Raw genomic sequence first — 87,579 nt, forward strand, 5'->3', positions numbered from 1 at the left:
CATCAGGCTATAGACGTCTTCTTCAGCGGCTCGGTCGAAAAACGCCAAAATCCTTTTAAGCTCCGCTTCTGTTTTCACACTCGTTTTCGGGAAAGCAAACACGCCGTTATGGCCCCCTGATGCCCACACCCGCTCTTTCCCATCCGGGCCTTTTATGCGGTTGATGATCTCAAGGTCCATAGACTTATCAGAGGCATGGTCGCGCAGATTGACCGCATCTACCATATTCCCAATGTATATGCCGGCTTTTCCTTGAGAAAACAGCTCCTGCTGCTGGGTTTTGCTTGTGACGGGAAAATCCTTATTCATATAGCCGTTATCACGCAGTTTTTTCATGTAGTTCATTGTGTCTTTGTATTCCTGCGTCATGAAATCAGGCGTGAACTTGCCGCCTGATTCCTTCCAGTCTGTCGGCATGCCTTCATACGAGCCAAGTGTTTTAAACGCGCCGTAAATGAAGTCATTGCGGTCTGTCAGTCCGAATGTATCGTCTTTCCCATCCTTATCCGGATCGTCCTCCGTAAACGCTTTGGCCACTTCATAAAGCTCATCAAGCGTTTCCGGCGTTTTCAAATTCAAATTGTCCAGCCAGTCCTTCCGAATGACGATCCCTTGTCTGGAGAGCGGACGTTGTCTGTATATCCCGTAGAGCTTGCCGTCGATCGTCACGTTTTTATTAATAAGTTTGTTCATTTTGCTTAAGTTGGGGTAATCTTTGATATAATCGCTAATTTCCCAAAACATTCCTGATCTGAAGGCATTCATGACTGACGAATTTTTAATATCCTGGATGGTCACGATTTGCGGAAGATTGCCGGCTGCAAGCGCCGCATTCAGCCTGTCTTCTTTCACCGCGTCAGGAACCCAGGTGATGTCCAGTTCTGTATTTGTCAGCTTTTCAATTTCTTTAATCGCCCTGTCTTTCGGCGGCTGCTGGTGATACAAAATCGCCATCCAAGACAGCTTTACCTTAGAATCCGAGTCAGCTTTACCCTCAGCCGAAGACTGATCAGCCCCTTTACAGCCCGCCATCACTCCGCCGAGTGCAAATACAAGCACAAGCAAAAGCACCCTCCATTTGTTTCCCATCGTACCCCTCCGTTTCATATTCATTATCCTTTGACAGATCCCAGCAAAGCTCCTTTTGCAAAATGCTTTTGTATAAAAGGATAGACAAGCAGAACCGGGATGGTCGCCACCACTATGACCGCCATTTTGATAGTTTGCTCGGGCGGCGGGCTGCCCGACCCCATTTCTGACATATCCCCCTGCATCCCGCTTGATACAATTACGATTTGGCGCAGAAGCACCTGAATCGGCCATTTTGCTGAATCATTTAAGTACAAAATCGCTGTCATATACGTGTTCCAATACGTGACCGCATAAAATAGTGAAATCGTTGCGATCGCAGGAAGAGACAGCGGCAGCACAATTTTAAAGAAAATGCCCAGGTCATTGCACCCGTCAATTTTCGCAGACTCTTCCAGGCTTGACGGGATATTTTGAAAGAAGTTTTTCAGAATGATCAGGTTAAAGGCATTAATGGCTGTCGGCAAAATGAGCGCCCAGTAAGAATCGAGCAATCCTAGCGATTTGACCACAAGGAAAGTCGGAATCATGCCGCCGCTGAAAAGCATCGTAAATACGACGAGAAACATGAGCGGCTGCCGGCCGATTAACTCGCGGCGGGATAACCCGTAAGCCATCAGGGAAGAAAGAAACATGCTGACCGCAGTGCCTACCACTGTCACAAACACAGAAACAAGCAAACTCTTATAAATAATATCTGTTGAAAAAATGTAACGATAAGCATCTAGCGAAAAAGTAGACGGTATTAAAATGAATTTTTTCGACACAACTTCTTCTACTGTGGCGAAGGATGCCGCGATGACATGAATAAACGGAAGTACGCATATTAAAGCGAACATCAGCAAAAACCCGTAAATCAAAATATCAAACAGGCGACTTTTCAGTGAATGTGCGATAGCTCCCACCTCTCTTTTGTAAGCGTTATCATTCTTTTTCAAACGAGCTGCAGCACGTGACGATATCGTGTCTAAAATGTAGCAAATCTGTCATTGCCATGTCTATAATCATTTGAACAGAGTCCCCGGTCTGGCGGGGACTCTCGTGAAGGAAAAGCCGATGATAAAAGAAAAAGAGCATAATCTTAGAAAATGATTATGCTCCGTTCTCTTCCTCTTCCAGAAGTTCGGATGTATTGATTTGGGGCGAAAAACCGAGTTCGTTAACAGCGGATGCAATAGACCACGGCCGGCCCTGGTTGTCAGAGACGGCGTAATACGTGCCGTACCGGATATTGGTTTCAATGGCGGCTTTGAAAATCGACAGCAGATCAGGATGAGAAAGCAGTGTCTTTTTCGTCCGTTCTTTTTCATGCAGCGTATCCATTTCATCTGTGACGACTGTTCCGATTCGAAGGTTGATTACTGAAAGTTTATTTTCCAAATAAAATAAATGGCCGATCTGTTCAGAGGTCAGCTTTAATACACCGTACAAGTTTTTTGACAGCGGATAATCGCTTGTTGTGATCTCACGTCCTAAGAGCGAATGCCCGTCTTTTTCATACACATCTGTCACATGATTGCTGCTGGCGAACACGAGCTTTTGAATGCCGAGCTCCGCTGCGGCGCGGCACAAGTAATAGCTTGCCCTATAGAAAACATCCGTCATTTTCTCAAATTCATTGATGTCCATGACATCGTATTTGATTTTAACAGCCAATAAATTCAAGATCACATCTGTATCTTTCGGAATCTTCTTCAACAGCTCCCCATAATTTGCCGCGTCAGCCTGAATGGAAGAAGCTTTGCCATCGAAATGATCTTTATCAAGCACTGTCACTTCATAATCTGCTGTAAGCCCTTCAGCCAGCAGTCTCCCAATCACACCATTTCCGCCGGCGATCAGCACTTTTTTCACTGTGTTCACTCCCCTTTTTTATAGATTGCCCATTCTCGGCGGGGTTGACACTTTTTTTGGCACTCACATGCTGGTTTAGTCAAAAGTCACTGGCAGCTCTTCAAGCGCCCGAAAGCCAAAAAGCGGCCGGTATCGGCATTCAGAAACAGCGAGCTTAAGACCGGTCATTCGCTGCAGCAGGGTATGAATCGCAATTTGTGCTTCTAATCGTGCCAGCGAGGATCCTATGCAAACATGATGGCCATGTCCGAATGAGAGGTGCGGATTAGGGTTTCTGGTTATATCGAAGACATCTGCCTGCGTGAATATGTTTGGATCTCGATTGGCAGCCCCTAATAGAAGATAGATTTGTTCCCCTTGACGGATCGTCACCCCGCTAATGTCAATATCTTCTGAGGCAACTCTGGCTGTCATTTGCGTGGGGCTCTCATAGCGTAAACATTCCTCAATTGTGGTACCGATCAGATCAGGGTTTTCTTTTAGCTTCAAAAGCTGTTCTGGATGCCGCAGCAGACAAAGGATTGAATTGCTGATAAGATTGACCGTTGTCTCATGTCCGGCAATCGCCAGGAGTATGCACGTAGATGCCGCTTCCTCTTCCGTCATCTTATTCTTTTCTGTCCCATTCAAAAGCATGCTGATCATATCCTGTTTAGGATGGCGTTTCCGCTTTTGAATCAGCTCTCTAAAATATGCCATAGCCTGTACAGCGATATGATTGCCCTCTGTTAAAGCCTTTCTTGACCGGGTAAAATCAATTGTTTGAACGAGACTTGAAGCCCATTCTTTTAATTGCTCCCTATCTTCGGCCGGCACACCTATCATGTTAGCAATGACGTAGCTTGCCAAAGGAAAAGCAAAGTCCGAAATGACCTCCATCTTTTTTTCACCTTGCACTTGATCAAGCAAATAGTGGACAGTTTCATCGATATACGGGCGATAGCACGCTGACATTCTCGGGGTAAACGCTCCGCTGGCCATCGTCCGCAACCGCCTATGATCAGGCTGATTCTGAAACAGCATCATTTGATTTTGTACATGTTTAAGATCTTGATATTTGATTGACGTTTCCGGCAGCGGAGCACGAACTTTGAATCTCGCATCTTTTAAAATAGCTGCCGTTTCTTCATATCCTGTGACATACCAGCCCGGATATTTCAAGAAACTCCCTTTATATATAGGATGGACAGCGCGCATTGTTTCGTAAAAAGGATATGGATTTTTCAAAAACTCAGATGATGCAGCTGAAAATGCAATTGTCATATGATCTTCTCCTTTCTGTCAAAAATAAAAGCAATCGACATCACACCGATTGCTTTTATTGATTCTTTCAGCTTTTCGCGCTTAAACTGGCCTTCATTTCTTCGACTGATTCGACTTCAAAACCTAAATCACTCAGCATTTTATGGTCCTCCGTCTCCTCCTGTCCGGCAGTTGTTAAGTAATCTCCGACAAAAATGGAGTTAGCGGCGTAAAGACCCAATGGCTGCAATGAGCGTAGATTGACCTCTCTTCCTCCGGAAATGCGGATTTCTTTTGACGGGTTGATAAAACGGAACAGCGCCAGCACTTTTAAACAATACAGCGGATTTAATTCGTTAACGCCTTCTAATGGCGTGCCGTCAATCGCATGTAAAAAATTCACCGGAATGGAATCCGCATCAAGGACCTTCAAGCTTTTGGCGATGTCGATGACGTCCTGTTTCGTCTCCTTCATTCCGATAATGGCGCCTGAACACGGAGACAGCCCTGATTCTTTTGCCACTTCAACCGTATTGACCCTGTCATCGTATGTATGTGAAGTCGTGATGTTGGAATGGTTTCTCTGTGACGTATTCAAATTATGGTTATAGCGGTCTACTCCGGCTTCTTTCAGCCGCTTCGCCTGCTCCGGCTTTAACAGCCCGAGACACGCACAAACCTTAAGTCCATACGTCTCTTTAATTTCCTGCACCGCGTCTACGACCTGATCCACTTCTCTGTTGGACGGCCCCCTGCCGCTTGCCACGATACAATATGTGCCGATATTCAGATCGTGCGCCCGCTTTGCGCCTTCGAGAAGCGTATCCTTATTCACCATTCGGTAAGCCTGAATCGGCGCTTTCGAAATCGAAGACTGTGAACAATAGCCGCAGTTTTCCGGACAGAGTCCCGATTTCGCATTCATAATCATATTGAGCTTTACTTTTTTGCCGTAAAAGTGTTTTCTGATTTGAAAAGCTCCATGCATCAAAAGCAAGATGTCTTCATCTGGACAGTTTAATATCGAAAGCGCTTCTTCGTTGGTCACTTCTGTTCCAGCCAGCACCCGGTCTGCGAGTTCCATCCATTGATTCATTCTCATACCCCCACTTGATTCATCAGTAATGATAGATTGATATGGTCTTTTACCATATGTAGAACGGTTTCTTTCGTCACACTGGCAAGCTGTGGCGTAACCCCTAAAATCGGCACACCGCATAAGCGCTCAATCATTTCAGGATTGGTTTTTTCATCATCAGCAGGAGAAGCACTGATTCCATTGATGACAATTCCGGCGATTGGCAGACCCATGCTTTTTGCATATTGGACAGTTAAAAATGTATGATTAACCGTCCCAAGATGAGGACGTGCCACAATGATCATGGGAAGCTGCAGCGCTTTTATGACATGGCTGACTAAAAAATCCTCTCCCAACGGCACAGAAATACCGCCCGCACCTTCTACGATGAAGCATTCATGTTTTTCTCTTATCCGCTCCCAATGGCTTAAGACCTCTTCCATGGTGACAGCCTTTCCCTCCAGCTTCCCTGCAACGTATGGTGCAAGCGGCGCTTTGAAGGCAAAAGGTGTAATGTCTTCCTGAGAAAGACTCGTCTGCGACATAGACTTCAGCAGACTTGTATCGCTATCCGGATGATGGCGAGATATGCCGCTTAAAAATGGTTTAAACACCCCGACATCTCTGTTATGTTCTCGTAATAAAGCGGCAAGACCGCTAGATATAACCGTTTTCCCCACTTCTGTATCTGTTCCTGTCACAAAAAAACCCCTCAAATGATGTGCAGCTCCTTTCCAATGGAATGAAATGTTGTCAGCAAATGATCAATATCACTCATTCTGTGGTCAGCGGTGATTGTTAATCTGATCCGGCTTTCACCTGGCGCAACGGTCGGCGGCCGAATGGCCGGGGCATAAATCCCCTTGTCCTGCAGCTTTTCAGCAAATGTGACCGTTTTTCGAGCATCGCCGATGACCACAGGAATAATCGGCGTGTGATCCCCTTTTACCAAATACCCCATGTCCTTCAGACTGGTTCTGATCATGTTGATATCAGAAAATAAAAGCTGCCGTTTTTCCCTGCTGGCTTCAATGATGTTGAAAGCTTCATAAGCAGCCGCACAGCTGGCTGGCGGAATGGCGGTTTGAAAGATAAATGTTCTGGCATGGTTGAGCAAAAAGTCGATGGCGACCGCTGAACCTGCGGCGAAACCTCCCTCTGCGCCAACCGCTTTGCTTAAGGTGCCGATCACAATGTCAGGACAAACGCCAAAGTATTCACTCGTTCCCCCTCCCGAATCACCCAAAACACCTGTGGCGTGGGCATCATCAACGATCACGAAGGCATGATAGCGTTTCGCAAGCGAGATAATCTGATCAAGAGGGGCAATCGTGCCATCCATGCTGAAGACCCCATCTGTTACGATAAAACGGTGCTGATAACGCTGTGTTTCGTTCAGCTTGTTTTCAAGATCATCCATATCAATATGCCGATAAACAACTGTATCAGCCTTAGACAGCCGGCAGCCATCAATGATACTCGCATGATTTAATTGATCACTTAAAATGACATCTTCCTTTTCCGGCAATGATGAAAGGACACCGGCATTGGCCAAATAACCGCTCGAAAACAGCAAAGCCGCTTCCGTACGTTTAAAGCCGGCAATCTTTTTTTCAAGCTTTTCATGCCAAACCGAATTGCCTGTCGTTAAACGTGATCCGCTGCTTCCCGCCCCATATTGCTGCAGTACTTCTTGGGCCGCAGAGATCAAGCGGCTATGGCTTGCGAGTCCTAAATAATTGTTTGAGGACCAGACCGTTTGATTCTTGCCGTTCATTTTCCTCTCTGGAAACGGAGCCCCATTCATTGCCCGCAAATTACGGTATACGCCGGCTGCCTTCACTCTGTCTAACCGCTCGTTTAACCAGGCGTCAAGCTTCAAGGCTTGTAACCTCTTCGATCGCTTGTTTCATAATGTCAATCATTTCAGCGAGCTCTTCAGCTGTGCTGGCGAGAGGAGGCAGAAATGCAATCACGTCCCCAAGCGGCCTTGTCAGCATGCCAAGCTCTCGCATTTTTAAGGAAACTTTGTATCCGACCCGCCGATCAGCAGGATAAGGCTTTTTGCTTTCCTTTGATTGAACAAGCTCTGCGCCGCACATAAAGCCCAGCTGCCGAATATCCCCCACATGAGGAAGAGCGTACAGATCTTGAAGAAGGAAATGGAGCTTTTCACTTTTTTGCGCTACTTGTTCCACAATGTTTTCAGATTCAAATAATGCCAGATTTTCTAGCGCAACCGCACATCCTAACTGATTTCCCGTATAGGAATGGCCGTGGAAAAAGGTTTTTTGTTTTTCATAATCACCATAGAATGCTTTATAGATGTCTTCAGTCGCAAACGTAACGGCGATTGGCAAATAGCCTCCCGTAATGCCTTTGCCGGCAGCCATCAGATCAGGCTGGACATGCTCGTGCTCACACGCAAACATTTTTCCGGTACGGCCAAAACCTGTAGCGACTTCATCAACGATCATTAAGACATCGTATGTTGTACATAGCTTGCGCACACCCGCCAAATATCCTTCCGGCATCACAATCATACCGGACGCTCCTTGAACCATTGATTCAATGGAAAGCGCGGCAATTTCCCCGTGATGTTCCTCGAGCAGCTGTTCAAGCTCTCGCAGGCATTCATCACGGCACTCGTCAGGATCACCGCTTTCAGAGCGGTACACATAAGGAATCGGAGCTTTGTAGCTATCAAACATTAACGGGCCGTATACGTGGTGGAACAGCTCAATTGAACCGACACTGACGGCGCCAATCGTATCACCGTGATAGCCATTTTTCATTGCAATAAATGTTTGTTTCTCAGGCCTTCCGATGTTCTTCCAATATTGAAACGCCATTTTCAAGGCGATTTCCATCGCTTCTGCACCGCTGTCTGAATAAAAGACCCGCGTAAGGTTTTTCGGGCTGATGTTGATTAATGTTTCGGCAAGCTGGGTTGCAGGAACATTGGTCATGCCCAATAACGTGGAGTGCGCGATTTTTCCGAGCTGTTTTTTTATGGCTTCATCTAATTCCTTTTTGCGGTGCCCATGGACATTAAGCCAAACAGAAGAAAAACCGTCATAGTATTCCTTGCCGTTTATGTCTTTGACTTTGATTCCATTGCCGCTTTCGATGATTAATGGGTTTTCATCATAATCTTTCATTTGGGTAAATGGCAGCCAAAGGTGCTTTTTACTGTTTTCTATCAAATCATGAGTCATGGTCTTCCTCCCACTCTATCAAAATAGGCTGTTTCTCCAGTTCATGTATGTACGTGTTGACATCTTCAGAGCCATCAATAAAAAAGATGCGGCAGCCCTCTTCAATCCCGTATTCTTTCATTGGTGTAATACGCTGATAGCCCATTTTTTTACCCGCAACGTAGCCTGTTATGTAATCAGGGTCATCTGACCAGCATAATTCCGCAATGGTTATCGGGTGCCGGCTAACCTTTGAAGCAAGTGCAAGAGCTTCTTTTATTCTTGGATGTGCCGGCACGTGAAAGCGACTCGCCCATTTTTCAAAATTGGCGTCCGTCCAATCTATTCTGGACACCCGCGTTTGATCAACCCGCTTCCCTGAGTGAATATCAAACACAACTGCTCCTCTGACACCCGACCATTCAGGGATTTGTTCATATGCTTTTTCAATCATTTCCCGTGAAACGCCTTCTCTTTCCAGTAACAATCGGGCAAGCACTTGTCCCTCTTCCGGGGAGCTCACTTCGTGTGTATGAACTGGCAATGGCTGAATAGCTTTAATCGGTTCATGAACCTCTTCGAATTGTATTTGCATAAAATCCGGTTTTCCTCTTGAATGGGATAATCCTTTTTCTAATAAGGCATTGACTGTGCGCTTCATCTCATGAAATGGAATAAGCCGTTCTCCGCCGGATATATGCTTTCCGCCATCCTCATGAGATCCATTCATAGAAGCCCTCATTCTGACACTATAAAATGATTCTTCTTGCATCCCATCTCGCCCTTTCACTGATAACTGAAGAACGTATATCATATCCTATTCTAATTGTTAACCCATTATAAATAAAAGTTAACAATTAGAATATTATTATTCACATATGATTCTGTCAATATAAGAAATCTTCATTTTGTTTTGAGGCTGATTGTTGAAACGAGCAAAAAGACCGTTTTACAGTAAAACGGCCCTAGCCTTAAATGTCTATTCCTCTTTGTTTTTTACGATTTCGATACTTAATGAACAAGCCGATCCCATTTACCATCACCAGCCCAAAAATCGTATTGCCTAACGGCGCCCAGCCATTCTCGCCTGTGAAAAATAAGGAGAGGGCCACCTTCCCAGCGAGTGTCACATTCAATAGGATTAAACCAAATACAAGCGACCGCTTCCAGAAAGCAGCCAAAATAAAACCGAGAAAAACCATCATGAAAGAAATTGTTAAAACAGCCGAGACCGGACTGCTTAAAAGCATTTGCTCGAATTCGAGCACTTTTTGCATTTGCAAGTGAATCTTCTTAGGTTCTGGAAACCAGACCATACTGCTCATCATCAATACAAAAGTGATGATGATGCCTTTCCAGCTGCGCTTATACGCAGCATAAACCAATACGAGTAAAAAGAGGGGACGAATATACCAGCTTAATGGATTGAGATGCCTCCGGAAAGCCCAATCCAATATGTCTTGTAGTTCCATAAGCACCACTTCCCTCGCTCATTCATGAAATTTGGTGCGTTTCTGACAAAACGTTTTAACCTGCTCCCTTCCGTCGATTTCCAATCATTCATAGATACTTTTGCAAAAAACAGACAGCTTCATGCCTCATGACGGCCGTTTCGAAATGCCCTGAAGCGGAACGGGCCACCCGATAACAATCAGAAGCTCCCTGTTCAGCATACACAGCTGACAATTCTTTTTCGATTTTGTTCACACCCTCAGCCGGCGTTAACCGGTCGTGTGCACCAACAAGGCTAAGGTGCGGGCGCGGCGCGATCAGGCTTTGGATTTCAGATGCGGAAAAATATGTTGCAAGCGACGGGACGTAATAATAAAAGCCGTGCCGGTCAAGGTTCTGTGTTTTCATCAGCACATGATGATCTACCTGGCTGCACAAATCCACACACACCTTGATCCGGTCATCGAGCGCCGCTGTCCACCACGCCATCAACCCTCCCATAGACATGCCGATCGTTCCGATTCTGTCAGGCTGAACATCAGGGCGAGACTGCATATAATCTAGCGCTCTTAAACTGTCATAAATCATCATGCCCCACATCACTCTTCCGGTAAGAAGCATTTCTTTAAAAATCTCGCTTTCCGCTTTTCCCCGCCGATCTCCAAACCCCCAATGATCAATCGCAAGCACGCTATACCCGAGAGAAGTCAGCTCACTGGCAAAAGAAGGCGCTTTTAAGTAGTCTGCTCCTTCAATCAGTTCACTTTTTCCCTTGTCATACCGCCCCCCATGCGAATGCTGAAACAATACGGACGGACACTGTCCATCTGCGGACTCCGGCTTCACAAAATAAGCAGGCACCTTTTCATGTCCGTTTAAGTCGAGCAGGAGCGTTTCAATGATATTTCCTTCTCTTTCTTCAATACGTAATGTCTCCGCCCTAATTTGCCTCCGATCAGGCAAATCTCCAAGCAATCGAAACAGCTGCTTTCTTCTCTCCTCTCTCATTCCATCATCCTTCCTTATTCGCTTACTTCACATTTACGAGACAGAACTGATTTACCCTTTATTTTTTCAAACTAAATCGCATCATTTACTAAATGTTTAGTAAATATAACGAAATATTCCGAAAATAATTATTGTAACCGCTTACTTTCACATGATAATATCAATTTATAAAAAACAGATGAGTTCATATTTTACTAAATAGATGAGAGGGATTACCATGGTTCGAATTAAAGATATCGCCTTAAAAGCTAATGTTTCCAGTGCGACTGTTTCCAGGATTTTAAATGAAGATGAGTCGCTTTCTGTTGCGGGCGAAACGAGACAAAGAGTCATCAATATCGCTGAAGAGCTCGGCTATCAAACGGTTGCTAAACGCCGGAAAGCCCGCGGGCAAAAACAGCGGACCCAACCACTGATCGGCGTACTGAGCTGTCTGTCCCCTGATCAGGAACGGCAGGACCCTTATTTTTCTTCGATTCGCAAAGGCATTGAAAAAGAATGCTTTGAACAGGAAATTTTCATTACAAATTCGATTCATCTCGGTTCCTTTCAGGAGCATATCTTTCGGGAACTGGATGGTGTCATTGTCATCGGCCGTGTTCATGATGAAGCAGTTAAGCATATCAGCGGAAGGCTGGAGCATGCCGTATTTATCAATCATTCTCCTGATCCGCAAACATACGATTCGATTGGCATTGATTTTGAATCCGCTTCACGCCAAGCGGTTGATCACCTTTTCGGTCTTGGTTACAAACGGCTAGGTTACATTGGCGGACAGGAAAAAGAGCATACGCTGAAGGACGGCCAAAGCATCCGCAGAACAATTGAAGACAAACGGCTGACCGCCTTTTTGGAGTCCGCCGTCCCCCAGCCTGAGCATGTGCTGATCGGAGAATACAGCATGCGTGATGGTTATCGCCTGATGAAGAAAGCAATCGCTCAAGGTAATCTGCCGGAAGCATTCTTTATCGCCAGTGATTCCATGGCGATCGGCGCATTAAAAGCGCTCCAGGAAGCCGGACTGCAAGTGCCGCCGGATACAGCGATTGTCAGCTTTAACGGCATTGAAGAAGCTGAATTTGCCAGCACGCCATTAACAACGGTGAAGGTGTACACAGAGGAAATGGGCCGTACAGGCGTAAAACTGCTGCTTGACCGCCTAAATGGCCGAACGCTTCCTCACCATGTCACCATGCCCACAACATTAATCGTGAGACAAAGCTGCGGCTGTACAACTAAGGAGGTGACATAAGAAAACAATCATCACGATGATAAGGAGGAAAAGATGAAACACACTTTTGTTTTATTTCTCTCTCTTATTCTAGTTATTCTGCCCGGCTGCTCAGCAGAGAAAAGCTCAGCAGATATCGAAAAAAAGACGTTAACCATTTATTCTACAATGTCAACGGACAGTGAAAGAGCTACGTTCAGAAAACTGGCGGCAGCGTTTGAAAAGGAACACAGTGACATTCGAGTCAGCCTTCATTTCCCAGGCAATGACTATGAAAATATGATGCGTGTCAGAATGGCAGCCAATGACTTGCCTGATCTTTTCGATACACATGGCTGGGGGAAAATCAGGTACGGAGAATATACAGCGGATCTCCGGGATATGGAATGGACTCAAGGTCTCGATCCCAATTTAAACAGCATCCTTAAAAATAAAAGCGGAAAGGTGTATGCCTATCCGATCAATCAGGCAAAAGACGGTCTGGCATATAACCGCAATATGTTAGACCGTTACGGCATTGCCCCGCCGGAAACGATGGATGACTTTTTGAAAGCACTGAGAACGATTAAAGAAAAGAGCAAAGGAAGCATCGTTCCCTTCTGGTTTGCCGGATATGACAAAAGCTCATTTGCCCAATATTACGACCAATTCGCTACGCCTCTTCTCATCACAGATCCTGCCCATAATGAAAAAAAACAGCTCATCAACGGCACCTTTAATTGGAGCAAATTCACTTACTTATCAGACATCCTTAAACAAATGCAGAAAGAAAAACTGATTAATATTGACGCTGTAACCGCAAAAAAATCACAACTCATTGAATTAATGGCTCAAAACAAAATCGCCTTTACAATGCAAGGCGGCACACTCGGCCAAGACGTTGCCCAGATCAATCCGAACGTCAAGGTTGGCATCATCCCGACACCTGCCATACATGCCGGAGATGATCCGATATGGATCGGCGGTGAACGCTACACGCTTGCAGCTTGGAAAGACTCGCCTCATGTAAAAGAAGCGAAAGAATTCATCGCATTTATGGCCCGTCCCGCCAATGCCAAACAAATGGCTGAAGCCACATCGCTTCCATCAGGGCTGACCAATGTAAAAGCTGATATTTTCTACGCAAATGACTATGAGCATTATCAGGATGTCAAAGTCGAGCCTTACTTCGACCGTTTATACCTGCCAAACGGAATGTGGGACGTTCTGGGCACGGCCGGGCAGGAACTTGCTGCTGACATTTTGACGCCTCAAGAGATTTCAAAGAAGCTGGGAAGAGAATACAAACGACTACGGGAGCAATCGGAAACACAGGGAGCTGAAAACAATGAGTGATATCGCAAGAGACGTTCATGTGAAACAGGTTAAGCCGAAAAAGCAGTCCTCACTTTGGTGGATGTACATTCCTGCTTTGCTCTCCGTTCTAGTCTTTATGATTTATCCGTTTGTGAAAGGCGCATTGATCACCTTTACAAACTGGAACGGCTTTTCACAAATCTACCAATGGGTGGGATTCGTGCAATATGAAAGGCTGTTTTCTGATCCCGATACTTGGCACATCTTAAAAAACACGCTGCTTTACGGGCTCGGCAGTACCTTTTTTCAAAATGTGGTCGGACTCCTGTACGCCCTGCTCTTGAATCAAAGCATCAAAATGAAGGCGATAACAAGAACAATTGTCTATTTGCCGGTCATGATAAGCCCGCTCATCATGGGCTATATTTGGTACTTTTTCTTCTCCTACGACGGAGGCGCGCTTAACGATTTGCTCGGTGTATTTGGCATCGGCCCGATCAATGCGCTCGCCAGTCCGTCGCTCAATCCGTGGCTCATTGTCATGATAAACACGTATCAATATGTCGGGATTGCTATGGTTGTCTACTTAGCCGGCCTGCAAAGCATTCCGAAAGACTACTATGAAGCTGCGCAAATGGATGGCGCGAGACAAGGCCAGCAGTTTTTCACGATCACGCTGCCGCTGTTAATGCCCTCGATCACGATTAATATGGTCATCAACATTATCGGAGGCTTAAAGCTGTTTGATATCATTATCGCGCTCACCGCGGGCGGCCCCGGAAATGCGTCACAATCCATGTCCACGTTTATGTATGATTTGTATTTCAAACGGCAGGATGCCGGCTATGCCGCAACGCAAGGCATATTTATGGCATTTGTCATTTTGATCATCAGCTTTTGCGCGCTTGCGTACTTTAAAAGAAAGGAGACGGAAATGTCATGAAAGCCGCCCGTTCAAAAAAACTGCGGATCGTTACGCTTTTTGTCGCCATTGTAGCCTGTGCGCATTTTATTCCTTTTTACATCCTGCTGACCACTTCATTGAAAGCAAAAGGAGACTACAGTTCGAAATGGCTGTTTCCAGCTGACATCTCCTTTCACAATTTTTCAGAAGCATGGGAACGTGCTTCATTAGGAAATTCTTTTATAAACACCATCATCATCACAGGTTTTTCTGCCTTGTTATTGATCATATTCGGCTCTCTTGCCGCCTACCCTCTTGCCCGGCGGGAAACGAAGCTGAATAAAGCCGTTTTTGCCTTGCTGATTTCCATTATGATCATCCCTCCGTTAACATCCATGGTCCCCTTGTACAGAATGGTTGTGGACGCCGGCATGGTTAATACACACGCAATCGCCATTTTGATCAATACAGCGGCTTATATGCCGTTAACCGTATTCTTGTATTCAGGCTTTATCCGTTCGACCATTCCAAAAGAGATTGAAGAAGCCGCACGAATAGACGGCGCAGGCATGCTGAAAATCTTTTTTACGATCGTGTTTCCTCTATTGAAACCGATCACTGCGACCATCTGTATTATCTCTTGTGTCTTCATCTGGAACGACTATCAGTTTGCGATTTTCTTTTTACAAGACCAAAAGGTTCAGACATTAACAGTGGCCATGGCAGGTTTTTTCGGAGAAAACGCCAACAATCTGCACTTAGTTGCCGCAGCCGCGCTTATGGCGATGCTGCCGATGGTTATTCTGTTTTTGGCGCTGCAAAAATACTTTATTGCCGGCCTGTCATCCGGAGCGGTAAAGGGATAAGGTTAAAGGAGGAAGCCATATGAAAAAGATTACATTTATTGGTGCAGGGAGCACTATTTTCGCCAAAAATGTTTTGGGAGACTGCTTGTTAACAGAAGCGCTGAATGGTTTTGAATTCGCCCTTTACGACATTGATCCAAAACGCCTGCAGGAATCCCAGCTCATGCTTGAAAACCTGAGAGACCGCTATAACCCGAGTGTGGCCATCAACAGCTATGATGATAGAAAACTCGCCTTGCAGAACGCAAGCTATGTCATCAATGCCATTCAGGTTGGAGGATATAAACCGAGCACAGTCATAGATTTTGAGATTCCTAAACGGTACGGGCTGCGTCAGACGATTGCCGACACAGTTGGCATCGGCGGGATCTTCAGATCACTCAGAACCATCCCGGTCTTATTTGATATCGCAAAAGATATGGAGGACATGTGCCCGGATGCGTGGTTTTTAAATTATACAAATCCGATGGCCTCTCTTACAGGCGCCATGCTTCGCTATACTAGCATCAAAACAATCGGGCTCTGCCACAGTGTCCAAGTGTGCACGAAGGATCTATTCAAATCTCTTGGAATGGAGCATGGCGGAATCGAGGAGCGCATCGCGGGCATCAACCATATGGCTTGGCTTTTGGAAGTCAAAAAAGACGGCGTAGATCTATATCCAGAAATCAAAAGGAGAGCAAAAGAAAAACAAAAAACAAAACACCATGATATGGTGCGGTTTGAATTGATGGATAAGTTCGGCTATTATGTCACGGAATCGTCCGAACACAACGCAGAATACCATCCATACTTTATTAAACGGAACTATCCCGAGCTGATCAGCGAGCTGCAAATCCCGCTCGATGAATATCCAAGAAGATGCGTCAAACAGATTCAAAATTGGGAGAAAATGCGGGATGAAATCGTCAATAATAAAAACCTTACGCACGAACGCTCAAAGGAATATGGTTCAAGAATTATAGAAGCAATGGAAACGAACGAGCCGTTCACCTTCGGGGGAAACGTCTTGAATGCAGGGCTGATCACCAATCTTCCTTCAAAAGCGGTTGTGGAAGTGACATGCGTCGCCGACAGAAAAAAAATAACGCCGTGCTTCGCCGGAGAACTGCCTGAGCAGCTTGCAGCCTTAAACCGGACGAATATTAATACACAGCTGATGACAATTGAAGCCGCTGTCACACTGAAAAAAGAAGCGGTTTACCAAGCCGCAATGCTGGATCCGCATACAAGCGCGGAACTTTCCATGACTGACATCATCTCCATGTGTGACGATTTATTCACAGCACACGGCGATTGGCTGCCGGAATACAAATAAAAAACTAGGGGACCGCTCTCCCCTAGTTTTTTGGTTTTGTTTCGCCTTCCCAGGCCATCATGCCGCCTTCAACGTTGACGGTTTTAAAGCCCTGCTCATCCAAGTACCTGCAGACATTCATGCTACGCATGCCTGAGCGGCAGATAAACACGTACTCTTTGTCTTTATCAAGGGTGTCCATTTTTTCAGGAATATCCCCCATGCGAATATGAACGGCTTGCGGGATCATGCCTTCCGCCACCTCTTCATCTTCTCTGACATCAATCAAATATAACTCTTCGTCCGCTTCAATTTTTTCTTTTAAAACGGCTGTGCTGATTTCTTTTATCTCCAAAGAAAACACTCCTATTCACAATGATCATGTTCAGTATAGCAAAGTCAGCCGGGCGATTGCTATTCAGAGGCTGATGAAAAAAATCCCCTTTCGGCAAGGGGATTTTTTCTCAGGCTTAGTTTGCCACAATATTGACAAGCTTGCCAGGCACCGCGATGATTTTTCGAATCGTTTTGCCTTCAAGCTGCTCTTTGACCTTTTCATCTGCTTGAGCAAACTGTTCCAGCTGTTCTTTCGTCGCATCGGTAGGAACCTGTAATTTCGCTTTTACTTTTCCGTTCAGCTGAACAACGATTTCAACTTCATCATCCACAAGTTTTGTTTCATCATATACGGGCCAAGCTTCATAAGCAATCGTATCGGAATGGCCAAGCTTCTCCCAAAGCTCTTCCGCTAAGTGAGGCGCGATTGGAGAAAGAAGCTTTACGAAGCCTTCCACATATTCTTTTGGAAGCTCTGACGCTTTATAAGCTTCATTAATAAAGACCATCAGCTGGGAAATACCCGTGTTGAAACGAAGACCTTCGTAATGATCTGTGACTTTCATGACCGTTTCATGATATACGCGCTCCAATGTTTCACCAGCGCCTTCAACGATTTTGCCATTAAGCTCACCGCTTTCTTCAACAAACAGGCGCCATACACGGTCAAGGAAGCGGCGCGCGCCGTCTAAGCCTGATTCAGACCAGGCGATTGAAGCATCAAGCGGTCCCATGAACATTTCGTACAATCTTAACGTATCAGCGCCGTGAGAGGCAACGATTTCGTCAGGGTTGACAACGTTCCCTTTAGATTTACTCATTTTTTCGTTGTTTTCGCCGAGAATCATTCCTTGGTTGTACAGCTTTTGGAACGGTTCTTTCGTCGGCACTACACCGATATCATAAAGGAACTTATGCCAGAAACGGGCATACAGAAGGTGAAGCACGGCATGTTCTGCGCCGCCGATATACATATCAACCGGAAGCCATTTTTCCAATTTCTCTGGTGATGCCAGCTGATCCGGGTTACGTGGATCAATATAGCGCAAGAAATACCAGCAGCTTCCCGCCCATTGCGGCATTGTATTCGTTTCTCTTCTTCCTTTTTTCCCTGTCTCAGGGTCTGTGACTTCCACCCACTCTTTGATGTTCGCAAGCGGTGATTCGCCTGTTCCGCTCGGTTTGATTTCATCCGTTTTCGGCAAAATCAGCGGCAGCTCCTCTTCCGGCACAGCCGTTGATGTTCCGTCTTCCCAATGAATGACCGGAATCGGCTCGCCCCAATAACGCTGGCGGCTGAAGAGCCAGTCACGCAGACGGTATGTCACTTTCTTCTCGCCGTTTTTCGTTTCTTCCAGCCAAGCGATCACTTTCGCAATTGCTTCCTGCTTGTTAAGGCCGTTTAGAAAATCAGAGTTCACGTGTTCGCCGTCGCCAGTGTACGCTGCTTCCTCAACGTTTCCGCCTTTCACAACTTCCTTCACCGGAAGGCCGAATGTTTTGGCGAATTCAAAATCACGCTCATCGTGACCAGGAACCGCCATGACAGCACCTGTTCCATATGATGCAAGAACGTAATCCGCAATCCAGATCGGCAATGTTTCTCCGTTTACAGGATTGATCGCATAGGCTCCTGTGAAAACGCCCGTCTTTGTTTTCGCAAGATCTGTACGCTCAAGGTCACTCTTTGATTGAATTTCTTTGATATATGCTTCTACAGCTTCTTTTTGCTCTGCCGTTGTGATGTGTTCCACCAATGCGTGTTCCGGAGCAAGTACAGTGTATGTAGCGCCAAACAGCGTATCTGGTCTTGTCGTAAATACCGTAAAGGATTCATCATGTCCATCTACAGCAAAATGAACGTGCGCACCTTCAGAACGGCCGATCCAGTTGCGCTGCATATCTTTAATGCTTTCCGGCCAGTCAAGCTCTTCCAAGTCTTCGAGAAGCCTGTCCGCATAAGCGGTGATTTTCAGCATCCACTGCCTCATCGGTCGTCTCTCTACCGGATGGCCGCCGCGTTCGCTCTTGCCGTCAATGACTTCTTCATTGGCAAGAACCGTCCCGAGGGCAGGGCACCAGTTTACAGGCACTTCGTCAACGTAAGCAAGGCCTTTTTCGTATAGCTTTAAGAAAATCCACTGCGTCCATTTATAGTATTCAGGGTCAGTCGTATTGATTTCACGATCCCAGTCATATGAGAAGCCAAGCGACTGAATTTGGCGGCGGAAATTATCGATATTCTGCTTCGTAAACACAGCGGGATCGTTCCCTGTATCAAGCGCGTATTGTTCAGCCGGCAAGCCGAATGCGTCCCAGCCCATTGGATGAAGGACATCATGGCCTTGCATACGCTTCATACGGGACAGGATATCCGTGGCTGTATACCCTTCAGGATGGCCGACATGCAAGCCCGCTCCTGACGGGTAAGGGAACATGTCCAGCGCGTAAAATTTTTGTTTTTCATTATGATCAAGAGTGGCAAATGTTTTGTTTTCAAGCCAGTATGTTTGCCATTTCTTTTCTATCTCTTTGTGCTGAAAACTCAAAGTAAAAAACCTCCTTCTGATTGAATACGGCGTGTATGGTTCAAGTATTGACGGGAAGGAGAGAATTATATTCAGAATATTCCCAAACTAAAAAAAACTCCCTCATCCCAAAAAGGGACGAGAGACTTTCGTTTTCCCGCGGTACCACCCTCGTTAGCGCGGCATGCGCCGCACTCACTTGATACTTTTAACGCAGTTATGCGTCAGCGGCTTTTCACCGCTGCAACTCTGAGGTGAGTTCGGAAACAAACTTGATTGACTTTCACCAGCCGTCAACTCTCTGCAACAATATCTGCTTCCTACTGCTCCTCTTCATTGTTCTTATCGCAACCGTAATCTTAACTGTATTTTATAGAATTCTGTTCATAAGTGCAAGCAGGTTTGTATACAATGGGAATGTACCCTGAACGGGCGGAGATTGAGGACAATTATTCGGGTGGAGTTTTGGTTTGACGTTTGGACTCGGCCGGTTCGCCGCCGCTGTTCATTTCTCTCACAAAGTCAAAACTTCTGAGAACAGCTTCACCGCCGTAGCCTGAGATAATGGATAAGATGACAAGTTGAATTCCTGAATCGGGGTCAGCGGATAATACAAGTAAAATGGAAGCTGTCATTCCGATAAACCAATCTTCCAAAAATCCAAGGTAGATAAACCGCTTCGTCATTCTGGGTTTCTCCAGCCTGCCTCTCTTTTTCACATGACCGAGAATCCCCATGATTCCTCCAATTACACAAGCAATAAGTACCTGATGCAGCATCTTCATCATCACCTTCCTAAAGCCCTTATTTCGTAAAGCGACTTCAGGCCATCCAGCCCCCTTAAACGATTCCGATGATTTTCGATATCTACATACTGGCAAATCTGAAAAAAGCTTGTTTCTTCCATTATATGTGAACACATGATCGGTAAGCTTGATGCATTGGATTCATTTTTCACCCAGTGACATTGACCTAGTCACTCATTAAGCTTCTATAAACTTTCCGTTCATATGTTCAATTTCTGTTCTTATTTTTAGTGTATACGAGGACAAGCCTTGATGACAAACAACAAACTGCGCGCTTGCTTGAATCAGAACATGTGTTGTGCTACGGTTACTGTATAATTCATTGTAAAAAGGGGAATACAAGGCTTTCGCACAGCAAGCTGGCGGCCTAAGGGGGATTTATATGGCTAGTTTTCAATCATTTGGAATACAAGGACAGCTGGAAGTCATCAAAAAAGCGCTTGATCATGCGCGAGTCGGTGTGGTCATTACAGACCCCGCACTTGAAGATAATCCTATTGTCTACGTAAACCAAGGCTTTGTTCAAATGACCGGTTATGAAGCCGGAGAGATTTTAGGAAAGAACTGCCGCTTCTTACAGGGGAAACACACAGACCCTGCTGAAGTAGAAAACATTAGAACCGCTTTACAACATAAAGAGCCGGTTACCGTTCAGATCCAAAACTACAAAAAAGACGGAACGTTATTCTGGAATGAATTGAATATTGACCCGCTCGAGATTGAAGGCAAGACCTATTTTGTCGGAATTCAAAAAGATATCACCCGGCAAAAAGAGTATGAGAAGCTTCTCGAGGATTCCCTCACAGAAATCACTGCACTTTCAACGCCTATTGTCCCGATTCGCAACGGCGTTTCCGCTCTTCCGCTAGTCGGCAACCTGACAGAGGAGCGATTTAATTCCATCGTCTGCACATTGACGAATATCTTATCAACATCCAAAGATGATTATTTGATCATTGATTTATCAGGACTGGCACAAGTGAATGAACAAACCGCCGATCAAATTTTCAAGCTGAGCCATTTGCTGAAATTAACCGGAACCGAATTAATCATTACCGGCATTAAACCCGAATTGGCCATGAAAATGAATAAACTGGATGCCAATTTTTCATCGCTGCAAACATATTCAAATGTAAAGGATGCCGTTAACGTGCTTCCGATCATGTAAAAAGATCCCGCTCATCCGGCGGGATCTTTTATTATGAAGAGATTGATGCTTGTTTATTTGTTTCTTTAGCCGGTTTTATCCGTTTGTCATATAAAAGCGTTGTGCCGATACTGATCATCAGCAAAACCAAAAGAGATAACACAAGAGCTTGAATGCCGAAATGATCGACAAGCAAACCGCCGAACAACGGACCAATCATTCTGCCGCCTGTCGCCGCGCTGTTGACAAAACCTTGATAAAATCCTTCCTTCCCTTTAGGGGCAAGCTGGTTGGCTATTGTCGGCACCGCAGGCCAGACAAGCATTTCCCCGATGGTCAAGATCACCATGGCAGCCAGAAACATCGGGAAGTGCTTTGCCGTCAGCAGCATACTGAAGGATACAATAAAAATGATAAATCCGATGACCATTTGCGCCTTTAGAGACTCCGCCCATTTTTTCACCACAAAGCTGACAAGCGGCTGGCCAAACACAATTAAAATTCCGTTGACCGTCCACAGCACACTGTATAAGGAAAGGGATATTCCAATGCTTTGCGTGTACGAAGCAATCGTGGTAGACCATTGAGAATAAGCCAGCCATCCGAGTACATAGCCGCTGCTTAAAATGATGAGCGCGGCAAATTTCGCTTTGCTGTTTACAGCATCATAATCAAGCACAGACGTTTGGGACGCATCCTTCGTCTGAATATTTCGAAATCCGAAATATACGATAAAGAAAAAGGCCATATACAATACAGCATTCGCCAAAAATACATATGAAAACGAGAAAGAAGCCACGGCACCTCCAAGTGCTGAGCCGACGGCCACACCCGCGTTTTGTGCGACATAGATCGCATTAAATGCCTTTCTTCCCCCTTCAGGCCACACCGATCCAGCCATTGCATAGCTTGCCGGAAAAACAACACCGGAACCAAATCCCACTATCGTCAGCAGCACAATGTAGGCCGGCCAATCATGAAAAAAGACAAGGCCCAGCAGGCTTGCCAACGTAATCGCAATCCCGAGCATAATTGATTTAAAGCCGCCGATTTTATCAAACAAAAAACCGCCGCTTAAATTCCCAACCACACTGGCGCCTGAATTCAGCATCAAAACAAGCCCGGCTACTGTTAACGACTTCCCTAAATGATTATGGATATAAATCGTATTCAGCGGCCATAAAAAAGAAGCACCCGTCACATTAATAAACATTCCAATGACTAAAATTTTAAGAGCACGCGGCATACTCATCCCCCTTTCTCGCCTAAAAAAATTCATGAAAAAAACGAAACCTAAAATGGCTCCGTACGAATCGAGTGATCATAGCACATTCATTCTATCTGTCTATTTCACATTTTTCAACTGATGTGCGTGAAAAAATCTAACAAATATTGTTTGAAAAATGTAAAATAAATAGAAAAAGGGGTAATGTTATGGAAATGATATTATTATTCTTAGGATTTCTTGCATGTCTCATTTCGCTTGGCTATGGATTGTATCATCTTGTCAGATATGTGCTGAAAAAGGAAAAATGTTTCTCTAAGAGACTCTTTTGGCCGCTTTTGATAGGAGGCCTGGTGCTGCTCGTCACCGGAGCAGCATTGACAGACCCAGACGCTGCAGTAGCAAATGCCGAGAAAAAATATTCAGCGCTAAACGCCGAATATAAAAGCCTTACAAAAGAGCATGAAGCACTAGAGAAAGAATATGAAGCGGCCAGTTCTAAAGCAAAGAAATTGAAGGACAACACAAAAGACCAAGACAAACTACAGCAGCTTGAAAAAGAAAATAGTGATCTAAAAAAGACTCAGAAATCATTAAAAGCAGAAATGAAAGAGCTTCAAGAAAATCAAAAACAGCTCAAAGAAGATACAAAAACAGTAAAGGCTGAAAATGAAGCACTGCAGCAAGATAAAACACAGCTTGAAAAGCAATTAAAACAGACGAAAAGCCAAACTGCAAGTTCACAAGAAAACGCTGGAAGTTCTTCTAGCAATACGAATAAAAGTAATGAAACCAAAACAGCTGCCACAGCAGAAGGCTGTAATATAAAAGGCAGCAAAAGCGGCATCTATCACACACCGGGCAGTACATACTATGACCGGACAACCGATCCGGCTGAAATGTTTTGCTCAGTGGAAGAAGCTGAAGCCGCCGGTTACCGGCCGCCAAAACGATAAACGAAAAGCTCCAGAACCTCTGGAGCTTTCAGATTGTTGACAAAATCCTAAAACGGTTTAGTTTTAGGATTTTGTCATCTTTTCAGCGTGGTTGAAAACCCTTGAAGTCTAGGAAAGGCGAGCATTGGAGCGGAGCGAATGTCCTAATTCGTGAGCACCAACGCACAGGCTTGACAACGAATGCAAGGGTTTGTCGACACGCTGAAAGCTCCAGAACCTCTGGAGCTTTTGCTGTTTCACAACGACGATTTAATAACCTTCTTATAATAAAGAACGGACAGAAAACCAAAAATGGAGTAGAGCGCGGTGTATAACACCATCACCAGAATCATCGGCGCCCACACCTCTGATCCGAATAAGAACCAGCCGGATTGGACGGCAAAGTAGCTGTGGAAGAGGCCGACAACAAGCGGAATGCCGAAGTTATACATTTGTTTGATGCGTATTCCCTTCATCAAATCGCCTTGTGTAAACCCGAGTTTTCTCAAAATCGTATAATTCGGTTTTTCATCTTCACTCTCACCCATTTGTTTAAAATAAAGGATACAGCCAGATGTAATCAGAAACGTTAATCCTAAGAAGCCAACGATGAACATCACGATACCAAATAGTGATTTTTGTGCGATGCTTGCATCCAGCCTTGATAAATGCTGGTCTTTCTTGTTCACCTTTTGAAATAGCTCATTTGCTTTATCCAGCTGGTCTTCATGCTTCACATTGACGGTGATACATTCAGATTGCGCCAGTTGAATGCGGGGATCTTTGTTTTTGTTCAGATATTGAAACAGGCTGTCATCCACTATGACAGCGGGCAATCCCCCGCTCGTAAACGGAAAGGAGAGAAGAAATTCTTTTCTTAACCCTTTGTATTGTAGAGATGTCGTCTTATGCTTGCTTTTCACTTTTATGCTGCCTGAATCTTTTAAGCCCATGATTTTTTGCAGTAAATCGTTATATCCGGATAAAACGGCTTCCCCTTCTGGCACATCGACCTGTTCCACCTCTTTGTCACTCACAACCGCAAGCTGCATGTTATGGGGATCACCCTGCATTTCCTTCGGGTCTCCATCCATAATATTTGCAATGTCAACATTCACTTGCAGGAAAGGGGTTTCTTTTTTTACATATGAAATGTTGCGTTCATTCAAACTGCTTTCAAATTCTTTGGCATCTTTCTCATTCATGAATGAAAAATCAGCCGCTACATTTTGTTCAGCAGTCTTTTCTGCCGAGTAATACGAAATATAAGCGAGCGATAACAGCCCAATGGCGAGCGCTGAAACGGTTGTAATAATCGTCAATAACAACGCGTTCGATTTCATTCTGAACATGATTGATGACAGTGACAGGACTTCGGAGATATTTAAGTAGCCGCCCTTGCTTTTTCGAATGATGTTCGAGATAAACGTAACCGAACCTTTATAAAAGAGAAACGTTCCGACAATGACAGCCCCCAGAATAAAGCTCATCGCGCCGAACAGTTCATTCATGGTCTTAAATTTACCGCCAAACAGCTCAGAAGACACATAGTATCCTGTCAAAATCAGCACGATGCCTAAAGCGCCGATCAGCATCTGGAAAAATGATATTCTCTTCACTTGGTCTTCAGTAGATGACGTCACTTTAAACAAAGATAAAATACTTTGTTTTTTGATAAACGTATAATTCATCACCATGATTAAAAGGTAAATGCCGCAGAATACAATGATCGTTTGGATCAAGGCCTGACCGGAAAAATGCAGTTTCGCCTCAGCTTTGACGTCGACAATTTTGAACAGAATCATCAGGACAAGCTTCGATATCGAAAACCCCGCAGCTACCCCGATCGCTAAGGAACTGAAATACAGCATAATATTTTCCGCACTTAAAATGCGAAAGATTTTATGCTTCGTCATTCCGATTAATTGAAAAAGCCCGATTTCTTTACTCCGTCTTTTAATAAAAATCGTATTGGCATATAATATGAAGATCGACACCACGACCACAAGCAAAATCGAAGCGGTTTTAATGGCAGCGGCTCCCTTGATTGAAGACTTCACTTCATTAATTGCAGGATCATATTGGAGTGTGACAAAGGCGAAATAAAGCGCCACGCTAAAAATCAGCGCAAACACATACAAATAGTAATTCCGAAGATTCTTTTTCAGATTTCTTAGGATGAGCTGATTAATGTTCATGCTGCACCCCGCCTAACACGCCTTGCGTTTTCATAATGTCCTGGAAAAACGTTTGTCTGTCTTGGCCTCCTTTATTCAGCTGTGTATACATTTGCCCGTCCTTAATAAAAATCACTCTTCCGCAGTAGCTGGCAGCGACAGGGTCATGGGTGACCATGATAATAGTGGCATTGCGTTTTTGATTGAGCTGGCTCAGCTTGTTTAATAGATCAGAGGCTGATTTTGAATCAAGCGCGCCCGTCGGCTCATCTGCGAAAATAATGCTCGGTTCATGAATAAATGCTCTCGCGGCAGATGTGCGCTGCTTCTGGCCGCCGGAAATTTCATTTGGGTACTTATCACGGAGTTCATCAATGCCCAGCTCTTTCGCCACCTCTTCGAACTTGCGAATCGCTTCGCTTTTGGGCATTTTTGTAATCGATAACGGCAAAAGGATATTTTCTTTTACTGTCAGCGTGTCCAGCAGATTGTAATCTTGAAAGATAAAGCCTAAATGCTGTTTTCTGAATTCAGCCAGCTGCTTTTCCTTCATTGATGTCATGTCATTTCCGTCAATGTTAATGGTTCCGTCACTGACCTGATCAATGGAGGACAGAACATTGAGCAAAGTTGTTTTCCCAGAACCTGACGCCCCCATAATACTGACAAATTCACCTTTTTGAATATGAATATCAATGCCTTTGAGCACTTCTTGTTTATTCAGCTTGTTTCCATAGCTTTTTCGAATTTTATTCGCTTGTAAGATCATCATTCCTATAATCTCCTTTATATTGGATACTCTCATTATAAAAAGGAATGCCGGGCTTTTCCTTCGATACGGCGAACAAAAAAGAAAAGCATGTGACATTTTCGTCACACGCCTATGACTCGTTCAAATTGATTCCGTTTGGGGAAAGTTAATGTAAAAACGGTTCCCGCACCGGACTCCGAACGTACATCAATATGGATCATTAACGGAGCCGCGGCTTTTTTCGCCAAGTACAGCCCCATGCCAGTGGACGCTTGATCATGATGATCCGTTGTGGATGTAAATCCTTTATCAAAAATACGCGGCACATCTTTTTGATCAATGCCCCTGCCACAGTCTTTCACTTCAAGCTGCGTCCGTTCCCCTTTATGAAAGCTTTTGATCACAATCTCAGAGCCGTCGCTGTATTTTACTGCGTTTGTCAGCAGCTGCCTGATGATAAACGCCAGCCACTTTGCATCGCTCAGCACTTCCTCAGCCTCTAGCTGAATATCAAAGCCAATCCCTTTTTGGATACACCATGATTGTAAATCTTTGATCTCCTTGAAAATCAGAGGCTGAAGCTGAATGCATTCTACAGACAGATCGTTTTCAATAAATGACATGCGCTTTTGATGAAGCTGTTGATCTAGAAGCAGGTGAATTCGCATCCATTCATACGATAGCTGGGCTTTCAAAGCTTGGTCTTCCATTCTGTCAATGATTAAATGCATCGCTGTTAATGGGGTTTTGACCTCATGGATCCATGCCATCAGCTCATCTTTTTCATTTTCTAATGCCAAGCGATGCCGGGCTGCGGTTTGTTTCAAATGCTCCGTTTGTCCGGTAATGCTTCTATCAACCATCGATTCAAACGGCGTTTCCGGTTCATTTATGGCTGTCACATCAAGATTGTTCTCCCAAGTTTTCAAGCTTTTATAAAACGCCGTTTCTTTCAGATAGCGGACCCAAATGAAAATGATAAAAAACAAGACACACAAATACACCATATAAAGAACATTGTTAAATGAAATCGAGGAATCAACAAAAGCAATGAAGAGCATCAAAACCTGCTGAAACAAAAACACGGCAATCCAGCTTCGCCTTTCAGTAAGGAATGCTTTAATCATAGAAATGATCCTCTTCCTTCGCCATGTAGCCTTGGCCGACTTTCGTCTCGATATATGTGCCAAGCTGCAGGGCGTCCAGTTTTTTCGCAGGCGATTGACATTGACGGTCAGCGTATTATCACTTACAAACCGCTCATCGTTCCACAAGCTTCTGATCAGCTCTTCACGGCTGACAATCTTGTTTTTTTGTTCTATTAATTGTTTGAGAATGAACATTTCATTTTTCGTCAGTTCAACAGAGCCTTTCTCATTGCTGACGAGGTTCTGCTCCGCGTCTATGGCAGCCCCGCACCACGTTTTGAGCGTGCTCGGCTCTGTATTATAATGATACACACGCCGGAAGATCGCTTGGATTTTCGCAATCAGCACATCAAAATGAAACGGCTTTTGAATAAAGTCATCTGCCCCGAGCTGCATGGACATCACCATATCAGCAGGATGATCCCGTGACGATAAAAAGAGAATCGGAACATTTGACCGGGAGCGGATCAGCCGGCACCAATGAAACCCGTCAAATTTAGGCAGCTGAACATCAATAATGACACAATCAGGCTTAACCGCTGCAAATTCCTGCAGCACTTGACTGAAATCCTGAATGCCGTATACATCATAGGACCATCCCGTTAAACGATCCTTGATTTCATGAAACAGCGATTCATCATCTTCAATCAGCAAAAGTTTAAACAATCGACTCACCGCGCTTTTTCCTTTTTTATCAAGTGTATAGCAAATCGCCTTCAGGCGCTATAGAGAAAGCCGGCTGTCTCAGCCGGCTCGTACGCATTATAATTCTCTTCTTAACGCTGTCAGCACGTTGGTTTTGGTCGCTTTTCTCGCCGGGTTCATACCGGAAATCACCGCTACCCCTCCGCAAATCACAACAGCGATGATCACAAGGCTGGCCGGGATGTAGGAGAATGTGTAATTCAAATCGCCCGCATCGCTTCCGCTTGTCGCCGCGAGAATCATTGGAACAGCCAGGTTGACAAGGAAGCTTACGCCATAAGAAATGATAATCCCTATCACACAGCCTAAAATCCCGATATACGCGCTTTCCATCAGGAACATTCGGCGAATAATGGACGGACTTGCCCCAATCGCTTTCATAATCCCGATCTCCTGCGTTCTTTCTGTCACCGCCATCGTCATCGTGTTAAAAATGCCGATTGCTGAGATAATAACCGCGATACATCCGACAAAGATCAGGCCGATTTTAAAGACCATGAAGAAGGTGTTGACACCCTCGAGCTCGGTAGTCACTGACATGACATAATATCCGTCATCTGTCAGATCCTTTGTCAGCTGTTCCACATTCTCAAATTTATCAGCAAAAACGCCAGTGTTTTTTTCAACATTTCCGCCTTTGAAATCTAAGAATTCCGAAAAATCCTTCTTGAATTGATCACTGATGAAAATATTTGAGTCCTCCATCCAATCTTGAGATGGCTTTTTTGTAATACCGACAATTTTAAAGTCATATGTTTTTGTTTTTTCAACATCTCCTGTTTTAGGATCAGTTTTTGATACACTTAATTCAATCGTTTTGTTCAGAATATCTTTCGTATAGCCTTCTGGTTCCTTTATATCTTCCGGGTTTCCTTTTGCTTCCTCGATTTTTTTGTTATACGCTTCCGATTCTTTTTTCGTCAATAATTTCTTTGCAAAGTCGTATCCTACTACGATTTCATTTTCCGACTTTGCGACTCTTCCTTTTTCCAACTCCATATTGGCCTTTAGTTCATCATTCATATTGGTAAAGATGAGATTTGAGCTTTCATTTGTGCGATTGCCTAAAGTTGCTTTGTTAGGCTCATACACTTGCGTTCTTTCTACAACTGACCTTACATGATCATATTTCTCTAAATCAGCTTTTTTAATGGGCTTATCACCATCTGAACCCATTACACTGACTTTCGTCACAACCTGCTGGCTCATCGTGATATCTGTAATTGTCTTTTGAATGCCGAATCCAACCGACGACAGCACTACCAAAAACGCACACGCCATTGTCGTGGCCAGCACTGTCATAAAGACGCGGAGCCTGTTTTTCTTCATATTTCTCCTGATAAAATGAACCTGATCCTTAAACCTCAACCGTAATTCCCCCTTTTAACACACCGTCATGAAGCTGAAATTTTGAATGTCCAATAGAAGCGACTTCATCATCGTGGGTAATGATCACAAATGTAATGCCTCGCTCGCGATTCAACTGCTGAATCAAACCCAACACTTCCTGTTCCGTTTCTGAATCGAGGCTTCCCGTCGGCTCATCCGCTAAAATAATGGATGGGTTTAAAATCAATGCCCGCGCAATACTGACACGCTGCTGCTGGCCGCCTGACAGTTCATTTGGATAATGAGCAGCGTGGTTTTCCAAACCGACGCGTTTCAGCATGTCCTGCACCTTTTGCTTGCGCTCTGCCGGTTTAATCCCTTTTAACGCCAGCGGCATTTCAACATTTTCGTAAGTCGTTAATCCCGGGATAAGCTGAAAGCTTTGAAAAATAAAGCCAAAGTGCTCAAGGCGGAACTGAGCCCATTCCTTTTCATTAAAGCCCGTCACATCAGTGCCATTAATGACAATCCGCCCTTTTGTCGGAGATATGTAGCCGGAAATTAAATTCAAAAGCGTTGATTTTCCTGAGCCGCTTCTCCCGACAATACAGGCGATTTCACCTTTCGCTACATTTAAGGAAACACCCTTCAATACTGGTACTTCATTCTCACGGCCCTTTTTACCGATCGTGAAAGAATGGTCAATATGCTGAACATCAATCATATTTTCTCTCTCCCTTACACATGTTTTGTTTTTTTATAAATCGCAAAATAACTGATGAAGAAACCAATTACGGCGCCCGCAGCCATGCCGATGACATAACCGGTAAAGCTCTCGCTTGCAGAAAATCCAAAATAGCCGAAACCCGTAATTCCTATGATAATAACGATTATCTGCACTGGACGGTCAAGCGGCTTCCATAAGAAGAAATACCCGTTTCTTTCATTAGACAGTTTTACAAAGCTAATATAGCCGATGATGTAGAAGATGATAGTCATGATAGCCGGAATCACCAAATAATGAGGTGTATTCTCCACCCATTTCGAGTCTACATAGGTTATTAGAATTAAATACCGCACCCATTCTGGTACTGGACCATGAATGAACTCTATTGATCCGCCAAAAAGGATCTCAAGGTTGATCATAGGCAGGCTGATGAGTAAAAACGGCGAAATAGTCACAGTAAATGAAACCAAAAGCTGTGCAAAAATATGGCCTGTCAGTGCTCCGCCAGCCATAACCAAAGAATAAGCCAACATGCTGACAATGATCATTCCCAAGCTGTAGTTGTGAAAATAAATGGCCTGATCAGGCTTCAAAAGCACGAGCAGCAAAACGGATAAAACATATCCTATAAGTTGCGGCATCACAATCACCATTCCGCCTGTAAGGAACTTCGCATTAAATATCTGCCCTCGTGTATATGGAAGGCTTAATGTAAAATCAAACAAGCCCTTGCTTCGTTCAATCCCAAGCTGGCTGACCGCTAAAACGACTCCCCAAATCCAAAAAAATGAGATAAATGTGCCGTTTAAATAGTTAATCGTAAATACACAGGATCCGCTCCAATCGTTCTGATTAGCCACGCAGCCTTGATATGAGATGTACGTATTTAATACGGTAAAAGGATTGCTAAGCAGAAATACCAAAAAAATCATGATGAGCAGCGCTTTATTTTGCTTCCACTCTTTATAAAATAGCCCGGAATCCGGCACATCACTTCACTCCAAACCGAAAGTATTTCTTAAGTTTTCATTTTCTTATAAATAGAGAAGTAGCTCACTAAAAATCCAACTACGGCTCCAATAATCATTCCAAAAATGTAACCCATGATGGAATGTCCGGCTGAATATCCAAATAAACCAAAACCAAGAATACCGAAAGACATAACCAGAATTTGTACAGGACGGTCTAATCTGTTCCAAAGGAAAAAGTGTCCGTTTCGCTCACTTGGATGCTTTTTGAAGCTTATATAGCCAATCAAGTAAAACAGAATGCTCATGGCAGCTGGAATCAATAAAATATAATTACTGTCAGACAACCATCCATTTGCAACGTAACCAATAGGTACAAGATATGATAAATTGCTTGCCAGTGAGAAATACGCCTCAGGGGAAGGGGACATTTCCCATATACTCACGCCAAAAACAACTTCAAAGTTTCCAACCGGCAATGCAACAATTAAATATGGTAATGCCGCAGCAGCAAATGCCGTTAATAACTGGGCAAAAACATTCCCCGTTAATGCCCCAGCGGCCATCAACAAACAGTAAGCCATAAAACTAATGACGATTACTCCAACACTGCTGTGCTCAAAAAAGTAGACGTGTTCAGGGTTATAGACAAGAATTAGCAGCCAAGCAAGTAAAAAGCCAAGCAATTGCGACAGCATAATCACTAAACCGCCTAACCAAAATTTCGTCTGGAAAATTTGGCTTCTGTTATATGGGAGGCTTAATATAAAATCCATCGTGCCTTTCGAACGTTCCATTCCCAAGAAGCAAACCGCCAAAATGACACCTGGCATCCAGTTGATATCTATCAGATTGCTTACTCTATAATTGACAATAAAATCACAATATTGCGGGTCTTGATGCGCAAGACACCCTTGGTAAGACAAATACGTATTCACAATAGAGAGCGGATTTGCCAGCATTAAAAACACAATACTTAGCAAAATCACCACTTGATTCTGCTTCCACTCTCGATAGAGGAGACCTCGGTCTACCATCTCCGCTTCCCTCCAAACTTCGCAATGAACACTTCTTCCAAGTTGACAGGAAGCTCGTTCCACACTTTTGGCTTCAGTTCTCTTAAAAAGCTCATTTTCTCCTCGTCACTTTTGGGAATCAATACCGTATAGAACACGCCGGCCTGATCGAGCATCGGAATATTTTGTTCTCTGATCTCCAAGTTGACATCTGTATCAAACGCCATTTGAATTTTGATGTATTCTTCTTTTAGCTCATCAAGATCCATCACATTCGTCAGCCTGTTATCTTCGAGAAAACCGATTCGGTTGCACATCCGTTCTATGTCCTCAAGCCGGTGAGAGGTGATCAGAATGCTCGTATCACGCTCTGCCACTTCATCGACCATCAGCTGCAGCACATCGTGCCTTGTCACCGCGTCTATTCCATCCGTAGGCTCATCAAGAAGAATCAGCGCCGGTCTCGCCGCAAACGACAGAACGAGCGACAGCTGTTTTTTCAGGCCCGTCGACAGCTCACGGTACTTTTTCGTTTCTGGAATTTCGTATCTATTCATCAACTCATTCGCGTACGTGACGTCAAAGTTCGGATAAATTCTTCTCAGGATGTCGACAAGCTGCTTATATGTATACTTGTCGTAAAAAGGGTTTTGAACGGGCATGTAGATCATATTTTGTTTGACCTTCGGATGCTTTTTGATTTCTACGCCGTCAAACAAAATCGTCCCGCTGTCTGCGAAAATGATTTGCTGGATTAAACGGAGCATCGTCGTTTTGCCTGACCCATTGCGGCCGAGAAGCCCGAAGATTTCTCCTTTTTCAATCGTTAATGAAACATCTTTTAATACTTGATTGCCGTCAATCGTTTTTGACAGCTGCCGTAATTCAATCATCCTCTTGCCCTCCTTTCACATCCATGCTGATTTCCTTCAGCCATTCCTGCAGTTTTTCCAGCTCAACCCCTGCATAATGGGCATCGATGATGAGCTGTTTCAGTTGCTCTTTAATCATCGTCATCTTCCCTTCAACCAAAGTTGTTTTCGCTTGCTCCGAAATATAGGTCCCTCTGCCCCGCAGCGTTTCGATAATCCCTTCACGCTCAAGCTCTTTGTAAGCTTTGCTGACAGTGTTCGGATTCGCAATAATGATCGTCGCCAATTCTCTGACAGAAGGAAGCTTATCACCGGGCGTCATGATCCCTTTTAAACAAAGCTCTTTCATTTGCTGAATGATTTGTTCGTAAATGGGTGTTGAGCTTCTTGGATCGATTTGAATCATTTACTTCCCTACTTTCTATACGATCTGAACCTTTTATAAATAAAACTGATCAATTATACTTTTTTGCCATTCAAAACCGATCATCACAAGAACAAGAAAAAAAGAACAAGCGATCACAGATGCCGCGATCAGCATCGGCAAGTTACGTTTGTTTCGTTTTTTTTGTTTCATAACTGCCTCCTTCATTTCAATCTAAATTGACTAATCTATTTTGAGTGTCTATAGTGTATTACATCAATTAGTACACTCAATACAATAACTACTTTTACGCCTAAAGTCAATCCTTTTTTTACAAAAAAACGGACCCTTAGTCAAAAGGGTCCGTTTCTTACACATCAAGAGGGTGGTGCAGGATCATATTATTTTGCAAAGCTTGAAGCTGAAGCCTCATTCTGTACAACTGTTCTCTCTGCTGGTCATTTGACGACAGCCACAGCTTATTTAAAGCATTTACCGCATTTTCAAGCTGCATTTGCGCGTCACTGTATTCTTGGTCGTTATAATGCTCTTGTTTTGAAGCGAGTTTCAGCTGTTCTTCAGCATCATCATACGCCTGCATACATTGCTGGAGATGTTCATCTACTGATTGTCTTGTTGCCACAGTAACCCCTCCTCTTGGTAATGGAAACAATCCATCATTCATATTGTAGCCCCATCTCACTTCGTTCAATAAAGTAATTTATGGTCGATATTCATTTGTTCTCTTGTGAAATGCGTGCTACAATTTTAGGATGCAATCGTACGCAAGGAGGCACATGAATTGTGATGCAGAACAATCCTTTTCCTTATTCAAATACGGAAAAACGCTATCATACATTGAATTATCATCTCAGAGAACATTTCGGCCATAAGGTGTTTAAAGTGGCGCTTGACGGCGGCTTTGACTGTCCGAATCGGGACGGCACCGTTGCACACGGCGGCTGTACTTTTTGCAGCGCTGCAGGTTCCGGCGATTTTGCCGGGAACCGGGCCGATGATTTAATTACGCAATTCCATGACATCAAAAACCGCATGCACGAAAAATGGAAGGACGGAAAATATATCGCCTATTTCCAAGCCTTCACCAATACACACGCGCCGGTTGAGGTGCTTCGTGAGAAGTTTGAATCTGTTCTCGCACTTGATGATGTGGTCGGCATTTCGATCGCCACACGTCCGGACTGTCTTCCTGATGATGTCGTTGACTATTTGGCAGAGCTAAATGAACGCACGTATTTGTGGGTCGAGCTTGGGCTTCAAACGGTACATGAACGGACTGCTCTTCTGATCAACCGTGCACATGATTTTAACTGCTATGTTGAGGGCGTCAATAAATTAAGAAAACACGGCATACGTGTCTGCTCGCATATTATCAACGGACTGCCTTTGGAAGACCGGGACATGATGATGGAAACCGCAAAGGCTGTCGCAGATTTGGACGTCCAGGGCATTAAAATCCATCTGTTGCACCTATTGAAAGGCACGCCGATGGTCAAGCAGTATGAAAAGGGCAAACTGGAATTCCTTTCACAGGATGAATATGTACAGCTCGTCTGCGATCAGCTTGAAATCATTCCGCCGGAAATGATTGTCCACCGCATTACAGGTGATGGGCCGATTGAATTGATGGTCGGGCCGATGTGGAGCGTCAACAAGTGGGAAGTGCTTGGCGCCATTAATAAAGAACTTGAAAATCGCGGCAGCTATCAAGGAAAGTTCTTTCAACGGCTTGAGGAGGAATCCGTTCTATGATTTTGAAAAAAATCCTTCCTTTCAGCAAAGAACTGCTGAAAATGGCAGCGGGAGAAGGAGATTTCGTTGTAGATGCAACGATGGGCAATGGACATGATACGCAGTTCTTAGCGGAGCTCGTGGGTGAAAACGGCCATGTGTACGCTTTTGACATTCAAGAGTCAGCCGTAGCCAACACAAAGGAACGGCTAGGTAAGACATATCAAGAGCGAACAACGTTATTTCACAAAAGCCATGACAAAATCGCTGAATCTCTCCCGCCGGAAACACATGGAAAAGTGGCGGCCGCTGTGTTTAATCTTGGCTATCTGCCGGGCGGAGACAAATCCGTTACGACGAACGGCAGTTCAACCATCAAAGCGATTGAACAGCTTCTCAGCATCATGAAAGATGAGGGCTTGATTGTTCTGGTCGTCTATCATGGTCATCCGGAAGGAAAAGCCGAAAAAAACGATGTGCTTGATTTTTGCCGGGGCTTGGATCAGCAGGCAGCCCGTGTGTTAACATACGGATATATCAATCAGCAAAATGATCCGCCATTTATTGTCGCCATCGAAAAAAAAGCTCAAATCAGCAAATGATTTGAGCTTTTTTCTTTGAGTTTTTCACCCAGGCCATTTTTTGAAATTTTCGGTAGGCTCTGCCGTTGATATAAAAGAAAAAGGAGGTTTTTCCGCTGGCTTTGATCAGCTTCTTCGCGAGCCGGCCCATTTCCTTTTGGCCCGCCACTTTATCATCTGACAAATAAACGCCCAGCAAGCCGCGATTGATTAAACGATGGAAGTTTTCATGCGGAATGCCTTGCAAATGTTCGTCGGCTTTTTGGATAAAGTGTTCAAGCCGCTTCATCATTTCTTCATGCGACTGATAATACGAGCAGAAATTCAAGTCCCCTTCCAGCAAGTCCTCCTCCTGATCAATCAAATAATCGAGCAGAATGTGAAGACCTTGTATGTAAGGAAAATAACTATTGCGGATTTTTTTAGCGGTGTTTTCCGTGAAATCAGGCTGGAATGAATACGCAACAAGACAGAAAATGCCTAATGTAGAGCCTGCACAAGCCGAAAATTCATACCATTCCATCTCAGGAAGCTCTGATTCATATTGAGTAAACCACTTCTCAAGCCTCGGAACACGCTCATGCTCAATGACGTGCTTATGCACCTGCAAATCGCAGTAATAACCGCACAATTCAAGCAGATAGGGTTTAATCATGTCGTAGTGCTCAATTGAACCAAGAACACGCTGACACGTTTTGACCAATTCATGCAAATACCCGCCGTCATCCTGTTCTTCTCTGAATTGATAATAATTTTGCGGCTCCGCTCCCACTGTCAGTGCGTCCTGCATTGAGGCGTGAAGCATCTGAAAATCCTGCGGGTCAAGTGAGGTGCTGCGGTCGCACAAATTGTCCAGATAATCACTGATCGTTTGATACGCGATGATAAACTCGACACATTTCTGCTTTTGATTGCCTGACAATAACGCCAGTATGCCGCCGCCTTCACAGTGGAATGTTTTGTCTCGAATACTTGCGGTTGCCTGTGCTTTTAATTCACTGTTATAAATTAATTCTGATTTTTTCTTCCATATGTCCAGCTCTTGATGAACGAGCGGAAAAATATCTCGATATACTTTTGCCATCAGTCCAAAAGGATGTTCCGGTACTGTCAACACATGCACCCCCAATTAGTTCAAATATATTGATCAGTAAACACTCTTGCTGCTTTAAAGACATCTTCTCTTTCAGGTTCATTAAATATTTCATGATAAAGCCCTTCCCACTCTCTGTACGCTTTATTTCGGGAAGCAACACCTGAAAACCACTTGATTACCATCGTTTTGTCAACAAGCTTGTCGTCACCTGCCTGCATCACAAGAAGCGGCACTCTCAAAAACGCATCTGTCGGCACCATCGCTGACTCAATTGTTTTCAATAGTTCTCTGTACCACCTAACAGATACTTTCCTGACGTATAACGAGTCGTTTTGGTCGGCCTCGATGACATCCTCATTACGCGTCGCCATATCAATTGATAAACCCGAATCAACCCTAAGCGACGGAGCGATGACATTTAGGCCTCTTGATGCAAGATCAAGCGCTTTATTGACTTTAATTTGCAGTCCGAGACACGGTGATGATAAAATAATTCCCGTGATCCGGCGATTTCTTTGCTGTTTAAACCATTCAATCGCGATCAGGCCGCCCATGCTGTGTCCAAGAAGAAAAACCGGCAGCTCAAAGGTTCGTGCTTTATCTATCCAAGTATCTACTTCATCAATGTATTCTTGAAATGAGCGAATATGACCTCTTGCCCTTGTCGTTGTTCCCTGACCCGGCAAGTCGCCCATGACAACGTGATAACCCGAAGATCTCCACATTTCAATCAGCCATTTATATCGTCCGTGATATTCACTTGCACCGTGAATCATCACAATGACTGCAATAGGTCTGTCTGCTTTCCAGGTCCACATGCTCTTCACCTCATACGAAATTTAAATAGAGAAAGAAGGATGAATATTATGATCTACCCTTATAAGAAACACATGCCAGATATCCACCCAACAGCTTTTGTAGCTGATAATGCAACAATTACCGGTGATGTTGTTATCGGAGAACAGTCCAGCATTTGGTTTTCTGTTGTCATAAGGGGAGATGTCGCGCCGACCAGAATCGGAAACAGAGTCAATATTCAAGATTTAAGCTGCCTCCATCAAAGCCCGAACCGGACGCTTCTCATTGAAGATGACGCCACGATAGGCCATCAGGTTACACTTCATAGCGCTGTCATCCGCAAGAACGCCTTAATCGGCATGGGCTCAATCATCTTGGACGGAGCCGAAATTGGCGAAAGCGCCTTTATTGGTGCCGGCAGTCTTGTGCCGCCGGGAAAAACCATTCCGCCTGGCCATCTCGCCTTTGGCCGTCCTGCAAAAGTCATCCGCCCTTTGACGGAAGAAGACCGGCAAGATATGCAGCGAATACGGTCGGAATATGTAGCAAAGGGCCAATACTATAAATCACTTCAATAAACATAAGACCTGCTTCGTCTTACTTTACCATTTTTCAAATTATGTTTGAAAGCAATAACCATCGGTTACCCGGGCGTAATGACCGTTCGGGTTTTGATTTTTCCATAAAACATTCACATATGGCATCAAACGTATGACTTTTATCTTATCATAAAACATGATTCACAACTGTAGGCAGCCTCTCAAAAACACATTCCTATTCTTTCCTGTTCTTGATTTTCTATGAGCACACACAAAAAGAGCTCACTGTGAGCTCTTTTGTCAACTGATATTTCGTTCGTTTGCAATAGGCATTTTTCTTATGGAAACCTTTTGCATAATACAGCAAGTAAGATGAGAAACCAAACCAGTCCGACAATCACGGATCCTCTTGTATCAGAACTGTAAACCATAAGAATAATGATAAATGCTAAAAATGCCAATGATATATAAAACACAAACAGAAAAAAACGGATTGGTAATCAATGATAATGGAGAAATAAAGGTATCATAACAAGGCTTTCGACGAATCGAAAGCCTTGTCTGTTACACAAAGATGACTTCTTTAGGCTGATGGTTCAGCTCTTCAGGCATATAGCGTTTTTCGATATTGATGCTATGCCAGATCATAAAGATCAGTACAGTCCAGATTTTACGGCTGTTATCAGCCTTGTCCGCACAATGGTCTTCAAGAAGCTGCAGGACATACTCCTTGTGGATATAAGCATCCGTTTGGCTTTCCTGAATAATATTCCGCACCCATTCGTTCATTTCGTTTTTCAGCCAATGACGGATCGGTACAGGGAAACCGAGCTTTTTGCGGTTTAATACGTGTTCAGGCACAATTCCTTCAGCGGCTTTGCGAAGAAGATACTTCGTCGTGCCGTTCTTCGTTTTCAGCTCATCAGGAATTTTCGAAGCAACATCAAATACAACTTTATCCAAGAATGGCACACGGAGTTCTAAAGAATTCGCCATCGTCATTTTATCCGCTTTTAACAAAATGTCCCCGCGCATCCAAGTATGGATATCGACATACTGCATTTTATTAATATCGCTGTATGAGCTGCTCTCTGTAAAGTAAGTCTTCGTCACGTCACGATATGAAAGGTTCGGATTATAATGCTTCAGCAGCTGTTTTTTGACAGACTCTTCGAAGATCTTCGCGTTACCGATGTAACGATCTTGAAGCGGCGTGCAGCCGCGTTCAAGCAGGCTCTTTCCTCTCATGCCCTCAGGCATAACAGCCGCAACGTGCAGAAGCATCTTTTTCAGGCCGGACGGAATGCGTTCAAACGGTTTAAGGGATAGCGGCTCACGGTAAATGTTATATCCGCCGAAGAGCTCGTCCGCACCTTCACCTGATAAAGCAACCGTTACATGTTTTTTCGCTTCTTTTGCAACAAAGTACAATGGAATCGCTGCCGGATCAGCAAGCGGATCATCAAAATGCCATACGATCTTTGGAAGCTCGTTCATGTATTCCTCAGGCGAAATGACTTTGCTGATATTCTCAATGCCTAACGCCGCGGCAGTTTCTTTCGCTACATCAACTTCACTGAAGCCCTGCTGCTCAAATCCGACAGAGAATGTTTTTAAGCTCGGATGCAATTCCTTCGCTACAGATACAATAAAGGAAGAATCAATTCCGCCAGACAGGAATGAACCGACAGGAACGTCACTTCTCATATGAACATTTACAGAGTCATAGATCGCGTCTCTAACTTCTTTCACAAGCTTATCTTCTTCAGTCTGAACTGGTTTGAAGTTCGCTTTGAAATACGTTTTGAATGTGATATCGCCATCTGGGCGGATTGTAAACTGTGAACCCGGCTCTATTTTTTTCACATTGGCATCGAGCGTGTTTGGTTCAGGAACGAATTGGAATGACATGTACTGCTGCAATGCCTCTTTATCTATTTCAATATCATTTTGAGCAACCATTAAACTTTTTCTCTCTGAGGCAAAATAAACCTGATCATTGATCGTTGTGTAATACAATGGTTTAATGCCGAACGGATCTCTTGCTCCATACAGCACATGATCGTTTTTATTCCAAATCAGAAAGGCAAACATACCGCGCAGTTTGGACGCGGCTTCTTCTTTGTAGTGACGATAAGTCGCAAGAAGAACCTCTGTGTCCGAATCCGTGTTGAATGTATACCCCTTTGCTTCAAGTTCTTCTCTCAGTTCAATATAGTTATAGATTTCTCCGTTAAAGATAATCCAATAGGTTTCATCTTCATATGATAAAGGCTGTCCGCCATTTTCTACATCAATAATGCTGAGCCGTCTGAATCCGAATCCAACGTGCTCATCATGGAAATATCCATCACTGTCAGGACCGCGGTGAACGATCATTTGGTTCATTTGTTTGATTAGTTCTTCTTGATCAGCGGTTTGAGCTAACGGATGCTTGTTAAAAACCCCGACAAATCCACACATAGTATTGCCTCCATAATTAAAATTGTCATCATTGAACCCCTATTTATAGACGCTGTGAATAGTATTTGGTTTCACAGTTATGTAAAAAAATAAACATGAATACAACGATAAAAAAAGGAAAGCCGCTTAACCAGTAAGCGGCTATAAAATTATTCTCCTAACGCTTCTTTGCGCAGCTGCTCCGCTTTGTCTGTACGCTCCCACGGAAGATCAACATCGTGACGTCCAAAGTGGCCGTACGCAGCAGTTTGTTTGTAGATCGGACGGCGTAAATCAAGCATTTTGATAATGCCGGCAGGTCGTAAATCAAAGTTATTGCGAACAACTTCAATCAGTTTTTCCTCAGAAGCTTTTCCGGAACCGAATGTGTTGATTGAGATTGACACAGGCTGTGCAACACCGATCGCGTAAGCAAGCTGCACTTCGCAAGAATCAGCAAGCTCAGCCGCAACGATGTTTTTCGCAACGTATCTCGCTGCATAAGCAGCAGAACGGTCTACCTTCGTCGCATCCTTGCCTGAGAACGCGCCTCCGCCGTGGCGTGCATAGCCGCCGTACGTATCAACAATGATTTTGCGTCCTGTAAGTCCCGCATCCCCTTGAGGGCCTCCGATAACGAAACGTCCTGTAGGGTTGATGAAATATTTTGTTTCTTCATCAATCAGCTCTTCAGGAACAACCGGATTGATAACATGTTCTTTAATGTTGCGCTGGATTTGCTCAAGCGTAATTTCAGGGTGGTGCTGAGTTGAAATAACAATCGCGTCAATACGGACAGGTTTGTTATTTTCATCGTATTCAACCGTTACTTGTGTTTTGCCGTCAGGGCGAAGGTACGGAAGAATATCTTCTTTACGGACTTCACTCAGGCGGCGGGCCAATTTATGAGCAAGTGAAATCGGAAGAGGCATAAGCTCTTTCGTTTCGTTGCACGCATAACCGAACATCAAACCTTGGTCACCCGCACCGATCGCTTCAATTTCTTCATCGCTCATTGTGCCTTCACGGGCTTCAAGCGCTTGGTCTACACCCATCGCGATATCAGCAGACTGCTCGTCAATTGATGTTAAAACCGCACAAGTTTCCGCATCAAATCCGTATTTCGCACGTGTGTATCCGATTTCTTTAATGGTTTGACGAACCGTTTTCGGAATGTCAACATACGTAGATGTTGTGATCTCTCCGCTGACAAGAACCAAACCGGTTGTCACTGACGTTTCACAAGCCACACGCGCGTTAGGGTCTTTCTTTAAAATTTCATCTAAAATGCTGTCAGAAATCTGGTCGCAGATTTTATCCGGATGTCCCTCCGTAACAGATTCTGATGTAAATAAACGACGATTTTTACTCATGATTTGCTTCCTCCTGCACAAGGCCTCCCGATAGACCTTGTATATATGATACGGAACTCGCTCCCTCTTATACAATGTAACGTTATATTAGAGAATGTTAATTGGCATATTTTATGAAATAAAAAAACCTTTTCCATCGAGGAAAGGGTTTGGTCTTTGTGCCTTTCACTCTTATCGCTCAAGGAATCATACAACCTTGCAACAGGTTAGCACCTTGGTTGTCTCACACAGCTGAACCTAATAAATAACAGAGAAACCGGTTGCTGGGCTTCATAGGGCCTGTCCCTCCGCCAGCTCGGGATAAGAGTATCCGCTCAATGAAATATCTTATCGTAAAAGGGTTTGCAATGTCAATATGATTCAGAAGAAATAGGCACCTATATCAAGGGAAAACAATGGAAACGCACACACAAAAAACGATAAATAGTATAGACTATTTGAAAATATATGTTATACTAATTCACAATTAGCAAAACACAAAAAACGATAAAGGAAGGTTTCATATGAACTCAGTTGATTTAACCGCTGATTTACAAGCCTTATTAACAAGTCCAAATGTGTGTCATAATTTATCAGCAGCACAGCTTACAGAAAAAGCACTGTCTCGAAACGAAGGCATTTTAACATCCACGGGTGCCGTTCGGGCGACAACAGGCGCTTACACAGGACGTTCGCCTAAAGACAAATTCATCGTGCAGGAAGAAAGCACGAAAAATAAGATCGATTGGGGTACGGTGAATCAGCCGATTTCAGAAGAAGCGTTTGAGCGGCTGTACACAAAAGTTGTCAGCTATCTGAAACAGCGGGATGAGCTGTTTGTTTTTGAAGGATTTGCCGGAGCAGATGAAAAATACAGACTGCCGATTACCGTCGTGAATGAGTTCGCTTGGCACAATTTATTCGCCAGACAGCTGTTTATCCGCCCGGAAGGCCATGATAAGAAAACAGTTGAACAGCCGTTTACCATTCTTTCCGCTCCGCATTTTAAAGCAGATCCAAAAACAGACGGCACACATTCCGAAACGTTTATTATTGTCTCTTTCGAAAAGCGGACGATTTTAATCGGCGGAACAGAGTATGCCGGAGAGATGAAAAAATCCATTTTCTCTATTATGAATTTCCTGCTCCCCGAAAGAGATATTCTATCCATGCACTGCTCTGCCAATGTCGGTCAAAAAGGCGATGTCGCCCTTTTCTTCGGACTGTCTGGAACAGGCAAGACCACCCTGTCAGCCGATGCTGACCGCAGGCTGATCGGCGACGATGAACACGGCTGGTCTGACACCGGCGTCTTTAATATTGAAGGCGGATGCTACGCCAAATGCATTCATTTAAGCGAGGAAAAGGAGCCTCAGATCTTTAACGCGATCCGCTTCGGGTCTGTTCTCGAAAATGTTGTTGTTGATGAAGAGACACGCGAAGCCAATTATGATGATTCCTTCTATACCGAAAACACGCGGGCGGCTTACCCGATTCATATGATTGACAACATCGTCACACCAAGCATGGCAGGCCATCCTTCAGCCATTGTATTTTTGACGGCTGATGCATTCGGAGTCCTGCCGCCGATCAGCAAACTGACGAAGGAGCAGGCGATGTACCATTTCTTGAGCGGTTATACGAGCAAGCTTGCTGGAACCGAACGCGGTGTGACGTCTCCTGAAACGACGTTCTCCACATGCTTCGGCTCACCATTCCTGCCGCTTCCTGCTCATGTCTATGCTGAAATGCTCGGCAACAAGATCGATGAACACGGCGCAGACGTTTTCTTGGTCAATACCGGCTGGACCGGCGGCGGCTACGGCACAGGCGAACGTATGAAGCTTTCTTACACGAGAGCGATGGTCAAAGCAGCGATTGAAGGCAAATTAGAGGATGCAGAAATGACGACTGACGATATTTTCGGCCTGCATATTCCGGTTCACGTTCCCGGCGTACCTGATCAGATCCTTCAGCCGGAAAACACATGGAACAACAAGGAAGAATTCAGAGAAAAAGCGATCTACCTCGCAAATGAATTCAAAGAGAATTTTAAAAAGTTCGCACATACAGATGCCATTGCGCAGGCAGGCGGCCCTCTCGTTTAAAAAGCAAAAGCCAAGAGCATTTACGCTCTTGGCTTGTTTTAATTGACAGAATGCAGGGACGTCAGCTTGTACGTAATGATGGTCCGGCCGTCTTCCCATTGAAGCTTCTGCACTTCAGCTGTGCCCGACTTTTCGCCGAACTTTGTTTTACGCACGTCCATCGGAATCTCCATCGGATACACACGATATCCGTCTTTTTCCAACGTGAATATATTTTCATCTATGCGAACTTCTTTTCCTTTTGTCACAATCAGTGTATTAAATTCAACAGGCATTCCCAAAGTGAAATCCCCTTTCGTTCTCTTTTTTCTTTATCATAACATATTTCACCTTCAGCGGTTTTTCATCCATTGTGTCAGCTGCCGCACGATACGCCGGTTTTCTTTTGGCGGAAAATAATGTGTGAATTTACTGTAGTACCACGTCTCCACCGGCTTATGCAGCTGTTTTAGCTTCTCTTCAAATAAATAGGAATGCCGAATCGAAACATTTTGGTCTTTTTCTCCATGGATTAACAGCACGGGAACCTGAATTTTGTTTATTTGGTCAAACGGTGTTCTCCAATTATATGCCTCAGGCACCTTTTTCGGTGTTCCCCCGATGACTCTTTTCATCATTCGCCGCAAATCCTGCCGCTCCTCATACGTAAGAATCATATCGCTGACGCCTCCCCAGGAGACGAACGAAGCCGCATGCCGGCCCATTTCAATCGCAGTAAGTATCCCCATCATTCCGCCGCGGGAGAAGCCGAAAATATGAATTCTGTCCTTTTTGACATTCGGATGCTGCTGAAGCAGGTGAAAAGCGGAAAAAGCATCCTCCCTGTCTTCTCCGGCAAAATCCTCGTTGCCCTCGCCTCCTTGATTTCCTCTGTAAAAAGGAGCAAACACAACAAACCCTTGGGACGCAAACTGAATAATTCGGCCCGGCCGAACCATGCCCACGCTTTTAATCCCGCCGCGCAAATATAAAAATCCGTCATATTGTCCCGGTGCCGCCGGCTCAGCAAGTAGCCCCTTTATCCGTAAGCCATTTGAAAGATAGCAGATCGTATACAGACGCACATGCTGACTTGGCGACGGAAATCTTCTTTTCTCAACAATCAAAGCAGCCGCCTCCTTTTCTATATGTTTTCCTTACTCCACTTTTACATCCGGTGAACCTGATTAGGCATTCACACATTTTTATACACATCATACGATATGTAAAGCAAAAAAGGATATTAACTTGATGCTAAATAAGGAGGTTGTCTATGTGAACAAATGGTTAAGGCTGGGCTGCGCCTGTGTCGGCAGTATATTTCTGATGATCGCTCTGGCGGCTTGCAAGCAGGAAGAAACACTCACTAAAGTCAAAGTAGCTGAAGTGACCCATTCGATTTTTTACGCGCCTTTATATGTCGCTGAGTCTAAAGGATTTTTCAAGGAAGAAGGGCTTGATGTCAATGTAAGCACGACATGGGGCGGCGACAAAACGATGACATCGCTTCTTTCAAACGGCTCCGACATCGCCCTTGTCGGATCAGAAACATCTATTTATGTCGAAGCGCAAGGAGCCAAAGACCCCGTCATTAATTTCGCCCAGCTGACTCAGACAGACGGAACGTTTCTTGTCGCCAGAGAAGATGCTGAACACTTCGACTGGGATCAGCTGAAAGGAAAAACGTTTCTCGGCCAGAGAAAAGGCGGCATGCCGCAAATGGTCGGCGAGTATGTACTGAACAAACATAAGATTAACCCGCATAAGGATGTAGATCTCATCCAGAACATAGACTTCGCCAATATCGCCAATGCATTTGCTTCTGGAACCGGCGAGTATGTACAGCTCTTTGAACCTCAAGCTTCGCTATTTGAGAAAAAAGGCATCGGCCATATCGCGGCTTCGTTCGGAGAAGAATCAGGCCAGGTTCCTTATACGACTTTTATGGCGAAACAAAGCTACCTGAAGAAACATGAAGACACAGCAGTCAAGTTTACAAAAGCCATTTATAAGGCACAGCAATGGGTGGAAAATCACTCTGCGAAAGAAATCACAGAAGCCATTAAAGGTGAATTTGATGATACTGATCCAGAAGTCATCGAAACATCCATTGACCGCTATAAAAAACAGCATTCGTATTCGCCGGACCCTCTGCTCAACGAAAAAGAATGGGAGCTGCTCCAAACCATTATGGATCAATCGGGAGAACTGCCGAAGCGCATTCCATACAATCAGCTTGTAAATAAACAAATTGCCGAAAAAGTCACCTCGGAAAAATAGGAGGCGCCATCTATGTCTTTCTTACATGTCGACCATGTAACCCATACTTATTTTTCTATTAAAGAAAAAACGACGGCCGTGCGGGATATTCATTTCGAGGCCGAAAAAGGTGATTTCATCTCTTTTCTCGGCCCAAGCGGCTGCGGAAAAACAACGCTGCTTTCCATTATCGCCGGCCTGATTGAGCCAGCGGAAGGCAGAGTTCTGATTGAAGGCAGTGAGCCGAATCAAAAAGAACATAACATTGGCTACATGCTTCAGCAGGATTACTTATTTCCCTGGAAATCTATCGAGGAAAATGTGCTTCTCGGTTTAAAAATCGCTGACACGCTGACGGAAGAAAGCAAGGCTGCTGCACTCGGTCTATTGTCTGGGTTCGGTCTCATAGATGTGGAGAAAAAATATCCGAAAGAGCTGTCAGGCGGTATGCGCCAGCGGGCCGCGCTTGCAAGAACTCTTGCGCCAAATCCAAGTCTGCTTTTGCTGGATGAGCCATTTTCCGCGCTTGATTTTCAGACAAAGCTTTCATTGGAAAACCTGGTATTCCGCACATTAAAGGAGTATCAAAAAACAGCGGTGCTAGTCACTCATGATATTGGGGAAGCGATAGCGATGAGCGATACGATCTTTTTATTTTCAAATCAGCCGGGCAGCATTCACCAGATTTTTACGATCCCTAAAGAATTGGCCGCGATGTTGCCTTTTGACGCCCGTCAGGAGCCATCCTTCCAAACGCTGTTTCAAACGATATGGAAGGAGCTGAATTCTCTTGAGAAACAGCAAAGAAACCATTGATCTGCTTCACGAGCAATATCAATTCAAACAGAAAAAGGAAAAACGGAATGTCTATTCCTTTCAGCTTGCCATATTTATTCTCTTTTTCTCGGGGTGGGAAATCTCCAGCAGGCTCGGCTGGATCGATCCGCTGATCTTCAGCTCTCCATCAGCTGTATGGAACTTATTGCTGGAGAAGCTCGGTGACGGGTCTTTACTGTCACATATCGGCGTCACTTTATTTGAAACAGTGCTTGGCTTTTTGCTTGGGACGTTTATGGGTACGTGCCTCGCTGCTTTGTTATGGTGGTCCAACCGGCTTGCGAGGATTTTAGATCCGTATCTCGTTATTTTGAATGCAATGCCGAAAGTGGCGCTGGGCCCGATTTTGATTGTCGCGCTCGGCCCCAGTTTGATCAGCATTATTGCGATGGGGGCCATCATCAGCGTCATCATCACAACCATCGTCGTGTACACCGCCTTCCAGGAGATTGACGAAAACTATATAAAAGTCATGAAAACATTCGGCGCAACGAAATGGGGCATTTTTAAAGAAGTGATTCTGCCCGCATCCTCCCCCGCCATTATTTCAACTCTGAAAGTAAACGTCGGTTTATCATGGGTTGGTGTGATTGTAGGGGAATTCCTTGTTTCTAAGGTCGGATTAGGGTATATGATTATTTACGGTTTTCAAGTCTTCAATTTTACGCTCGTCTTCTTAAGCCTGCTGATCATCGCCATATTCGCCACTCTGATGTATCAGGGCGTAGAGCTGCTGGAAAAGAAATGGACGAAGGGCAGGACATAAAAAACCCGGCACATGTGCCGGGTTTTCAGCGTGTCGGCAAACCCTCGCATTCGTTGCCAGGCCTGCGCTTCGGTGCTCACGTAAAAAAGATCATCGGCTAAACGCTAGAACGTACTGCTCAAACGCCGCTGTCACCGCATCCTGCGGAAGTCTGCTCCGATGCTCGTCCTTCCTAGACTTCAAGGTTTTCAATCATGCTGAAAAATGACAAAATCAGAAAACCTGATACTGCCGGGTTTTTTATTCAATCCAGCCAGCTTCTTTCAATTTTTTCAAACTGATTGGAAGAACGGAATCCTTCATAATAAAGCTGAATTTTTTATTGCGGGAAAGGTTTTCCGGCAGCTGATGGAACAAAACCGGACCTTTCGTTTCAAAGTAATCAGCTTGCTTTTCAAGCTTTTCTACATCTGCAAAATATATATTTTTCACAATCACTTTTTCTTTACCAAGAACTTTATACTGTCCGAGGTACTTGAGGCTTTTCACTCTCGCACCCGTCTCTTCCTTTACTTCCCGGAGCGCCGCTTCTTCCGCGCACTCCATCGGCTCTACTTTCCCGCCTGGAAACTCATAGCCTCTGTCCTCATGTTCTGTTAAAAGCCATTTGCCGCCAAAACGGCAAATCACCCAGACATGCTTCGGACTGTCCGAGAAAGGCTGATCGTCAAAGGAAAGCTGAACAGTATTCTGATAATAATCTTTAAACTCGTACATGTTTATCCCTCAAATCCGTTCCTAGCTATCTTCCATACATCATACCACAGTTATGTTTCTTCGGAAGCCCTTTAACAAAAAATAAGGTAAACCCAGCACGCCATCAGGGTCTAAAAGCATACAGACCAGCTCGTACAGTTTTTGCTGTGTCTTTTGCGAAAATGTGCGACTGACGCTCTGGGCTTTATTATGACCTGCGAATAGCTAAAAGTTACGGTTTGCGTTTGAATTTATTTTTTAACGTTTCTAAAAGATCGACAAGCATCTGAGGAACCGGTATACCGAGAGAGCTGGCTGTCACTACAATTTGCACAGATTCATAAAGAATATAAAACATAATAGCCAAGTCACGTATTGACCCCTGTGTATTCAGCAGCTGATCAAAAAAGTGGCATACAGAGATCAGAGCCAGCGTGACTAATTTTTTAACAAGCCGGGCAAATACCTTTTTAAACGCCAATTTGTGAATAATCGTTTCCTTCAAGGTCGTACTGATAAATTCAATTGCCATAAGAGAGAGCAAAATCAGGAATGAATACTGAAAACCTCCGAAGAAAAAACCCGCTGCTGAAACGCTGACTGCTAAAAACGAAAAGATGCCAAAGTCTCTATCCATTATCCAACATCCTTTCACAGAAACGGCCTTACGATATTCTATGGAAAACAAGCCGAACGGATTGGATTTTTCAGAAAAATGGACTAGTTGTCGCCTATTTTTTCAGATACAACATCAAAAGCCGGACGTCTTTTATAAGACATCCGGCCTTTCTTTTTTTGAATTTATCCTAGGTAAGCTTTCAGCATCCAGTTGTGTTTTTCAATATTTTGATGGATCGCAAGAAGCATATCCCCTGTTGTTTCGTCACCAACTTCATCAGCTAAATCCATGCCGCTTTTCAGCTCTTCCGCGATGACTGTGAAATCATCATATACACTCTGAACCATTTGTTCAGCTGATTCATTTCCTTCCGCTTCTTTTACAGAAGCCGTTTCCAAGGATTCCTTCATTGTCGCAATCGGTTTTCCGTTCAGCGCCAAAAGACGTTCTGCCAAGTCATCAATATAAGTTGCCGTTTCGTTATACAGCTCTTCAAACTTTTCATGAAGAGTGAAGAAATCTTTCCCTTTCACATACCAGTGATAATTATGTAGTTTCACATACATGACTGTCCAGTTGGCTACTTGTTTGTTCACTGCTTGAATCAATTGTTCTGACATGATTATCTTCCTCCTTGTTTATATGAATATGTATACCCTCTATATCGTACGCTAAAACCTCTTTTTTACCCTTATCTGTTTTCACTATGCTACAATTGTTAAAAAACGGGAGGTGGAATATCATGACGCTTCTCATTACGGTAAGCATATTGATTGTGCTGGCTGTATTGCTTGTAACCATTTGGACGACTGTGAAAGCCTATAATGTAAAGCACACCATCGATCCTCCGCAAGAAACTAACTCTGATTCAAACAGTCAATGATCGTGTGAATGCTCGTCTTCTGACTGGTTGCTGGCAGCATCGGCGTCTCCGACTTGGACTTTTATGGTCGGCATGCTATGCTGTTTTTTTGCTGTGACATGGGATTGGACAGTGTATACACCATCTTCCTTAAACGTTGTTTCCAATCGGTATAAGCCGTTTTCTTGCTTTGCTTTAAACATGTGGCTAGCGTCTTTTTCTCCTTCTTTCCACACTTCAAACTCCACTTCGTCGGCATCCGTCACCGCTTCGTCGCCATATGATACCGCTGCTTCATAAGCGGCGCTTTCTCCGGCATTTACTTTTTCAGGGCCGGTCAGTTTGACATCCAATACCTCGGGCGTCTCAGCAGTATTTGCTTTGTTTTCACCAGATCCGCACCCGTTAAGCAAAAAAGCAGAAAAAAGCAGAACAACCCACATCTTTTTCATGCCATCACCCTTTCATTGTTTACCTAAATAGTAGCAAACGCTTACAGCAAATGGTACACAAAATATGAGACGTCACAAAAAAGACCTTTTTGCTTAAGCGCAAAAAGGTCTTTTTATATTTAGCCAAATACTTTTAGCAATTCTTCTTTATCCTGTGACAGCCAGAAACGCATTAAACGTTTAGCGCCTTCCAGATCATGAAGCTTCGCCTGTCCGCACTGCTTTTCGTTCGCAGCCGGAATTTCGGTAATCTCTACCGCTTCCTTCATTGTGTCTTCAAGCAGATCAGCGATTTCCGCAGGTGTCGGCTCTCCGCTCACAACAAGATAATAGCCTGTTTGGCAGCCCATTGGAGAAATATCAATAATCTCAAAATGATCATATTTCTCAGCGTGAGAACGAATCGTAAACGCGAGCAAATGCTCAAGTGTGTGAATGGTGTCAGGTTTCATCGCCTGTTTATTTGGCTGGCAAAAACGAATATCAAATTTATTTACAACGCCGTCTGTTCCTACTTTATGCACGCCGCAATGTCTTACGTATGGAGCAACAACCGCATTATGATCAAGCTCAAAACTTTCTACTGAAGGCATAATGGCACTCTCCTCTTTTTTTAAAATGTAATTTCATTATAACATACCTTTCCGATGAGAATTATCGAATAACTTTTCAATCTGTGTTTTTTTTCTTATACTTGCATCAGAAAGGTTGCTGAAGACATATGAAAACCCTATTTATCGCTCTGATCAGAGGATATCAAAAATTCATCTCGCCGCTAACGCCGCCAACATGCCGCTTTTATCCGACTTGTTCCCAATATGGAATCGAAGCGATTAAAACGCATGGCGCTTTAAAAGGCGGATGGCTGACCATCAAACGGATTTTGAAATGCCACCCGTTCCATCCGGGAGGAGTCGATCCTGTTCCTGAAAAGAAACGAAAACATTAATTGTTATAGCCGTTTACGACAAGATCCAGTTTTCCGGTTTTAGGATCAATGACTAATCCATGGACAGGAACGTTTTCCGGGAACAGCGGATGATGTTTAATAACGTCTACGCTGTCTTTCACACTCGCTTCCACTGAATCAAAGCTTTTAAACCATTGATCAAAGTCCACACCGGAGTACTTTAATGTTTCGATGCGTTCTTCCGTAATTCCTCTTTCTTTGATTTTATCAAGCATGCTTTTGCTGCTGATTTTGCTCATGCCGCAATCGTGATGCCCGATCACACATACCTCATCGGCGTTCAGCTCGTACACTGCGACAAGCAAACTTCTCATGATGCTTCCGAATGGGTGTGTCACAAGCGCACCGGCACTTTTAATGATTTTCACATCCCCGTTTCTCATATTCATCGCATGCGGCAGCAATTCTACCAAACGAGTGTCCATACAAGAAAGAATCGCCACTTTTTTATCTGGAAATTTTGAAGTCTGATACTTTTCGTATTCCCTTTGATCTGTAAATGTTTTGTTAAAGTCGAGAATATCATTTAGCAGGCTCATAACTAGTTGTATCCTTTCTGGTCTTTTTACTCTTCAATATATCACAGCATTTGTCTTTTCGTCATCTTATCGAAAACAAACGAGGACAGAAAAAAAGACAAACCCTCAGGCCTGCCTCATTTCCCCATGTTATAGCGTTTTTTGAACTGCTCCACTCTTCCGCCTTTTTCATTAAATTTCTGGCGGCCTGTATAAAACGGATGCGTATCGGAACTGACCTCTACTTTAATAACCGGATATGTGTTGCCGTCTTCCCACTCTGCCGTTTCATTGGATGTTTTAGTAGAGGTGCTGAGAAAACGGTAACCGCTGTTGACATCCTGAAAAATGACTTTGTGGTTCTTTGGATGAATTCCTTCTTTCATATATATCTCCTTCTTTCAAATCGTAATAATTACGTTTTATTCTATATTATCAAAAACGTTTTGTCAATCTTCTTACATCCTTCCCTGCGTTTCCATATCGTAAACCTCATGGGCATTTAAGAACAGGAAGAATAATCTAAACGAGGAAGCAAATAATAAACCCAAAATACATATAGAACGTCTTTTGAGAAAGGTGGTTTACGATTGTGGATGATTTAGTTTTGGCCAGAAGCCTCTTTGGCACGACAATGGGCTTTCATATCATTTTCGCAACGCTTGGAGTCGGTCTGCCGCTCATGATTTTAGTGGCTGAATTGATCTATCAAAAAACGAAAGATGACCATTATGCGATCATGGCGAAAAGATGGACGAAAGCACAAGCCGTTTTGCTGGGGGTCGCCATACCGACCGGGACGATTGCGGGCACCCAGCTCGCGCTTTTATGGCCGGGATTTATGGAAGTCATCGGCCGGGTCATGTCCCTGCCGTTTCAAATTGAAATCTATGCTTTTTTTGTGGAAGCCCTATTCATGTCGATTTATGTATACGCCGCAGACCGCTTATCACCAGCTATGAGGATTGTTGCCGTTTTCTTTGTATTAGTCGGAGCGGCAGCGTCAGCTGTTCTAATCACGAATGTTCACGCCTTTGAAGGCACACCTGCGGGTTTTAAAATGGAAAATGGAAAAATTACTGATGTTGATCCGTGGGCCGCGTTTTTCAACCCGAGCTTTTTTGTCACCGCCGGCCATGTCGTGGTGTCCGCGTTTATGACGGGGGCCTTTATCGTCGCTTCTGTTGCCGCATACAAGATGATCCGGTCGCAAAAAAAGGAAAACATCTATCGCTTTCACCGGAAAGCGCTTTTGCTTTCATTGACAATCGGCGGTATTTTTTCATTGTTGACGGCATTGAACGGCCACGAATCAGCTCAGATGCTGCACGAATACCAGCCCGAAAAATTAGCCGCTGCCGAAGGTTTGTTTGAAACAACGTCTCACGCCCCGCTTGCGATCGGCGGTTTTACCGACCCGAATGAAGAAAAAGTAAAATGGGCCATCGAAATTCCATGGGCGTTAAGCTTTTTGGCAGCCGACCGTTTTGACACTGTTGTGAAAGGATTAAACGCGTTTCCAAAAGACGAATGGCCGCCGCTGTTCGTTCACACGCTGTTTAATGCGATGGTCGGAGTGGGTATGCTGCTTATTCTCTATTCCATTATCGGTGTGGTATGGAAAAAGGTGCTGAAGAAAGACCGTTTCCCAACGTGGCTTTTGGTCATTTTTATGACGGCAGGCCCTTTTAGCATCATCGGCATTGAATTTGGCTGGATTTTCGCCTGTACGGGGAGGCAGCCATGGGTCATCTATCATCTCCAGAAAACATCGGATGTGGTGACGACGACCGGCTCGATCGGGATCCTCTTCTTATTTTTCACATTCGTTTACGCCGTGTTAGGCGCGGCTGTCGTTTACGTGCTGCTGTACTATTTCCGCAAACACCCGGTTGACGAAGATTTAAATACAGCGGATTCGTAATGGCTCCGCAAACAGGAAACCAAACGGAAGGAAGATCGACAAATGGATATTACAACTGACGCTCTGATCGCCATCTCAATTATCTGGGGCTTTGTGTTTATCTACGCCGTCATGGCGACAATGGATTTTGGAGCGGGATTTTGGTCTATGATCTATTTAAACAAGGAGCACATGAAGGCCACCGATATCGCCAACCGATTTCTGTCCCCGACTTGGGAGGTCACAAACGTCTTTATTGTGGCCATCGTCGTGGCGCTTTTCAGCTTTTTTCCCGGCGCGACATTTGTGCTCGGAACTGTTTTATTAATTCCCGGCAGCATGATTTTACTGTTTTTAGCGATCCGAAGCGGCTTTCTCGTTTTTTCAAACACAGCGAAAGAACGAAAAACGCTAAGATATATTTCCGGAATCTCCGGTTTTCTCATCCCGGCTATTTTAATTTTGGTTCTCCCTGTGACACACGGAGGGTTTATCGAAAAAACGGACGGAATCTATAATTTGAATATGTCTAAAATCTTTTCAAGCCCGAACGCCTATTCATTCATGGGGTTTGCGATTTTAAGCACTTTATTTTTGTCCTCGCTTCTGCTTGCTGATTTTTCAAATGTAGCGGAGGAACAGGATGCGTACAGCGCTTACAGAAAAAGCGCCTTGATTACCGGCCCGATTTCACTCCTGTTTGCTTTATGCATTATGCTGACAATGCGAAATGAAGCCAACTGGCTGTATAGCGGCATGATGAATGATCTCTCCTGGATAATTGCATCGTTTATTACATTTGTCATTGCGGGAATCGCTCTTTTTCTGCCTAACAAGAGCTTTGGCCAAAACATCGGCAAACCGCGGCTAGCACTTGTCGCGATTGCGGTACAGTATTTTCTCGCCAGCTACGCGTACGGGCGGGCGCATCTTCCGTACATGATTTACCCTGATGTGACAATCATGTCGGGTTTTACAGAGCCGGCAACGTTCAGAGCGCTGTTTGCGACGTATATCGTTGCATTTATCATCCTTTTTCCCGGTTTCTTTTTCTTCTGGAAAATGTTTATGAGGGATAAGCGTTATATCCGACAGGAGGAATAGAGGACAAGTCTGCCGGCTATACTAAGCCAGAACCTTTATAAGGAGGGGATGGCATGGAGCAGAAAATTCTATGCGAAGTCAACAACTGTTCTTATTGGGGCAAAGGAAACAAGTGCACCGCTGATGCCATTTATGTTGTCAGCCATACTGGTGAAACGGCTGACAACAGCCGGGAAACGGACTGTAAAACGTTTAAGCCGCATGATTTGTAATCAAAAGAAAGAGCTGCATCAGCCAGCTCTTTCTTTTCGTATGTTTTGTGTCCTTATCTTTTGTGTCATGACCCCGTTTGCAGGTGAGAACAATAAGGCGCCTGCATACCATACACCTGTCATGGCCGCCATCGCTCCGGAAATCGAAACATTAAGCCACGTTGCGAAGAAATAGCCCATGACAGCCGACAGCCCTCCAATCACCGCGCTGAGAATCAGCATATACAACAGCCGGTCTGTCAGCAAATGAGCCGCAGCAGGCGGGACAATCAGCATAGCCACAACCAATACAGCACCCACCGAATCAAAAGAAGCAACGGTCGTGAGTGAGAGCATGCCCATTTGCACATAGTGAATCAGCAACACGGGTATTCCCAGCGCTAAAGCCATTTGCGGATCAAACGAAGCGATTTTGAACTCCTTATAGCACACACTGATCAACACCACATTTAAAACCAAAACAGATGCCAGCATCCAAAACGCTTTCGGCCCGATGTCAGCTCCGAATACCGTGATCGTACTCCACGGCACAAAAGCGATCTCTCCCATCAACGAGTGCTCAATATCAAGATGGACATTCGCTCCATACACAGATAGCAAAATGACGCCCACCGCAAATAAAGATGTAAAAACAACACCTATAGCGGCATCTGATTGAACCCCCTTGCTGTGGAGAAGCTGAACCAAAAATGCCGTTAACAGTCCAGATACGGCCGCGCCGATAAACATAGGTATCCCGTCAAGACTGCCTGTCACAAGAAAAGCACTGACGATGCCAAGCAACACTGTATGGCTGATCGCGTCGGCCAGCATCGCCATTCTTCTCAACACAAGAAAGGTGCCGATCAGCGCGCAGCTTACACCGACTAATACACCAGTAGCTATAATCCATGCCTCAAAACTCATTTGCGATCTGTCCCTTCTCTGAATCAGGAGCCGCCTTTTGAAGCTCAGGCATCCGGCCATACAGCTTTAAGAGCGAAAAAAGCCGCTCTCTCGTTTCCCTGGGCAAACGATCCGGGTCAAAATAATCCTGATCAATTTCTATATTCGCAAGCTCCATTTCATGCATCAGGTACACTTCATACATCCGATGCTTCAAAGCAATGTGATGACCTTTTTCTATCCCAGTGCGTGTCATTTGCCAAATCCCATTTTCGATACGCTCGATGCACTTCTCTTTCTCTAAGTCATTTAGTACCTTATGGCATAATGAAGGGGATACTCGCCTTTTCTTTCTTACACCGTCAGCCGTTACATAAAGATCGTTCTTTTCATATTGCTCATATATCGTCAGCAACACCTGCTCTCGGCCTGTTTTGCGCCGCAGCCTGATCAGCCTTATTGCTTTTGCTGCCAATCCCCGCTTTGGCGCGCAAATCATTGAAAATAGAAAGATTATCGTTGCTGATAAGATCATTAATGGCCCTGTCGCCATACCCTTCATCGTCGTGCTAAGCAAGGTTCCGGCTACGCCGCTTACACCGCCTATGAAACCGGCAATGACCATCATTCGGGTTAATCGCTCGGTCCAATATCTTGCAGCTATAGCGGGTGTAATCAGCATAGCCGCCATCAATATCACACCAACTGTTTGAAGTCCGATAACGACAGCACAGACGATCAGACAGGCCAAAAGCCCGTTTAAAAAACGCACCGGCATTCCCAATCCCTTTGCAAATGCGAGATCAAAAGTGATCAATGTAAACTCCTTAAAGAAAACAACACAGAGGAGCAATAAAACAGCAGATATTCCTGCAATCAGCATGATATCCTGCCTAACTAATGAAGCCGCCTGGCCGAACAAAAAAGAATCCAGCCCGCTCTGACTTCCCGTCCCTTGTTGCTGAATATATGTCAGCAGTATGATTCCGACGCCAAAAAACACAGAGAGAACAATCCCGATTGCCGAGTCCTCTTTTGTTTTTGAAAGCCGCGGAATCAGCTGAATGCACCACGTTCCAAGCAGCCCGGCAATTGCTGCCCCCAGCAAAAAGAAAGGCAGTGATTTTTGCCCGGTGAACAGAAAAGCGAGACACACTCCCGGCAGAGCTGAATGGGCCATCGCATCGCCGATTAAACTTTGTTTTCTCAGCAGCACAAAACTGCCCAATACCCCGCTTGCCGCTCCAAGCAAAAGCGTACCAGCCAACACCCACTGTGTATTCGGATGCTGGAGCTGCAGCCACAAACTTTCAAACAATACGCTCACCCCTTATGTTCTTCTGCCAGCACTTTATCTTTTAGAAACGTCAGTCTTCCTCCATACGTTTTTTGCAAGTTTTCGATCGTAAAAACAGTCTTCGCTGGTCCGAAAGCGATTTTTCTTAGATGAAGCAGTAAGATCCAATCGAAATAATCCTCGGCAGTCTGCAGATCATGGTGGACGACAAGCACTGTTTTCCCTTTTTCTTTGAGTTCTGCCAAAAGCGTCATAATTGCCCGCTCCGTCGCTGCATCAACGCCGGCAAACGGTTCATCCATAAAATAAACATCGGCGTCCTGGCATAGCGCCCGGGCAAGAAACACCCGCTGCTGCTGGCCTCCTGACAGCTGGCTGATCTGCCTTTTCGCATAATCAAGCATTCCTACTTTGTCTAAAGCGGCTTTCGCCATTTCCACATCTGCTTTTTTGGACCTTTTCAATAAGCCAATCCGGCCGTATCGCCCCATCAGCACGACATCGAGCGCGTTTGTGGGAAAATCCCAGTCAACTGATCCGCGCTGCGGAACGTATCCGATTCTTGTCCGTTGATTCTTATAGTCTTTGCCGTAAATAGAGATGTCTCCTGAAGCCCGGGGCACAAGACCGAGAATGGTTTTGATCAAGGTTGATTTTCCCGCGCCGTTTGGACCGATAATGCCAATTAGCTTTCCTTCAGGCACCTGCAGTGAAATGTCCTGCAGAACAGGCTTTTTATGATAAGCGACCGTTACATTTTCGAGCTCAACAGGGAACATATCCATCACCTCTTTTCTTTATTTAAGCGCTTTGGTAATTGTATTGATATTGTGGCGGAACATCCCTTCGTATGTGCCTTCTTTTGTGCCCTTTTCACCCATGGCATCCGAATAGAGCTGACCGCCGATTGTGACTGTATGGCCTTTTTCTTTAGCCCCTTCCGCCACTGCATTTATTGATTTTTCAGATACGCTGCTTTCGACAAAAACAGCTTTTATTTGTTTTTCTGTCAGGAGATCGACCAGCTCCTGAACATCCTTCAATCCGTAATCAGAATCTGTACTTAGCCCCTGCAGGCCTTTCACTTGAAATCCATACTCTTTCCCAAAGTACGCAAAGGCATCGTGAGCGGTGACCAGCACACGGCTTTTCTCCGGAATGCTCGCAATCTCTTGACGCGACCACTTATCTAAATATTGCAAATCCTCTTTGTACTCTTTGGCCTTTTTCTTAAAATCTTCCGCATACTCAGGCATCGCTTTGCTGAATTGCGCTTCAATTTCATCCACCGCATAGATCCATAACGGAATGCTGAACCAAACGTGCGGATCAAACATTTTGCCTTCTCCGGCAGAAATAAGCTTGTTTTTCGGTATGGCCTCAGTGACAGCCGCTGCTTGTTTTTGTTCGCCAATCTTTTGAAGAATGTCCTCCATTTTCCCTTCCAAGTGCAATCCGCTGTACAGAACGACATCGGCTGACATCAATTTTTTCGTGTCGCCTTGTGACGCTTTATAAAGGTGCGGATCGACTCCCGGTCCCATTAAAGCGGTCACTTTCACATGTTTTCCTCCGATGTTTTCGGCTGCATCGGCAATTTGGGATGTTGTTGCCGTTACCTGCAGGCGCTTGTCAGCGCTTTTTCCGGCTGAATCCGTCCCGCATCCCGTTAAGGCAATGCAGGACAAAAGCACTGCTGCCATCAGTCCCTTTTTCATATTTTCCCTCCTCTTTGCCATCAATGTCAGATTGTATTATCTTATGTTTTCATTTCTTAGACATGTGACATAAAATTAGACAAAAGCATATTTTGTTTAAGTAGGACAAAAAGTTTCCTTAATGCAAAACTATCGCGTTTGTCCACTTTTGTCAAGCGTAATTTACATACAAAAAAAACCGGCTGGGTCAACAGCCGGTCCAAACGAGAAGGGATGTATTCAACGAACGCTTTTACTATAACAGCACATTGACATTCTCTCAAAATGTCAAAATGCTTTTTTCTTATCCATGCTGCGTGAAAACATCCATTTTGGTCACATATTTTCGCATAATGTCCTGATTCACTTCAACCCCTAAACCAGGCTGTTTGGACACAGAAATAAATCCATTATCAATACGGATATCCGGGGTCACAATATCCTCATCCCAATAGCGTGAGGATGAGGATATATCCCCAGGTATTGTGAATTGCGGCAGTGAAGCCAGCGCCACGTTCTGCGCTCTTGATATGCCTGTTTCCAGCATTCCGCCGCACCAAACCTGCATATGATGCTCTCTGCATAAATCATGAATTTTTAAGGCTTCTGTTAAGCCGCCGACACGGGAAGGCTTAATATTAATGATTTTGCAGCTTCCGAGCTCAATCGCCCGTCTCGCATCATCAAATGAACAAATACTTTCATCAAGGCAAATGGCGGTTTTCAAATGTTTCTGCAAGTGGCGGTGGTCAACGATGTCATCAGCTTGCAGAGGCTGCTCAATCATCATTAAATGATATTCATCAAGCTCCTTTAACCGGCTGATGTCCTTCAGCTCATAGGAAGAATTGGCGTCGGCCATGAGCGGAATGTTTGGGAACCGGCTGCGGATGGCCTTGACTAATTCAACATCCTGTCCAGGCTGAATTTTAATTTTTATTCGTCGATAACCCTCTTTTTGATAACTCTCGATTTCCTTCAGCATATCGTCAAGTGGCGCCAAGCCGACAACCACCCCGGCAGGGACTTTATCTCTTGTCCCGCCCAATGCCTCGGCGAGAGACATGCCCTTCTTTTTCGCATAGATATCCCAGACAGCCGATTCAAGTCCCGCTTTTGCCATCCGGTTGCCTTTATAGCGCGCCAGGCTGTCCGGCACGTCGGAAGGATGACTGAATTCACGCCCGACAACATTGGGAATAAAAAAATCCTTAAGCATGTGCAAACATGTTCCAATGGTTTCCTCGGTGTACCAAGGCGAAGAGAACGCAGATACTTCTCCCCACCCTGTGACACCGGATGTATCAATGGCTTCCACGATCAGAAATTTACGCTCTTGAAGCGTTTCAATGCTGCTTTTAAATGGTTTCTTTAAATTCATACTCAAATGGTAAAGCGTAATTTTCTCTATTTCGATCATAACAGTTCTCCTTTACGCGCATCCTTCAGCTGGTTTCGCAAGAGCTTATTAGACGCATTGCGCGGCAGGCCGTCAAGTTCAAAAAATTTCGCCGGAATTTTATACTTCGCCAAACGTTCTTTGCAGTAGGCGGTCAATTCTTCTTCGCTTACAGGCTTGTGCAGGACAAGATAGGCGTGGGGCACTTTCCCCCATTTTTTGTCCTCAGCCCCTGAAACACCGGCTTCGGCCACAGCGGGGTGTGAAAGCAGCACTGATTCCACTTCAGCCGGATAAATATTTTCTCCGCCTGATATGATCAGATCTGAACGCCTGTCTAATACATATAAAAAGCCTTCACTGTCCAAATACCCAAGATCACCTGTTTTCAGCCAGCCATTTTGAAAGGATGCTTCATTTGCGCTCTCCCGGTTAAAATAGCTTTTCATGACATTTGGGCCTTTGACCAAGATTTCACCGTGTTCAAACGGTTCACATGCCTGTCCATCCCGTTCTATTTTGATCTCACATGAAAACAGCGGTTTACCCGCAGACCCGAGCTTTTCCATACTGAATTCCGGTGACAGGGCCACAATTTGCGAGCATGTTTCTGTCATTCCATATGACTGAAAGACAGGGAATCCTTTCTCACGGCATTCCTCAAGCAAAGGCAGCGGGGCAGGACCTCCGCCTAGCAGAATACATCTGATGGATTCAGGACAGCGGCTTGTTTCGGCCAAAAGACTGGCCAGCATCGTCTGCACTGCAGATATCATTGTCACTTGATGCCTGTTGATAGAATCCAGCACATCGCTTACTGAAAAACGCTGGTGAAGCACGACGGCCATTCCGTAGATCACAGATTTAAATAACGCGGACAATCCGCTGATGTGAAAGAGCGGCAATGCGATAAGCCAGCGGTCTTGTTCTGTTATACCCAAATTAAGCGCGGATGACACCGCACTGAAATAATGGTTTCCGAATGTCTGCTGAACCCCCTTGGGCTTGCCTGTCGTACCTGATGTATACATCAGCGTTGCCGTTTCTTCCAATTTCATATAGGCCTGGATTTCAATTTCCTCTGCGGATTCTTTGGCAAGCTCGTCCACATCAATGATTTGAACGATGTGCTCATAATTTTGCTTGTCAAAGCTTGAATCTGTCAGTAAAAAGCGGGCGTCGGAATCCCCTAGCTGAAACAGCCTTTCATGTGTTGACAGCTTCGTATTCAGAAGCACCGCCTTCACACCAAGCAAAAAACAAGCGTGAACGGCGTATACCATTTCTGCACGGTTTTGGAGCAAAATAGCCGCGGTGTCTCCTTTCCGAACCGAATAAGCAGCAAGCTGCGCCGCCATTCGCTTAGACGCCGCAAACAATTCTGCAAATGTCACGGTTTGGTCTCCATAGATGAGAGCGATTCTCTCAGGTGTCAGCTGGGCCCGCTGCATGAGCCAATTGGGCTGTTCTGTCAGCATGTCATCATCTCCGAGGTAAAATGTCTGTATTGAAAAGAAAACAGCTTGGACCGCAAAGTCTCAAGCTGTTTGTTGACTAAGTATTGCTGATCACGGGAAACGAGGGAACTGTCCGAAATCAGGTTTGCGTTTTTCCTTAAAGGAATCACGGCCTTCTTTTGCTTCATCAGTTGTGTAGTAAAGAAGGGTAGCATCCCCTGCAAACTGCTGAATTCCAGCAAGTCCGTCTGTGTCCGCGTTAAACGCAGCTTTAAGAAAGCGCAGTGCGGTCGGGCTTTTTTCAAGCATTTCTTCACACCATTTAATCGTTTCTTCTTCAAGCTGTTCCAAAGGAACGACTGTGTTGACAAGACCCATGTCCAGCGCTTCCTGTGCGTTATACTGACGGCACAGATACCAGATTTCACGGGCTTTTTTATGTCCTACGATTCGAGCCAGATAGCCAGAACCGTAACCAGCGTCAAAGCTTCCCACTTTAGGGCCTGTTTGTCCGAAAATCGCGTTGTCGGCAGCGATTGTCAAGTCACATACGATGTGAAGCACATGGCCTCCGCCGATCGCATATCCGGACACCATCGCGACAACCGGTTTCGGAATGACGCGGATTAAACGCTGAAGATCCAGCACGTTTAAGCGCGGAATTTGGTCGTCTCCTACATAACCGCCGTGACCGCGCACTTTCTGGTCTCCGCCAGAACAGAAGGCTTTGTCTCCTGCACCGGCAAGCACGATTACGCCGACATTTTGATCGTCTCTCGCGCGAGCAAACGCATCAATCATTTCAGCAACCGTTTTAGGAGTAAACGCGTTATGTACCTCAGGGCGGTTGATTGTTATTTTTGCAATACCATTATACGTTTCATACAATATTTCATCGTATGTCCGTTCAGTTTTCCATTCTACAGCCATGATATGACCTCCTCTATTTTTCCATGTGAACGAGTTATAAGCTTGTCAAAAACTCACTCACTATTTTACCAAAAATACGCGGCTGTTCCACATGTACCGTATGTCCGGCTTCAGGAACAATCTCTATTTTACTAGATGGGAGCTTCTTATGCACCTCTTGATTGATGGCACAAAACTTTTCGTCCCACTCCCCGCAGATCAGAAGCACAGGCACAGCTATTTCTTCTACACGGCTCCACAAGGAAGGCTGTGAACCGGTGCCCATACCGGTTAAACTGTTTGCAAGCCCAACCTTATTGTTTCGCAGACGGCCCGACCGTATCCTGTGCCGAATATCTTCAGCCAGCCGCTGCTGGGATGAAAACAAAGGGATACCCTCCCAATATTGCACAAAAGCTTTGATCCCGTTACGCAAAATAAAATCAGCAAGCTTCCGGTCCCGTATGATCCGATCCCGCCGTTCCTCAAGCGTTTTAAGCCCCGGCGTTGTGCTTTCAAGCACAAGTGCTGATACCCGTTCGGGATAAGCCGCCGCAAAAGAATAAGCAAGCCTTCCTCCCATAGAATACCCAATCAATTTCACTTTGTGAAGTTTTAATTGATCAAACATCTCGGCAAGATCAGAAACTTGCCGGCTTGTGCTGTATCTTTTCCCATTCAGCGGGGCATCTGTTTCACCATGCCCTAAACAATCCATTTTGATCAAACGGGAATCAGGCAGCATCCCATCAAGAAAAGTCCATGATTGTTTGCTGCCGGTAAACCCGTGCAGACAGACGACGGCTTCTGAAGCGTTCGGCCGGTCGTCTGTCACAGCATATCGGACACCATCTGAAACCGTTATGTTTACAGTTTCCATTGTTTTTTCACTTCCCGCACAGCCTCATTCAGCATATCGCGATGAAGCTGGACTCTTGACTGGCGATCCGTTTTGATTTCTATCAAATGGAGTCCGGGTTTGTCTGCCTGCGGGGCGTAAGCTGCTTTGAATTCATCCCATGAGGCCGGACATGAATACGTTCCGCCGTATAGTGCAGCCGCATTCTTGAAATCAAGCCCTGTCGGCGTGCCGAACAAATCTTCAAAGTGTGCCTTCTCAGAAGCCTGCGGCAAAAATGAGAAAATCCCTCCACCGTCATTATTCACCAGAATCACAGTAAGAGGAATGCCCAGCTTTTTGGCCGCCAGCAGTCCGTTTAAATCGTGATAAAAAGATAAATCGCCAATCACGAGGGTAACAGGCGCTTTTGTTCCTTCACATACCCCCATGGCAGAGGAGACAACACCGTCTATCCCATTTGCGCCCCGGTTTGAATAAATCCGGAAAGGGCGTTCCTGCTTTTCAAAAAACGTATCAACATCTCTGATCGGCATGCTGTTGCCGATAAACAGCGAGCTGTTTTCAGGCACAAGATGCTGCAGGATTCGATAGAGATTGCCTTCAAACGAAACCTCTTCACTGCTGATTGTTTGCAGATGCGCACGGAACCTCTCATTGGCAAACTGCCACTTTTCCAGCCATTCTGGTGATCTGGTCATGTCAGCATGTTCGGTCATGATCGCTTCGGCAAAAACGGATGCATTGCAGTGAATCATATGTGCGCTTGCCTGTGTCGGATCTCTCCACCCTCCATCCTCGTCAATCACAATCTGCTCGATCGCCGGGTCATCCTTAAGCCATAAGAAAACCGGTTTTGTAACAGGCATCGGCCCAAAACGGACGACAACATCAGGACGCAGTTTCGACTTCAGCTCATCATCTTTTAAAAATGAATCATACGCATCAATGACAGTGCTTTTATCATGAATACCGTTCCTCAGATTAGACAGCGGGTCGGCTAAAATCGGATACTGAAGCGCCTTAGACAGCGCAATAATGCTTTCCTTATCCGTATCACTGTGGAGTTCTCCGCAGACGATCATTCCTTTTTCAGCCTCTGCCAGCATTGCAGCCACATCAGACAGAGATTCGCGGTCAACAGACTGCGTACCCGTTTTCACAGACACGTGACGGCCTGTTCTCATTCTTCCAAACGGCTCATCCGAAAGATCCGGCATCAGCGGTTCGCGCAGCGGCACATTCACATGGACAGGTCCCATTGGACGCTTTTGTGCTTCCCCGGCGGCGCGGCCGGCCAGCGTTCGGATATATCTCAGCATATTCGGAGATGCTTCTGGAAGAGCTGAGTCTGTGAAAAACTTAACAAAGTTACCGAATAAGAAGTGCTGATTAATAGCCTGCGGTGCGCCTACTTCGCGCAGCTCGTGAGGCCGATCAGCAGTTAACACAATAATGGGCACTCTCGAATAATAGGCTTCAATCACAGCCGGATAAAAGTTAGCCGCGGCTGTTCCTGATGTGCAGATCAAAAGAACGGGATGCTGCTTCGCTTTTGCCAGCCCTAGAGCAAAAAACCCGGCAGATCTTTCATCAATTTGAACATGGACGTTGATATCAGGATGAGCGGCTGCAAGAATAGCCAGCGGTGTAGATCTTGAGCCCGGACAAACGACGGCGTCCGTAATCCCGGAAAGGGCGAATTCATCAATAAAACTTCCGATATAATGAGTAATCGGGTTGGCTGTCAACGCCTCACACCTCCTAATGCAGAGATCATCGGCTTCAATTTAATCTGCGTTTCTTCATATTCAGACTGCGGGTCCGAGTCTTCCACAATGCCGCACCCAGCAAACAGCCTAGCTGTGCTGCCCTCGATCAGTCCTGAACGGATGGCTACTGCGAATTCCCCGTTATTCTGGCTGTCAATCCAGCCGATAGGAGCTGCATACCAGCCGCGGGACAGCGGCTCGATCTCTCTGATCACTTCAACAGCTTTTTTCTGAGGTGCCCCCCCAAGCGCCGGTGTGGGATGCAGTTTCTCAATTAAGTCAAAAAGCGAATCAGACTCTCGAAGCTGACCGACAATCGGCGTAAATAAGTGCTGGACACTTTTTGTTTTGTACAATACAGGTCCGCTAGGCTTTTCAACCTCCGAACAGCTTGATACAAAAGCGTCATGGATCATGCCGACCACAATATCATGCTCCAGCAGGTTTTTCTTATCGTTTAATAATTCAAGGCCTATGAGGCGGTCTTCTTCTTCATCCTTGCCGCGTCTAATGGAGCCGGCCAGACAAGAAGACATGACAGTGCTGCCGTCTTTTTTGATCAGCCTTTCCGGAGACGCGCCGACAAAGGTTTTTCCTTCCTGTTCGATTGCAAAAACATAGCTTGTCTGCTGATCGTTCAGAAGCGTTTTAAGCACCGGTTCAATTTGGACCGGGCCGTCAAACGTGAGCAGCAGCTCTCGGGCAAGAACCACTTTATCGTATTGTTTCTCTTTCATTTGGCTTGTTGCCGTTTCAATCGCTTTGAGCCAATCATCCTTATCCAGCTCTTCGGATTCCGCAATCACAGCCTGATGCCTTTGATCTAAATCCGAAACCATAAATTCCGCTGCAAAAGCAATTAAGCCTTCCAAAACACCTTCTGCGTCTTCCTCTCCGCTTACCCATCTGTTGACTGTTAAGAAAGGGCCATCAGCAGTCATCGTCAGCATAAGCGCAGGCACAAAGAAATCCCCTTCCGAGAAATGGTCCCATTGTGTACCTCTTTCTTCGCAAGGGTCAAAAGAAAATCCTCCGAATAACACAGGTCCCACTGCAGAATGCTGCAGCTTTTCTTCTTCACAAATATGAAAAGCCGTCTTTTTAAAGCGCTCCCATTGTTCAAAAACCTCGCGATACCGCTCGCTGTTTTTTTGATTTGTCTGGAAAATCGCTTCTTTGCCAAGACCGACTATTGTCAATTCACTTTCAGGATCTGACCAAAAAAATCGATTGCCTGTATATTTTTTTGCTCCGTAATTGAAAAATGATAGAGGGTCAAGAGACTCGATTTGTCTCGAATAGCTTATTAAGACAGCATGGTTGACTTCTTTGGCTTTATGTAATGCATGTAGAACTCCTTTTCGGAACGTACGCTGCACCGTTGTCACCATGAGGCATTCCTCCATAATCCTTAAAATGCTTTTAATACCATACACCTGTGTCTCCTTTGTGTCAAACACACAGATCATGCAGTCCAAATGGCCTGCCTTACCTATTATAAACCTAATTACAGAAATGAAAAAGAAACAAACCTTAAATTTCTTTCTCCGCTGAAAGCAAAGGTTGTATCCGCTTACCATATAAGGGAAATCTCCTAGATTCCTCCACCCGTCATTTATGAAAGTTCTCAGGCGATCTGTTCATACTAAAGGTATGCATCACAGAGAAACGAGGCGATTACAATGCTTACAAAAGACCAGCTTCAGCATTTGAAACATGAACTGGAACAAACAAAAGAGGATATCTTAAACCGTTTCAAAGACAATGACCATTTTCAGCTCAATTCAGCCTTTCCATATGATTCAATGGGGGAACTTTCGGCTTATGACAACCACCCCGGAGATCATGCAACCGAACTTTATGAGCGTGAAAAAGACATCGCTCTCGATTTGCATGAACGAGAGCATCTTCGGGACATTGAGCATTCATTGGAGGCAATAGAAAACGGCACATACGGAATTTGTGAAGTCAGCGGAAAGGAAATTCCATACGAACGTCTTGAAGCGCTTCCGACCGCCACGACGCTCGCAGAGTATTCGTCACAAGATATCATTTCTAAAGACCGTCCGATCGAAGAAGAAACACCTTTCGGGCAATTTGAATTTGACGATGATGAAGAAATCAGAGCGCCATATGACAGTGAAGATTCTTACCAAGACGTCGAAAAATACGGAAATTCATCAACACCGCAGGATATGGAAAACCCGCCACTCAGCTATGATGATATGACGATGAATGCCGAAGAAAATATCGGCAATACAGAGTCGTACGAAAATTTCATCGCTACAGATATCACAGGCAAAGAAATTACCGTTTATCAAAGCAGGGCCCATGAGCGTTATGAGGAAGAACTCGACGAAGAGGGAATCATGACAACATTCGGCGATCTCCACGCTGATTGAACCCCCTGTTATGGGGGTTCTTTTACGTTTTCAGCATATCGGTGATCAGCTTCAGATAATCCTTTTGCAGTCCGATGTCATACCGTTTGCCCTCCAGCATTTTTCCGTAAACGCTCGATATCCCGAGTGAAGATTTAATCGCATCCGTTATCTGCACTTCTCCTCCGGCATCAGCTTCCAATGTCTCCAGCTTATCAAAAATATCAGGTGTGAAAATATAACGCCCTGCTGCGGCAAAATGAGATGGCGGGTTTTGTTTAGGCTTTTCCACAATATCCTGAATGCGATAAAGCCCTTTTTCAACAGACTCCCCTTTTATCACACCGTAATGGTGCAAATCCTCCGTTTTTGTTTCTTTTAAACCGATCACACTGCACTGATATTTCGTATACGCCTCAATCAGCTGCCCCAGGGCCGGCTGATTAGCGGAGAAGATCAGATCATCCGGCAAAACGACGGCAAACGGCTCTTCGCCTGCAAATTGCTTTCCAAAAGAAATCGCGTCGCCAAGACCTTTTGCATAAGGCTGACGCACATAATGAATGCGTATATCCGGAACCGGATGTTCGCTGAGTAAATGCAATTTGTGCCGGGAGGCGAGAAAAGCTTCAAGCGCTAAAGAAGAATCAAAATAATCGACAATCAGATTTTTATGGCTCGATACAACCATCAAAATATCTTCAATGCCTGACTCCTTAAGCTCTTCCACAATATAATGAATGACGGGCTTAGATCCTACCGGAAACATTTCTTTCGGAATTACCTTCGTCACCGGCAGATTCCTCGTTCCGAATCCGCCGGCAGGAATGATTGCTTTTTTTATCATGTTATTTTCCCCTCAGCTCATGTTTATTACATGATATTCCAAGACCGCACCCAGATGTTTGTACACCTGAAATTAGGCAGATGCAACTGGGCTGAAAACGGAATCACGAACCAGCCCTTTTTTAATAGGATATTGATATATGACCAGTAATCTTGTAAAGGAGCTCAGGGTGATGAAAATTTGCGTGGTTGGCGCCGGATATGTCGGTTTAACCCTATCAGCGGCACTGGCATCCATCGGACATGACATGATATGCACAGACAAAGATGTCAAAAAAATCGAGCAGCTGAAAAATGGAGACATTCCCTTTTACGAGCCTGGGCTTTCAGATGCAGTACATCATTGCGATAATCTCTCGTTTTCTTCCGAAGTGAAATTAAGCATGGAGGAATGTCCCGTCATTTTTATCGCAGTCGGAACCCCTCCGCGCTCGGACGGATCAGCAAATACGAAAGCGCTGCAGTCCGTTATCAGCGATTTGAGCCAGACGATCCGATCGTATAAAACCATCATTACAAAAAGCACTGTTCCCCCCGGGACAAATGAAAACATAGCAAAACAGCTGATTGCCTCCGGCGTTTCAGCAAATTCATTTAACATCGTATCCAATCCGGAGTTTCTGCGGGAAGGCAGCGCCTTGCATGACATGCTGTATCCTGACAAAACAGTTATCGGTATTCAGAAAGGAGATCACGTATCGGCAGCAATCGTCAAATCCATTTACAAACACATTGACACCCCTTATATCATCACAAGTTTAGCAGGAGCAGAGCTGATCAAATATGCCAATAACTTCTTTTTAGCAGCAAAAATTTCGTTCATTAATGAAATGGCCCGCATATGTGAAGCCTACCAATCAGATATCTCAGATATTTCCCGCGCTATCGGACTTGACCCGAGAATCGGGGGGCACTTTTTGCAGGCCGGCATTGGATACGGCGGCTCTTGCTTTCCAAAGGATCTGCAGGCGCTGCAATTCGCTGCCTTTGAAAAAAACACGGAGACCTACCTGCTTCAAGCCGTTCAGCACATCAATGACACCCAGCTCGGCCTGTATGTCAAAAAAATAAAATCTTTCTTCGATACACTTCACGGCAAAAAAGCGGCTATACTCGGCATTTCCTTCAAACCGCATACCGATGACATTAGGAATTCTCAAGCCGTCAGGCTGATGGAAAGGCTGACAGATCTGGGATGTCATGTCCATGCTTATGACCCTGAAGCTGTTCTACCAGAACATTTGCGGCAACATGTGACCCAGCATTCTCAAGCTTTTGACGCGATAGAAGAAAGTGACTTTTTATTTTTGGCCACAGAATGGCCCGAGTTTTTAGCGATTGATTGGAAAAAGGCCGCAGGCACCATGAAAGGGCGTCTGGTGATCGACGGGCGCAACGTATTGAAAAAAGAATCTCTGGAGGCTTGCGGTCTGATCTGCACGGGGGTTGGCCGCCCATGAAAATACTCGTCACAGGAGCAGCGGGATTTATCGGCTCCCACCTCTGCGAAGAATTGCTGAGGGATGAAACACATAACGTTATCGGAATCGACGACTTTATCGGACCGACTCCATTTTCCTTAAAATTAAGAAACCTTGATGCCCTGCTGCCAGAAAAACGATTTACGTTCATAAAGGAAAATCTGCTGACAGCAGATCTTTCTCCCTTGCTGGAAGATGTGAATGTCATCTTTCATTTGGCAGCCATACCGGGTGTCCGTTCAAGCTGGGGCGATCATTTTCACCCATATGCCGCACATAATATCCAAGCGCTCCAAAGGCTCCTTGAGGCATGCCGAAAACATCCCGTTCAAGCGTTCGTCTTTGCTTCCACCTCTTCCGTCTATGGCGAAAAACAAGGGAAAGTCAGTGAAGATGCGGCGCTTTATCCTTTATCTCCGTACGGGGTAACAAAGCTAACGGGAGAAAAGCTTTGCCATGTATATCAACAAAGCTTCGGCATTCCAATTGTGATTCTCCGTTTCTTTACCGTATATGGGCCGAGACAGCGGCCGGACATGGCATTTCACCGGCTCATCAAACAGCACCTTCTGAAAAAGCCGCTCACCATCTTCGGTGACGGACAGCAGTCAAGAGATTTCACCTATATCAGCGACTGTGTCAAAGGCATCACCGCTGTTCTTGGGAACCCCCATCTTATTGGTGAAACAGTGAATATCGGCGGCAGAGAACGTGCCTCAGTCTTAAAGGTTGTTTCCCTCATTGAAGACATTTCCGGTAAAAAAGCAACACTACACTTCTCGGACAAAATAGCAGGGGAACCAAGCAAAACGTGGGCGGATATTTCAAAAGCAAAACAGCTCTTGCAATACGATCCCGCCACATCCTTAAACGATGGTTTGGCTAACGAAATCGCCTATTTATCGTCGCTGTATCAGGGGGAATGAAAATGAAACTTGCCTTTATCTGTACAGAAAAGCTGCCGGCGCCAGCGGTACGCGGCGGCGCTATTCAAATGATGATTGACGGTGTCACGCCTTATTTCAGCAGCCGATACGATCTGACCATTTTTTCAATAGAAGATCCATCACTTCCAAAAAGAGAAACGAAAGACGGCGTACAGTATATCCATTTGCCAAAAGAGCATTACCGCGAGGCGGTAGCCGAAGAGCTGCGGGCCTCTTCCTTTGATCTAATCCATGTGTTTAACAGGCCTTTAAATGTCTCTTTATATAAAAAAGCTTCACCAAGCAGCATGATTGTTTTGAGCCTGCATAACGAAATGTTTTCTGAAAAAAAGATGACCTTCGCGCAAGGAAAAGAAGTACTCGACAATGTCACCATGATCACAACCGTCAGCGAATTTATTAAACAAACGGTCATTGATCGCTTCCCGGAAGCCGAGGACATCACAAAAGTCGTATATTCCGGCGTTGATATTCGCTCCTATCCGCCTGTCTGGACGATGAAAGGTTCGGCTGTCAGAGAAACATACAGGAAAAAGTACGACATTGAGGATAAAAAAGTTATTTTATTCGCCGGCCGTTTAAGCCCAACCAAAGGGCCCCACCTTCTCATTCACAGCATGAAACGGATTTTGCAGCAGCATCCCGACGCTGTGCTGGTCATAGCAGGCGGAAAGTGGTTCAGCGATGACGGCGAAAACCAATATGTAACCTATCTGCGCAAGCTGGCGCTGCCATACAGAGAACACGTGATCTTTACGAAATTCATTCCGGCAGACGACATTCCAAACCTCTTTCTGATGGCGGATGTATTCGTGTGCAGCTCTCAATGGAATGAACCCCTGGCCCGTGTGAATTATGAAGCAATGGCCGCCGGCACCCCCTTAATTACCACAAATCGTGGCGGAAACGGAGAAGTCGTAAAACACGAAGTCAACGGACTTGTCATCGACAGCTATAACAAACCTTCTGCATTTGCGAAAGCAATTGACAGAGCCTTTACAGATCAACAATTAATGAATAAAATCACAAAAAACGGCCGGCAACGTGTAGAATCTTTATTTACCTTTACCCATGCTGCCAAACGGCTCAATGCTGTTTATCAATCCGTTCTGACACCGGAAAACAAACAATTTCCGCCGCCTCTTCTGACGAAAAACCTTGATTTATCATTTATAAATCAGCTTTTTGTGAAAGCAAAATCATAATACCTACAGCTCGTGTTGCAGATACGGGCTGTTTTTTTGCTGCAGGGACGCATAAAAAAGGCATAAATGTGATTTTATGCCTTGCGCTTTACAGTTTGAGAAATCCATGGAGCTGGTGCGGATTTACTTGGAAGAACGATGATTTCCACATTAGCTTCTTCCGCTGATTCTTCATCCTCTTCTTCAATTGGAGACGCTGATCGTTTAGAATCACGCTCCTCATCAAGCTCTCCAATGGTTTTCAAATTCGTCTTTTCATCATCCATGACTTTGTGGTTTGTTTCCATTTCCTTTGTTTCTTCTTGAGAATCTCTCGGTGCAGTGATGTTAGGGAGCTCTCGGATCCTGCCCGCAGCCAAATGCTTCTCTTCTTCATTGTCAGCCGAGATTTTGTCATGAGCCTGCCATCCCATCGATCCAGGCGGTGTAAATACGAATTGGTCGAGATCGAGTTTAGAAATGGAGGCTTTTTGTCTCGATGACCTCATGTCAATTCGCCTCCCAATACGCTTTTATTTTTTTATACAGTACCGGCAGTTTATCCAAAAACGCGTCTTTAGATTCTTCAACGGAAATCATATTTTGCAGCGCCCAGTTGTACTTCTCATCTGACCATGTTTTCTTTTGCTTCAAATAATATTTATGGCCGATTGCACAGAACAAATGCGGAAACGCCAGATCAATCCATAGCACTTCGTACTGTTTTTCTGTGAGCGGATACACTGCATCATAGGCTGCAAGCAGCGCAATCATGAAATCCGCATCCCATACAGAAAGCTTAACCATGACTTTATTCAGCAAAATGCGCAGATCTCTTGACGGTAAATCGTACGTAATCGAGTGAAGCTCCTTTAAAAAAGGCTCCCCGTCTACCTCAGTTAACCGCGCCAATGTAAAATCCTGAAAACAGAATCCGCCATGTTCATGCGTTTCTTTCGTCCAGTTTTCATACTCTGACTCATCAAGTGCTTGCAGTGCTTCTTTACCTCTGGCCAGCATTTTATCAGCATGTTTTAAGAAAGTTTGCGAAAATATGTCTTCAGGATAAGAGGCCGCGATCTGCATATTCCCTTCTAATTCCTGAAGCTTCCAGCGATACAATTTATGCCATTTTCCGAGCCTGCTTCTTTTCTTGCTTTCATCTGTGCAAACATATCCTTTTGACGCATGATGAAAATGGCCGGCAAATGACATGACTTTTTTCATTTGCTCTGCATCATAGTAAATCATTTCTTTACCTGTCACTTTGTCATATAAACTGTAAGAGACCCGATCCGTGCCTAAGCAGCTCCCGCCATTTTTTGTTTGATGAATCGGCGCTACCGGCAGCCCTTTCTCCTGTAAATGGGCATGTGCCTGAGTGATAAAAAGCATTCGCTCCGGCTTCATCTGCGCTTCTTTTAATAGCTTTGGGCCTTGATCAGTTTGTATCTCCCAGATTTTGCGCCCGCTTTTGTTTGATTTTAGTGCCACATGTTCGAAATGGAACGGATAATAGCTGAGAATATCGGACACAATCTGTTCTTCATGCTCTTTTTGGTACACTCTGTTCACCCCTTCTATCTGTTTCTTTCATACACACTGAGCAGATTTTCCGCCACCCTCTGCCAGCCGAATTGGCTTTCTGCCTCACGGCGGCTGTATTTCCCAAGCCGTTCGCGTTTTTCAGAACTGCTGAGCAAATCATTGATATGTTGGGCATATTGTTTAGGATTTTCAAAGTCATGAATGATATAGCCGTTTTTCCCTTCTTCTATGACTTCTGGATTGCCTCCTCGATTGCTTGTGATAATAGGCAGTCCAGCGGCCATCGCTTCATAATGCACCCTCGCTAAAGGCTCCTGCCATTGCGAAGAGCACACAAATACATCTGACATGGTATAAAGGCGCGGGATGTCCTTTGGCTTCACAAATTGAATAAATGTGACATGATCCTTTTGCATCGCACCGAGTGTATGAAGATGTTTGACATAGTTATTTAATTCATTATCTCCGAACCATTTTGACCCGATAAACACCATCATGACATCGGGATGCTCCTCGATAATGTCCGGCAAAGCCTGCAATAAAATGTGCGGGCCTTTGACTTTGCTGAGCCGGCCGACAAACAGGGCGATTTTTTTGCCGTGAAGATCCAGCTCGCTTCGCATATCATCACGAGCCCGCTGCCCTTCTTTCGTCCAGCGGGGATGGTACGCTTTCAAGTCCACACCGGAATACACGGTTTTTGTTTTTGATCGTGCTGACGGAAAACGGCTTGTGATCGTCCGGCCGATATAATCGCTGACCGTAACAATCTGCGCTACAGAATCAATGCAAATCTCGCCTTCTGTCTGGCTGATTTTATCGTAAGCGAACATTTCATTGTGAACGCTTAAAATAAAAACAGCGTCTGGCGCCTTTTTCTTCAGTTTCTGCACCCAGCTTGGGCGATTACAAACATGCACAAGATCAAAACGGCTCTTTTTCAGCTCTTCCCCAACAGCTTCTTCATAACGGTCTTCATCCAAGTGCACATAATGGACTCCGTCTGCCGTCTCTCTATCAGCAAGATTCGGATCTTTAATCGAAAACACCGTCACCTCATGTTTTTTGGCAATCAAAGGGGCAACCGCTTCTAGGTAGATTTGAATGGCGCCTCCTCGAACCGAGGGGACAGGAAGCTTCTCTGTGGCGATCAGTGCTATTTTCATACATAGCCTCCATTCCTGCATGTTTTTTAACTAGTTAAAATCATGATACGGCTGAACAACCAACTTGTGCGGAATAGGACTGCCCCAAAAACAAAACGGGTAAACAACCATATTCTTTTATACATATAGTCAAATATCTCAATCACTTTTTTCATTTGATTCATAAGGTAGGAGTAAAACAAGTAAGGATGTGTCCTTTAATGGCAGAAAACCAAGAAGTCATGGAGGAGGGGAATTCATCAGAGCTTCCTTTATCAGCAGAAGATGAAAGAAAATTAACGGAGCTGGCTGAAAATGTGCTTCAAGGATGGGATGTTCAGGCTGAAAAAGTAGACGTCATTCAGGGTAACCAGATGGCGCTTGTGTGGAAGGTTCACACAGGATCCGGTGCGGTTTGTCTGAAACGAATACACAGGCCCGAAAAGAAAGCCTTGTTTTCCATTTTCGCACAGGACTATTTAGCAAAAAAAGGCATGAATGTTCCCGGCATACTCCCAAACAAAAAAGGCAGCCTATATTCCAAGCATGGCTCCTTTCTATTTGTCGTATATGACTGGATCGAAGGAAGGCCGTTTGAGCTGACTGTAAAGCAGGATTTGGAGTTTATCATGAAAGGCCTTGCTGATTTTCACACAGCTTCCGTCGGGTATCAGCCGCCAAATGGCGTTCCCGTATTTACGAAATTAGGGCGCTGGCCGAATCACTACACAAAACGGTGCAAACAAATGGAAACGTGGAAGCTGATGGCGCAGATGGAAAAAGAAGATCCTTTCTCACTGCTTTATCTTCAGGAAATAGACAGCTTTATTGAAGACGGATTGCGCATCAAAGACCGGCTTTTGCAATCGTCCTATGTTCCATGGACTGAACAGCTGAAAAAAAGCCCTAACCTCTGCCACCAGGATTACGGAACAGGAAATACACTCTTAGGGGAAAATGAACAGATTTGGGTTATCGACTTAGATACCGTATCATTTGATCTGCCTATTCGAGATTTGCGCAAAATGATTATCCCGCTTTTGGATACGACAGGCGTTTGGGATGAAGAAACATTTCATGTCATGCTGAACGCTTACGAATCCAGAACCCCATTAACTGATCAACAAAAACAAGTCATGTTTATTGATATGCTTTTTCCTTATGAGCTTTACGATGTCATTCGCGAAAAATACGTCCGCAAGTCCGCTTTGCCAAAGGAAGAGTTAGAGTCCGCGTTTGAATATGAACGCATTAAAGCAAACGCATTGCAGCAGCTAATTTAAAATAATCATTCCCCCTGCATATCGGGGGTTTGATCTTTATAAGATAAAGGGTAAGGATAAGTACAAATGTAAAATAAATACATACGGAGGTTGCAAATATGAAGAAAATTCTCGGCGCCATAGCGGTTTTTGTGATTACGTACGCGCTGTTTTCAGCCGCAGGCTACCTGTTTCCAATTGACCAAGAATGGTACAATTCACTAAAAAAACCGGACTGGACGCCACCCGGCTCTGCGATCGGCATCATTTGGGCCATCCTGTTTGCGCTGATCTCCCTTTCAGCTGCCCTTGTGTATGCCGCGTTTTCATTTAAAGACGCGAAAAACTTTTGGTTTATGCTTTTGATTAATTATGTGCTTAATCAGGCATTCAGCTATTTTCAGTTTACGCAAAAGAACCTGCTGGCTGCATCGATTGACTGCCTGCTTGTCGCCATTACAGCATTGATATTAATGATCATAGCTAAAAAATACAGCAGAGCCGCAAGCTATCTTCTGCTGCCTTATTTTTTATGGAGTGCATTTGCGACGTTCTTATCCTTTACAATCTATTCAATGAACCTGTGAACCAAAAAAGCCGCTCTTACAGCGGCTTTTTCACATCATCGGCTGGATTCCCCAAATATCTTTCGCATATTCCCGGATCGTGCGGTCACTGGAAAAATAACCTGAATGGGCAATGTTTACAATCGAACGCTCAGACCATTTCCGCCGATCGCGATAATCAGCTTGAATACGCTCCTGCGCATCCGCATATGAGCTGAAATCCTTGAGCACAAAATACTCATCATTATGCGGAAGCAGAGAGTCATAGATCGATTCAAATTCATCTGCTTCCCCTTCAAAAAAACCATTAATCAGCTGATCCGCCACCTGTCTGATTCTGCGGTCATGCTGATAATATTCCCTCGATCTATAGCCGCCGTTTTCCTGATACGATAGAACGTCATCCGCCTTTAAACCGAATGTGTAAATACAATCTGATCCCACCCGCTCAAGAATCTCAATATTTGCGCCGTCATGTGTGCCGATCGTCAAAGCGCCGTTCATCATGAACTTCATATTTCCTGTACCAGACGCTTCCTTGCTTGCGGTTGAAATCTGTTCACTTACATCTGACGCGGGAAAAATCCGCTCAGCCATAGAAACTCTGTAATTTTCCAAAAAAACAACCTTAATCAGCTGTTTGACTGCCGGGTCATAGTTAACCTTTTCTGCGACAGAATGGATCAGCTTAATGATTTTCTTGGCATAATGATAGCTTGGTGAAGCCTTTGCCCCAAAAATAAAGGTTTGCGGATAGATAGAAAATCCCGAGTCCTCCTTTAGACGGTTATACAAATACATAATATGAAAAACATTCAGCAGCTGCCGTTTGTATGCATGAAGCCGTTTCACCTGTACGTCGAATATGCTGTCAGGGTTCACAGCCACCCCAGCCGTACAAAAAATCAAATCAGCAAGCTCTTGTTTTTTCCTGCTTTTGTTGTTTTGAAACTGCTCAATAAACGCGGGATCTGAGGCGTACGGTTCTAAGCGGATCAGTGATTCCGGCCGTTTTACCCATTCATTGCCGATCGCCTCCGTGATGACAGCAGACAGATCTGGATTCGCTTTTAGAAGCCAGCGTCTGTGGGCAATTCCATTCGTTTTATTGTTAAAACGATTCGGGAACAGCAAATGAAAGTCGCGCATCTCCCTTTCCTTTAAAATATCAGAATGGATTTTGGCAACGCCGTTTACACTGTAGCTGCCCACTATGGCCAGATGAGCCATTTTGACAACACCATGCGCCGTAATCGCCATGTCCTCTATCCTTTTCCATTCTCCGGGATACTTTTCCCAAACCGCACGGCAAAACCTTTCATTGATTTCTTCAATAATCATATACATTCGCGGCAGCAGCGGCTTAAACAAATGAATCGGCCATTTCTCAAGCGCTTCTGACAATGTCGTGTGATTTGTATAAGAAATCGTATGTACGGTGATATGCCAGGCCTCTTCCCAGCTCATGTTCTCCTCATCAAGTAAAATCCGCATCAGCTCAGGCACCGCAAGCGCAGGATGGGTGTCATTAATATGAATGCTTACTTTTTTATGCAGGCCGGACATAGATTTATTCGTTTTGCGGTAATTGTTCACAATGCTTTTTAAGCTTGCGCATACTAAAAAATACTGCTGCTTCAGCCGTAAAATTTTCCCCTCGTCATGGGTGTCATCAGGATATAAAAATTCTGAAACGGCTTCTGTTTCCCGCTTATAAGACAAAATATTGCCGCCATGATAATGCGCATAGGGCTCGGCATTCCATAGCCTCAATGTATTGACGGTCCCCGTTTCATAGCCGATAATCGGAATATCATAAGGAACAGCGGTAACGATTGTAGCTTGTTCATGCCGAAAATGCAGACGCCCGTTTTTTTCTGTCACATGCACCTCGCCCCAAAACGGCACGTCAACAGCCTGATCCGCATTTCTTACTTCCCATACGTTTCCGTTTTTCAGCCATTGTTCAGGCAGCTCCACTTGATGCCCGTCTACAATTTTTTGCTCAAACAAGCCGTGCTTATAACGAATGCCCATCCCGTGTCCCGGCAAGTTCAACGAAGCGAGAGAATCTAAAAAGCAAGCGGCCAAGCGCCCAAGCCCGCCGTTGCCCAGACCTGCATCGCTCTCTATCTGAAGGATCTCCTCTAAATTGATGCAGATATCCTTCAAGCCTGCTTCTACCACATCACGAACGCCAAGATTCATTAAATTTTGTTCAAGGAGCTGACCGAGAAGAAATTCGATTGACAAATAATATGTCTGCTTTCCGGAATTGGACCTGCTCTTTTCATTCGTCTGGATCCACTCAGCGCTGATATACTCTCTGACCATATTGCCCAACGTTTTATATTGGTCCAGCTTGGCAGAGTCTCTAAAGCTTTTTCCGCACGTCATTTCCAGACGCTTTAAAAATAAGGCTGCAAATCGTTCTTTACTCGAGAACATCCCGTCCACTCCTTGTCACATGCTCAAAAATGCGCTGATACTCTTTGGCTGACTGCTCCCAGCTGTAATCTGCGTTCATTGCGGTCTTCATGAGGCTCTTCCATACATCCTTTTGGCGATAAAACGACAGCGCCCTCTCAATCGTATATTTCAGATCATGCGCATTGAAGGCGGAAAACGTAAAGCCATTGCCCGTTCCCTCTTCCTCCTGATAGGAACGGACAGTGTCGTAAAGACCGCCCGTCTCCCTGACGATCGGAATGGCGCCATATTGGAGAGCAATCAGCTGACCCAAGCCGCACGGCTCAAATTTCGACGGCATCAAAAACAAATCAGAGCCCGCATAAATTTGGTGGGCAAGCGGCTCGTCAAACCCAATATACGCTCGGCACTTCTCATAAAAAGCAAATTCTACATACCGGAAATAGTCTTCAAATTCACGTTCCCCTGTACCCAGCACAATCAGCTGTATGTCCTGCTCCTCAAGGAGTTCGTGCATAATCCTGCACACAAGATCAAGTCCCTTTTGCTTAGTGAGCCTTGTCACCATACTGATCAGCGGAGTATCGTTTCGCTCTGGAAGCCCCATCCGCCGCTGAAGCTTCGTTTTATTTTCTTCCTTGCATGCAAGATGCTCCGAATCGTAATGTACAGCTATATAAGGATCGCTCTTCGGCTGATAGAAAGAATCATCAATGCCGTTTAAAATGCCGGTTACATCATTTTCCCTATATCGCAAAACCTGATCCAGCTGTTCACCGTAATAAGGCGTCAATATTTCATTTCTGTAAGTCGGGCTTACAGTTGTCACATGATCAGCCGCAATGATGCCCGCCTTCATAAAATTAACGAATCCGTTGCATTCTAACTTTTCATAATGAAAATGATCCATCTCAAGCCCTAGCAAGTCATGTGTGACATCAGGCGGAAAAATGCCCTGAAACTGCAGGTTGTGGATCGTGAGCACACTTTTCATCTGTTCATAAAAAGGATGTTTCCCGTATTCCTCTTTCAGCAAATAATTGACCATCGCTGTATGCCAGTCGTGAGTATGAACAATATCGGCTTGAATATTTACCGCTTCGACGGCCTCCAGCACAGCTCTAGAAAAAAAAGCAAAGCGTTCACCGTCATCATCATACCCGTACAACGAATCCCTGTTAAAATAATATTCATTGTCAATGAAATAATAATTCACATCATCTGCGGCCATATGTTCAATTCCGCAATATTGCTGACGCCAGCCAACGGCTACCGTACACTCAGCCGCTTTTCTCATGCGCTTTTTCCAGCGTTCAGGTATTTGGCTGTACTTCGGCAATATCACAGCTACTTCATTGCCTAATCGCGCAAGTGCCTTTGGCAGAGCGCCGGCTACATCGGCAAGACCTCCTGATTTAACAAACGGGGCGCATTCAGCTACAGCAAACAATATCTTCAAGAATTCATCAGCTCTCCTTGCACCAAACCTTTTCTTAATACAAGCGGCTGCTCGGCTGTTCCCGCAGCCTCAGTCGAATTGCCGATTTTAACGTCCTTATCAGAAATAACCTGCTCAAGCAGACACTCCTCGCCAATCTGCGTTTTTTGCATAATAATGCAGTTTTTTAGCTTCGTTCCCTTTCCGACATGAATCCCCCTGAACAATATGCAGTTTTCAATCTCTCCTTCAAGCACACAGCCATTTGCCACCAAGGAGTTTTTAACAGTGCTGTGTTTTCCGTATTTCGTCGGCGGCTCATCCTTCACTTTTGTATAGATCGGCTGCTGCGGCAAAAACACCTGCTGCCAAAACCGAGGCTGAATGAGCTCCATACTGTGGGTATAATACTTTTCTACCGAATCAATGACTGCAGCATAACCTGAATATTCATAAGGGCAAATGGTCAAGGCGGCTGATTCTTTTTCAACAGCCTCCTGAATGGTTTTATAGCCTTTTTCACGATGTCCATAGATCAGATCCTTCAAAAGCGTTGTAGACATGATATAGATTTGCAGCGACTGGCCGTCCTGGAATACCTCTGTGATGTCGCAGCCAACCTCCTGATGGCGTTTCAGCACAAATTGAAATTGAATGTTGCATACGGTATGACTGTTGGAGATGACAGCATATTGCTGTGTGCTTCTGTGGAAGTAATCAAGATGGTCTGAAAACTGACGGAAAGAACCGAATTCATCATATTCTTGATGAAGGTGGGGCGACGGAAAAAAAAAGAGGCCATCCTTTTTTCGATGCAAATCCCATTCCTTACCCGCTCCAAGATGATCCATAAGCGAACGGTAGCGATACTTCGGAAAAATCGCGACACTCCTAATATCCGCATTTACCATGTTGGAGAGCATAAAATCGATCAGACGGTACCTGCCGGCAAAAGGGATTGCCCCCAGCGACCGCTGTGCCGTTAAATCCTGAAGAGAATGCTTATATGTGGTTTCATCTATAACACCTAACATTTGATTATTAAACACTGACTCTGCCCCCTCTTCAGTATTAGATCCATTCTTTTTCTACAAATTCCCCGGAAACGAGCAGCACCTCCTGAATGTCTTTTTCAGACTGAATCACTGCACCATCCGGAAGCACCAGACCATTAGGAACAATGGCATTTTCAATCACTACATGCTCGCCAATCGTCACATCCGGCATAATGACCGACGATGTGACAGTCGCATGCTTACCGACAGTAACACCTTGAAAAAGAACGGAATGCGTCACATTTCCATACACAACACACCCTTCATTCACAAGCGAATCATGAACCTGTGCGTCAGATGAAATAAATTGCGGAGGCTGATTCGGATTGACGGAGTAAATTTTCCATTTCCGTTCAAAAAGCTTCAGCTCCGAGTCCTCTTGTAACAAATCCATATTGGCTTCCCACAAGCTCTGCACTGTTCCGACATCCTTCCAATATCCTTTGAACGGATAAGCAGATAGCTTCTTTTTCTCCTCTAAAAGCAGAGGAATAATGTCTTTGCCGAAGTCGTGGCTTGAATAAAGATTTCGGTCGTCCATCTCAAGATACTGTTTTAAAAGCGGCCAATTGAATATATAAATTCCCATTGAGGCAAGATTGCTCTTAGGGAATTTGGGCTTTTCATCAAAATGTGTGATCGTCCCATCTGCATTGGTCTTCATGATACCGAACCGGCTTGCTTCCTCCCAGCCCACTTCGATGACAGAGATCGTTACATCCGCTTTCTTTTCAATGTGAAAATCAAGCATTTTGCCGTAGTCCATTTTATAGATGTGATCTCCTGATAAAATCAGCACATACTCAGGATCATACTGATTCAAATAATTGAGATTTTCATAAATGGCGCTTGCTGTCCCTTTATACCATTTGACTTCTGATGACTCGGCATAAGGGGGTAAAACCGTCACGCCGCCATTATGTCTGTCAAGGTCCCACGCACTGCCGATTCCAATATAGGAATTCAGCTCAAGCGGCTGATATTGTGTTAAAATTCCGACTGTGTCTATGCCTGAATTGGAACAGTTGCTGAGGGTAAAATCAATAATCCTGTATTTTCCCCCGAAAGATACAGCCGGTTTGGCCATATTTTTTGTTAATCCGCTGAGACGGCTGCCCTTCCCGCCGGCAAGGAGCATGGCTACACATTGTTTTTTCATCTTTTTATCTCTCCTCTTTTTTTAACCGCCCGTAAAATCGAAATGCCGTAAGGGGGAATGGTCATCGTGATATAACCCGGTTTATGATGTAAAGCTCCCTTTTTGGACGCTAACGGCTTTTTGTTAATTTGTCCTGAGCCTCCATATGCTTCACTGTCGCTATTCAGCACTTCGATGTATTGGGTAAGAAAAGGAACTCCAACATCATATTGATGATAGACCGCGGGTGAAAAATTACAAATGATGACAAGCGCCTCACCGTGCCTTTTGCCATATCGAATAAAAGAAAAAATCGATTGTTGGTCATTATGGACATCAATCCATTCAAATGACTGTGCACGATGATCATGTTCATAAAGGATTTTGCTTTTTTGATAAAAACGGAGAAGATCTTGCGTAAAAACGCTGGCTTTCCGATGCATGGGGAAGGAGTCCAAAAACCAATCAAGCTGCTCTGTGTCTTTCCATTCATCAAATTGGGCAAATTCTGTTCCCATAAAAATCAATTTCTTTCCGGGATGAACCGTCATATAACCGAGCAAAAGCCGATACTGGGCAAGTTTCTGCCAATAGTCGCCAGGCATTTTATTAAGAATTGATTTTTTTCCGTAAACGACTTCATCATGAGAAAATGGCAATACAAAATGTTCACTAAACGCATACAGTAATGAAAAAGAAATAAGCTGATGACAATACCGCCGTTCTTCTGGCGGCGTCTCCATGTATTTCAGTACGTCATTCATCCAGCCCATATTCCATTTAAAATGAAAACCGAGCCCCCCTTCCTCAGCAGTACCTGTCACTTGAGGCCATTCCGTTGAATCTTCCGCAATCATCATGACATGCGGATATGCCTCTCTCATCGTTTGATTGAGTTTTTTTAAAAACCCAACAGCATATGGATTCGTGTGGCGTTCATCCTGATTTGGCCAATACAGGATATTAGCCACTGCATCAACCCTAAATCCATCTATATGATAGAGTTCCGCCCAGTACAACGCATTAGAAATTAAAAAACTATGAACTTCCGGTTTTCCCAAGTCAAAGTTTGCCGTTCCCCATAGCCAGTTCTCCCGATCACGTTCATCTTGATATTCATAAAGAGGCCCTCCATCAAACATATAAAGGCCATGTGCATCTTTACAAAAATGTCCGGGGACCCAATCCAGAATGACTCCGATGTTTTCTTGATGGCATTCATCGACAAACCTCATCAAATCATGAGGCGTGCCAAACCTGCTTGTCGGGCTGTAGTACCCCGTTCCTTGGTATCCCCAGGAACGATCATAGGGGTGTTCATATACCGGGAGCAGTTCGATATGGGTAAACCCATGCTTTTTGATATAAGGAATAAGCGACTGACTTAAATCTTTATAAGAGTAATGCCTGCCATCAGAATGTTTCTTCCAAGAACCGAGATGAAGTTCATAAATAAAAAGTGGTTTCTCATATAGCGTCTTGACCTTTTGTTTCTTTTGCCATTTTTGATCTTGCCATCTGTATCCTGCCAGATCGTAAGTCAGTGACGCTGTATGAGGCCGGACTTCTGAATAAAAGGCGTATGGATCTGCTTTCAGCCTGATCTCACCGCTATGAGTCACGATTTCATACTTATATCGTTCCTGTTCTGCCAATCCCGCAATAAATAATGTCCAAATGCCGTTATCGTTCACTCTATGCATCACATGCTGTTCTCCTGACCAGCTGTTAAAATCCCCAGCTACTCGAACTTCTGACGCATGAGGCGCCCACACACAGAATTCATATCCGCTTTGGCCATTCAGCTCACGATAATGCGAGCCAAATAGCTGATAGCTTCTAAACAGACTGCCTTCGTGATAAAGATAAACATCATGTGTTGTCGGGCTGGCAGCGGTCATGTAATCATCCTTTCTGACATCATAGTTTTTATATATAGTATTTATTCGAAGAAATAAAAAAAAGCCCTTTCATGAAAGCGCTTATACTTATTGACATTTAAATTCATTTTCTGAAGAAAAACGAAATATATGGAGATTTTTGTTGCTTTTTTATAGAATAAAGTATGAAATCTATCATGAATTATATAAAATAATGACCACCCGTGATAACGGGTGGTTTTCTCTGCGGTTGAAAGCCTTTGTTACTGACCAAACCCTAAAGGGCTTCTGAATGGTTCGCCTTATGTACTACTTCTGCTGGCCAGACCTCAAAGCCCTTCTCCCTATTTTCTTTTCTTTTTCTTGACCTCTTCACCTGTGAATGGATCGACATATTCCATCATTGTTAATTGTTCTGCCACGATATCATCTTGTATCTGATTTCGTATATATTCATCTATTACCTTTTTGTTTCCCCCAACCGTATCTACATAATATCCAGGAACACCAAAATTTCCGGTTCCCATATCTGTATTTCACATTTGCGTGACGATCAAATTTCATTAAACTTCTTTTCCTTTCAAATATCCTACGAAATAACTCCTCCGTATGCTCATATTTTGGTTGGCGAACCAAAAATATTTAGCACCTCGGAGGAGTATTTTTTTATACCACGCTGGAAGCTTTTTGGAACCTCAGGCCTAGCCGAGGGTTTTCTTTTCCACAATAAAAAACCTTGCAGAATATGCAAGGTTTTTGGATGACCCGTACGGGATTCGAACCCGTGTTACCGCCGTGAAAGGGCGGTGTCTTAACCGCTTGACCAACGGGCCGATGATTGAGAACTTCTAACTGTAATCATATGGCGGAGAAGGAGGGATTTGAACCCTCGCGCCGCTTACACGACCTACACCCTTAGCAGGGGCGCCTCTTCAGCCACTTGAGTACTTCTCCATTTGGCTCCACAGGCAGGATTCGAACCTGCGACCGATCGGTTAACAGCCGATAGCTCTACCACTGAGCTACTGTGGAATATAAATCATGGTGGGCCTGAATGGACTCGAACCATCGACCTCACGCTTATCAGGCGTGCGCTCTAACCAGCTGAGCTACAGGCCCATGACAATATAGAAATGGAGCGGGTGATGGGAATCGAACCCACGACATCAGCTTGGAAGGCTGAGGTTTTACCACTAAACTACACCCGCAATTTTTATTTGGGGCGATTGATGGGAATCGAACCCACGAATGCCAGAGCCACAATCTGGTGCGTTAACCACTTCGCCACAACCGCCAAAACATATATATTGATAAATGGTGGCTCGGGACGGAATCGAACCGCCGACACACGGATTTTCAGTCCGTTGCTCTACCAACTGAGCTACCGAGCCTAAGTATTATTTAAATGGCGGTCCGGACGGGACTCGAACCCGCGACCTCCTGCGTGACAGGCAGGCATTCTAACCAACTGAACTACCGGACCATTTTTTGGTTGCGGGGGCAGGATTTGAACCTGCGACCTTCGGGTTATGAGCCCGACGAGCTACCGAACTGCTCCACCCCGCGATGATTAAGAATATATATGGCGGAGGAAGAGGGATTCGAACCCCCGCGGGCTTTGACACCCCTGTCGGTTTTCAAGACCGATCCCTTCAGCCAGACTTGGGTATTCCTCCGTATAGTGGTGGACCTTGTAGGACTCGAACCTACGACCGGACGGTTATGAGCCGTCTGCTCTAACCAACTGAGCTAAAGGTCCATTGGTAGCGGCGGAGGGGATCGAACCCCCGACCTCACGGGTATGAACCGTACGCTCTAGCCAGCTGAGCTACACCGCCAAATATTTATTAAAACCAAGTGGAGCCTAGCGGGATCGAACCGCTGACCTCCTGCGTGCAAAGCAGGCGCTCTCCCAGCTGAGCTAAGGCCCCAAGAATGGTCGGGAAGACAGGATTCGAACCTGCGACCCCATGGTCCCAAACCATGTGCTCTACCAAGCTGAGCTACTTCCCGATTTCATGTATATCATGGCGCGCCCGAGAGGAGTCGAACCCCTAACCTTTTGATCCGTAGTCAAACGCTCTATCCAATTGAGCTACGGGCGCAAAACTTAATGCCGAGGGCCGGACTTGAACCGGCACGGTAGTCACCTACCGCAGGATTTTAAGTCCTGTGTGTCTGCCAATTCCACCACCCCGGCGTGAATGGTATAGTTGGAGCGGAAGACGGGATTCGAACCCGCGACCCCCACCTTGGCAAGGTGGTGTTCTACCACTGAACTACTTCCGCAGAAATGATGCGGATGAAGGGACTTGAACCCCCACGTCTGTAAAGACACTAGAGCCTGATTCTAGCGCGTCTGCCAATTCCGCCACATCCGCAAGATGTAAATGGTGAGCCATGAAGGACTCGAACCTTCGACCCTCTGATTAAAAGTCAGATGCTCTACCAACTGAGCTAATGGCTCTTCTTACAAGAGACTTGAATATTATATCATATAAAAGTGGTGCCGGCAAGAGGACTTGAACCCCCAACCTACTGATTACAAGTCAGTTGCTCTACCAATTGAGCTACACCGGCATATATGTAAAACCGATATGTATAATGAAG

At 44.8% G+C, this 87,579-nt stretch carries 83 protein-coding genes, 20 tRNA genes, 3 pseudogenes, 1 riboswitch and 1 other annotated feature (1 of these 108 running past the window's edge); of the genes and pseudogenes, 25 read left to right on the forward strand and 81 right to left on the reverse strand.

The annotated features are described in order from the left end of the window. The 11 genes from V6D41_RS04060 to V6D41_RS04110 all read right to left on the reverse strand — a co-directional run. Positions 1-1,089, reverse strand: the 5' portion of a protein-coding gene (locus tag V6D41_RS04060; RefSeq protein WP_333517354.1) for an extracellular solute-binding protein. Its footprint begins 408 nt before the window's first position; 1,089 of the gene's 1,497 nt are visible here — the first part of the coding sequence; it begins with the start codon at positions 1,087-1,089; the stop codon falls past the left edge of the window. A gap of 23 nt (positions 1,090-1,112) precedes the next feature. Beyond that, positions 1,113-1,973 carry a carbohydrate ABC transporter permease gene (locus V6D41_RS04065; protein WP_333517429.1) on the reverse strand — a complete coding sequence of 287 codons (861 nt, stop codon included), beginning with the start codon at positions 1,971-1,973 and terminating at the stop codon, positions 1,113-1,115. Between the two features lie 208 nt (positions 1,974-2,181). Continuing rightward, on the reverse strand, positions 2,182-2,943 hold the full coding sequence (locus tag V6D41_RS04070) for an NAD-dependent epimerase/dehydratase family protein (protein WP_333517355.1): 762 nt from the start codon (positions 2,941-2,943) through the stop codon (positions 2,182-2,184). A gap of 75 nt (positions 2,944-3,018) precedes the next feature. Continuing rightward, the gene (locus V6D41_RS04075; RefSeq protein ID WP_333517356.1) at positions 3,019-4,206 is read right to left on the reverse strand and encodes a cytochrome P450; all 1,188 of its coding nucleotides are present in this window, start codon (positions 4,204-4,206) and stop codon (positions 3,019-3,021) included. A 67-nt stretch (positions 4,207-4,273) separates the two neighbouring features. Continuing rightward, entirely contained in the window at positions 4,274-5,281 is a 1,008-nt protein-coding gene (gene bioB / locus V6D41_RS04080) for a biotin synthase BioB (protein WP_087992865.1), read from the reverse strand. 2 nt (positions 5,282-5,283) lie between these two features. Further along, positions 5,284-5,979 carry a dethiobiotin synthase gene (bioD, locus tag V6D41_RS04085; protein ID WP_333517357.1) on the reverse strand — a complete coding sequence of 232 codons (696 nt, stop codon included), beginning with the start codon at positions 5,977-5,979 and terminating at the stop codon, positions 5,284-5,286. Then, positions 5,976-7,145, reverse strand: a complete 1,170-nt coding sequence (gene bioF / locus V6D41_RS04090; RefSeq protein WP_333517358.1) for an 8-amino-7-oxononanoate synthase — start codon at positions 7,143-7,145, stop codon at positions 5,976-5,978. The genes bioD and bioF overlap by 4 nt, the downstream gene beginning before the upstream one ends. Further along, entirely contained in the window at positions 7,135-8,481 is a 1,347-nt protein-coding gene (gene bioA / locus V6D41_RS04095; RefSeq protein ID WP_333517359.1) for an adenosylmethionine--8-amino-7-oxononanoate transaminase, read from the reverse strand. The genes bioF and bioA overlap by 11 nt, the downstream gene beginning before the upstream one ends. Beyond that, entirely contained in the window at positions 8,471-9,232 is a 762-nt protein-coding gene (bioW, locus tag V6D41_RS04100; RefSeq protein WP_333517360.1) for a 6-carboxyhexanoate--CoA ligase, read from the reverse strand. Before bioW ends, bioA begins: the two co-directional genes overlap by 11 nt. A gap of 199 nt (positions 9,233-9,431) precedes the next feature. Beyond that, positions 9,432-9,932, reverse strand: coding sequence for a hypothetical protein (locus V6D41_RS04105; RefSeq protein WP_333517361.1), 501 nt, complete (start codon positions 9,930-9,932; stop codon positions 9,432-9,434). Positions 9,933-10,020: 88 nt separating this feature from the next. Then, the gene (locus tag V6D41_RS04110; RefSeq protein ID WP_333517362.1) at positions 10,021-10,920 is read right to left on the reverse strand and encodes a dienelactone hydrolase family protein; all 900 of its coding nucleotides are present in this window, start codon (positions 10,918-10,920) and stop codon (positions 10,021-10,023) included. Positions 10,921-11,137: 217 nt separating this feature from the next. Between V6D41_RS04110 and V6D41_RS04115 the strand changes: the two genes are divergently transcribed. From V6D41_RS04115 to melA, 5 genes are read left to right on the forward strand one after another with little or no spacing between them, the layout of a single operon-like run. Next, positions 11,138-12,172 carry a LacI family DNA-binding transcriptional regulator gene (locus V6D41_RS04115; RefSeq protein ID WP_333517363.1) on the forward strand — a complete coding sequence of 345 codons (1,035 nt, stop codon included), beginning with the start codon at positions 11,138-11,140 and terminating at the stop codon, positions 12,170-12,172. A gap of 33 nt (positions 12,173-12,205) precedes the next feature. Then, entirely contained in the window at positions 12,206-13,486 is a 1,281-nt protein-coding gene (locus V6D41_RS04120; RefSeq protein ID WP_333517364.1) for an ABC transporter substrate-binding protein, read from the forward strand. Further along, positions 13,479-14,390, forward strand: coding sequence for a carbohydrate ABC transporter permease (locus tag V6D41_RS04125; RefSeq protein WP_333517365.1), 912 nt, complete (start codon positions 13,479-13,481; stop codon positions 14,388-14,390). The genes V6D41_RS04120 and V6D41_RS04125 overlap by 8 nt, the downstream gene beginning before the upstream one ends. Next, positions 14,387-15,217, forward strand: a complete 831-nt coding sequence (locus tag V6D41_RS04130) for a carbohydrate ABC transporter permease (protein WP_333517366.1) — start codon at positions 14,387-14,389, stop codon at positions 15,215-15,217. Before V6D41_RS04125 ends, V6D41_RS04130 begins: the two co-directional genes overlap by 4 nt. Before the next feature lie 19 nt (positions 15,218-15,236). After that, positions 15,237-16,535 carry an alpha-galactosidase MelA gene (gene melA, locus V6D41_RS04135; protein WP_333517367.1) on the forward strand — a complete coding sequence of 433 codons (1,299 nt, stop codon included), beginning with the start codon at positions 15,237-15,239 and terminating at the stop codon, positions 16,533-16,535. A gap of 22 nt (positions 16,536-16,557) precedes the next feature. Here the strand turns inward: melA and V6D41_RS04140 are convergent, their stop codons facing one another. The 3 genes from V6D41_RS04140 to V6D41_RS04150 form a co-directional block, all read right to left on the reverse strand. Then, positions 16,558-16,869 (reverse strand): rhodanese-like domain-containing protein, encoded by a 312-nt coding sequence (locus V6D41_RS04140; protein ID WP_333517368.1) that lies wholly within the window; start codon positions 16,867-16,869, stop codon positions 16,558-16,560. Between the two features lie 115 nt (positions 16,870-16,984). Then, positions 16,985-19,399, reverse strand: a complete 2,415-nt coding sequence (leuS, locus tag V6D41_RS04145) for a leucine--tRNA ligase (RefSeq protein ID WP_333517369.1) — start codon at positions 19,397-19,399, stop codon at positions 16,985-16,987. A gap of 110 nt (positions 19,400-19,509) precedes the next feature. Further along, positions 19,510-19,724: a binding site (T-box leader), on the reverse strand. Between the two features lie 103 nt (positions 19,725-19,827). Continuing rightward, positions 19,828-20,163, reverse strand: coding sequence for a DUF4257 domain-containing protein (locus V6D41_RS04150; RefSeq protein ID WP_003223352.1), 336 nt, complete (start codon positions 20,161-20,163; stop codon positions 19,828-19,830). 403 nt (positions 20,164-20,566) lie between these two features. Between V6D41_RS04150 and V6D41_RS04155 the strand changes: the two genes are divergently transcribed. After that, entirely contained in the window at positions 20,567-21,352 is a 786-nt protein-coding gene (locus tag V6D41_RS04155; protein WP_333517370.1) for a blue-light photoreceptor, read from the forward strand. Between the two features lie 31 nt (positions 21,353-21,383). On the opposite strand, the gene V6D41_RS04160 is transcribed toward V6D41_RS04155, so the two are convergent. After that, positions 21,384-22,577 (reverse strand): MDR family MFS transporter, encoded by a 1,194-nt coding sequence (locus V6D41_RS04160; RefSeq protein ID WP_333517371.1) that lies wholly within the window; start codon positions 22,575-22,577, stop codon positions 21,384-21,386. 188 nt (positions 22,578-22,765) lie between these two features. Here V6D41_RS04160 and V6D41_RS04165 point away from each other — a divergent pair, with 188 nt between their 5' ends. After that, on the forward strand, positions 22,766-23,512 hold the full coding sequence (locus V6D41_RS04165; RefSeq protein ID WP_333517372.1) for an LMBR1 domain-containing protein: 747 nt from the start codon (positions 22,766-22,768) through the stop codon (positions 23,510-23,512). A 236-nt stretch (positions 23,513-23,748) separates the two neighbouring features. On the opposite strand, the gene V6D41_RS04170 is transcribed toward V6D41_RS04165, so the two are convergent. The 12 genes and pseudogenes from V6D41_RS04170 to V6D41_RS04225 all read right to left on the reverse strand — a co-directional run bounded on the left by V6D41_RS04170 (position 23,749) and on the right by V6D41_RS04225 (position 34,191). Continuing rightward, positions 23,749-25,689, reverse strand: coding sequence for an ABC transporter permease (locus V6D41_RS04170; RefSeq protein WP_333517373.1), 1,941 nt, complete (start codon positions 25,687-25,689; stop codon positions 23,749-23,751). Next, the gene (gene bceA / locus V6D41_RS04175) at positions 25,679-26,440 is read right to left on the reverse strand and encodes a bacitracin ABC transporter ATP-binding protein BceA (protein WP_333517374.1); all 762 of its coding nucleotides are present in this window, start codon (positions 26,438-26,440) and stop codon (positions 25,679-25,681) included. Before bceA ends, V6D41_RS04170 begins: the two co-directional genes overlap by 11 nt. A gap of 101 nt (positions 26,441-26,541) precedes the next feature. Beyond that, entirely contained in the window at positions 26,542-27,546 is a 1,005-nt protein-coding gene (locus V6D41_RS04180) for a HAMP domain-containing histidine kinase (protein WP_333517375.1), read from the reverse strand. Continuing rightward, positions 27,539-28,233, reverse strand: a pseudogene (bceR, locus tag V6D41_RS04185) (two-component response regulator BceR). The gene V6D41_RS04180 and the pseudogene bceR overlap by 8 nt, the downstream one beginning before the upstream one ends. A gap of 96 nt (positions 28,234-28,329) precedes the next feature. Beyond that, positions 28,330-29,640 (reverse strand): ABC transporter permease YtrF, encoded by a 1,311-nt coding sequence (gene ytrF / locus V6D41_RS04190; protein WP_333517376.1) that lies wholly within the window; start codon positions 29,638-29,640, stop codon positions 28,330-28,332. Next, complete coding sequence (gene ytrE / locus V6D41_RS04195; protein WP_333517377.1) at positions 29,630-30,325, reverse strand: ABC transporter ATP-binding protein YtrE; 696 nt, start codon at positions 30,323-30,325, stop codon at positions 29,630-29,632. Before ytrE ends, ytrF begins: the two co-directional genes overlap by 11 nt. A gap of 14 nt (positions 30,326-30,339) precedes the next feature. After that, entirely contained in the window at positions 30,340-31,317 is a 978-nt protein-coding gene (gene ytrD / locus V6D41_RS04200) for an ABC transporter permease YtrD (protein WP_333517378.1), read from the reverse strand. 29 nt (positions 31,318-31,346) lie between these two features. Then, on the reverse strand, positions 31,347-32,333 hold the full coding sequence (ytrC, locus tag V6D41_RS04205) for an ABC transporter permease YtrC (protein WP_333517379.1): 987 nt from the start codon (positions 32,331-32,333) through the stop codon (positions 31,347-31,349). Then, complete coding sequence (gene ytrB, locus V6D41_RS04210; protein ID WP_333517380.1) at positions 32,327-33,205, reverse strand: ABC transporter ATP-binding protein YtrB; 879 nt, start codon at positions 33,203-33,205, stop codon at positions 32,327-32,329. Before ytrB ends, ytrC begins: the two co-directional genes overlap by 7 nt. Continuing rightward, entirely contained in the window at positions 33,198-33,590 is a 393-nt protein-coding gene (locus tag V6D41_RS04215; protein WP_148962408.1) for a GntR family transcriptional regulator, read from the reverse strand. Before V6D41_RS04215 ends, ytrB begins: the two co-directional genes overlap by 8 nt. A 33-nt stretch (positions 33,591-33,623) precedes the next feature. Beyond that, complete coding sequence (locus tag V6D41_RS04220) at positions 33,624-33,761, reverse strand: hypothetical protein (RefSeq protein WP_148962409.1); 138 nt, start codon at positions 33,759-33,761, stop codon at positions 33,624-33,626. 157 nt (positions 33,762-33,918) lie between these two features. Then, positions 33,919-34,191: a YtzC family protein gene (locus V6D41_RS04225; protein ID WP_087992891.1), complete on the reverse strand. Its 273-nt coding sequence runs from the start codon at positions 34,189-34,191 to the stop codon at positions 33,919-33,921. A gap of 161 nt (positions 34,192-34,352) precedes the next feature. Between V6D41_RS04225 and V6D41_RS04230 the strand changes: the two genes are divergently transcribed. Further along, entirely contained in the window at positions 34,353-35,321 is a 969-nt protein-coding gene (locus tag V6D41_RS04230; RefSeq protein ID WP_333517381.1) for a TIGR01212 family radical SAM protein, read from the forward strand. Further along, positions 35,318-35,902, forward strand: coding sequence for a class I SAM-dependent methyltransferase (locus tag V6D41_RS04235; RefSeq protein ID WP_333517382.1), 585 nt, complete (start codon positions 35,318-35,320; stop codon positions 35,900-35,902). Before V6D41_RS04230 ends, V6D41_RS04235 begins: the two co-directional genes overlap by 4 nt. Here the strand turns inward: V6D41_RS04235 and tbcS are convergent. Beyond that, on the reverse strand, positions 35,892-36,995 hold the full coding sequence (tbcS, locus tag V6D41_RS04240; RefSeq protein WP_333517383.1) for a tetraprenyl-beta-curcumene synthase: 1,104 nt from the start codon (positions 36,993-36,995) through the stop codon (positions 35,892-35,894). The two genes, V6D41_RS04235 and tbcS, sit on opposite strands and share 11 nt — an antisense overlap. Positions 36,996-37,015: 20 nt before the next feature. Continuing rightward, positions 37,016-37,795 carry a phospholipase YtpA gene (gene ytpA, locus V6D41_RS04245; protein WP_333517384.1) on the reverse strand — a complete coding sequence of 260 codons (780 nt, stop codon included), beginning with the start codon at positions 37,793-37,795 and terminating at the stop codon, positions 37,016-37,018. Positions 37,796-37,843: 48 nt separating this feature from the next. Here ytpA and V6D41_RS04250 point away from each other — a divergent pair, with 48 nt between their 5' ends. Then, positions 37,844-38,353 carry a gamma carbonic anhydrase gene (locus tag V6D41_RS04250; protein ID WP_333517385.1) on the forward strand — a complete coding sequence of 170 codons (510 nt, stop codon included), beginning with the start codon at positions 37,844-37,846 and terminating at the stop codon, positions 38,351-38,353. A gap of 261 nt (positions 38,354-38,614) precedes the next feature. Here the strand turns inward: V6D41_RS04250 and V6D41_RS21505 are convergent. The 3 genes and pseudogenes from V6D41_RS21505 to metK form a co-directional block, all read right to left on the reverse strand. Next, positions 38,615-38,799 (reverse strand): annotated as a pseudogene (locus tag V6D41_RS21505) (amino acid permease); the annotation flags it as partial. 79 nt (positions 38,800-38,878) lie between these two features. Next, positions 38,879-40,777, reverse strand: a complete 1,899-nt coding sequence (gene asnB, locus V6D41_RS04255) for an asparagine synthase (glutamine-hydrolyzing) (RefSeq protein WP_087992897.1) — start codon at positions 40,775-40,777, stop codon at positions 38,879-38,881. A 149-nt stretch (positions 40,778-40,926) separates the two neighbouring features. Next, positions 40,927-42,129 carry a methionine adenosyltransferase gene (gene metK / locus V6D41_RS04260; protein ID WP_003229102.1) on the reverse strand — a complete coding sequence of 401 codons (1,203 nt, stop codon included), beginning with the start codon at positions 42,127-42,129 and terminating at the stop codon, positions 40,927-40,929. A 168-nt stretch (positions 42,130-42,297) separates the two neighbouring features. Next, positions 42,298-42,436: riboswitch (SAM riboswitch) on the reverse strand. Positions 42,437-42,632: 196 nt separating this feature from the next. Between metK and pckA the strand changes: the two genes are divergently transcribed. Continuing rightward, entirely contained in the window at positions 42,633-44,216 is a 1,584-nt protein-coding gene (gene pckA / locus V6D41_RS04265; RefSeq protein WP_148962416.1) for a phosphoenolpyruvate carboxykinase (ATP), read from the forward strand. A 38-nt stretch (positions 44,217-44,254) separates the two neighbouring features. Here pckA and V6D41_RS04270 read toward each other — a convergent pair whose 3' ends face one another. Together V6D41_RS04270 and V6D41_RS04275 are read right to left on the reverse strand one after the other, a co-directional pair. Continuing rightward, positions 44,255-44,497 carry a DUF2584 domain-containing protein gene (locus tag V6D41_RS04270; protein ID WP_003223304.1) on the reverse strand — a complete coding sequence of 81 codons (243 nt, stop codon included), beginning with the start codon at positions 44,495-44,497 and terminating at the stop codon, positions 44,255-44,257. 51 nt (positions 44,498-44,548) lie between these two features. After that, on the reverse strand, positions 44,549-45,322 hold the full coding sequence (locus V6D41_RS04275; protein WP_333517386.1) for an alpha/beta hydrolase family protein: 774 nt from the start codon (positions 45,320-45,322) through the stop codon (positions 44,549-44,551). A 148-nt stretch (positions 45,323-45,470) separates the two neighbouring features. On the opposite strand from V6D41_RS04275, the gene V6D41_RS04280 reads away from it, so the two are divergent. From V6D41_RS04280 to V6D41_RS04290, 3 genes are read left to right on the forward strand one after another with little or no spacing between them, the layout of a single operon-like run. Continuing rightward, positions 45,471-46,475, forward strand: a complete 1,005-nt coding sequence (locus V6D41_RS04280) for an ABC transporter substrate-binding protein (protein ID WP_333517387.1) — start codon at positions 45,471-45,473, stop codon at positions 46,473-46,475. Positions 46,476-46,487: 12 nt separating this feature from the next. Next, positions 46,488-47,270, forward strand: coding sequence for an ABC transporter ATP-binding protein (locus tag V6D41_RS04285; protein WP_333517388.1), 783 nt, complete (start codon positions 46,488-46,490; stop codon positions 47,268-47,270). Next, complete coding sequence (locus tag V6D41_RS04290) at positions 47,245-48,057, forward strand: ABC transporter permease (protein WP_333517389.1); 813 nt, start codon at positions 47,245-47,247, stop codon at positions 48,055-48,057. Before V6D41_RS04285 ends, V6D41_RS04290 begins: the two co-directional genes overlap by 26 nt. 240 nt (positions 48,058-48,297) lie before the next feature. Here the strand turns inward: V6D41_RS04290 and ytkD are convergent, their stop codons facing one another. The 3 genes from ytkD to V6D41_RS04305 all read right to left on the reverse strand — a co-directional run bounded on the left by ytkD (position 48,298) and on the right by V6D41_RS04305 (position 49,992). Continuing rightward, positions 48,298-48,774: an RNA deprotection pyrophosphohydrolase gene (gene ytkD, locus V6D41_RS04295; protein ID WP_087992904.1), complete on the reverse strand. Its 477-nt coding sequence runs from the start codon at positions 48,772-48,774 to the stop codon at positions 48,298-48,300. A gap of 211 nt (positions 48,775-48,985) precedes the next feature. Next, positions 48,986-49,390, reverse strand: coding sequence for a phage holin family protein (locus V6D41_RS04300; RefSeq protein ID WP_014114879.1), 405 nt, complete (start codon positions 49,388-49,390; stop codon positions 48,986-48,988). Positions 49,391-49,554: 164 nt separating this feature from the next. Next, positions 49,555-49,992, reverse strand: coding sequence for a Dps family protein (locus tag V6D41_RS04305; RefSeq protein WP_087992905.1), 438 nt, complete (start codon positions 49,990-49,992; stop codon positions 49,555-49,557). Between the two features lie 122 nt (positions 49,993-50,114). Here V6D41_RS04305 and ytzI point away from each other — a divergent pair, with 122 nt between their 5' ends. Further along, complete coding sequence (gene ytzI, locus V6D41_RS04310) at positions 50,115-50,255, forward strand: YtzI protein (RefSeq protein ID WP_187441502.1); 141 nt, start codon at positions 50,115-50,117, stop codon at positions 50,253-50,255. Here the strand turns inward: ytzI and V6D41_RS04315 are convergent. Both V6D41_RS04315 and V6D41_RS04320 read right to left on the reverse strand, forming a co-directional pair. Further along, positions 50,249-50,686 carry a FixH family protein gene (locus V6D41_RS04315; RefSeq protein ID WP_148962422.1) on the reverse strand — a complete coding sequence of 146 codons (438 nt, stop codon included), beginning with the start codon at positions 50,684-50,686 and terminating at the stop codon, positions 50,249-50,251. The two genes, ytzI and V6D41_RS04315, sit on opposite strands and share 7 nt — an antisense overlap. 119 nt (positions 50,687-50,805) lie before the next feature. After that, positions 50,806-51,279, reverse strand: a complete 474-nt coding sequence (locus tag V6D41_RS04320) for an S-ribosylhomocysteine lyase (protein WP_333517390.1) — start codon at positions 51,277-51,279, stop codon at positions 50,806-50,808. A gap of 128 nt (positions 51,280-51,407) precedes the next feature. Here V6D41_RS04320 and yidD point away from each other — a divergent pair, with 128 nt between their 5' ends. Further along, on the forward strand, positions 51,408-51,635 hold the full coding sequence (gene yidD / locus V6D41_RS04325) for a membrane protein insertion efficiency factor YidD (RefSeq protein WP_087992909.1): 228 nt from the start codon (positions 51,408-51,410) through the stop codon (positions 51,633-51,635). Here yidD and V6D41_RS04330 read toward each other — a convergent pair. Then, positions 51,632-52,195 carry a beta-class carbonic anhydrase gene (locus V6D41_RS04330; protein WP_333517391.1) on the reverse strand — a complete coding sequence of 188 codons (564 nt, stop codon included), beginning with the start codon at positions 52,193-52,195 and terminating at the stop codon, positions 51,632-51,634. The genes yidD and V6D41_RS04330 overlap by 4 nt on opposite strands. A 116-nt stretch (positions 52,196-52,311) precedes the next feature. Then, positions 52,312-52,560, reverse strand: a complete 249-nt coding sequence (locus V6D41_RS04335; RefSeq protein WP_003219346.1) for a type B 50S ribosomal protein L31 — start codon at positions 52,558-52,560, stop codon at positions 52,312-52,314. 206 nt (positions 52,561-52,766) lie between these two features. Here V6D41_RS04335 and V6D41_RS04340 point away from each other — a divergent pair, with 206 nt between their 5' ends. From V6D41_RS04340 to V6D41_RS04350, 3 genes are read left to right on the forward strand one after another with little or no spacing between them, the layout of a single operon-like run. After that, positions 52,767-54,098: a cytochrome ubiquinol oxidase subunit I gene (locus tag V6D41_RS04340; RefSeq protein ID WP_148962425.1), complete on the forward strand. Its 1,332-nt coding sequence runs from the start codon at positions 52,767-52,769 to the stop codon at positions 54,096-54,098. Between the two features lie 42 nt (positions 54,099-54,140). Beyond that, positions 54,141-55,181: a cytochrome d ubiquinol oxidase subunit II gene (locus V6D41_RS04345; RefSeq protein ID WP_148962426.1), complete on the forward strand. Its 1,041-nt coding sequence runs from the start codon at positions 54,141-54,143 to the stop codon at positions 55,179-55,181. 53 nt (positions 55,182-55,234) lie between these two features. Continuing rightward, the gene (locus tag V6D41_RS04350) at positions 55,235-55,393 is read left to right on the forward strand and encodes a DUF1540 domain-containing protein (protein WP_148962427.1); all 159 of its coding nucleotides are present in this window, start codon (positions 55,235-55,237) and stop codon (positions 55,391-55,393) included. Positions 55,394-55,411: 18 nt separating this feature from the next. On the opposite strand, the gene V6D41_RS04355 is transcribed toward V6D41_RS04350, so the two are convergent. The 10 genes from V6D41_RS04355 to V6D41_RS04400 form a co-directional block, all read right to left on the reverse strand. Further along, the gene (locus V6D41_RS04355; protein ID WP_333517392.1) at positions 55,412-56,299 is read right to left on the reverse strand and encodes a metal ABC transporter permease; all 888 of its coding nucleotides are present in this window, start codon (positions 56,297-56,299) and stop codon (positions 55,412-55,414) included. Next, positions 56,289-57,596: an iron chelate uptake ABC transporter family permease subunit gene (locus V6D41_RS04360; protein ID WP_333517393.1), complete on the reverse strand. Its 1,308-nt coding sequence runs from the start codon at positions 57,594-57,596 to the stop codon at positions 56,289-56,291. Before V6D41_RS04360 ends, V6D41_RS04355 begins: the two co-directional genes overlap by 11 nt. Positions 57,597-57,601: 5 nt before the next feature. After that, positions 57,602-58,354 (reverse strand): manganese ABC transporter ATP-binding protein MntB, encoded by a 753-nt coding sequence (gene mntB, locus V6D41_RS04365; protein WP_333517394.1) that lies wholly within the window; start codon positions 58,352-58,354, stop codon positions 57,602-57,604. An 18-nt stretch (positions 58,355-58,372) separates the two neighbouring features. Next, the gene (locus V6D41_RS04370) at positions 58,373-59,293 is read right to left on the reverse strand and encodes a metal ABC transporter solute-binding protein, Zn/Mn family (RefSeq protein ID WP_333517395.1); all 921 of its coding nucleotides are present in this window, start codon (positions 59,291-59,293) and stop codon (positions 58,373-58,375) included. A 283-nt stretch (positions 59,294-59,576) separates the two neighbouring features. Beyond that, a complete protein-coding gene (menC, locus tag V6D41_RS04375) occupies positions 59,577-60,692 on the reverse strand; it encodes an o-succinylbenzoate synthase (protein WP_087992918.1) in 1,116 nt (371 codons plus the stop codon). Continuing rightward, on the reverse strand, positions 60,689-62,149 hold the full coding sequence (locus tag V6D41_RS04380) for an o-succinylbenzoate--CoA ligase (RefSeq protein WP_333517396.1): 1,461 nt from the start codon (positions 62,147-62,149) through the stop codon (positions 60,689-60,691). The genes menC and V6D41_RS04380 overlap by 4 nt, the downstream gene beginning before the upstream one ends. A 90-nt stretch (positions 62,150-62,239) precedes the next feature. Beyond that, a complete protein-coding gene (menB, locus tag V6D41_RS04385; RefSeq protein ID WP_010329489.1) occupies positions 62,240-63,058 on the reverse strand; it encodes a 1,4-dihydroxy-2-naphthoyl-CoA synthase in 819 nt (272 codons plus the stop codon). Between the two features lie 34 nt (positions 63,059-63,092). Further along, on the reverse strand, positions 63,093-63,917 hold the full coding sequence (gene menH, locus V6D41_RS04390) for a 2-succinyl-6-hydroxy-2,4-cyclohexadiene-1-carboxylate synthase (RefSeq protein WP_148962435.1): 825 nt from the start codon (positions 63,915-63,917) through the stop codon (positions 63,093-63,095). Next, positions 63,905-65,647, reverse strand: a complete 1,743-nt coding sequence (gene menD, locus V6D41_RS04395; protein WP_333517397.1) for a 2-succinyl-5-enolpyruvyl-6-hydroxy-3-cyclohexene-1-carboxylic-acid synthase — start codon at positions 65,645-65,647, stop codon at positions 63,905-63,907. Before menD ends, menH begins: the two co-directional genes overlap by 13 nt. Further along, complete coding sequence (locus V6D41_RS04400) at positions 65,644-67,059, reverse strand: isochorismate synthase (RefSeq protein WP_333517398.1); 1,416 nt, start codon at positions 67,057-67,059, stop codon at positions 65,644-65,646. The genes menD and V6D41_RS04400 overlap by 4 nt, the downstream gene beginning before the upstream one ends. Before the next feature lie 291 nt (positions 67,060-67,350). Between V6D41_RS04400 and V6D41_RS04405 the strand changes: the two genes are divergently transcribed. Then, a complete protein-coding gene (locus V6D41_RS04405) occupies positions 67,351-68,070 on the forward strand; it encodes a yteA family sporulation protein (protein WP_333517399.1) in 720 nt (239 codons plus the stop codon). Positions 68,071-68,092: 22 nt separating this feature from the next. Here the strand turns inward: V6D41_RS04405 and V6D41_RS04410 are convergent, their stop codons facing one another. Next, positions 68,093-68,896 (reverse strand): UTP--glucose-1-phosphate uridylyltransferase, encoded by an 804-nt coding sequence (locus V6D41_RS04410; RefSeq protein WP_148962439.1) that lies wholly within the window; start codon positions 68,894-68,896, stop codon positions 68,093-68,095. Between the two features lie 172 nt (positions 68,897-69,068). Between V6D41_RS04410 and V6D41_RS04415 the strand changes: the two genes are divergently transcribed. From V6D41_RS04415 to V6D41_RS04425, 3 genes are read left to right on the forward strand one after another with little or no spacing between them, the layout of a single operon-like run. Beyond that, entirely contained in the window at positions 69,069-70,355 is a 1,287-nt protein-coding gene (locus tag V6D41_RS04415) for a UDP-glucose dehydrogenase family protein (protein WP_333517400.1), read from the forward strand. After that, on the forward strand, positions 70,352-71,302 hold the full coding sequence (locus V6D41_RS04420; RefSeq protein ID WP_333517401.1) for an NAD-dependent epimerase/dehydratase family protein: 951 nt from the start codon (positions 70,352-70,354) through the stop codon (positions 71,300-71,302). The genes V6D41_RS04415 and V6D41_RS04420 overlap by 4 nt, the downstream gene beginning before the upstream one ends. Before the next feature lie 2 nt (positions 71,303-71,304). Beyond that, on the forward strand, positions 71,305-72,528 hold the full coding sequence (locus V6D41_RS04425) for a glycosyltransferase family 4 protein (protein WP_333517402.1): 1,224 nt from the start codon (positions 71,305-71,307) through the stop codon (positions 72,526-72,528). Between the two features lie 74 nt (positions 72,529-72,602). Here V6D41_RS04425 and V6D41_RS04430 read toward each other — a convergent pair whose 3' ends face one another. Genes V6D41_RS04430 through cotSA form a run of 3 tightly spaced genes read right to left on the reverse strand, consistent with a single transcriptional unit; the run spans position 72,603 to position 75,221 of the window. Next, on the reverse strand, positions 72,603-73,016 hold the full coding sequence (locus tag V6D41_RS04430) for a hypothetical protein (RefSeq protein ID WP_333517403.1): 414 nt from the start codon (positions 73,014-73,016) through the stop codon (positions 72,603-72,605). 1 nt (position 73,017) lies between these two features. Further along, positions 73,018-74,073: a spore coat putative kinase CotS gene (gene cotS / locus V6D41_RS04435; RefSeq protein ID WP_333517404.1), complete on the reverse strand. Its 1,056-nt coding sequence runs from the start codon at positions 74,071-74,073 to the stop codon at positions 73,018-73,020. Between the two features lie 14 nt (positions 74,074-74,087). Continuing rightward, on the reverse strand, positions 74,088-75,221 hold the full coding sequence (gene cotSA, locus V6D41_RS04440) for a spore coat protein CotSA (protein WP_148962445.1): 1,134 nt from the start codon (positions 75,219-75,221) through the stop codon (positions 74,088-74,090). A gap of 188 nt (positions 75,222-75,409) precedes the next feature. Here cotSA and cotI point away from each other — a divergent pair, with 188 nt between their 5' ends. After that, positions 75,410-76,483 (forward strand): spore coat kinase CotI, encoded by a 1,074-nt coding sequence (gene cotI / locus V6D41_RS04445; protein WP_333517405.1) that lies wholly within the window; start codon positions 75,410-75,412, stop codon positions 76,481-76,483. A 98-nt stretch (positions 76,484-76,581) separates the two neighbouring features. After that, a complete protein-coding gene (locus tag V6D41_RS04450; RefSeq protein ID WP_333517406.1) occupies positions 76,582-77,049 on the forward strand; it encodes a TspO/MBR family protein in 468 nt (155 codons plus the stop codon). 30 nt (positions 77,050-77,079) lie between these two features. Here V6D41_RS04450 and glgP read toward each other — a convergent pair whose 3' ends face one another. The 26 genes and pseudogenes from glgP to V6D41_RS04580 all read right to left on the reverse strand — a co-directional run bounded on the left by glgP (position 77,080) and on the right by V6D41_RS04580 (position 87,549). After that, entirely contained in the window at positions 77,080-79,476 is a 2,397-nt protein-coding gene (gene glgP, locus V6D41_RS04455; RefSeq protein WP_333517407.1) for a glycogen phosphorylase GlgP, read from the reverse strand. Next, positions 79,463-80,917, reverse strand: coding sequence for a glycogen synthase GlgA (glgA, locus tag V6D41_RS04460; RefSeq protein ID WP_333517408.1), 1,455 nt, complete (start codon positions 80,915-80,917; stop codon positions 79,463-79,465). The genes glgP and glgA overlap by 14 nt, the downstream gene beginning before the upstream one ends. Next, on the reverse strand, positions 80,914-81,945 hold the full coding sequence (glgD, locus tag V6D41_RS04465) for a glucose-1-phosphate adenylyltransferase subunit GlgD (RefSeq protein ID WP_148962450.1): 1,032 nt from the start codon (positions 81,943-81,945) through the stop codon (positions 80,914-80,916). The genes glgA and glgD overlap by 4 nt, the downstream gene beginning before the upstream one ends. Positions 81,946-81,967: 22 nt before the next feature. Further along, complete coding sequence (locus V6D41_RS04470) at positions 81,968-83,110, reverse strand: glucose-1-phosphate adenylyltransferase (protein WP_333517409.1); 1,143 nt, start codon at positions 83,108-83,110, stop codon at positions 81,968-81,970. Beyond that, positions 83,107-84,990 carry a 1,4-alpha-glucan branching enzyme gene (gene glgB, locus V6D41_RS04475; RefSeq protein WP_333517410.1) on the reverse strand — a complete coding sequence of 628 codons (1,884 nt, stop codon included), beginning with the start codon at positions 84,988-84,990 and terminating at the stop codon, positions 83,107-83,109. Before glgB ends, V6D41_RS04470 begins: the two co-directional genes overlap by 4 nt. 323 nt (positions 84,991-85,313) lie before the next feature. Further along, positions 85,314-85,571: pseudogene (locus V6D41_RS04480) on the reverse strand (transposase); the annotation flags it as partial. Positions 85,572-85,730: 159 nt separating this feature from the next. Continuing rightward, positions 85,731-85,802 (reverse strand) — tRNA-Glu (locus tag V6D41_RS04485). Between the two features lie 30 nt (positions 85,803-85,832). After that, positions 85,833-85,923: transfer RNA gene (locus tag V6D41_RS04490), tRNA-Ser, on the reverse strand. Positions 85,924-85,926: 3 nt separating this feature from the next. Beyond that, positions 85,927-86,001, reverse strand: a tRNA-Asn gene (locus tag V6D41_RS04495). Between the two features lie 10 nt (positions 86,002-86,011). Next, a tRNA-Ile gene (locus tag V6D41_RS04500) sits at positions 86,012-86,088 on the reverse strand. 15 nt (positions 86,089-86,103) lie between these two features. Further along, positions 86,104-86,177: transfer RNA gene (locus tag V6D41_RS04505), tRNA-Gly, on the reverse strand. A 10-nt stretch (positions 86,178-86,187) separates the two neighbouring features. After that, a tRNA-His gene (locus tag V6D41_RS04510) sits at positions 86,188-86,263 on the reverse strand. Positions 86,264-86,284: 21 nt separating this feature from the next. Next, positions 86,285-86,360 (reverse strand) — tRNA-Phe (locus V6D41_RS04515). 15 nt (positions 86,361-86,375) lie between these two features. Next, positions 86,376-86,452: transfer RNA gene (locus V6D41_RS04520), tRNA-Asp, on the reverse strand. A gap of 6 nt (positions 86,453-86,458) precedes the next feature. Then, positions 86,459-86,535, reverse strand: a tRNA-Met gene (locus V6D41_RS04525). Between the two features lie 17 nt (positions 86,536-86,552). Continuing rightward, positions 86,553-86,645: transfer RNA gene (locus tag V6D41_RS04530), tRNA-Ser, on the reverse strand. Positions 86,646-86,651: 6 nt separating this feature from the next. Then, positions 86,652-86,728 (reverse strand) — tRNA-Ile (locus tag V6D41_RS04535). A gap of 2 nt (positions 86,729-86,730) precedes the next feature. Then, positions 86,731-86,807 (reverse strand) — tRNA-Met (locus V6D41_RS04540). A 20-nt stretch (positions 86,808-86,827) separates the two neighbouring features. Continuing rightward, a tRNA-Ala gene (locus tag V6D41_RS04545) sits at positions 86,828-86,900 on the reverse strand. A gap of 5 nt (positions 86,901-86,905) precedes the next feature. Next, positions 86,906-86,982, reverse strand: a tRNA-Pro gene (locus tag V6D41_RS04550). Positions 86,983-86,997: 15 nt separating this feature from the next. Beyond that, a tRNA-Arg gene (locus V6D41_RS04555) sits at positions 86,998-87,074 on the reverse strand. A 9-nt stretch (positions 87,075-87,083) separates the two neighbouring features. Continuing rightward, positions 87,084-87,169, reverse strand: a tRNA-Leu gene (locus V6D41_RS04560). Between the two features lie 14 nt (positions 87,170-87,183). After that, a tRNA-Gly gene (locus tag V6D41_RS04565) sits at positions 87,184-87,258 on the reverse strand. 8 nt (positions 87,259-87,266) lie between these two features. Next, a tRNA-Leu gene (locus V6D41_RS04570) sits at positions 87,267-87,350 on the reverse strand. Positions 87,351-87,360: 10 nt separating this feature from the next. Beyond that, positions 87,361-87,436: transfer RNA gene (locus tag V6D41_RS04575), tRNA-Lys, on the reverse strand. Positions 87,437-87,473: 37 nt separating this feature from the next. Continuing rightward, positions 87,474-87,549 (reverse strand) — tRNA-Thr (locus tag V6D41_RS04580). Positions 87,550-87,579: the final 30 nt, after the last annotated feature.

The sequence above is a fragment of the Bacillus sp. 0102A genome (assembly GCF_036765155.1).
Lineage (GTDB): Bacteria > Bacillota > Bacilli > Bacillales > Bacillaceae > Bacillus > Bacillus subtilis_G.

What these genes read in the sequence shown, in the direction of transcription:
- V6D41_RS04075 (WP_333517356.1), bottom strand. Translation starts at nt 4,206, where the DNA reads ATGACAATTGCATTTTCAGCTGCATCATCTGAGTTTTTGAAAAATCCA.
- bioB (WP_087992865.1), bottom strand. Translation starts at nt 5,281, where the DNA reads ATGAATCAATGGATGGAACTCGCAGACCGGGTGCTGGCTGGAACAGAA.
- bioA (WP_333517359.1), bottom strand. Translation starts at nt 8,481, where the DNA reads ATGACTCATGATTTGATAGAAAACAGTAAAAAGCACCTTTGGCTGCCA.
- bioW (WP_333517360.1), bottom strand. Translation starts at nt 9,232, where the DNA reads ATGCAAGAAGAATCATTTTATAGTGTCAGAATGAGGGCTTCTATGAAT.
- V6D41_RS04105 (WP_333517361.1), bottom strand. Translation starts at nt 9,932, where the DNA reads ATGGAACTACAAGACATATTGGATTGGGCTTTCCGGAGGCATCTCAAT.
- V6D41_RS04110 (WP_333517362.1), bottom strand. Translation starts at nt 10,920, where the DNA reads ATGAGAGAGGAGAGAAGAAAGCAGCTGTTTCGATTGCTTGGAGATTTG.
- V6D41_RS04115 (WP_333517363.1), top strand. Translation starts at nt 11,138, where the DNA reads ATGGTTCGAATTAAAGATATCGCCTTAAAAGCTAATGTTTCCAGTGCG.
- V6D41_RS04120 (WP_333517364.1), top strand. Translation starts at nt 12,206, where the DNA reads ATGAAACACACTTTTGTTTTATTTCTCTCTCTTATTCTAGTTATTCTG.
- V6D41_RS04125 (WP_333517365.1), top strand. Translation starts at nt 13,479, where the DNA reads ATGAGTGATATCGCAAGAGACGTTCATGTGAAACAGGTTAAGCCGAAA.
- V6D41_RS04130 (WP_333517366.1), top strand. Translation starts at nt 14,387, where the DNA reads ATGAAAGCCGCCCGTTCAAAAAAACTGCGGATCGTTACGCTTTTTGTC.
- melA (WP_333517367.1), top strand. Translation starts at nt 15,237, where the DNA reads ATGAAAAAGATTACATTTATTGGTGCAGGGAGCACTATTTTCGCCAAA.
- V6D41_RS04150 (WP_003223352.1), bottom strand. Translation starts at nt 20,163, where the DNA reads ATGAAGATGCTGCATCAGGTACTTATTGCTTGTGTAATTGGAGGAATC.
- V6D41_RS04155 (WP_333517370.1), top strand. Translation starts at nt 20,567, where the DNA reads ATGGCTAGTTTTCAATCATTTGGAATACAAGGACAGCTGGAAGTCATC.
- V6D41_RS04160 (WP_333517371.1), bottom strand. Translation starts at nt 22,577, where the DNA reads ATGCCGCGTGCTCTTAAAATTTTAGTCATTGGAATGTTTATTAATGTG.
- V6D41_RS04165 (WP_333517372.1), top strand. Translation starts at nt 22,766, where the DNA reads ATGGAAATGATATTATTATTCTTAGGATTTCTTGCATGTCTCATTTCG.
- V6D41_RS04170 (WP_333517373.1), bottom strand. Translation starts at nt 25,689, where the DNA reads ATGAACATTAATCAGCTCATCCTAAGAAATCTGAAAAAGAATCTTCGG.
- bceA (WP_333517374.1), bottom strand. Translation starts at nt 26,440, where the DNA reads ATGATGATCTTACAAGCGAATAAAATTCGAAAAAGCTATGGAAACAAG.
- V6D41_RS04180 (WP_333517375.1), bottom strand. Translation starts at nt 27,546, where the DNA reads ATGATTAAAGCATTCCTTACTGAAAGGCGAAGCTGGATTGCCGTGTTT.
- ytrE (WP_333517377.1), bottom strand. Translation starts at nt 30,325, where the DNA reads ATGATTGATGTTCAGCATATTGACCATTCTTTCACGATCGGTAAAAAG.
- ytrC (WP_333517379.1), bottom strand. Translation starts at nt 32,333, where the DNA reads ATGGTAGACCGAGGTCTCCTCTATCGAGAGTGGAAGCAGAATCAAGTG.
- ytrB (WP_333517380.1), bottom strand. Translation starts at nt 33,205, where the DNA reads ATGATTGAATTACGGCAGCTGTCAAAAACGATTGACGGCAATCAAGTA.
- V6D41_RS04215 (WP_148962408.1), bottom strand. Translation starts at nt 33,590, where the DNA reads ATGATTCAAATCGATCCAAGAAGCTCAACACCCATTTACGAACAAATC.
- V6D41_RS04220 (WP_148962409.1), bottom strand. Translation starts at nt 33,761, where the DNA reads ATGAAACAAAAAAAACGAAACAAACGTAACTTGCCGATGCTGATCGCG.
- V6D41_RS04235 (WP_333517382.1), top strand. Translation starts at nt 35,318, where the DNA reads ATGATTTTGAAAAAAATCCTTCCTTTCAGCAAAGAACTGCTGAAAATG.
- ytpA (WP_333517384.1), bottom strand. Translation starts at nt 37,795, where the DNA reads ATGTGGACCTGGAAAGCAGACAGACCTATTGCAGTCATTGTGATGATT.
- V6D41_RS04250 (WP_333517385.1), top strand. Translation starts at nt 37,844, where the DNA reads ATGATCTACCCTTATAAGAAACACATGCCAGATATCCACCCAACAGCT.
- asnB (WP_087992897.1), bottom strand. Translation starts at nt 40,777, where the DNA reads ATGTGTGGATTTGTCGGGGTTTTTAACAAGCATCCGTTAGCTCAAACC.
- metK (WP_003229102.1), bottom strand. Translation starts at nt 42,129, where the DNA reads ATGAGTAAAAATCGTCGTTTATTTACATCAGAATCTGTTACGGAGGGA.
- pckA (WP_148962416.1), top strand. Translation starts at nt 42,633, where the DNA reads ATGAACTCAGTTGATTTAACCGCTGATTTACAAGCCTTATTAACAAGT.
- V6D41_RS04285 (WP_333517388.1), top strand. Translation starts at nt 46,488, where the DNA reads ATGTCTTTCTTACATGTCGACCATGTAACCCATACTTATTTTTCTATT.
- ytkD (WP_087992904.1), bottom strand. Translation starts at nt 48,774, where the DNA reads ATGTACGAGTTTAAAGATTATTATCAGAATACTGTTCAGCTTTCCTTT.
- V6D41_RS04300 (WP_014114879.1), bottom strand. Translation starts at nt 49,390, where the DNA reads ATGGATAGAGACTTTGGCATCTTTTCGTTTTTAGCAGTCAGCGTTTCA.
- V6D41_RS04305 (WP_087992905.1), bottom strand. Translation starts at nt 49,992, where the DNA reads ATGTCAGAACAATTGATTCAAGCAGTGAACAAACAAGTAGCCAACTGG.
- ytzI (WP_187441502.1), top strand. Translation starts at nt 50,115, where the DNA reads ATGACGCTTCTCATTACGGTAAGCATATTGATTGTGCTGGCTGTATTG.
- V6D41_RS04315 (WP_148962422.1), bottom strand. Translation starts at nt 50,686, where the DNA reads ATGAAAAAGATGTGGGTTGTTCTGCTTTTTTCTGCTTTTTTGCTTAAC.
- V6D41_RS04320 (WP_333517390.1), bottom strand. Translation starts at nt 51,279, where the DNA reads ATGCCTTCAGTAGAAAGTTTTGAGCTTGATCATAATGCGGTTGTTGCT.
- yidD (WP_087992909.1), top strand. Translation starts at nt 51,408, where the DNA reads ATGAAAACCCTATTTATCGCTCTGATCAGAGGATATCAAAAATTCATC.
- V6D41_RS04330 (WP_333517391.1), bottom strand. Translation starts at nt 52,195, where the DNA reads ATGAGCCTGCTAAATGATATTCTCGACTTTAACAAAACATTTACAGAT.
- V6D41_RS04335 (WP_003219346.1), bottom strand. Translation starts at nt 52,560, where the DNA reads ATGAAAGAAGGAATTCATCCAAAGAACCACAAAGTCATTTTTCAGGAT.
- V6D41_RS04345 (WP_148962426.1), top strand. Translation starts at nt 54,141, where the DNA reads ATGGATATTACAACTGACGCTCTGATCGCCATCTCAATTATCTGGGGC.
- V6D41_RS04350 (WP_148962427.1), top strand. Translation starts at nt 55,235, where the DNA reads ATGGAGCAGAAAATTCTATGCGAAGTCAACAACTGTTCTTATTGGGGC.
- V6D41_RS04355 (WP_333517392.1), bottom strand. Translation starts at nt 56,299, where the DNA reads ATGAGTTTTGAGGCATGGATTATAGCTACTGGTGTATTAGTCGGTGTA.
- mntB (WP_333517394.1), bottom strand. Translation starts at nt 58,354, where the DNA reads ATGTTCCCTGTTGAGCTCGAAAATGTAACGGTCGCTTATCATAAAAAG.
- V6D41_RS04370 (WP_333517395.1), bottom strand. Translation starts at nt 59,293, where the DNA reads ATGAAAAAGGGACTGATGGCAGCAGTGCTTTTGTCCTGCATTGCCTTA.
- menC (WP_087992918.1), bottom strand. Translation starts at nt 60,692, where the DNA reads ATGATCGAAATAGAGAAAATTACGCTTTACCATTTGAGTATGAATTTA.
- V6D41_RS04380 (WP_333517396.1), bottom strand. Translation starts at nt 62,149, where the DNA reads ATGCTGACAGAACAGCCCAATTGGCTCATGCAGCGGGCCCAGCTGACA.
- menB (WP_010329489.1), bottom strand. Translation starts at nt 63,058, where the DNA reads ATGGCTGTAGAATGGAAAACTGAACGGACATACGATGAAATATTGTAT.
- menH (WP_148962435.1), bottom strand. Translation starts at nt 63,917, where the DNA reads ATGGAAACTGTAAACATAACGGTTTCAGATGGTGTCCGATATGCTGTG.
- V6D41_RS04400 (WP_333517398.1), bottom strand. Translation starts at nt 67,059, where the DNA reads ATGGTGACAACGGTGCAGCGTACGTTCCGAAAAGGAGTTCTACATGCA.
- V6D41_RS04405 (WP_333517399.1), top strand. Translation starts at nt 67,351, where the DNA reads ATGCTTACAAAAGACCAGCTTCAGCATTTGAAACATGAACTGGAACAA.
- V6D41_RS04410 (WP_148962439.1), bottom strand. Translation starts at nt 68,896, where the DNA reads ATGATAAAAAAAGCAATCATTCCTGCCGGCGGATTCGGAACGAGGAAT.
- V6D41_RS04415 (WP_333517400.1), top strand. Translation starts at nt 69,069, where the DNA reads ATGAAAATTTGCGTGGTTGGCGCCGGATATGTCGGTTTAACCCTATCA.
- V6D41_RS04420 (WP_333517401.1), top strand. Translation starts at nt 70,352, where the DNA reads ATGAAAATACTCGTCACAGGAGCAGCGGGATTTATCGGCTCCCACCTC.
- V6D41_RS04425 (WP_333517402.1), top strand. Translation starts at nt 71,305, where the DNA reads ATGAAACTTGCCTTTATCTGTACAGAAAAGCTGCCGGCGCCAGCGGTA.
- V6D41_RS04430 (WP_333517403.1), bottom strand. Translation starts at nt 73,016, where the DNA reads ATGAGGTCATCGAGACAAAAAGCCTCCATTTCTAAACTCGATCTCGAC.
- cotSA (WP_148962445.1), bottom strand. Translation starts at nt 75,221, where the DNA reads ATGAAAATAGCACTGATCGCCACAGAGAAGCTTCCTGTCCCCTCGGTT.
- cotI (WP_333517405.1), top strand. Translation starts at nt 75,410, where the DNA reads ATGTGTCCTTTAATGGCAGAAAACCAAGAAGTCATGGAGGAGGGGAAT.
- V6D41_RS04450 (WP_333517406.1), top strand. Translation starts at nt 76,582, where the DNA reads ATGAAGAAAATTCTCGGCGCCATAGCGGTTTTTGTGATTACGTACGCG.
- glgP (WP_333517407.1), bottom strand. Translation starts at nt 79,476, where the DNA reads ATGTTCTCGAGTAAAGAACGATTTGCAGCCTTATTTTTAAAGCGTCTG.
- V6D41_RS04470 (WP_333517409.1), bottom strand. Translation starts at nt 83,110, where the DNA reads ATGAAAAAACAATGTGTAGCCATGCTCCTTGCCGGCGGGAAGGGCAGC.
- glgB (WP_333517410.1), bottom strand. Translation starts at nt 84,990, where the DNA reads ATGACCGCTGCCAGCCCGACAACACATGATGTTTATCTTTATCACGAA.